The 115,343-nt window shown below is 54.0% G+C and carries 89 protein-coding genes and 1 pseudogene (1 of these 90 running past the window's edge); 56 read left to right on the top strand and 34 right to left on the bottom strand.

What is annotated here, in order from left to right:
• The 5 genes from mmsB to ACSHSR_RS13605 form a co-directional block, all read left to right on the top strand.
• Window positions 1–423: the 3' portion of a 3-hydroxyisobutyrate dehydrogenase gene (gene mmsB, locus ACSHSR_RS13625; RefSeq protein WP_479630839.1), read on the top strand. It extends 477 nt beyond the left edge of the window; only the last 423 of its 900 coding nucleotides appear in the window; its start codon lies off the left edge, out of view; it ends in the stop codon at window positions 421–423.
• Window positions 424–433: 10 nt separating this feature from the next.
• The gene (locus tag ACSHSR_RS13620; RefSeq protein WP_025009790.1) at window positions 434–1,189 is read left to right on the top strand and encodes an SDR family oxidoreductase; all 756 of its coding nucleotides are present in this window, start codon (window positions 434–436) and stop codon (window positions 1,187–1,189) included.
• 72 nt (window positions 1,190–1,261) lie between these two features.
• A complete protein-coding gene (locus ACSHSR_RS13615) occupies window positions 1,262–2,245 on the top strand; it encodes a hypothetical protein (protein WP_479630838.1) in 984 nt (327 codons plus the stop codon).
• A gap of 151 nt (window positions 2,246–2,396) precedes the next feature.
• A complete protein-coding gene (locus ACSHSR_RS13610) occupies window positions 2,397–2,621 on the top strand; it encodes a hypothetical protein (RefSeq protein WP_025009792.1) in 225 nt (74 codons plus the stop codon).
• 78 nt (window positions 2,622–2,699) lie between these two features.
• Window positions 2,700–4,766 (top strand): S9 family peptidase, encoded by a 2,067-nt coding sequence (locus ACSHSR_RS13605; RefSeq protein ID WP_479630837.1) that lies wholly within the window; start codon window positions 2,700–2,702, stop codon window positions 4,764–4,766.
• Between the two features lie 5 nt (window positions 4,767–4,771).
• Here ACSHSR_RS13605 and ACSHSR_RS13600 read toward each other — a convergent pair whose 3' ends face one another.
• On the bottom strand, window positions 4,772–5,170 hold the full coding sequence (locus ACSHSR_RS13600; RefSeq protein WP_025009794.1) for a MerR family transcriptional regulator: 399 nt from the start codon (window positions 5,168–5,170) through the stop codon (window positions 4,772–4,774).
• A 197-nt stretch (window positions 5,171–5,367) separates the two neighbouring features.
• On the opposite strand from ACSHSR_RS13600, the pseudogene ACSHSR_RS13595 reads away from it, so the two are divergent.
• The 4 genes and pseudogenes from ACSHSR_RS13595 to ACSHSR_RS13580 form a co-directional block, all read left to right on the top strand.
• Window positions 5,368–6,021: pseudogene (locus tag ACSHSR_RS13595) on the top strand (heavy-metal-associated domain-containing protein); the annotation flags it as partial.
• A gap of 213 nt (window positions 6,022–6,234) precedes the next feature.
• Window positions 6,235–8,424 (top strand): heavy metal translocating P-type ATPase, encoded by a 2,190-nt coding sequence (locus ACSHSR_RS13590; protein ID WP_479631523.1) that lies wholly within the window; start codon window positions 6,235–6,237, stop codon window positions 8,422–8,424.
• Window positions 8,425–8,705: 281 nt separating this feature from the next.
• Window positions 8,706–9,092, top strand: a complete 387-nt coding sequence (locus ACSHSR_RS13585; RefSeq protein WP_144223913.1) for a hypothetical protein — start codon at window positions 8,706–8,708, stop codon at window positions 9,090–9,092.
• Between the two features lie 204 nt (window positions 9,093–9,296).
• Window positions 9,297–10,889: an ABC-F family ATPase gene (locus ACSHSR_RS13580; protein ID WP_025009796.1), complete on the top strand. Its 1,593-nt coding sequence runs from the start codon at window positions 9,297–9,299 to the stop codon at window positions 10,887–10,889.
• Window positions 10,890–10,987: 98 nt separating this feature from the next.
• Here the strand turns inward: ACSHSR_RS13580 and ACSHSR_RS13575 are convergent, their stop codons facing one another.
• The 4 genes from ACSHSR_RS13575 to ACSHSR_RS13560 all read right to left on the bottom strand — a co-directional run bounded on the left by ACSHSR_RS13575 (window position 10,988) and on the right by ACSHSR_RS13560 (window position 17,360).
• Window positions 10,988–13,966, bottom strand: coding sequence for a ricin-type beta-trefoil lectin domain protein (locus tag ACSHSR_RS13575; RefSeq protein WP_479630836.1), 2,979 nt, complete (start codon window positions 13,964–13,966; stop codon window positions 10,988–10,990).
• A gap of 408 nt (window positions 13,967–14,374) precedes the next feature.
• A complete protein-coding gene (locus ACSHSR_RS13570) occupies window positions 14,375–15,382 on the bottom strand; it encodes an ArsA family ATPase (protein ID WP_144158566.1) in 1,008 nt (335 codons plus the stop codon).
• Between the two features lie 26 nt (window positions 15,383–15,408).
• Window positions 15,409–15,681, bottom strand: coding sequence for a cory-CC-star protein (locus ACSHSR_RS13565; protein ID WP_025886589.1), 273 nt, complete (start codon window positions 15,679–15,681; stop codon window positions 15,409–15,411).
• Window positions 15,681–17,360, bottom strand: coding sequence for a carbon starvation CstA family protein (locus ACSHSR_RS13560; protein ID WP_028780340.1), 1,680 nt, complete (start codon window positions 17,358–17,360; stop codon window positions 15,681–15,683). Before ACSHSR_RS13560 ends, ACSHSR_RS13565 begins: the two co-directional genes overlap by 1 nt.
• Before the next feature lie 397 nt (window positions 17,361–17,757).
• Here ACSHSR_RS13560 and ACSHSR_RS13555 point away from each other — a divergent pair, with 397 nt between their 5' ends.
• From ACSHSR_RS13555 to ACSHSR_RS13520, 8 genes are all read left to right on the top strand, one after another.
• The gene (locus tag ACSHSR_RS13555) at window positions 17,758–18,732 is read left to right on the top strand and encodes a nucleoside hydrolase (RefSeq protein ID WP_107353339.1); all 975 of its coding nucleotides are present in this window, start codon (window positions 17,758–17,760) and stop codon (window positions 18,730–18,732) included.
• A gap of 941 nt (window positions 18,733–19,673) precedes the next feature.
• The gene (betI, locus tag ACSHSR_RS13550; RefSeq protein WP_479630835.1) at window positions 19,674–20,270 is read left to right on the top strand and encodes a transcriptional regulator BetI; all 597 of its coding nucleotides are present in this window, start codon (window positions 19,674–19,676) and stop codon (window positions 20,268–20,270) included.
• Entirely contained in the window at window positions 20,270–21,730 is a 1,461-nt protein-coding gene (betB, locus tag ACSHSR_RS13545; protein ID WP_215793619.1) for a betaine-aldehyde dehydrogenase, read from the top strand. Before betI ends, betB begins: the two co-directional genes overlap by 1 nt.
• 9 nt (window positions 21,731–21,739) lie before the next feature.
• Window positions 21,740–23,425: a choline dehydrogenase gene (gene betA, locus ACSHSR_RS13540; protein ID WP_208134313.1), complete on the top strand. Its 1,686-nt coding sequence runs from the start codon at window positions 21,740–21,742 to the stop codon at window positions 23,423–23,425.
• Between the two features lie 161 nt (window positions 23,426–23,586).
• Window positions 23,587–24,804, top strand: a complete 1,218-nt coding sequence (locus ACSHSR_RS13535) for a BCCT family transporter (RefSeq protein ID WP_144166237.1) — start codon at window positions 23,587–23,589, stop codon at window positions 24,802–24,804.
• Window positions 24,805–24,842: 38 nt separating this feature from the next.
• Entirely contained in the window at window positions 24,843–25,562 is a 720-nt protein-coding gene (locus tag ACSHSR_RS13530) for a TorF family putative porin (protein ID WP_371873724.1), read from the top strand.
• A 151-nt stretch (window positions 25,563–25,713) separates the two neighbouring features.
• Window positions 25,714–26,328, top strand: a complete 615-nt coding sequence (locus ACSHSR_RS13525) for a PDC sensor domain-containing protein (RefSeq protein WP_208140158.1) — start codon at window positions 25,714–25,716, stop codon at window positions 26,326–26,328.
• A 42-nt stretch (window positions 26,329–26,370) separates the two neighbouring features.
• Window positions 26,371–27,948, top strand: coding sequence for a methyl-accepting chemotaxis protein (locus tag ACSHSR_RS13520; RefSeq protein ID WP_107004566.1), 1,578 nt, complete (start codon window positions 26,371–26,373; stop codon window positions 27,946–27,948).
• Window positions 27,949–28,021: 73 nt separating this feature from the next.
• Here ACSHSR_RS13520 and ACSHSR_RS13515 read toward each other — a convergent pair whose 3' ends face one another.
• From ACSHSR_RS13515 to ACSHSR_RS13505, 3 genes are all read right to left on the bottom strand, one after another.
• A complete protein-coding gene (locus tag ACSHSR_RS13515) occupies window positions 28,022–28,591 on the bottom strand; it encodes a DUF1415 domain-containing protein (protein ID WP_093982697.1) in 570 nt (189 codons plus the stop codon).
• Between the two features lie 140 nt (window positions 28,592–28,731).
• Window positions 28,732–29,550, bottom strand: a complete 819-nt coding sequence (locus ACSHSR_RS13510; protein ID WP_479630834.1) for a DUF2797 domain-containing protein — start codon at window positions 29,548–29,550, stop codon at window positions 28,732–28,734.
• Window positions 29,551–29,680: 130 nt separating this feature from the next.
• Window positions 29,681–30,184: a glycine cleavage system transcriptional repressor gene (locus tag ACSHSR_RS13505; protein WP_025009810.1), complete on the bottom strand. Its 504-nt coding sequence runs from the start codon at window positions 30,182–30,184 to the stop codon at window positions 29,681–29,683.
• A 175-nt stretch (window positions 30,185–30,359) separates the two neighbouring features.
• Here ACSHSR_RS13505 and ACSHSR_RS13500 point away from each other — a divergent pair, with 175 nt between their 5' ends.
• From ACSHSR_RS13500 to phoU, 4 genes are all read left to right on the top strand, one after another.
• Window positions 30,360–32,618 carry an ABC transporter permease subunit gene (locus ACSHSR_RS13500; RefSeq protein ID WP_208184595.1) on the top strand — a complete coding sequence of 753 codons (2,259 nt, stop codon included), beginning with the start codon at window positions 30,360–30,362 and terminating at the stop codon, window positions 32,616–32,618.
• Between the two features lie 62 nt (window positions 32,619–32,680).
• Entirely contained in the window at window positions 32,681–34,336 is a 1,656-nt protein-coding gene (gene pstA, locus ACSHSR_RS13495) for a phosphate ABC transporter permease PstA (RefSeq protein ID WP_101059108.1), read from the top strand.
• 32 nt (window positions 34,337–34,368) lie between these two features.
• Entirely contained in the window at window positions 34,369–35,187 is an 819-nt protein-coding gene (gene pstB, locus ACSHSR_RS13490; protein WP_025009812.1) for a phosphate ABC transporter ATP-binding protein PstB, read from the top strand.
• Between the two features lie 30 nt (window positions 35,188–35,217).
• Window positions 35,218–35,922 (top strand): phosphate signaling complex protein PhoU, encoded by a 705-nt coding sequence (phoU, locus tag ACSHSR_RS13485; RefSeq protein ID WP_025886617.1) that lies wholly within the window; start codon window positions 35,218–35,220, stop codon window positions 35,920–35,922.
• Between the two features lie 201 nt (window positions 35,923–36,123).
• On the opposite strand, the gene ACSHSR_RS13480 is transcribed toward phoU, so the two are convergent.
• Complete coding sequence (locus ACSHSR_RS13480) at window positions 36,124–36,507, bottom strand: VOC family protein (RefSeq protein ID WP_071238860.1); 384 nt, start codon at window positions 36,505–36,507, stop codon at window positions 36,124–36,126.
• A gap of 191 nt (window positions 36,508–36,698) precedes the next feature.
• Between ACSHSR_RS13480 and ACSHSR_RS13475 the strand changes: the two genes are divergently transcribed.
• The 4 genes from ACSHSR_RS13475 to ACSHSR_RS13460 all read left to right on the top strand — a co-directional run bounded on the left by ACSHSR_RS13475 (window position 36,699) and on the right by ACSHSR_RS13460 (window position 41,919).
• Window positions 36,699–37,289 carry a DUF502 domain-containing protein gene (locus ACSHSR_RS13475; RefSeq protein ID WP_028780326.1) on the top strand — a complete coding sequence of 197 codons (591 nt, stop codon included), beginning with the start codon at window positions 36,699–36,701 and terminating at the stop codon, window positions 37,287–37,289.
• A 355-nt stretch (window positions 37,290–37,644) separates the two neighbouring features.
• Window positions 37,645–39,630 (top strand): BCCT family transporter, encoded by a 1,986-nt coding sequence (locus tag ACSHSR_RS13470; RefSeq protein WP_071238859.1) that lies wholly within the window; start codon window positions 37,645–37,647, stop codon window positions 39,628–39,630.
• 24 nt (window positions 39,631–39,654) lie between these two features.
• A complete protein-coding gene (locus tag ACSHSR_RS13465; protein ID WP_025009816.1) occupies window positions 39,655–40,014 on the top strand; it encodes a YajD family HNH nuclease in 360 nt (119 codons plus the stop codon).
• Between the two features lie 357 nt (window positions 40,015–40,371).
• A complete protein-coding gene (locus ACSHSR_RS13460; RefSeq protein ID WP_028780324.1) occupies window positions 40,372–41,919 on the top strand; it encodes a peptide MFS transporter in 1,548 nt (515 codons plus the stop codon).
• 89 nt (window positions 41,920–42,008) lie between these two features.
• Here ACSHSR_RS13460 and ACSHSR_RS13455 read toward each other — a convergent pair whose 3' ends face one another.
• Window positions 42,009–42,266, bottom strand: a complete 258-nt coding sequence (locus tag ACSHSR_RS13455; protein WP_071238891.1) for a DUF1289 domain-containing protein — start codon at window positions 42,264–42,266, stop codon at window positions 42,009–42,011.
• A 493-nt stretch (window positions 42,267–42,759) separates the two neighbouring features.
• On the opposite strand from ACSHSR_RS13455, the gene ACSHSR_RS13450 reads away from it, so the two are divergent.
• The 12 genes from ACSHSR_RS13450 (at window position 42,760) to ACSHSR_RS13395 (ending at window position 59,003) form a co-directional block, all read left to right on the top strand.
• A complete protein-coding gene (locus ACSHSR_RS13450) occupies window positions 42,760–44,106 on the top strand; it encodes a class I SAM-dependent methyltransferase (RefSeq protein WP_479630833.1) in 1,347 nt (448 codons plus the stop codon).
• Window positions 44,107–44,307: 201 nt separating this feature from the next.
• Window positions 44,308–45,357, top strand: coding sequence for a 3-oxoacyl-ACP synthase III (locus ACSHSR_RS13445; RefSeq protein WP_208162145.1), 1,050 nt, complete (start codon window positions 44,308–44,310; stop codon window positions 45,355–45,357).
• An 88-nt stretch (window positions 45,358–45,445) separates the two neighbouring features.
• Window positions 45,446–46,432, top strand: coding sequence for an alpha/beta fold hydrolase (locus ACSHSR_RS13440; protein ID WP_167714869.1), 987 nt, complete (start codon window positions 45,446–45,448; stop codon window positions 46,430–46,432).
• Between the two features lies 1 nt (window position 46,433).
• Entirely contained in the window at window positions 46,434–48,260 is a 1,827-nt protein-coding gene (gene oleC, locus ACSHSR_RS13435; protein ID WP_479630832.1) for an olefin beta-lactone synthetase, read from the top strand.
• A 22-nt stretch (window positions 48,261–48,282) separates the two neighbouring features.
• Complete coding sequence (oleD, locus tag ACSHSR_RS13430) at window positions 48,283–49,464, top strand: 2-alkyl-3-oxoalkanoate reductase (RefSeq protein ID WP_479630831.1); 1,182 nt, start codon at window positions 48,283–48,285, stop codon at window positions 49,462–49,464.
• Between the two features lie 25 nt (window positions 49,465–49,489).
• Window positions 49,490–50,005, top strand: coding sequence for a rod shape-determining protein (locus ACSHSR_RS13425; protein ID WP_071238855.1), 516 nt, complete (start codon window positions 49,490–49,492; stop codon window positions 50,003–50,005).
• A 198-nt stretch (window positions 50,006–50,203) separates the two neighbouring features.
• Window positions 50,204–51,094 (top strand): ABC transporter ATP-binding protein, encoded by an 891-nt coding sequence (locus ACSHSR_RS13420; RefSeq protein WP_123116090.1) that lies wholly within the window; start codon window positions 50,204–50,206, stop codon window positions 51,092–51,094.
• 10 nt (window positions 51,095–51,104) lie between these two features.
• Window positions 51,105–54,662 (top strand): ABC transporter permease/M1 family aminopeptidase, encoded by a 3,558-nt coding sequence (locus ACSHSR_RS13415; protein ID WP_479630830.1) that lies wholly within the window; start codon window positions 51,105–51,107, stop codon window positions 54,660–54,662.
• 268 nt (window positions 54,663–54,930) lie between these two features.
• Window positions 54,931–55,236 (top strand): hypothetical protein, encoded by a 306-nt coding sequence (locus ACSHSR_RS13410; RefSeq protein ID WP_025009827.1) that lies wholly within the window; start codon window positions 54,931–54,933, stop codon window positions 55,234–55,236.
• A 232-nt stretch (window positions 55,237–55,468) separates the two neighbouring features.
• On the top strand, window positions 55,469–57,190 hold the full coding sequence (locus ACSHSR_RS13405) for a phospho-sugar mutase (protein WP_062793644.1): 1,722 nt from the start codon (window positions 55,469–55,471) through the stop codon (window positions 57,188–57,190).
• Between the two features lie 493 nt (window positions 57,191–57,683).
• Window positions 57,684–58,067 carry a VOC family protein gene (locus ACSHSR_RS13400; RefSeq protein ID WP_345857860.1) on the top strand — a complete coding sequence of 128 codons (384 nt, stop codon included), beginning with the start codon at window positions 57,684–57,686 and terminating at the stop codon, window positions 58,065–58,067.
• A 228-nt stretch (window positions 58,068–58,295) separates the two neighbouring features.
• Window positions 58,296–59,003, top strand: coding sequence for a helix-turn-helix transcriptional regulator (locus tag ACSHSR_RS13395; RefSeq protein ID WP_028780314.1), 708 nt, complete (start codon window positions 58,296–58,298; stop codon window positions 59,001–59,003).
• 71 nt (window positions 59,004–59,074) lie between these two features.
• Here the strand turns inward: ACSHSR_RS13395 and ACSHSR_RS13390 are convergent, their stop codons facing one another.
• The 4 genes from ACSHSR_RS13390 to ACSHSR_RS13375 all read right to left on the bottom strand — a co-directional run bounded on the left by ACSHSR_RS13390 (window position 59,075) and on the right by ACSHSR_RS13375 (window position 63,610).
• Entirely contained in the window at window positions 59,075–59,629 is a 555-nt protein-coding gene (locus ACSHSR_RS13390; protein ID WP_479630829.1) for a hypothetical protein, read from the bottom strand.
• A complete protein-coding gene (locus ACSHSR_RS13385) occupies window positions 59,580–60,125 on the bottom strand; it encodes a GNAT family N-acetyltransferase (RefSeq protein WP_044734205.1) in 546 nt (181 codons plus the stop codon). The genes ACSHSR_RS13390 and ACSHSR_RS13385 overlap by 50 nt, the downstream gene beginning before the upstream one ends.
• A gap of 11 nt (window positions 60,126–60,136) precedes the next feature.
• Complete coding sequence (locus tag ACSHSR_RS13380) at window positions 60,137–60,442, bottom strand: NIPSNAP family protein (RefSeq protein WP_025009831.1); 306 nt, start codon at window positions 60,440–60,442, stop codon at window positions 60,137–60,139.
• Window positions 60,443–60,766: 324 nt separating this feature from the next.
• Window positions 60,767–63,610 carry a TonB-dependent receptor gene (locus tag ACSHSR_RS13375; protein WP_479630828.1) on the bottom strand — a complete coding sequence of 948 codons (2,844 nt, stop codon included), beginning with the start codon at window positions 63,608–63,610 and terminating at the stop codon, window positions 60,767–60,769.
• Window positions 63,611–63,947: 337 nt separating this feature from the next.
• Here ACSHSR_RS13375 and agaR point away from each other — a divergent pair, with 337 nt between their 5' ends.
• The 7 genes from agaR to ACSHSR_RS13340 all read left to right on the top strand — a co-directional run bounded on the left by agaR (window position 63,948) and on the right by ACSHSR_RS13340 (window position 72,246).
• On the top strand, window positions 63,948–64,730 hold the full coding sequence (gene agaR, locus ACSHSR_RS13370; protein ID WP_342206123.1) for a transcriptional repressor AgaR: 783 nt from the start codon (window positions 63,948–63,950) through the stop codon (window positions 64,728–64,730).
• Window positions 64,731–64,744: 14 nt separating this feature from the next.
• Window positions 64,745–66,115, top strand: a complete 1,371-nt coding sequence (locus ACSHSR_RS13365) for a Gfo/Idh/MocA family protein (RefSeq protein ID WP_208155972.1) — start codon at window positions 64,745–64,747, stop codon at window positions 66,113–66,115.
• Between the two features lie 7 nt (window positions 66,116–66,122).
• Window positions 66,123–67,397, top strand: a complete 1,275-nt coding sequence (locus ACSHSR_RS13360) for a class II D-tagatose-bisphosphate aldolase non-catalytic subunit (RefSeq protein ID WP_479630827.1) — start codon at window positions 66,123–66,125, stop codon at window positions 67,395–67,397.
• Window positions 67,398–67,401: 4 nt separating this feature from the next.
• The gene (locus ACSHSR_RS13355) at window positions 67,402–68,607 is read left to right on the top strand and encodes an SIS domain-containing protein (protein ID WP_107111030.1); all 1,206 of its coding nucleotides are present in this window, start codon (window positions 67,402–67,404) and stop codon (window positions 68,605–68,607) included.
• A 3-nt stretch (window positions 68,608–68,610) separates the two neighbouring features.
• The gene (locus ACSHSR_RS13350; RefSeq protein WP_025886687.1) at window positions 68,611–69,618 is read left to right on the top strand and encodes an ROK family protein; all 1,008 of its coding nucleotides are present in this window, start codon (window positions 68,611–68,613) and stop codon (window positions 69,616–69,618) included.
• Window positions 69,619–69,667: 49 nt separating this feature from the next.
• Window positions 69,668–70,789: an N-acetylglucosamine-6-phosphate deacetylase gene (gene nagA, locus ACSHSR_RS13345; protein WP_425332442.1), complete on the top strand. Its 1,122-nt coding sequence runs from the start codon at window positions 69,668–69,670 to the stop codon at window positions 70,787–70,789.
• Window positions 70,790–70,878: 89 nt separating this feature from the next.
• On the top strand, window positions 70,879–72,246 hold the full coding sequence (locus ACSHSR_RS13340) for an MFS transporter (RefSeq protein WP_037466408.1): 1,368 nt from the start codon (window positions 70,879–70,881) through the stop codon (window positions 72,244–72,246).
• Between the two features lie 4 nt (window positions 72,247–72,250).
• On the opposite strand, the gene ACSHSR_RS13335 is transcribed toward ACSHSR_RS13340, so the two are convergent.
• From ACSHSR_RS13335 to ACSHSR_RS13320, 4 genes are all read right to left on the bottom strand, one after another.
• Complete coding sequence (locus ACSHSR_RS13335) at window positions 72,251–72,553, bottom strand: AzlD domain-containing protein (RefSeq protein ID WP_025886690.1); 303 nt, start codon at window positions 72,551–72,553, stop codon at window positions 72,251–72,253.
• Window positions 72,550–73,320 carry an AzlC family ABC transporter permease gene (locus ACSHSR_RS13330; RefSeq protein ID WP_243880085.1) on the bottom strand — a complete coding sequence of 257 codons (771 nt, stop codon included), beginning with the start codon at window positions 73,318–73,320 and terminating at the stop codon, window positions 72,550–72,552. The genes ACSHSR_RS13335 and ACSHSR_RS13330 overlap by 4 nt, the downstream gene beginning before the upstream one ends.
• Window positions 73,317–74,201 carry an AraC family transcriptional regulator gene (locus tag ACSHSR_RS13325; protein ID WP_479630826.1) on the bottom strand — a complete coding sequence of 295 codons (885 nt, stop codon included), beginning with the start codon at window positions 74,199–74,201 and terminating at the stop codon, window positions 73,317–73,319. The genes ACSHSR_RS13330 and ACSHSR_RS13325 overlap by 4 nt, the downstream gene beginning before the upstream one ends.
• 397 nt (window positions 74,202–74,598) lie before the next feature.
• Window positions 74,599–75,063, bottom strand: coding sequence for a hypothetical protein (locus ACSHSR_RS13320; RefSeq protein WP_071238843.1), 465 nt, complete (start codon window positions 75,061–75,063; stop codon window positions 74,599–74,601).
• 667 nt (window positions 75,064–75,730) lie between these two features.
• Here ACSHSR_RS13320 and ACSHSR_RS13315 point away from each other — a divergent pair.
• From ACSHSR_RS13315 to ACSHSR_RS13280, 8 genes are all read left to right on the top strand, one after another.
• Window positions 75,731–76,249, top strand: coding sequence for an Hcp family type VI secretion system effector (locus tag ACSHSR_RS13315; protein WP_025009852.1), 519 nt, complete (start codon window positions 75,731–75,733; stop codon window positions 76,247–76,249).
• 156 nt (window positions 76,250–76,405) lie between these two features.
• Window positions 76,406–78,478: a type VI secretion system Vgr family protein gene (locus ACSHSR_RS13310; RefSeq protein ID WP_479630825.1), complete on the top strand. Its 2,073-nt coding sequence runs from the start codon at window positions 76,406–76,408 to the stop codon at window positions 78,476–78,478.
• Window positions 78,479–78,482: 4 nt separating this feature from the next.
• Window positions 78,483–79,010 (top strand): DUF4123 domain-containing protein, encoded by a 528-nt coding sequence (locus tag ACSHSR_RS13305; RefSeq protein ID WP_028780301.1) that lies wholly within the window; start codon window positions 78,483–78,485, stop codon window positions 79,008–79,010.
• Window position 79,011: 1 nt separating this feature from the next.
• Window positions 79,012–79,302 carry a PAAR domain-containing protein gene (locus tag ACSHSR_RS13300; protein WP_025012114.1) on the top strand — a complete coding sequence of 97 codons (291 nt, stop codon included), beginning with the start codon at window positions 79,012–79,014 and terminating at the stop codon, window positions 79,300–79,302.
• A gap of 10 nt (window positions 79,303–79,312) precedes the next feature.
• Window positions 79,313–79,669: a hypothetical protein gene (locus ACSHSR_RS13295; RefSeq protein ID WP_208172197.1), complete on the top strand. Its 357-nt coding sequence runs from the start codon at window positions 79,313–79,315 to the stop codon at window positions 79,667–79,669.
• Window positions 79,659–81,458 (top strand): lipase family protein, encoded by a 1,800-nt coding sequence (locus ACSHSR_RS13290; protein WP_145838829.1) that lies wholly within the window; start codon window positions 79,659–79,661, stop codon window positions 81,456–81,458. Before ACSHSR_RS13295 ends, ACSHSR_RS13290 begins: the two co-directional genes overlap by 11 nt.
• Before the next feature lie 2 nt (window positions 81,459–81,460).
• The gene (locus tag ACSHSR_RS13285) at window positions 81,461–82,552 is read left to right on the top strand and encodes a hypothetical protein (protein WP_208124492.1); all 1,092 of its coding nucleotides are present in this window, start codon (window positions 81,461–81,463) and stop codon (window positions 82,550–82,552) included.
• A gap of 135 nt (window positions 82,553–82,687) precedes the next feature.
• A complete protein-coding gene (locus ACSHSR_RS13280) occupies window positions 82,688–83,740 on the top strand; it encodes a hypothetical protein (RefSeq protein WP_208223588.1) in 1,053 nt (350 codons plus the stop codon).
• A gap of 4 nt (window positions 83,741–83,744) precedes the next feature.
• On the opposite strand, the gene panP is transcribed toward ACSHSR_RS13280, so the two are convergent.
• The 7 genes from panP to ACSHSR_RS13245 form a co-directional block, all read right to left on the bottom strand.
• Entirely contained in the window at window positions 83,745–85,391 is a 1,647-nt protein-coding gene (gene panP / locus ACSHSR_RS13275; RefSeq protein ID WP_208223589.1) for a pyridoxal-dependent aspartate 1-decarboxylase PanP, read from the bottom strand.
• A gap of 140 nt (window positions 85,392–85,531) precedes the next feature.
• Window positions 85,532–86,695, bottom strand: a complete 1,164-nt coding sequence (locus ACSHSR_RS13270; protein ID WP_479630824.1) for a glycerate kinase — start codon at window positions 86,693–86,695, stop codon at window positions 85,532–85,534.
• Window positions 86,696–86,749: 54 nt separating this feature from the next.
• Window positions 86,750–88,108: a GntP family permease gene (locus ACSHSR_RS13265; protein ID WP_107111840.1), complete on the bottom strand. Its 1,359-nt coding sequence runs from the start codon at window positions 88,106–88,108 to the stop codon at window positions 86,750–86,752.
• 155 nt (window positions 88,109–88,263) lie between these two features.
• Window positions 88,264–89,412 (bottom strand): sugar diacid recognition domain-containing protein, encoded by a 1,149-nt coding sequence (locus tag ACSHSR_RS13260; RefSeq protein ID WP_208124688.1) that lies wholly within the window; start codon window positions 89,410–89,412, stop codon window positions 88,264–88,266.
• A 214-nt stretch (window positions 89,413–89,626) separates the two neighbouring features.
• Complete coding sequence (locus ACSHSR_RS13255; RefSeq protein ID WP_208223590.1) at window positions 89,627–90,250, bottom strand: uracil-DNA glycosylase family protein; 624 nt, start codon at window positions 90,248–90,250, stop codon at window positions 89,627–89,629.
• Window positions 90,251–90,325: 75 nt separating this feature from the next.
• Complete coding sequence (locus ACSHSR_RS13250) at window positions 90,326–90,904, bottom strand: hypothetical protein (protein WP_107111841.1); 579 nt, start codon at window positions 90,902–90,904, stop codon at window positions 90,326–90,328.
• Between the two features lie 200 nt (window positions 90,905–91,104).
• Entirely contained in the window at window positions 91,105–92,193 is a 1,089-nt protein-coding gene (locus tag ACSHSR_RS13245; protein WP_025886743.1) for a M35 family metalloendopeptidase, read from the bottom strand.
• Between the two features lie 246 nt (window positions 92,194–92,439).
• Here ACSHSR_RS13245 and ACSHSR_RS13240 point away from each other — a divergent pair, with 246 nt between their 5' ends.
• Complete coding sequence (locus ACSHSR_RS13240) at window positions 92,440–93,765, top strand: IS4 family transposase (protein WP_208191067.1); 1,326 nt, start codon at window positions 92,440–92,442, stop codon at window positions 93,763–93,765.
• A 44-nt stretch (window positions 93,766–93,809) separates the two neighbouring features.
• Here ACSHSR_RS13240 and ACSHSR_RS13235 read toward each other — a convergent pair whose 3' ends face one another.
• The 8 genes from ACSHSR_RS13235 to ACSHSR_RS13200 all read right to left on the bottom strand — a co-directional run bounded on the left by ACSHSR_RS13235 (window position 93,810) and on the right by ACSHSR_RS13200 (window position 109,041).
• A complete protein-coding gene (locus ACSHSR_RS13235) occupies window positions 93,810–95,897 on the bottom strand; it encodes an MtrB/PioB family decaheme-associated outer membrane protein (RefSeq protein ID WP_479630823.1) in 2,088 nt (695 codons plus the stop codon).
• 12 nt (window positions 95,898–95,909) lie between these two features.
• On the bottom strand, window positions 95,910–96,899 hold the full coding sequence (locus tag ACSHSR_RS13230) for a DmsE family decaheme c-type cytochrome (protein ID WP_093983290.1): 990 nt from the start codon (window positions 96,897–96,899) through the stop codon (window positions 95,910–95,912).
• 67 nt (window positions 96,900–96,966) lie between these two features.
• Entirely contained in the window at window positions 96,967–98,949 is a 1,983-nt protein-coding gene (locus ACSHSR_RS13225) for an OmcA/MtrC family decaheme c-type cytochrome (protein WP_479630822.1), read from the bottom strand.
• 309 nt (window positions 98,950–99,258) lie between these two features.
• Window positions 99,259–101,400, bottom strand: a complete 2,142-nt coding sequence (locus tag ACSHSR_RS13220; protein WP_208157642.1) for an OmcA/MtrC family decaheme c-type cytochrome — start codon at window positions 101,398–101,400, stop codon at window positions 99,259–99,261.
• A gap of 302 nt (window positions 101,401–101,702) precedes the next feature.
• A complete protein-coding gene (locus ACSHSR_RS13215; RefSeq protein WP_218996945.1) occupies window positions 101,703–103,889 on the bottom strand; it encodes an OmcA/MtrC family decaheme c-type cytochrome in 2,187 nt (728 codons plus the stop codon).
• Between the two features lie 95 nt (window positions 103,890–103,984).
• Window positions 103,985–105,916 carry an OmcA/MtrC family decaheme c-type cytochrome gene (locus ACSHSR_RS13210; protein WP_394135059.1) on the bottom strand — a complete coding sequence of 644 codons (1,932 nt, stop codon included), beginning with the start codon at window positions 105,914–105,916 and terminating at the stop codon, window positions 103,985–103,987.
• Window positions 105,917–105,935: 19 nt separating this feature from the next.
• Window positions 105,936–108,047: an MtrB/PioB family decaheme-associated outer membrane protein gene (locus ACSHSR_RS13205; RefSeq protein WP_479630821.1), complete on the bottom strand. Its 2,112-nt coding sequence runs from the start codon at window positions 108,045–108,047 to the stop codon at window positions 105,936–105,938.
• A gap of 10 nt (window positions 108,048–108,057) precedes the next feature.
• Complete coding sequence (locus ACSHSR_RS13200; protein ID WP_045282415.1) at window positions 108,058–109,041, bottom strand: DmsE family decaheme c-type cytochrome; 984 nt, start codon at window positions 109,039–109,041, stop codon at window positions 108,058–108,060.
• A gap of 429 nt (window positions 109,042–109,470) precedes the next feature.
• Between ACSHSR_RS13200 and ACSHSR_RS13195 the strand changes: the two genes are divergently transcribed.
• Together ACSHSR_RS13195 and feoB are read left to right on the top strand one after the other, a co-directional pair.
• A complete protein-coding gene (locus ACSHSR_RS13195; protein WP_025010714.1) occupies window positions 109,471–109,710 on the top strand; it encodes a FeoA family protein in 240 nt (79 codons plus the stop codon).
• The gene (gene feoB, locus ACSHSR_RS13190) at window positions 109,703–111,997 is read left to right on the top strand and encodes a Fe(2+) transporter permease subunit FeoB (RefSeq protein ID WP_045282414.1); all 2,295 of its coding nucleotides are present in this window, start codon (window positions 109,703–109,705) and stop codon (window positions 111,995–111,997) included. The genes ACSHSR_RS13195 and feoB overlap by 8 nt, the downstream gene beginning before the upstream one ends.
• Before the next feature lie 38 nt (window positions 111,998–112,035).
• On the opposite strand, the gene ACSHSR_RS13185 is transcribed toward feoB, so the two are convergent.
• The gene (locus ACSHSR_RS13185) at window positions 112,036–113,361 is read right to left on the bottom strand and encodes an IS4 family transposase (RefSeq protein WP_208191067.1); all 1,326 of its coding nucleotides are present in this window, start codon (window positions 113,359–113,361) and stop codon (window positions 112,036–112,038) included.
• A gap of 228 nt (window positions 113,362–113,589) precedes the next feature.
• Between ACSHSR_RS13185 and glnS the strand changes: the two genes are divergently transcribed.
• The gene (glnS, locus tag ACSHSR_RS13180; protein WP_044734232.1) at window positions 113,590–115,260 is read left to right on the top strand and encodes a glutamine--tRNA ligase; all 1,671 of its coding nucleotides are present in this window, start codon (window positions 113,590–113,592) and stop codon (window positions 115,258–115,260) included.
• Window positions 115,261–115,343: the final 83 nt, after the last annotated feature.

Genomic DNA, 115,343 nt, shown 5'->3' with positions numbered 1-115,343 from the left:
AATATTTTCCATGCAGGCAGTGCCGGCGCCGGTCAGGTTGCCAAAATCTGCAACAACATGCTGTTGTCTGTATTGATGGTAGGTACCAGCGAGGCACTGAGTCTGGGGATAGATAATGGTTTGGATCCCAAGGTGCTGTCAGATATCATGAAAGTTTCGAGCGGCGGCAACTGGACCTTGGAGAAATACAACCCCTGCCCCGGGGTGATGCCAAGCGTGCCATCGTCCAATGACTATCAGGGCGGGTTTATGGTGGATCTTATGGTCAAGGATCTCGGTCTGTCCCAGGAAGCAGCGCTGTCCAGCCAGTCGAGCACCCCCATGGGCGCACTGGCGCGCAGCCTCTATGTCAACCATGCCCGCAAGGGTAATGGTCGTCGCGATTTTTCCAGTATTTTTGAACAATTCAAGCAAGAGAAATAAGGATAACCCAATGGATGTAAAAGGTAAGGTAGTCGCCATCACAGGTGGAGCCGGTGGACTGGGTCTGGCCATGGCGCAGGAGCTGGCCGCTGCCGGTGCCCGTCTGGCGCTGATCGATGTGGATCAGGACCGTCTGGAGCAAGCCTGTGCCCTGATGGGCGAGACCGAAGTTCAGGGTTATGCGGTGGACATCACAGATGAAGAAGATGTGATGGCAACCTTTCAGTACATTCTGGAAGATTTTGGTCAGCTCAATGTGCTGGTAAACAACGCGGGTATTTTGCGTGACGGCATGCTGATCAAAGCCAAAGAGGGCCAGGTGACAGACCGTATGTCTCTGGAGCAGTTCCAGTCGGTTATCAATGTAAACCTGAGCGGCAGCTTCCTCTGTGGCCGTGAAGCCGCAGCCGCCATGATAAGCTCTGGCCAGGAAGGGGTGATCATCAATATCTCCAGCCTGGCTCGGGCCGGCAATGTAGGGCAGAGCAACTATGCCGCCTCCAAGGCCGGTGTTGCTGCCATGGCGGTGGGCTGGGCCAAAGAGTTGGCGCGATACAAGATCAGGGCCGCCGCTGTTGCCCCCGGGGTTATTGCCACCGAAATGACCGCCGCCATGAAACCGGAAGCGCTGGAGCGCCTGGAGAAAATGGTACCGGTCGGCCGTTTGGGTGATGCCGCAGAAATCGCCTCGACAGTTAAATTCATCATTGAAAACGACTATGTCAATGGCCGGGTATTTGAAATTGACGGCGGTATCCGCCTGTAATTCAATGCTTTGATATCAAGGCGAAAATAGATATCATCCCTGTTCTTTACTGCGTTTCAAACAAGGACAGGGATGATGTTTTCTTCCACCAGGCAGGTTTCCTTTAACCCTCTATTGTTGTCAACCACGCTAGTGCTGACTGCTTCGCTCTCCTGTGCTCTTGTCGGCTCACAAGCCAATGCTAGCCAAACCAACGCCAGCCAAACCTTACACACTACTCAGACAGTTCAACCCAGTGAAGCCAAAGCTGCCATACGTCACGAGGAAGGGCGGCAGATTTATGCCGAGCAGATGGAAGGAAAACTGCTCGCCAAAGACGGCCAGAGCTTGCCAGATGGTGTTGCGCCCAAGATGTTGCTCGATTGGTTGGCGCCGGGACGTTCTCTGGACTTGCTGGCAAGCATAGGCGCCAAACCTTGGGGCAACCAGGGCTTGTATCTGGGCTATGCCTGTGTGGTTGCCGAAGGATCGGATCTTAAATATACAGATGGCAGCGATCTTTGCAGTGAGAACTTTGCCGAGCGTCAGACCCATGATTTTTACTTTGGCGTATTTAAGCTGGACCAGGGGAACTTCCAAGCGCTTGCTGCCCACGATGGCCCACTCAATACCCCGGTCAACTGGAACTACTCCAATCTGGAGAGCACAGTGGATGGCGGTTCTGATACAGTACCTCAATCGGTCAAAAAGCTGGATCTGGCACCCTACAAGGTCAGTGACCAGTTAACCGCCATAGGGATCCGAGTTGGTTTCAGTGAAGGTTTTTCCGGTGGCGGTGCCTTCTATGAAGCGCTGCAGCTCTATGTAATCGATGGCGATAAGCTGGTGAATATCTTCTCTGAACCCATGTATTTCTATAAAGATCTGGCCGGTGAGCGGGATGAAACCGGCGTACGCGCCCGGGTTATTGATGAAGGCAAAAATCTGCTGCAGCTTCTTGGGCGTCAACATCATGGATACTATGATCTGCGCCTGAAAAATGTCGACAATGGCAGCAAAGTGGACTTTCGTTGGTCCAGGGATGCCGGGCGTTATTTGCCCAAAAATGGCGGTTGAGCCGCGCCCAAATCTCTCAAAAGTTATCATTCTGCAATCCGGGGTGTCAGATACTTGTCCGCTTTGTATCACAGACGTTGACAATTCTTGTCCCGGATTGAACAATTCCCCTACTAAAAGGTAAAAGCACCAGAGGTATAAACACTCACCCATGCATTGGCTGGAGAAACAAATCAAGCGCCTGCTTTTACTGGTGGGAGTCGTGGGGGTCATGGTAATCTACTTCGGATTCTTCTACCTGCTTCTCAGCGGTCGCTCCACAGAACCCATCACCTGGTACTATTTGCTTTCACCTTGGATCTGCATCTTTTTTGGATTATCCAGTTTGCAGCAGTACAGGGTTTTGCAGTGGTTCTGTGCCAGATATAAAAAATAAGAAAAACCAAGAAAACACAAGACTTAAGTTGTAGTAGTTTCAGCCTGCCCCTGGGCAGGTGTTGGGGGAAACGAAACCATGATTTTCAATCCCGGAAAGCGAATTCTGGCCGCAGCGCTGATGGCTTCAGTGTTGCAGGGTTGCGGTCAACCTGCGCAGGAGCAACAAGCCCCTGCCAACAATGAACAGAGGATTAGTGCCGCTTATGGCAGCTGGGTCTCACCTTTGGGAGCCGCCGAAGTCTACGGCAGTGCCTCGGCAATAGGTGAGCTGCAGAGTGTCGGTGATGCGATTTATTTCTCGGAATCCAGCCCGGCCGAAGGTGGCAAGGTGGGGATCAAGCGTCTCGAAAAAGACGGCAGCATTACCAGTGTGGTGGCGCCGACCTTTGGTATTGGCAGCCGCGTTCATGAATATGGCGGAGGCGACTTTCTCGGCATAGGCCAGAGCCTGTTTGTCACCAAGGGGCAGGATCAGCTGTTTTACCGGATAGCGCCCAATCAGGAGGCGCTGGCACTGACACCCAATGGCACCCGTCACGGTGACTGTATCTCTTATCCCAAGGGCTCACGGATTATCTGTGTCCGGGAAGATCATCGCCAACCGGGAGAGCCCAAGGCCAGTTTGGTGACCATTAACCTGAATTTCTCCGGTGAAGGGGATATCTTCGTCGATGGTCACGACTTTATCAGTTCACCGGCAATTAATGCCGACAATACACAGCTTGCCTGGATTACCTGGGAACACCCCAATATGCCTTGGGATAATACCCAGTTGTGGCTTGGGGATCTCAACCGCAAGGGGCAGTTGACCAATATTCGGCAAATCACCCCTGAGCGAAAGGGCGCACTGATGCAACCCCTGTTCAGCCCTGGCGGTGTGCTCTACTTTATTGCCGACTATGACAACTGGTGGAACCTGTATCGGCTGGATGCCAACGGCAGAATCGAGCAGGTTACCCAACTCAAGGCTGAAATCGGCGGCCCTGCCTGGAAGCTGGGCCAGCATGCTTACGCCTTTGAGAATGAAAACACCCTGATAGCCAGCTTCAACAAGGAAGGCGATGCCGGATTGCTGCGACTGGATCTGCAGACTGGGGTCATTGAACCTTTGGCCGCCGACTTTGCCGATATCAGGCAGGTGGTGCAAGGGGCCGACGGGGTTTATTTTGTTGGCAATAGGCCAACACCCGAGCGCGGCATCTACAAGGTTTCCGGCCGCGGTACAGAGCTTGTGTACGCCCCGGAGATCAGCGGATTGGATCCCAAATATATCTCCCGCGCCATCAATGTGGAGTTCACCACCAAGGGGGGAGACAAGGCTCATGGCTATTTTTATCCGCCGGTAAATGGTGACTACCAACCCTTGCCTGACACCCGGCCGCCGCTGCTGATGATGCTGCATGGTGGCCCGACCGCCAAGGCCAACCGGGCTTACAGCAGCGCCATTCAGTATTGGACCAGTCGCGGCTTTGCCGTGTTTGAGCTCAATTACCGTGGCAGTACCGGGTTTGGTCGCCAATATCGCCAAAGCCTCTATGGCAACTGGGGCAAGGCAGATGTTGAGGATGCCGTCTGGGCCGCAGGGTTTTTAGTTGACCAAGGCTGGGTCAGTGCTGACAAACTGGCGATTCGCGGCGGCAGTGCCGGTGGCTTGAGCGTGCTTTCGGCCTTGGCCTTCTATGACAAGTTCAAGGCCGGGGTGAGCTATTTCGGGATCAGTGATATCGAGGTGCTGGGCAAGGAAACCCATAAGTTTGAGTCAAGATACCTGGATCAACTGATAGGCCCTTACCCCAAAATGAAGGCTGTGTATCGTGAACGCTCGCCCCTGTATCATCTGCAGGGATTCAATGAGCCTTTGCTGCTGTTGCAAGGGCTCGAAGATAAGGTGGTGCCACCGAATCAGTCACAGCATATCTTCAAGGCGCTGAAAGACAAGGGCGTTCCCACGGCGTTTATCGGCTTTGAGGGGGAGGGGCACGGCTTTCGCCAGCCCCACAACAAGATACTGGCATTGGAGTCAGAGCTGGTGTTCTACGGCATGGTGTTTGATTTCACCCCGGCGGGCACGCTGCCGGCACTGAAGCTGGACAATGCCGCAGCCTTGGCGCGGCCCGGGCAGCAAGCCAAATTGCCTGAGTGACAACTTCAGGCCTGTTTGGCTTCGCTGGACAGGCCATCTATGATGGCGCATTCAGACTGGCTGCCACCGCGGCATTGAGATACCAGCTCGCTCAGTTGGGCATGCAGTGAGGCCAGTCTGGTCATCTTTTCTTCCAACGCCTGCAGGTGCCCCTTGGCCAGGCGTTTGACATCCTCGGCGCAGCGTTTGGGATTGTGTTTCAGTTGCAACAGATCCCGGCATTCATCCAAGGTAAAGCCCAGCTCGCGGCAGTGCTGCAAAAACTTGAGCGCCTCGATGTCGGCTGCACGATACTCACGATACCCGTTGTCGCCTCTATGGGCCTCAACCAAGCCTATGTCATGGTAATAGCGGATACTCTTGATACTCAGGCCTGTTGCCTTGGCCACTTCGCCTATTTTCATCGTCAAACTCCCGCTTTCTGCCGTATTTGGACTATTGTGGGCAATTTTGTCGCGCCGCAAGCGCATTGTTGAGAGTCAGTGCACCTTTTATCTCACGGATGATTTTTCGAGCTTGACTCTCCCGTTACTGGAGACTTTAACCTTTATCCCAGTGTTGAGCCAGCCTCGCTTGCGAGGGGCACAGAAGGGAGTTTCCAATGGACCAGATACAATTCACCATAACGAATATGAAGTGCGGCGGCTGCGCCAGCAAGATAAGGGCCCTGTTTGCCGACGATACCGGCGTAGAAGCCGCTACCGAGGTGGCCGATAAGTCGTTGACGCTGACATTCGTCCCGGGCGCTGAGCTTACCCCCGCCACGGCGCTGGCGAGACTGAAAGACGCAGGTTATGACGCTGAGCAGGCCGAGATTGCGGCTCCCGGCGCCGGTGACAGCGCGCAAGAGCCCAGCCCTGAACCCAGCCCTGAAGCCCCTGCCAGCTTTAACTTTCATGTTGCCGATATGAACTGCGGCCACTGTGAGAGTAAGCTTCGCAGGGCGCTGGCTGATGAGCTTGAGGTAGAAGTCGACCTTAAAGGCAAACAGCTGCGGCTGAAAAGTCACAAGAGCGCGGCGGAACTGGCCGAATTGATAACCGGCGCAGGCTTTACCCCGCCAACGCTTGCGCCAGGTAATACAAGTGAGCCGGAAAACTTCCACTTTTATGTTGGCGATATGACCTGTGGCCATTGTGAGGCCAGTATTCGTAAGGCGCTCAGCGATGAAGCCGAGGTGACAGTCAATCTGAAACAGAAACGGCTTGCACTGAAAAGCCATAAAACCGCCGCCGAGTTGACCGAGCTGTTAAAGGCCGCCGGGTTTACCGCCGAGCCTTGGCGCGATGAGCATGCCGAGGCTGATACCGAGACTGAGACAGAAGCTCAGGCTGACACTTTGAAACCGGCAGTGGCCGCAACTACAACTGAAACCGAAACTAAAGCCGGCAACCATGCCGATAAAGCAGTCAAGCAGAAAGCCGCCACGCTTCATCCTGCCAACCCCACACTGCTGTTTGTGCCGGATATGAGCTGCGCCAGCTGCGTGGCCAAGATAGAAAAAGCCTTTGCCGCCAAAGAGGTCGAGGCCAGAGTCAACTTGGCCGACAAGCAGGTGAGCGTGGCCGCTGGGTTGCCAGTTGCTGAAGCCGTTGCGCTGCTGCTCTCAGCCGGGTATCGCGCCGAGCCGATAACCGACGCCGCCAGTGCCATGGCCGACAAGGCCGAGCATGATGCCAGGGAATATCGCACCCGGATCAGACAGGCCATCGCCGGTCTCGGGCTGGGGATCCCCTTGATGATCTGGGGTCTGGCCGGTGGTGACATGATGATCCACGATAGCCAAAGCCAACTTATCTGGGGCGCCATGGGGCTGTTGACCTTGTTGCTGCTGGTCACCACCGGGGGGCACTTCTTCAGTGGTATGTGGCGCTCACTCAAGGCCAAGAGTGCCAACATGGATACGCTGATTGCCCTGGGTACGGGCACAGCGTGGCTTTACTCCATGCTGGTGGTGCTTATTCCCGGCTTTTTCCCCGACGGCACCCGTCATGTGTACTTTGAGGCCAGTGTGATGATCCTCGGCTTGATTAACCTTGGGCATGCATTGGAGCTGAGAGCCCGCGGCAAGACCAGTGAAGCGGTGCAGAAGCTTATTGGCCTGCAGAGCAATACGGCCATCAAGATCACCGAAGACGGCGATGAAACCGTGGCCATAGCAACGCTGGTGGTGGGCGACAAGCTGAGACTGCGCCCGGGTGACAGAGTGGCGCTCGACGGTGAAGTGCTTTCAGGCAGTTCGCTGCTCGATGAGTCCATGCTCACAGGCGAACCCATTCCCGTGGCTAAATCCGTGGGCGACAGTCTGAGCGCCGGCACAGTCAATGGAAACGGCAGCCTTATTTACCAAGTTACTGCCGGGCCTGCCGATACCCGCCTGGCGAAGATTATCGCCCTGGTTCAGGAGGCCCAGACCTCCAAGATGCCCATAGGGCGATTGACAGACAAGATAGCCGCCGTGTTTGTGCCTGTGGTGGTGGTGATTGCGCTGCTGGCGGCCATCATCTGGTATTTTGTCGGCCCTGAGCCCGCGTTGTCCCATGCGCTGGTGGTGCTGACCAGTGTACTGATTATCGCCTGTCCCTGCGCCTTGGGGCTGGCGACGCCTATGTCCATCATGGTATCTGTCGGCCGCGCCGCTTCCATGGGGGTGTTGGTGAAAAACGGTGAGGCGCTGCAAACCGCCAGCAAGGTCAGCTGTGTGGTGCTGGATAAGACCGGCACCATCACAGAAGGTAAGCCCGCCGTCACCCAGGTGGATATTTTTGATGATGCCTTTGATGAGCGCGAGCTACTGCGCGCCGTGGCCAGCCTTGAACAACACTCGGGCCACCCATTGGCGGCGGCGCTGCTGGATGCCGCCAAAGCCAAAGAGGTTGTACTGAGTGAGCCGCAGGGGTTTGACTATCGCCAGGGGCAAGGTCTGCTGGGGCAGTTTGAAGGCCGACAGTGGGCGGTCGGTAACAGCAAGCTAATGGACGCACTGGGCATTAGGCTGACCGAGACGCACCAGGCAAGACTGGAGCAGGGGGCGGCGCTTGGACACACCCAGGTGCTGGTGGCCCGAGATCATCAGCTGCTGGCGTTGGTGGGGATCAGTGACCCAATCAAATCCGATGCCAAAGAAGCCATGACCGCGCTCAAGGCCCAGGGCAAGCGCTTGGTATTGCTCAGTGGTGATAACCAGGCCACAGCCGAAGCCGTGGCGCGTCAGGTGGGGATTGAGGAAGTCATCGCCGGGGTGTTGCCGGATGAAAAGCAATCCTGGGTCAGTAAGTTTCAAGCGCAGGGTGAAGTGGTGGCCATGGTCGGTGATGGGATCAATGACGCCCCGGCGCTGATGGCCGCCGATGTCGGCATTGCCATGGGCTCAGGCACAGAGATTGCCATAGAGAGCGCCGACCTGACCTTGCTTAACCCAAGGCTGGGTAGTTTGGCCGGGGCATTTGCCCTGTCGCGGGCGACACTTGGCAACATCAAGCAGAACCTGTTCGGCGCCTTTATCTACAACACTCTGGGGATCCCGATTGCGGCCGGGGTGCTGTACCCGCTGACAGGGATCTTGCTGAGCCCTGTGGTGGCCGGCGCGGCAATGGCGCTGTCTTCACTGACTGTGGTGACTAACGCCAACCGCTTGCGGCGTCAGTCTTTGGATTAAGCTCTTTCAGCGTTCGAGCCGGGGGAATTGCCCCGGCTTTTTATTGTTTTCTTGTTTTATCGCCTTGTTTTTCCTGTTTAAATAAGGGGTTTGCCTTTGCTCAGCACCAATGCCTGCCGAAAAAGGCAGCCTGTGGTCACGGCCTGAGCCCTTAGCCTGTCAAAGCCTTTAGTCTATAAGAGCCTTTGGTCAATATAAGCTTGGGGCTGGATATCGCTGGCCAAGCGAGTCACAGCAAGGGCAACGGGGAATAAGAAACGAAATGGGAAAGGAGTAGGAAAATGCAATCCAGAAAATTAACCGCGGCAGCTAAGCCGAGTCTGCTAGGCGGTGTCTTGCTGCTCAGCGCCATCTCTGTGCCTGCTCAGGCGGGCTGCGGCGAGAAAACCACTGAGTGCATAGTGATCAAGGGTGACAGCCAAAAGACCCTGGAGTGTGAAATCACGGTTTGTGCCAATGTGCACTCATTTCTCAGTCGCTGGCAGTTGGCCGATGGCACCACGCTGAGCACGGATTACACCGATGACAGCGAGAGCATCACTATCAATGGTGAGCCGGGATATGCCTTGCCGACAGAGATTTTGCGCCCCGAACTTGGCTGTTACAGCACTTTTGCAACAAACAAGGCGGAAACTACCTTGGTGTGTGGCCGCGATCTGGATTTTTAATCTGCTTGCAGAAGATTTTTAAAGTCTTTGGTAAACAGCTGGTTGCACTGCTTTATCTCGCTGGCTGTCCGCGAGTTTGGTTGATAATTCACGCAGGAATGTTATAGTGCCCGGCTTTATTTACCCGGCCAATCATAGGCCTTGGGCTCTTGGACGCGGCTTTACATAGCCAGGTCCCGCATCTGGATATTTTGGAATCATACAGTGATAACGACAGCTAACATCACCATGCAGTTTGGCGCCAAGCCGCTGTTTGAAAACATCTCGGTTAAATTCGGCGAAGGCAACAGATACGGCCTTATCGGCGCCAATGGCTGCGGTAAGTCTACTTTTATGAAGATCCTTTCCGGTGAGTTGGAGCCAACCTCGGGTAATGTGTCGCTGGATCCCAACGAGCGTCTGGGTAAGTTGAACCAGGATCAGTTCGCCTATGAAGAGCACAGCGTTATCGACACAGTGATCATGGGCCACAAAGAGCTGTGGGCGGTGAAGCAGGAGCGCGATCGCATCTACTCCTTACCGGAAATGAGCGAAGAAGACGGCATTAAAGTGGCCGATCTTGAGATGCAGTTTGCCGAAATGGACGGTTATACCGCAGAAAGCCGCGCCGGTGAGCTGCTGCTCGGGGTGGGTATTCCGCTGGAACAACATTTTGGCCCCATGAGTGAAGTGGCACCGGGTTGGAAACTCAGGGTGCTGCTGGCACAGGCCTTGTTCTCTGATCCCGATGTGTTGCTGCTCGACGAACCGACCAACAACCTGGATATCGATACCATTCGCTGGCTGCAGGAGATGCTTAACCAGCGTAACAGCACCATGATCATCATTTCCCACGACAGATACTTCCTCAACTCTGTCTGTACCCATATGGCGGATCTGGACTATGGTGAGCTGCGGGTCTATCCGGGCAACTATGATGAATATATGACAGCCGCCTCTCAGGCCCGCGAGCGCCTGGTGGCTGAAAACGCCAAGAAGAAGGCACAGATTGCCGAGCTGCAAACCTTCGTGGCGCGTTTCTCTGCCAACGCTTCCAAGGCCAAACAGGCCACATCCCGTGCCCGTCAAATCGACAAGATCAAGCTGGATGAGATCAAGGCTTCCAGCCGGGTTAACCCCTACATTCGTTTCGAGCAGGAGAAGAAACTGTTCCGTAACGCTTTGATTGTTGAGAACATGAGCAATGGTTACGATGAGTTGCTGTTCAAGGATGTGAACTTTATCGCTGAAGTGGGCGAGCGTATCGCGATTCTGGGTGAAAACGGCGTGGGTAAGACCACCTTGTTGCGTACTCTGATCCACGAGTTGCCACAAAAGAGCGGTACCATTCAGTGGTCTGAAAACCATCGTATCGGCTACTACGCCCAGGATCATGCCAGCGACTTTGAAAATGATATGAACCTGTTCGACTGGATGGGTCAGTGGCGTCTGGAAGGTGATGACGATCAGGCGGTGCGTTCAGTGCTGGGCCGTATGCTGTTCAGCGCCGACGACATCAAGAAATCTGTCAAGGTACTGTCCGGTGGTGAGCAGGGTCGTATGCTGTTTGGCAAGCTGATGCTGCAAAAGCCCAATATTCTGGTGATGGACGAACCGACCAACCACCTGGATATGGAATCGATTGAGTCGTTGAACAACGCCCTCGAACTCTATGAAGGCACCTTGCTGTTTGTCAGCCATGACCGCGCCTTCGTTTCATCACTGGCCAACCGTATCATAGAGATAAGCGCTGATGGCGTGAGCGACTTCAAGGGCACTTATGATGAGTTCCTGGCCAGCAAAGGCATTGAAGCCTAAGTCTTTTATGGCGAGCTTGGTTTAACACCAAGTAAAAAAAATCACAATAAACAAGGCCGGTTCATTGAACCGGCCTTGCTGTTTTTTAAGGGCTTGGATCAGAGGCTGGACTTCCACTTCTGATTACTGTCGCCATGGTGATGGTAGAGGATAAGAGCCGCGCCGGCTTGTTCTCCCGAGGCATCAAGCACCTGATTGGGTGCCATTCGGCTTGAGAACACGCTGCCGTCTTTATCGAATGCCTGAGCCGGATTGGAAGCATCGCAGGGCGCCAGTGCCAACTGGCTATGATCCTGGGTATTGCCACCTGGAATGTGCAGGCACAGTCCCGCGTCACCAGCCAGTTTGATACTGCCTTTTATCGGATCGAAGTACCATTTTTGCCCCTGACGGTTGCTGCAGTTGTCCAGGTTCACCAGGCTGCCGCTTTGGGCCTGTTCGGGAGCGCTGATACATAGCCCGGCACGTTTATCCCGCAAACTGACCCAGCGGTGAATAGTCATCTCAGGCCTGAGCAACCATTGCTGGTTGGCGCCGCCATGAAACTGCCATTGACCCACTTGGGCATCGTTGCCACGGCCGTAGGCGTCGGCCACTATATTGGCGTCATGGGCACTGCGAATAAAGCGGCCGTCATAATCCCAACGCAGATTGTCGCTGTCGACACACTCCCATACCAGGATTTCGCCTTCATTGTAGGCCTGGCCGCGATTGTCCAAACACAAGGATGGATTGGCCTTGTTGCTGAACATGCGTTTGTCGGCATCAAAACTCCAGCGTTGATCCCAGGCGTCGCGTTCACAGTCATAGAGGATCACATCTGTGCCATTGACCATATCGCTGCCATTACCCGGAATATCCATACACTTGTCCGAAGCGCGGTTGACTATCCGCACATAGTTTGGCAGTGGATTGATATAGGCTTCATCCCTGTGGGCTTCAGCGCGCTCCCACATCTGCAGATAAGCTTCGGCCGAGTTCATCAAGGCTTCATAGGTACTGCCGCCAAGCTGCTCGCGCACATCCTGCAGATGATCAGCCAGCATACCGTAATGGGCCATGCCATCCTGATTGAAGTCAAATACACGATTCCCCGATACCTGACGCTCAAACTGGATACCGAACTCACTGACGAAGGGGTAGTGCAGTGGATTAGTGGCCGCATCGTCTCTGGGGCCGGCCTGAGCGCCGAGGCCACTCATATCGGTTCCCAGGCCGACACCCGGCAGAAAAGGAGTATCGGCTATCAACTGCAGGTATCTATCAATACTGCCTCCAAGATGGTTGGCGTTACTGTTGTAGGGCGCCATAAAGCCGCCGACCTTGGCCAGGCGCAGGGTGTTGGGGTGCAGTCTGCCTTGGGTGCCGTCAGTCATCCAGCTGTGGCTGGTGATCACCCCGCCATATTGGCGCTGCTCGACAATATCCATCACACTGGTGGCGGTTTGTGCCGACATATGATCCAATTCTATCAACATTCCCATATCTATCATGCGGTTAACCAGGTAGACGCCTTTTTCGGACAAGCCATGCTTGTTGCAGTGCAGCATGTTCTCGTCGTACTGGGGATTGAGACCCACGGCATTGAGAATATCCTTGAGTACTGGGATTTCGCCCAAAATGGGGAAACCTGAGTTGAATGGTCTGCCCTGGGTGTCGGCGTCGCAGGCCTGGGTTTCAAAGAAATGGCCCGTCGCCAAGACTTCACCGATATTGATAAAGCCGTCTTCCACCACTGAGCCGCCCAGTTGGTTATCGAACTTGTGGGTCGGGAACAGGATTCTCACCCCCTTGGCATAAACTTGCTGCAGTTGCTCTTCAATCTGGCGGCGGTTGCAATCATCCTTGATACCGCAGTTGAACAGCTCTGAGGCCTCTATGCCCATCAGCACCGCCAGCTTGCCGTCGGCAATGACCTCGCGAGCCTCTTGAGGCGAGGACACCAGGCGGAAGAAGCCTTTGCCGGGGCCGCCGGACTGCACATCAATATACTCCTGCATTTGCTTGAGACGGTTAATCTGCAACTGAATGCTGTTCATGGTGTTACAGTCGTTGGGGTTGACCCAACTGGCGGGATTGATGGTTTTCTGGGCGTTGCACAACACTTCGTTTTCCACCAGATGGGTGACCATCAGGCGCAAACCGCCTAGCCAGGCGCGCTCAATCCACTTGTAGTAGTAACCTGAGTGAGTCATCTGCTCGTGATTGGGCCACCAGGGGAAGTCCGGCCAGCCTCGGGTGTCATAGCGGAAGTTGGCGTCGTTGAAGGAGTAGAGATTGCCGATGAGATCCAGTGAGCCATTCGGCCCATGGATCACCGCACTGTCGTTCAACGCCTGGGTCACCCCCCAGCGGTGGAACGGCTTGCCATGCATCATCTTGCCGCCCATAAACTCATACGAGGTGATATGGGTGTGGGCATCGACCAGACCACGCACCGGCAGTGAAGCATCGCCTTTCAGGGCGGATAAATCACCACTGGCATTGACTTCAACCTCGGGAAACGCGCTGCAGGCATCACTGGCAACCAGCTTGAAGCTTGCCTCTGAAGTGTTGTTTCCAGGGTTGAGCAGATCGAAGAAATACAAGCCACCACCGCTGTAGTTGTGCCTGAGTCCCAGATTGAGGCCCACGGCGTGAAAGCGATAACTGAATTCACCGGATGGCGTTGTTTCGGCGTCAACCCGCCACTCGGCAAATTCCCCCGGGTAACGACCGGCGCTGACTTCGGCCGGCAGATGGCTGGCAAAGAAGCGGCCATCTGCGTCTGTCATCATAAAATGACCGCGGCGACTGGGTTTGAAGTAAAACGCACTGGCCTCGGCCTGGCTGATATTATCGAAACGATAACTCAGACCATCATCCACAGTGCCTCCCTGATGGAAGCGATGCAGATACTGGCCATTGGTTGGTGATTGAATAATAAAACATTGCTGCGCCAGGCTGTCGACCGCCTGGGTGGTTTGCGTTTCAGCTGCAGCTAGGGGTAGGGTTCCCAGCGCAAACAGGCCGGGGATCAGGGCAGAGAACAGACTTTTGGCACTGGGCCAATCTCCATGTCCGATTAGCTTTTTCATAGGTTAGTCCACGAAGTTGCTGGTTAATGTTGGTTTATTTCGCAACTGCTAAACTTCTGCACCCTCATGTATATGGCTAACACTGGTTTTAATCAAGCGATTGTTTGAATTTTGTTAACTTTGAGGTTGATGATCTTGGTAACAGGCAAAGTTGAGATGTAGAGACTGCTGCGCCACTGCGCCTTCTTGATTTGAGTTGATTGGTTTTTATCTGTTTAAATTCAAAGTGTTGTGAAGTTTTCTGGCGATTGGTTTTATAGGCTACGGCGTCTCTTATGCTGCGGATTTAGCTGTGTCAAAGGTATACCTTCTGATATAAGTAGCTCCTTGCCGGAGCTCGCGATTGGGTGCAGGTGTTGTCTGCGTTTGGTGAAATAGGCCAAACGATTGAAGGGAAATTGGCTGAATTTACAGCCCGGCTTTGGCCAGTTCTGTCGCCATCTGTTCAAGACCGCTCAGGCCCTGGATATCGGTTTCCTTGAGGGGCAGTCGAAAGCGGGGCAGCTTGCTAAAGTTTACGTCTATCTCTTCGAGGTGCACGGCTTCCTGCTGGCGGCGTTTGGCAAGAAAACTGCCGTCGGCCTCGGGTGGCAGCAGTCGATTGACCACCAAACCTGCCAACGGTAACTGCTCGGCCTGCAGGCTGGCCACGGCGCGGCGGGTTTCCAGAATAGGCAGCTTCTCTGCGGTTAGAACAAACAGCAGCCCTGTTTGCTGCGGATCTTTAATCAGCTCACGGGTGCGCTGCAGCAGCCGTTGGCGAGCCAGCAGGGTTTCGGCTATGGCCTTGTTGCGCGGCGCCATTCCGGCGGTGGCGTGCTCGGCCGGATCGTCGAAGGGGTTATCGACATCACGGCCCCGGCCGGGTGTCAGGTGCGACAGCATGGCGCCGAGCTTCTCTGATTTCTGATTGGCGCTCAGCATACCTTGGGTCCAGGCGGCCATCGCCTCAGGCAGGCTCAGCAGCCTAAGGGTATGGCCGGTGGGCGCGGTATCGAAAATAATCAGATCGTATTCACCGAGGCCGCTTTCCAGGGTCTTGGCAATCCGCTCCAGCAAGGCGGCTTCCTGGGCACCGGGAGACTGTCGGGTGAGGCGCATCTGCCGCTCGATTTCAGCGAACATCTCCGGGCGGGTAAAACTCTTCAACTGTTGGCTGACACGGTCGAGATGTTGGCGCACTTCCTCATCCGGGTCGATTTCCAGTGCATCCAGATTCGGTGCCAGCCGGGTGCAGTGATCGCCTATCTGCTTGGCAAAGGCATCGCTCAGGCTGTGGGCCGGATCTGTGGATACCAGCAGGACTTTCTTGCCGCGCCCGGCCGCCAACAGGGCCAGTGAGGAGGAGACAGTGGTCTTGCCGACACCGCCTTTGCCACCCACCCACAGAATACGTTTGTCGGTCAGCTGCGCCATAGCCCGTCCTTAATTAACATCTTGTTTCAACAGCATCTGAACTGATCCAGCGGTGAGTGGGGCATACCCATACGCAGGTGCCAGTCATGGAACTTTTCCAGCATCAAGGGCTGCAGCTCCAGAGTGTAGTAACTGGCCGGGTTGGGTACCCCCATCATTTCGGAGAAGATCAGCAGCATAAAAAGATCGTCCTGCTCCCTGCGGGCGCGGGCGACTGCCGAGCGAAAAGGGGCGTTATACGCCTCTTCCGCCAGGTAGCTCAGGTCTTTGACCAATGCCTTGATCTTCGCCAGCTTCATCAGTCGTTCTCCGCCGCGGTTTTACGCGCCTTGAGCGAGCGGCTCAACGTGGCACTGCACTCCAGTGAAATTACTATGGCGGCGATCAGTACCACCAAGTCCAGAGTGAACAGGAACCAATCCTGCTTGTCGTAGAAGCCCTTGAGCTGAATAAGCAGGCCCATGGTGGTCATCACCAGCAGGAAGATAAGCGGAGCCAGGGTATACCACATGGGGCGACCCAGTTTCACCAGCATCACTGTGATTACCAGCAGTGTCAGGCCAGCCAGCAACTGGTTGGTGGTGCCAAACAGCGGCCAGATCAGCATGCCACCCGAGCCGTCACCGCCGGCGCCGAAGGCCAGCAGCAAGCAGGTGCCCACGGCCAGCAGAGTGGCGATGGCGCCATTTTGCATCCAGTTGAGGTTATAGATGCTGCCCCATTCCTGGAATATGTAACGCTGTAGCCGCAAGCCTGTGTCCATGGTGGTACCGGCAAACAGCACTACCATTACCGTCAGCAGGGTTTGTGCCATGGTTTCATCCATGCCTATCCCGGATTCGAGGATATTGGCGCCGCCCTTGATAAAGGCGCTGACGCCCCCCTGACCAAAGGCGTGGTAGACAGCCTGCCAGTCGGCCAGGGTCGCAAAACCCGCTGTGGCGGCTATGATGGCCGCCAGTGCCAGAGAGCCTTCGCCTATGGCGCCAAAGTAGCCGACAAAACGTACATCCGGTTCTTTATCCAGTTGTTTCGAGGTGGTTCCGCTGGAAACCAGGCCGTGGAAGCCGGAAATCGCGCCGCAGGCAATGGTGACAAACAGCAGTGGCACTATGGATGGAGTGCCTTCGGGCACATCGGTATTAAAGGCCGGTGCCACTATATCAGGCGCGCCCAGAAGCACGGCGCCGTAAAGCAAGCCTAAGCCGATAAACAGCTGAATACCATTGATATAGTCCCGTGGTTGCAGCAGCATCCATACCGGCAGCAGCGAGGCGATGGCGGCATAAACAAACAGCAGGATGATCCAGCTTTGGTTATCCGACAGCGGCCCCAGGGTTTCCGGCAATGCCAGCGGCAAAGACGGGCCGATATAGATGAGCGCGTACAATGCTGCCACGCCGACAATGGACACCACCAAGAGGTTGATAAGACGGCGGTAGATGAGCTGGCCTATGATGAGTGCCACCACTATGGCGCCCCAAACCGGCAGGGTAGCGCTGGGAAAGTTGATCAACTGCTTGGCAATGACGACGGCAAACACGGCGTTAACCATGAGCAACACCAAGAATATCACCACCATAAAGATGCTGCGGGCCCGCTCGCCGATAACATCACCCGTGACCGCACCTATGGATTTGGCCTTGTTGCGGTTACTGGCCCAGATGGCGCCGGCATCGTGCACCCCGGCAAAGAAGATGGTGCCGAACACCACCCAGAGGAAGGCCGGCACCCAGCCCCAGATAACCGCAATAGCCGGGCCGATAATCGGTGCAGCTCCGGCCACAGAGGTAAAGTGGTGGCCCCAAAGCACATATTTATTGGTGGGCACATAGTCGATACCATCCTGCATCTCGTGTGCAGGAGTCACGAAGTTGGGATCGACTTTGAAGATTTTTTCGCAGATGAATTTTGAATAGACAAAATAGCCGGCCGCCATCGCGCCCAGGCCCATTAACATCAACAGCACAGCATTCATGGGACACCTCTTGTTGTTGTTTTGATGTATCGATGTTAATGGAAGGTGGTTGTGGCTGATATCAGACTAAAGTCCTATTCGCTCGCAGCTATCAAGAACAGCATCTTTGCTGTAGGCATTTGTCAGAAAAGCAATAATTGCCTGCAATACCGCGGTGATTCATATCGCTTGATTGCGCATTTCGCCGCTTTTATGGACTATCAAACTTATCCGGATGAGAGCCGAATATTGCAGTGATAGCCCTCAGGTGAACAGATACTGACCCCTGTGTCTCATTTCCTCGATAGGGCGCGGTATTATGGGGCGCACAGCGTGAGATTTAGCGCTAGAATGGGCCAGTGCCGCCGGCTTGCAGCGGCACAGATAATATCAATAACATCACAAAGGAAGCTGGATTGTGACGAAGAAAATTATCCTGGATACAGATCCCGGTATTGATGATGCAATGGCAATTCTGTTTGCCGAAGGGCATACATCTGTGGATCTTATCGGTATCACCACAGTATTTGGCAACGCCACCATTGAAAACAGCACTCGCAATGCCCTTTACTTGAAACAGAAATACGGCATGAAGGCAGACGTATCCATGGGGGCGGATAAGCCGTTGTCGCGCCCTCCTGTCGGCCCTACCACCATAGTTCATGGTGATACCGGTTTTGGCGATCTGCAAGTCACCGCCGCCGATGTCAGCCTAAGCGCCGATCCCCGTCCGGCATGGCAGTATATCGTCGAGCAGCTCAAGGCGCAGCCGGGGGAGATCACTCTGGTGGCTGTTGGGCCTCTGACCAATCTGGCACTGGCGCTGCAGCATGACCCCGGGATCACCAAACTGGTTAAAGAAGTGGTGATCATGGGCGGGGCCTTTGGGGTTAACGGCCATCAGGGCAATGTCAGCCCGTTTGCCGAAGCCAATATCCATGACGATCCCGAGGCGGCCGATATCGTATTTACTGCCGACTGGCCCGTGGTGATTATCGGTCTGGATGTGACCCATGAGAGTTTCTTTACGCCCGAGTATCTGGATAAGCTGCGCGATGAAGCCGGTGAGCCGGGACGCTTTATTCACCAGATAAGCCGTTTCTATCTCGACTTTTACCAGCGTAGCCTGGGGATTTCCGGCTGCCATGTGCACGACCCATCGGCGATTGCCTATGTGATAGATCCCAGCCTGTTTACCCTGAGAAAAGGGCCTGTGCGGGTGGTTTGCTCCGGGCCGGCCATTGGCCACACAATGCAGAAAACCTACGAGCGGCGCCATCCCCATGATGACTGGAGCGATATGCCGGCGCAAAGTGTTGGGGTAGGGGTGCGCAACGAGGCGCTGCTCGAACTGTATCGCAACACCCTGATAGATTTCGGTCGTCAGTCATAGGTCTTGCTGCGGCAGTTACTTTTCTGATCTCAGCCGACTTCATCTGATGCAAGAGTCCTGCACTTGGCCGGGCTCTTTTACTAAGGAAGGTGCGAATAAGTCCTCGTGGCACTCTGGCTTGCACAGCAATTGGCGTTCAAGGCATCTGACTGAAGGCATGCCGGGGCCTGTCGAAGTCGGATAACGCAGAGAGCCGGTTGCTGTGAAAGCCCCAAAGGGCGTGGCTTACAGACCTGTCTGCTATGTTGTGCTTCTTGTAAAGGACTAGCCATTTGCTGCGAACCACGCCTTGCATACAGGCCTGTAAGCCAACGCAGAGCACGCATGGGACTTGTTCGCACCTTCCCTAACCCTTTGCAGGGGCTCTTGTCTTGCGCTTTATCCGCCTTTTCACTTTATTCATCTGTTACTTGTCTCAACATAGTTCAGCGTTAGTCGGCTTCCAGGTTCAGTATTCCTCTTGTTAATCATGACTCCTCTTTTTTGGTCATAACTCCTCATTCTAATCACTCTTTCTCATTGTCACTTTATTCTCTGCTTTCCCTACTCATCGCCTTATCCTCAGCCCCAGTCTCAATCTCAGTGTCCGGCTTCCAAGCAGCAGGTTAGGTCCGGAGCGACAGGCGTATTTATCTGCGCTATCGGGTTACAGAGTGAGTCGCAAGGTTTTAGTTCAAATGATATCTGCTGTAATTATTTAGACGGTGAACGCTTGGGTCGTTCTGCGGTAATTTTTCGGTTAACACCTCAGAAATAGCGAAGTTTTGTCGGTAAATAGAAACTTTTTCAGATAAATTTCAAGCAACGTAAGCATTTGTTGCTGTGAGGTAAATCACTGTTTTGTGACTTGTGTGATCTTAAAACTCGGCTCCGGTCAGGTTGATAATTACAGTTCAAATCATTAGGCTTGTTTTTAATTGAACGGTCAATTAATAAAAAATATGCCCAAGATTGGAATGAAACCCGTGCGCCGCCAGCAACTGATCGATGCCACTATGGCCTCGGTGGCCGCCAATGGTTTGCACAATACCACCATCAACAGCATCAGCCACTTGGCCGGGTTGTCGTCGGGGATCATCAGCCATTATTTCGGTGGCAAGCAGGAGCTGATTGAAGCGACATTGCGGCATTTGCTGGAACAACTGAAGCTGGCTTTGCTGGCGCAAACGGCAGAGCGGCAGCTTTCCCCCAAGGCACGGCTGCACGCCATAGTGGCGGCCAACTTCACCGAGTTTCAACGCTCGGGGGCGGCTACCCGCACCTGGCTTGATTTCTGGGCTCAGTCCATGCATGAGCCCGGGCTTGCCAGGTTGCAGCAGGTCAACAGTGCCAGACTGCAGAGTAACCTGGCCTTCTCTTTCAAACAGTTATTGCCCAGGGAGCAGGCGCTCAAGAGTGCCGAGCAGGTGGCTGCCATGATTGACGGTTTTTGGCTGCGCAGTGCTCTCAGTCCTGAGCCTGAGCAGGCGTTTGCTGCCGCAGAATCCTGGTGTATCGATTTCATTGACCAAAGTCTGGCTTATCACGGAGTACATTGATGACACAGCCTGTTTATCAGAATTTTATTGACGGTCGTTATATGGCCAACGCCTCGGGTGAATCCTTTGAGGTGATTAACCCTGGCACGGGCCAGGTGCAATACCGCGTTGAAGTGGCCGATGAGGCCATCAAGCAGGCGTCCATTGCCAGTGCCAAACGCGGATTTGCCGCTTGGTCAGCCATGAGCGCCATGGCGCGCAGCCGGGTGCTGTTGAGGGCGGTGGCCCTGCTGCGGCAGCGCAACGATGAGCTGGCCAAAATCGAAGTGCTGGATACGGGTAAACCCTGGCAGGAGGCGTCTGTGGTGGACGTGGTCACAGGGGCCGATGCCATAGAATATTTCGCCGGCATAGTGGTGGGCCTGGAAGGCTGTCAGCAAAGTGTTGGCGATGATTTCTTCTATACCCGCCGTGAACCTCTGGGGATCTGCGCCGGTATCGGCGCCTGGAATTATCCTTTGCAGATAGCCTGTTGGAAGTCGGCGCCGGCGTTGGCCGCCGGTAACGCGATGATCTTCAAGCCGTCTGAGGAGACCCCGCTCGGGGCGCTGAAGCTGGCGGAAATCTTTATCGAAGCCGGTGTGCCCGCCGGTGTGTTCAATGTGGTGCAGGGCGCGGCCGAAGTAGGTCAATGGCTGACTCACAGTGAGGATATCGCCAAGGTGTCCTTTACCGGCGAAGTGGGCACAGGCAAGAAGGTGATGGCGGCAGCGGCCTCCAGTCTCAAGGATGTCACAATGGAACTGGGGGGCAAGTCTCCGCTGATCATCTTTGAAGACGCCGAGCTGGGAGATGCCGTCAGCGCCGCCATGCTGGGCAACTTTTATACCCAAGGTGAAATTTGTACCAATGGTACCCGGGTCTATGTCGCCCGCAACCTTTACCCGGCCTTTATCGAACGTTTGCAGCAAAGGATGGCCAATATCAAGGCCGGCGACCCCATGGCGCCGGACACCAATTTCGGCGCTCTGATATCCAGCGCGCATAGAGACAAGGTGCTCGAGTATATCGCCCTTGGGCAGGCTGAGGGGGCGAGGCTCCTTTGCGGTGGCAAGCCTTTGACGCCGGACTCGGCCCCAGAGGGTTTCTTTGTTGAGCCGACCGTATTTGTCGACTGTGATGACAAGATGCGTATTTGCCGTGAAGAGATCTTCGGCCCCGTGATGTCTGTGTTGATTTTCGACGATGAAGAGGAAGTGATCCGCCGTGCCAACGATACGGCCCTTGGTTTGGCTGCTGCGGTATTTAGCCGCGATATTCGCCGCGCCCACAGGGTGATTCATCGGCTTCAGGCCGGGATTTGCTGGATCAATGCCTATGGCGCTTCACCCTCGGAGATGCCCGTCGGTGGCTACAAGCTTTCGGGAGTCGGCCGGGAGAACGGCAGTGAAACCCTCAAGGCCTATACCCAGACCAAATCGGTTTATGTCGGCATGCAGCCCCTGGAAAGTCCATTTTAAGGAGCCGTTATGAACCAGAATTTCGATTACATCATTGTCGGTGCCGGTAGCGCAGGGTGCGTGCTGGCCAACCGCCTGAGCGAAGATAAAAACAAACGGGTCTTGTTGCTGGAAACCGGCGGCAGCGATCGCAGCATCTTTATTCAGATGCCAACGGCGTTGTCCATTCCCATGAATACCCAAAAGTACGCCTGGCAGTTTGAAACCGAGCCTGAACCGGGGCTGGACAACCGGCGCATGCATTGTCCCAGGGGCAAGGTGCTCGGCGGTTCTTCATCCATCAACGGCATGGTCTACGTCCGCGGTCACGCCCATGACTTTGATGAGTGGCAGGCCAGTGGCGCCGAGGGCTGGAGCTACGCCGATTGCTTGCCCTATTTCAAAAAGGCCGAGACTTGGGCCTTTGGCGGTGACAAGTATCGAGGCGGTAGTGGGCCCTTGGGGGTCAACAACGGCAACCGCATGGCTAACCCCCTGTATAAGGCCTTTGTTGATGCCGGTGTGCAAGCCGGGTACCTGGCCACAGATGATTACAACGGTGCTCAACAGGAAGGCTTTGGCGCCATGCATATGACGGTGAAAAATGGTGTGCGCTGGTCTACGGCCAATGCCTATCTGCGTCCGGCCATGACACGGGATAATTTAAAAGTGGTGACCGGCGCATTGGTGCACAAGGTATTGCTGCAGGACAAGGTGGCAACCGGGGTGCGCTATGAATGCGACGGCAAGTTGCAGCAGGCCATGGTTGGCATGGGCGGCGAAGTGATCCTTTCAGCAGGTCCCGTGGGTTCGCCCCATCTGTTGCAGCTTTCCGGTATAGGTGCGCCCGAAGTCCTTAAAGAAGCCGGTATTGAGCTGGAGCATGCCTTGCCCGGGGTGGGGGAGAATCTTCAGGATCATCTGGAGTTCTATTTTCAGTTCCGTTGCACCCAGCCAGTTTCCCTCAACCGCAAACTGGATTGGTGGAACAAGTTCCTGATCGGCAGCCGCTGGTTCTTTACCAAGACAGGACTTGGTGCGACCAACCATTTTGAATCCTGCGGTTTTATCCGCTCCAAGGCGGGCCTGGCCGCACCGGATCTCCAGTATCACTTCCTGCCCGCCGCCATGCGTTATGACGGCCGGGAAGCCTTTGATGGCGATGGTTTTCAGGTGCATATCGGCCACAATAAGCCCAAGAGCCGGGGATGGGTCAGGGTACAGAGCAGCGATCCGCACCGGCATCCGCAGATACGTTTCAACTATTTGCAACACCAGGATGATATCGAAGGCTTTCGCGCCTGTGTGCGCCTGACCCGGGAGATTATTCATCAGCCGGCATTCGATGGTTATCGCGGAGAAGAGATCCAGCCTGGTGCCGAAGTGGAAACCGATGAGCAGATAGATGCCTTTGTTCGTCGCTCGGTAGAGAGTGCTTATCATCCATCCTGTTCCTGCAAGATGGGCACAGATCCCATGGCCGTGGTGGACCCGCAAAACCGGGTGCATGGCATTGAAGGACTGAGAGTCGTGGACTCTTCCGTATTCCCCACCATTCCCAATGGCAACCTTAATGCACCGACCATAATGTTGGCAGAGAAGGCCGCCGATATTATCCGCGGCCGTGAAGCCTTACCGGCCTCTGATGCCACAGTTGTTCTGGCTGATAAGTGGCGAGCGCAGCAGCGCTGCCACGCACCCGAGCGGCCTAGCTGATCTTAAAATCCAAGGGGCCAGTCTGCAGTCGGCCCCTTAACCCCTGTCAATGCTGAAATCGGCGCAGCCAAGCCGAGGGCTTTTTGCTGGCCAAAATTCGCCATTAGTCTGGGGCTGGAATTAGAAAAATATAATTTAAATCAACAATAAAGGGAAAAATTATGGAGCTTTGGCTTTCAGCAGGGATCTTATTTACCTTTGCCATGATAGGGGTGATCCTGTATCGGTGGGGCAACATCCCCTGCGTAGGTGTCACCCCGGTGCGGATCAACACCTTTATCGCTATTTTGTTCACCTCAGGCCTGGATGTAGGCTTGATCATGTTCCCGCTCACCGAGTTCGGCACTTACACAGATACCAACAGCAGCCCCGAATACGCCTTTTCCAATCCCTTGGCGATAGAGTTTGGATTTTGGGCCTTTCTCATCTGGGGTTTTTACTTTGTCACCTGTTTCTATTTTTGCGTCATTGAGCCCAGAGTGAAGTTCTTTGAACTTAAGGCGGTAAAGTTCATCAACAACATGGTGATTATCGGCACCTGTGCCTTCACTGCTTATCTGCTGCTCAGCAACTTGCCCTGGTATCTGCCGGAGATGGGCGATGGAGAGTCCGTCATAGGCGCCTTCTATCTGATAGTGTTTGCCGTCATCGCCATCGCGGTTTATTCCAGTACCAGCATTAAATACGTCAAGGTGCTCAGCCTGGCCAGTACCTGGCTGTTTGTGGCGCTGATAGCCCTGATGTGGAGCGGCGCATTTTTAGGGGAGAGCGGCACTGTCGGCGACTTCATTACCACCTTTTCGTTATTGGGTGAGTACTTTGTCGATATCAAGCATTTTGTGTTGCCGCTCAATGATTATCACGCCTTTTACCTGTTCTGGTGGTTTGCCTGGAGCATTATGATAGGCCAGTTTACCTCGCGGTTTGTCGGCGGGATCAAGACCTGGCAACTCTTGCTTGCCATGATGGTGTTTCCCTCCATTCCCATCGCGATTTGGTTCAGTGTCCTCTATTTCTACGATACCCAGGCCATCTCCACATCCGGCTTTTATAACCTGGCCATGGTCATGGTGGGCATTACCTTTGTGGTTAATTCGCTGGACTCATTGATCCGTCTCTACACGGATAACCTGGGACTGACGGTTGTCAGGCTCGGCAAACGCAACTATCTGCTTGGCAATATCGCCGTGATGGTGCTGCTGACCTTGCTGTTCCAACTGGATTTCTTGGAGATTCAATGGGTTGGGGCCCTGGCCATTGGGCTTATCTTCGCCTGTGCCGGTTACATGCTGCTGACCAAACTGAAAACCTTGGGCCGGATCCAAGGTTCTCCCAAAGAAAACACCATAGATTTTAATAAAATAGAGTTGGCTGACTGATGCCGGCTTCAATCCATAAAACCAAAAGAGGAACACAGATGCGCTTGAACGCCATGGCAAATTATCTCAAGAGCGGCGGTGTGGCGGCACTGCTGACACTGACTTTCACGGCCGAGGCCGAGTGGTCATCGACCGTGACCCTGGCATCGGATTACAGTTTCAACGGGGTCAGTCAGACAGATGAAGGCCCGGCGTTACAGGCCAGCTTGGATTACAGTAGTGAAAGTGGCTGGTATCTTGGCAGCTTCGCTTCCAATGTCGACTTCGGTGGCGGCGATGATACCTGGTTGGAACTTGACGGTTACGCAGGTTATTTTTACCAGTTCAATGAATACCTGAGCCTGGATGCCGGGCTTGCCTATTACAGCTATCACGGCGAATCCTTTTCCGATGACTACAACTATCCGGAAGCTTATGCCAAGTGGGGTTATCAGTCGCCATTCGGTCAGTCGGAGCTGAATCTCTGGTACAGCTGGGATTACTTTGGTACCGGTGCCGGCCACAGCATAGTGATGCTGGCCCACAGTTTTGAATTGGCGCCCGGTCACCGGCTGAGGTTGAGTTTTGACCGTTCCACATCGGATGATACAGACAAGTGGCAGTGGCAGGGGAGCAGAGGCTATCAACACTACCGCATCGCCTACCAGACCCAATATCACGGCATAGATATTGAGCTGGCAGGTGAAGATACCAGCCTGGACTCGGACAATGCCGATGCCAGATTGGTGCTAAGCCTGTCGCACAGATTCACCTTCTGAAGAGCTGCCCTATTGGCCCAGGCTGGAGTGGGCGGCTTCAGCCGGGCCTTGCGGCTTACTTAAGAATATTCTTTTATCTTTCAAGCGCTCTTGTGATTTGTTGACTAGTCTTATCTCAGGATGATTTCTATCACAGCAGGGAGCAACCCAGATGACTTCTATCAGCAAATTTTGTCGCAGCAAATCTTGCGCCGCATTGTTTAGTGTGACGCTGCTAGGCGTGACTTCTATGTTTGTTGCCGCAGCAGCCAATGCCAACGACTATGAAGCCGCCATCAGCGAACTTGCCAATACCCAGGTCAAGAGTTGGCTTGGCGACCCTTTGATCGTCGATAGCATCAAGCAACAAAACAGTGCCAATGCCGAACTTTCCAAGGAGCAAATTCTCGACTTGGACAAGCAATGGCGTGCTCAGGTTGCTGCTGCCGACAAGCCATTGGTGGATAAGCTTCTCAACAATCCGCTTTCCGATTTTTTGCGGCAGAAACTGCAGCAAAGCAATGGCCTTTATACCGAAATATTCGTTATGGATGACAAGGGATTGAATGTGGGACAGAGTGCCATGACTTCAGATTATTGGCAGGGGGACGAAGCCAAATGGCAGCAAACCTTCGCCAAGGGGCCAGACAGTATCCATATCAGCGAGGTGGAAGAGGATGAGTCTACCCAGAGTTATCAGAGTCAGCTGAGTCTGCCTGTTGTCGACCCCTCGTCCGGTGCAGTGATAGGCGCCATTACACTGGGGATCAATGTAGAGCTACTTTAAGCGTCTTTTGCTTGTTATTTCCCCTCAGTCAGGGAGGTCTGCATGGGAATCTTCAACAGGATCAGCAGCAAGATGGCCTTGATCGCCTCTGTGGTGGTTTTGGCCGGTTTTACGCTGACCAACTTTATAAGCCAGCATAGGCTCACCAGCACTCTGGTCGATATGGAGCGGATCAGCAGTCAGGTGATCACCGGATTTGTGTCGCAACAACTGCTCAATGCGGTGAAATTCGGCAAGGCGGACAAGGTCGAGGAGGAGTTTGTCAATCTGGCCAAACAGACCCGGGGGAACCTCGGGTATGCCGTGGTGTTTGATGCTTCGCAGGCCGTTTTTGCTCAGTTTGGTGAGCCAGGCAAGACCGGCGCCCAGATGCAGGCCTCGCTGGGGCAGCATCTGCCGCAACTGAAAGCCGGCGAGCCTCAGACCTTGGTCACCGACAAGGATATTCAAATACTTCATCCCATTATCAACAGCCGTGATCAGGCGCTGATTGGGGTACTGGGCATGAGCTGGAGTCTTCAGGAGATCCAGCGGCAGACAAATGCTATGTTGCTGGGAGGCATAGCCGTTGCTATTCCTGTCGCCGTGGCGATCATCATCTGCCTGCTGCTGGTGATGAAGCGCTTGGTGATGCGCCCGGTGGACAGGATCACCCAACTGGCGCAGGAGTTGGCTCGCGGAGAAGGGGATCTGCGTCGGCGTATCGAATATTCGAGCGACGATGAGTTGCGCGGCCTGTGTGACAACATCAATCACTTCATTATCAAGGTGCAGGAAGCCCTGGCCGATGTTACCGCTCAGTCGAGTTCCTTGACCGAGATAGCCACCCAAAGCCGCCAGACATCCCAGAGTGCCAATGCCGCCACACAAGAGCAGCGCGGCAGCCTGGAACAGATGTCCCACTCGATACGTGACATGTCCAGCGTGATCCACGAGGTGGCACAAAACGCGGCCGAGGCAGAGGATTCCACCAAGGATGCCAGGGCGGTATCCCAGGAAGTGCAGGCCATCATAGAGCGCAATCGTGAGTCGATAGACTCACTTGCCGCCGAGGTGGAGCGGGCCTCGGGAGTGATTCAGCGGCTTTATGATGACAGTCAGCAGATAGGGCGGATCCTCGAAGTGATCCAGGCGATTGCCGAGCAGACCAATCTGCTGGCACTGAATGCGGCCATAGAGGCAGCCCGCGCCGGTGAGCAGGGGCGGGGCTTTGCCGTTGTGGCCGACGAAGTACGCTCTCTGGCCAGCAAGACTCAGCAGTCGACCGAAGAGATCAAGGCGATGATAGAACGTTTGCAAGCCGGCAGTAAAGATGCCGCAGATGTGATGAATGCCAGTTGTAACAAGGCTCGGGAGGGGGTTGAGCAGGCACAGCAGAGCCGTGAAGCACTGCAGCTGATTGCCGCCAAGGTAGACGCCATTTCCAGCGTCAACAGCCTGATAGCCTCGGCGACCCAATCTCAGGCACGCTCGGCCGAGAGTCTGTCCCATGATCTGGAACAGTTGCATCATCTGAGTGAAATCTCCGCCAGCAGCGCCGAGGAAGCGGCGCACCATGGCAGTGAGCTCTTCGACCTAATCAATAAGACCCAGGTAACCCTCGGGCGTTTCAAAGTCTAGGGTTTCAAGGTCTGGGGTAAGGCCCGGGAAGGGGCAGATAAGCCTGAATCACATCAAGGCTTATCTGCTTTTTTTATGGTTTTCGGCTCAGGCAGTTTTGCAGCAGTTTGGCGAAGAACTCGCTGCCCTTGCGGCGGGCAAAGGCGATGTTGCGCTCGGGAATCGACTCAGGATCATCATATTCGGCCAGGGCCTGTTCCATACTGGCTTCACGTATGATATGCAGGGTCGGATAGGGCGCTCTGTTGGTATAGTTGGCGGCATCATCCTGGGCCTCCCCTTCGAAACAATAGTCGGGGTGAAAGCTGGCCAACTGGTAAACCCCTTCATACCCCTCTTCGAACAACAGCTGCTCGGCAAAGGCCAACAGATCCAGATAAAGATGAAAACCTTCAAAACCCCTCGGCAGAATGAACAGGCTGGTTTCCGCTTGTGGGTGCTCATCCAGATATTGGCACTCGTCCAGCAACGCCTGCAAGGCCGTATCCATGCGGCTTTCTTCGCAAACTGTGTAACGAATCGAGTCGCGCTCGACTTCCCGTCTGGCGAAGGGGCAGATGTTGTACTTCATGATCACCTCCTTGACCCAAGCCTGGGTCTGGGCGGCGATAGTCTGGGATCCCATCATGGAGTCTGTGGCCATATTCTGCTCTGTATCTGTGTAAGGGCGTTATTGGCGGCTATCATAGGCAGCCTCTGGGGTACTGGCAAGCACCAAAGGTACTGGGGGATGAAATACGGCGCCCATCCAAGAGGCGCCGTTTGTTTGCTCAAATTAAAAAATCAGTAGCTGACTTCCACTTCATAAGAGGTGAACTTGCGGATATTGATTACTCCGGTATCGAAAAGCAGGTACTGACCCTTGATGCCCATCAGAGTGCCGCTGACAACGGCTTCTTTGTCAAAGTTATGGGACTTGATCTTCTTTGGAAACTCACTGACCGGGTAGTGAATTTGCGTCTCTGCCTCGGTCAATCTCTCTATCTTGTAATCACCGCGGCTCATTGCCAGCTCGTGCAAGCGGGTTTCGATACTCGGCAATAGCGTCTCGGCCTTGGCCTTGAGATCTATCTCGTCGTTGTTGCCCTTGAGCATCGCCTGCCAGTTGGTCTTGTCGGCAATCAGTTTGGCCAGTTCGACTTCGATAAGGCCGGAAAGCTGCCTGCTGCTGACCTTGAATATCGGCAGCCCCTGAGTGGCTCCCTGATCCAGCCAGCGGGTGGGCAACTGGGTGTGGCGGGTAATGCCGACCTTTATTCCCGAGGTATTGGACAGGTAAACATAGTGGGGCACCATGCAATGGGTGTCGCCCCATTCGGGTTCGCGGCAGGTTCCCTGATCATAGTGGCAGGTTTCCGGTTTCATCACGCAGAGATCGCAGCTGGCGAGTTTCTGCATACAGACATAACAGTGGCCCTGGGAGTAACTCTTCTTGGTCTTCTTACCGCAGTTGCAGCAGAAGATGTTACCCGTGTGACTCAGGGTTAAACTCTTGCCTATCAAAGGGTTCAACGCCAGGCGCTGTTCAGCCACTCTGAGGGTGTATTGTGCCAGATGGTTCTCGTCCAGGGCGACGGCCATCTTATCCAGTGTTCCAAGCATAACGACAAAACTCTGTTCTTGTGATTTTCGCCAGTGTATCAGTTTTCCTAACAGGAATTATCGATTGCACATCGGTTGCTGCTTTTGCAGGCACTCAAGAGTCAGAGGTCGGGCAGCTGCAGTATCGGGCTCAGGTCAGATTCAGCTTATCCAGTACCAGATCATCACCTATGCTGTAGAGAGATTCGGTCAGGCGCTCCTCCTGCATAGGGTCGGTCAATCCCAGGCTGATGGTGGCCCGAAACAGGGCGATGCCGGTATGGCCCGCGGTTTCAAACTTGCTGCTGAATTGCTCGATATTGATGCCCAGGGCATTGATCCTGTTGGAAATGTCCAGCACCAGCCCGGGCCTGTCGTAGGCCACCAGGTTGAAACTCAGGCGTTTGATATATTTCTGCTGCTGGCCGGCCCTGGCACTGGTGAGCGCCATACCATCGATGCACTCCAGGGCATCGAGCAGGTCATCCCAGTGTTCGCTGGGAACCTCAAGTAGCAAAATAGCGGCAAAAATCCCGTCTATATGACGTAATTCCGAGTCGAGCCAGTTGCCACCGTGGCGGCTGACCGCATGGGCAATCTGCTCAACCAATCCTTTTCTGTCAGGGACTTGCAGTGTGATAAGGTAACGAAGCATGGTAGACAGACTCCTGAATAATGTTAAAAAAAGCTATGTAACACTATTGTCATTTTTGCGTCATATAATCCCAGCCACTCGATAAGGGATGGTCTTACCTGGGTTGGCCGAAACGCAATAACGTACGGTTAATTCGGTAAAAAAGCCTAACAGCTATTAATAATAGAGGTTCTTAATGGAAAGTCAGGTCATTCAGCCTGCTTCTGCGTCGAAAGATCTGTTGGTGAGCAAAGGCTCCGGCCGCAGAGCCTTCAAGGATAAGGCCGCGCAGATAGGGGTAACAGTGGGCGGAACCATGGTGTTCGTCGCCCTTTTGTTGATCTTTTTCTATCTGCTTTACGTGATTAAGCCGGTGTTTGACGGCGCCAGTGTTGAACCCGTCACCGAAGTGAGCCTGCCGGCCAGTTCAGACAAGACGCTGATGGTGGGCAGTGACGAGCAAAATGAACTGCTCTATCGGGTCGGTGACCAAGGCGTGGTGGACTTTTTCAGGGTCAAAGGCGAACAGCAGCACCAACAGGTGAAACTGCCTGTGCCGGATTCGAGCAAAGTGGTCAGCAGCGCAGTCAGCGCCCCAAGCCAGCAGTTGTTTGCCCTCGGACTGGATAACGGTCAACTCTTATTGGCCGGGGTCGAGTTTGGTGTCAGCTATCCCAATAACCAGCGCCTGATCACTCCCAAGGTTAAGTATCCACTGGGGGAGTCGGCACTGACGGTTGCCGAGGATGGCTCGCCACTCAAAAATCTCGCCTTCGGCTATAGCTCGGAGAGCATGAGCTTTGCCTACCAGGACAGCCAGAATCGCTGGCAACTGACCAAGATGGTCGGCGAAGAGAACATGATGACCGAGGAAGTGGAGTGGAACACACAAACCATGCCACTGCCGGATGCGCCTTCCCGTACTGAACATCAACTCATGACCCCGGATCAGCGCCAACTGCTGCTGCAGTCCGGCAACAAGATTTTTGTCTACAACATTCAATATGTGGATGAAATCTCGTTGCAACAGGTGATAGATGTCGAGAAAGCCAAGGCCAAGGTCACCAGTTTGAGCCTGCTGGCGGGCGCCAGTTCACTGCTGGTCGGCTACGATAACGGTGTGGTGGCCCAGTATTTTCAGGTGGCCAGCGACCGCGGCCGTGTCTATCAGGAGATCCGCGAGTTTAGCGGTTTGGGTAAGGTGGACACCATAGCCTCTGAGTTCTACCGCAAGAGCTTTGCCACAGTAAGCCCCGAGGGTGAACTGTCTTTGCTTTACACCACGAGTGAGCGCGAGCTGTTCGACAAGAAGTTCGATCTCAAAGCGCCGGGTGTTATGGGCTTCAGCCCCCGCTCCAATGCCTTGATCATTGAAGATGGCAGCAAGCTGCACCTGTACGCGGTTGATAACGACCATCCGGAAGTTTCCTGGAGCGCCCTGTGGAACAAGGTTTGGTATGAAGGTTACCCTGAGCCGCAGTTTGTCTGGCAGTCGACTTCCGGCTCGGATGATTTTGAAGCCAAGCTCAGCCTGATGCCGCTGGCATTCGGTACGCTCAAGGCGGCGTTCTATGCCATGCTGTTTGCCGTTCCTCTGGCGATTGCCGGCGCCATCTATACCGCCTATTTCATGTCGCCCAAGGTGCGCAGCATAGTCAAACCCACCATTGAAATCATGGAAGCCCTGCCGACAGTGATCCTCGGTTTCCTGGCCGGTCTCTGGCTGGCGCCGCTGATTGAAGAGCATCTGCCCGGCATTCTGGCCTTGCTGCTGTTGTTGCCGATAAGCATAGTGACCAGTGCCTATGCCTGGTCCAAGCTGCCGGGTCGCATTAAGGCGATACTGCCGGAAACCTATCAGGAACTGATGCTGATCCCGGTTATCTGTTTTGTCGGTTGGTTCTCTTTTGCCATCAGCCCGGCAATCGAAGTGGCCTTCTTCCACGGCGACACCCGCCAGTTCATCACCAATGAATTGGGGATCACCTTCGATCAGCGTAATGCGCTGGTGGTGGGGATTGCCATGGGCTTTGCCGTCATTCCAACCATCTTCTCCATTGCTGAAGACGCCATCTTCTCTGTGCCGCGTCATCTGTCGAACGGCAGCCTGGCCTTGGGAGCGACCCCCTGGCAGACCCTGACCCGGGTAGTGCTGCTGACCGCAAGCCCGGGGATATTCTCGGCAGTCATGATGGGCCTTGGCCGCGCCGTGGGTGAAACCATGATTGTACTCATGGCCACGGGGAACACCGCCATCATGGAGTGGAGCGTGTTTGAAGGGATGCGGACCCTGGCGGCCAATATCGCGGTGGAAATGCCGGAGTCGGCCATCGGCAGCTCCCATTACCGGGTATTGTTCCTCGCAGCCTTTGTGCTCTTTATCTTTACCTTCCTGTTCAACACTGTGGCCGAAGTGGTGCGTCAGCGTCTGCGTGACCGCTACAGCTCACTGTAACGGGAGAGAAATTATGAATAGAACACTAGATGTTTCGCCAATCACCTTAAGGGGTTTGTGCAATGGGTAAGTGGTTTAAATCAGGCTCTCCCTGGATCTGGATGACAGGGGGCGCCGTTAGCCTGAGTTTGATTGCGGTGTTGGGGCTATTGTTACTCATCGCCTGGCGTGGCCTGAGCTATTTCTGGCCCGCGGATATCTATCAGTGGGAGATGCAGGATGACAAAGGCCAGCGCTACACCCTGATAGGAGAGCTGTACGACAGAGAAGAAGTGCCGACCGAGCGGTTGAAATCCGCCGGTTACCACTTCAACTCAGAGCCGGGTGAGTTTGTGACCCGCTATCTGGTCAAGACGGGTAACCGTGAGTTTGTCGGCCTGGATTTCCGCTGGATTCTGGAGACAGATATTTTGTCGCGCTCCACCCCGGAAGGCTTGGCCATGATAGAGCGTACCAAGAACGGTAACTTCTACGGCTATCCTGTGGCCGTGATTGAGAAGGGCCAGCGGCTGGAGCTAGGCGGCGATGTGCAGCACTCACTCGAGGAGCATATCGAGCGCGCAGTGGACCTGGCCGATCAGGCGATGACACTGCAGAAGCAGGACATAGGCGCGGTTAACTATGAGCTGGAACGTCTGCGCCTCAAAGAACGTGGCTATGAGCTTGACGATGCCCTGACGCCTGAGCGCAAGGCCGAGCTTGAGTCCAAGCGTCAACAACTGGATCAGCATTATCAAGGGTTGGAAAAGCAGCTGTTCTCTCTGCGTGAGCAAGCCGGACGCGACTCTGTGATAGTACGCGACATGCGTGGTGAAGAAGTGACTCTCAGCCTGGATTCGGTGCTCGATGTCAGCTATGTCAACCGCATGGGCTTTATCGACAAGGTTGGCCACTGGTTTGTTGGTCTGGGACGCTTTATCAGTGACGACCCCCGCGAAGCCAACACAGAGGGCGGGGTGTTTCCGGCGATTTTCGGCACAGTATTCATGGTGTTGTTGATGGCCGTGATAGTGACACCATTCGGTGTGGTGGCCGCCATCTATCTGCACGAATACGCCAAGAAAGGGCCGATCACCAAGATGATACGTATCGCGGTGATCAACCTCGCCGGTGTGCCTTCGATTGTGTACGGGGTGTTTGGTCTGGGCTTCTTTGTCTATATGTTGGGGGGCTCGCTGGATCAGCTGTTCTATCCAGAGGCGTTGCCGTCGCCCACCTTTGGCTCTCCCGGGGTTATCTGGTCGGCACTGACTTTGGCGATTCTGACCCTGCCTGTGGTGATAGTTTCCACCGAAGAAGGCTTGTCACGTATTCCAAGCTCAGTGCGTCAGGGCAGCCTGGCACTGGGGGCCACCAAGGCCGAAACCCTGTGGCGGATTATTATCCCCATGGCCAGCCCGGCGATTATGACAGGGCTTATTCTGGCTGTTGCCCGCGCCGCCGGCGAAGTGGCACCCTTGATGCTGGTGGGGGTGGTCAAGTTGGCGCCTACCTTGCCTGTGGATATGAATTTCCCCTTCGTGCATCTTGAGCGTAAGTTCATGCACCTCGGGTTCCATATTTATGATGTCGGTTTCCAGAGCCCCAACGTAGAAGCTGCCAGGCCTTTGGTCTATGCCACCTCGTTCCTGCTGGTATCTGTGATCGTGGCACTCAACCTGACGGCTATCAGCGTGCGCAACCATCTGCGTGAAAAGTACCGCTCGCTTGAACACTAATTGACGATTATCCTGAAGTGATAGGACAGAATATGATTTCGATAGACTCATCGGTAATGAATACTGAGACGCTGGATCTGGCGAACCTGCCTGCCGAAGAGACGGCGCTGGAGATCCGTAACTTGGATCTGCGCTATGGTGACAAGCAGGCGCTGTTTGATGTTTCCATGAAGATCCCCAAGAAGAAGGTCACCGCCTTCATCGGCCCCAGTGGTTGCGGTAAGTCCACCTTGCTGCGCTGTATCAACCGGATGAACGATCTGGTGGATAACTGCCATATCGACGGGGAGATTTTGCTCCATGGCCAAAATATCTACGACAAGAAAGTCGATGTCGCGGCGCTGAGACGCAATGTGGGCATGGTGTTCCAGCGTCCCAATCCTTTCCCCAAGTCCATTTATGAAAATGTCGTCTATGGCCTGCGCCTGCAGGGCGTGAGTAACCGCCGTGAGCTGGATGAGGCCTGTGAGCGTTCACTGCGCGGCGCCGCCATCTGGGACGAGGTGAAAGACAGATTGCATGACAACGCCTTCGGGTTGTCCGGTGGTCAGCAGCAGCGTCTGGTGATTGCCCGGGCGATAGCCATTGAGCCTGAAGTCTTGCTGCTCGATGAGCCAACTTCGGCACTGGATCCTATCTCGACCCTGACTATCGAAGAGCTGATCACCGAGCTCAAGTCCAAGTACACAGTGGTGATAGTGACGCACAACATGCAGCAGGCGGCCAGGGTATCGGATCAGACTGCCTTTATGTATATGGGCGAGCTGATCGAGTACTCGGATACCAACACTATCTTTACCACGCCAAAACAGAGTAAGACCGAAGATTATATTACCGGCCGCTACGGTTGATAAACGCTGCGTCCGAGCAAGGGGAAGCAAATGGAAAACAAGAACCTGAATAAACATATCTCAGGCCAGTTCAATGCCGAGCTGGAAGATATCCGCAACCGGGTGCTGGCCATGGGCGGTATGGTGGAGCGGCAGTTGGAACAGGCGCTGGATGCCCTGGGCAGCCTGGATACCGAGTTGGCGCAGAAGGTGATCGAGGGCGATCACAAGGTCAACGGCATGGAGGTGATGATAGATGAAGAGTGTACTCGCATCATTGCCAAGCGTCAGCCGGCGGCCAGCGACTTGCGTCTGGTGATAGCCATCTCCAAGACGATTGCCGATCTTGAGCGCATCGGCGATGCCTGTGTGCGTATCGCCAAGGCGGCACAGGAGAAGCGCAGCAATAATCAGCAGCCGCTGCTGGTCAGCATTGAGTCCATGGGGCGCCATGCCACCCGTATGTTGCACTCGACCCTGGATGCATTGGCACGGATGGATGCCGACTCGGCGCTGGAGCTGCACAAGGAAGATGCCAAGCTGGACAAGGAATATGAAGGCATCATTCGCCAGTTGATGACTTACATGATGGAAGATCCCCGCTCTATCCCAGGTGTGCTGGATGTGCTCTGGGCTGCCCGCGCGGTTGAGCGGGTAGGGGACCGCTGCAAAAACATCTGTGAGTACGTGATTTACTACGTCAAGGGCAAAGACGTACGCCACGTCTCCTACGAGGAGATGGAAAAAGAGCTTTAAGCTCTTATCCGCGAGCCTTAGAGAAAGCCGCTTGTAGTCAAGCGGCTTTTTTGTGCCTGTGCAGGCTGGTGCAGCTCGGTTAGCTGCACCGCCCGGTCAACGGAGCTCTTGGTCAACGGAATACTTGGTCAACAGAGAACTTGGTCAACATAGGACTTAGTCAACGGGGACTTAGTCAAAGCAGTCTCGTCAAAGCCCAGCCTAGTCAACGCGGTATTCTGCCAGCTCGATCAGGTTGCCGTCAGGATCGCGAATATAGACTGAGTCTATCGGGCCGGTGGCGCCGGTACGGGCGACGGGGCCCTCTTCGATGTCGATACCCACGGCACTGAGATGCGCCATAACATCCTCGAGTGAACCACAGGTGATAAAGCACAAGTCCGCCGAACCACTTTGGGCTTTGGCGGCATTGGGGTAATATTCGCGGCCAATCTGGTGCAGGTTGATTTTCTGATCGCCAAATTGCAGCGCCGTTCTGTTATCGGCAAAGGTTTGGCGTTTCATGCCCAGTTTTTGGTAGAAGGCGACACTCTGCTCTATGTCGCGGACGGTCAACACCAGGTGGTCCAGTCGGGTTACGCGCATGCTGTTATTCTCCTTGTCGCACCCGGGAGACCCTGCGGCCTCCCGGGGTAATATGCACAACATTTTGCTATCGATTTGCGTCTCTGTCAGGATACAGAGTTGAGCGCCTGTTGGGGAAGGGGCAGCCGAGAAACCTTCCTTTGAGCCTCTGTCCTGCGCCCTATACAGTCTTAAATATCAAGAGGAATTCAATGAAACAAACCCTGATCCGCGGCTTGCTTAATCTGCTGCCCATGGCACTTAGTCTCTGGCTGTTCTGGTCCTTGTTTGAATCTCTCGACAGCCTGGGCAAGTTACTCTTCTCTCTGGTGGGCATGGACACTGTATTTACCGGAGCCGGTTTTATATTGGTCACAGCCTTGGTATTTGTTGCCGGTTTACTGTTTTCCGTCAGCCCCATCGTTTGGCTCTGGAGCTGGATTGAACGGCAGTTGATGCGTTTTCCCCTGTTCAAGTCTGTCTATGGCAGTATCCGCGATATTGCTTCTTTGATGAACCGAGATGGCAGTAAGCCCAAGTCGCAGCAGACAGTATTGGTGCGCCAGGCAAACGGCGGTTTTGTGGTCGGCTTTATTATGACGGACAAGCCGCCTCAGCCGCTGCTCGATGCCTTGCCCGAAGGGGACTGGGTGCCTGTGCTGTTTCAACTCTCCTACCAGATGGCCGGGGTCACCAGCCTGGTCAAACGAGAGGACTTGATCATGGTGGATTGGTCATTCGAGGAGGCGATGCGCTTTAATCTGACCGCGGGTATTTCACAAACCCCCAAGAGCGGCGAGTAGGAAAAGGCTGATTCTGTGAGCGGGAGTCGCCAGAGACTCCCCATTTTGTCCGTTTTTGTGTATAATCAGCGCCGATTGTTGCCAAAAGTAGCAGTTTGTGTCCGAGTCGATTGCCATTCAATATGCCACGGTAATCTTGTCTGTCCCGCCAACACTTTGATCCCGGTGGGCCTTATCTCTTCCATTTTTATCAAGCCGAGAGCTTGTCCGCGGAAGGGTGTCACATACTGCACATAAACACCCGATAAGCTTTTGGTGTGGCTTTGGATAAGCGTTGTCCCCGGCCGAGTTCAGCGGTAACTTAGGAACTTGATCGCAGGCAGCGCAGTTTTATCCGTAAAAAGGAGCGCAAAATTTGATTAAGTCGAGTATTAATCCTCCGGTGTTTTTTTCGTCAGTGTTCTGTATCGCCTTCATGGTGTTGGTGTGTGCCGTCTGGCCGAATGAAGCGCAGGAGCTATTTAAGTCAGCTCAATCCTGGCTGGAGTTGAAGGCTGGCTGGCTCTACATCATGGGCGTGGCCATTTTTCTGGTATTCATCATCTTTGTGATGGTGAGTCGCTTCGGTGATATCAAGCTTGGGCCGGATCATGCCGAGCCGGATTACAGCTACAAGAGCTGGATCGCCATGCTGTTCTCTGCCGGTATGGGCATAGGCTTGATGTTCTTTGGGGTTGGTGAGCCTGTGATGCACTACCTGGCGCCGCCGGACGCGGATCCCCAGACAGTTGAAGCCGCCAAAGAGGCGATGAAGATCACCTTCTTCCACTGGGGTATTCACGCCTGGGCCATCTATGCGGTAGTGGCCTTGAGTCTGGCCTATTTCAGCTATCGGCATAAGCTGCCGCTGCTGCCAAGAAGTGCCCTTTATCCTCTGATTGGTGAACGTATTTATGGCCCCATAGGCCACTGCGTCGACACCTTTGCCGTGCTTGGCACCATGTTTGGTGTGGCTACCTCATTGGGCTTCGGGGTATTGCAGGTTAACTCGGGACTCAACTATCTGTTGGGGGATTCTTTCCCTATCAGCAGTACTGTGCAGGTAGCACTGATCATAGGTATCACTCTTATCGCCACCGGCTCTGTGTTTTCCGGCCTGGATAAAGGGGTCAAGCGTTTAAGTGAGCTTAACCTCGGGCTGGCTTTTGTGCTGATGATGATAGTACTGCTGTTTGGTCCAACGGTTGCTCTGCTGCAGTCTTTCGTGCAAAACACCGGCAGCTATTTGAGTGAGCTGGTGAGCAAGACCTTTAACCTCTATGCCTACGAGCAGAAGAATGACTGGCTCGGTGGCTGGACTCTGCTCTACTGGGGCTGGTGGATCTCCTGGTCACCTTTTGTCGGTACCTTTATCGCCCGGGTCTCCCGCGGCCGCACCATTCGTGAGTTCCTGGTGGGGATTTTGTTTGTTCCCAGTGGTTTCACCTTCCTGTGGATGACGGTTTTCGGTAACTCGGCGATAGATGCCATCATGAACCATGGCGCCGAATATCTGGCTACCGCGGTTTCTACCGATGTGTCAGTCGCCCTGTTTACCTTCTTCGAGCACTTGCCGCTTTCCAATCTGCTGTCAGTCATCGCTGTGTGTCTGGTGGTGACCTTCTTTGTGACCTCGTCGGACTCAGGCTCTTTGGTGATCGATAACCTGACCTCAGGCGGCGATGCCGATGCGCCTGTATGGCAGCGGATCTTCTGGGCCCTGATGCAAGGTGTGGTTGCCTCTGTGCTGCTGCTCGCAGGTGGCTTGCAGGCGCTGCAAACGGCAGCGATTGCCAGTGCCATGCCGTTCTTGTTGGTGATGCTGCTTATTTGCTTTGGCCTGTTCAAGGCGTTGCAGGATGACTGGCTCAAGATCAACAGCGTGCAGCTGCATACCACCAGTGTGCAGTACGCCAGAACCAGCGTGTCCTGGGAAGACAGGATAGATGTGTTGGTATCGCATCCCTCCTACGAGCAGGCGCGGCGCTTTGTCGACAACGTGGCGACACCGGCGCTGTCCAAGGTCTCTCAGGGCTTCTTGTCCCGCGGTATCAATGCCGATCTCCAGTACGATGAAGACAGGGTGAGGTTGGTCATCGAAAATGAAGAGGTGCAGACCTTTGTCTATGGCTTGCGGATCCGCGCCTTTACGCTGCCTGTGACTCATCAGACTCAGGCAGAAGCTGAGGATGAGTCACAAAATAACTACTTCCGGGTTGAAGTCTTCCTCGAACACGGCGGACAGTATTATGATGTTATGGGTTATACGGAAGAGCAGATCCAGGCAGATGTGGTGACTCAGTATGAGAAGCACCTGCATTATCTGCATCTGTCCAGCGCAGAATATGTAGAGGGCCCTTAAGGGCCCGTTCACCGGAAAAGAAAGATGGCAGAACAGAGTAAATTGGATCGGGTGCTGGCGCAGGCCCGTGAGTATCAGGCGAGTCGTGAAAAAGGCTATCGGGAGCAGGCACTCAAGCTTTATCCCTGGGTCTGTGGTCGCTGTGCCAGGGAGTTTACCCACAAGAACTTGCGTGAGTTGACTGTGCATCACAGAGATCACAATCACGACAACAACCCTTCAGATGGTTCCAACTGGGAGCTGTTGTGCCTCTACTGCCATGACAACGAGCACTCCAGGTTTGAAGAACTGGTGCAGTATGGCGACACCAGTGAAGCCAAACAGGCGCCGGCCACCTTTAATCCTTTTGCCGATCTCAAGGCGAGAATGGCGGCCAAAGATTGACCGCTTCTTTTGGGAAGGCCTGATAAGGCTTAAGCCATTCAATGCAAAAACCGTCCATTCAAGGACGGTTTTTTTATGTCATAGGCGCTGATAAATGCTGTTTTCAAGTCGCCTTGGTGGTGATTTTTGAACTGATAAAAATTCTCATTAATTAGTTGAAACCCCTGTGGCAGCAGGGTTTGCTCCGTTTTCCCCACTGAAGGTAAGTGTTTTGTTGAAAAATTCGCCAATGGAATTTGAGCTGAGTAGGAGAATTGCGACAAAGTGTGTTTTGCCCCAGAGTTTGCGTTGGATTGTGCGGCCAGCAGTCTTATACTCGTCTGACAATTATTTCAAATCAAGATGGAAGCAAGCAAAATGACATTAGGGTCTCCTAAGGTAAGCAAGACGCATTCTTTTATGACTGTGTCACTTATCGAGCTATGGGAACGTTTCGGTTATTACGGTATGCAGGCGCTTATCGTGTACTTCATGGTACAGCGTCTAGGGTTTGAGGACAGTCGCGCCAACCTGGTATGGAGTGCCTGTGCCGCATTGATTTATGTGTCGCCGGCGATTGGTGGCTGGGTCGGGGATAAAATTCTCGGTACCAAGCGCACCATGTTGCTAGGTGCCGGCATTCTGTCATTGGGTTATGCCTTGATGACAGTGCCGACCGAAAACACCTGGTTCCTGTTTTCGGCCCTTGGGGTAATCGTTGTCGGTAACGGTTTGTTCAAACCCAATGCCGGTAACCTGGTGCGCAAAATCTATGAAGGGGACGACTCCAAGATAGACAGCGCCTTTACCATTTACTACATGGCGGTGAACGTGGGTTCCACCTTCTCCATGTTGTTGACTCCCTGGATTAAAGATTACGTCAACGCCAACTATGGCAACGAGTTTGGCTGGCATGCGGCTTTTGCCGTCTGCTGCGTGGGCCTACTGGTAGGCCTGGGTAACTACGCCATGATGCGTAAGACTCTGGCCAACTATGGCTCGGAGCCGGATACCCGTCCAGTGGAAATGAATAAGCTGTTTGCGGTACTCGGCCTGGCGGCCCTGTCTGTAGTGGCTTCAGCCTTTATCCTCGAATATGAAGATGTGGCCCGCGCCTTTGTTTACACAGCTGGTGCCGCCGTACTCGGTATCTTTATCTACTTGATTAAAAACAGTGAAACCAGTGAACGGGCCGGTTTGATAGCCGCCTTGGTTCTGACGGTACAAACTGTATTCTTCTTTGTGTTTTACCAACAGATGTCTACCTCGCTGGCGCTGTTTGCCCTGCGTAACGTCGACTGGAACTTCCAGGCCTTTGGTATCGATCTGTGGACCTGGTCACCGGCGCAGTTCCAGGCCTTGAACCCTATCTGGATCATGTTGCTCAGTCCTGTGCTGGCCTGGGTTTATGCCTCTGCCGGACGTAACAACAAGGATATTTCCATTGCCGCCAAGTTCGCACTGGGCTTTGCCGTAGTGGCGCTGGGTTTCTTCATCTACAGCTTTGCCGGTATGTTCGCCGTTGATGGCAAGACCTCTTCCTGGGTGATGATCTGGGGTTATGGCGCATACTCACTCGGTGAGCTGCTGGTCAGTGGTTTGGGCTTGGCTATGATTGCCCGTTACGTACCTGAGCGCATGGGGGGCTTTATGATGGGGGCTTACTTTGTCGCCTCGGGCATCTCTCAGTATCTGGGTGGTGTGGTGGCCAACTTCGCCAGTGTGCCGAAGAACATCACAGATCCGCTTGAGACTCTACCCATCTACACCAGCTTGTTCAACAAGTTGGGGATAGCGGCACTGGTTTGTACCTTTATCGCGCTGGCAGTATTGCCGCTGATGCGTCGCCTCACAGAAACTCACCATTCCCACAACGGTAATGGCGGTGCCGCCAGTTCCCTTGGGAATGTCAGCTCAGAGCAGTAATGACTGAGTGATCCATAAATCCCAAAAAGACCGCGATTGCGGTCTTTTTCTTTATGAAGGCTTGGTTGCCTTGAACGCTTAAAGCTGTATCACTCTTTTTTACTTGCTTTGCTCTTGTCGCTGCGCCCAAGCCTGGCCTCTGCCTCGAGGTATTTGGCTCTGCTGATAATGCCGCTGTTTTCCATGCCCGAAAAGGCGTGTTTTCGCTCCGGGAGTTTGGCAATAATGGCGCGTTTCTCTTCATCCGGGCAACGGCTCCAATTGACGATTTCATCTATATGGCGCAGGCAGCCCATACAAAAGTCGTCTTCATTGAGGCCGCAGCGCGCCACGCAGGGAGATTGGATCATTCAACATCCTTCTTATCAATATTCTGTTCAGCGGCGGAGTGTAGCGCCGTGAATTGGCGCGATTGATTTCGCTCTACCGATTTCACTCGACCATTTCGTTGGATTGAATTCGTTAGATTGAGTTGGTTCGATTGTTTTGTCAGCTTGAATGCACCAGTCTATTGCGGCAGGTGCAAAGGTAACAGCTTTGAGCGGATTTATACCTGAAAATAGCGGCGGCAGCTTTCGTTGCCAAGCCGCCAGGAAAGATGATGACTCGGGCTTTAGGCATAGTTTATTGAAACAATAATCCACTCCTAATCAATTTGTTATGTGAATTAGTCCTTACTGCTGACTTTTCCCCTTGGCTGTAAAGCTATCAGCAAGCGGGAGACTCAACCCCAGCTTTTTCGCAGGCTTTGCCCCCTGTTTCCTGCTTGGGTGGCGCTATTTTCCTCAAAGGCAACCAGGGGCTATAATGCGACCCCTTTAAGTTAATCGGGCCAGTAAAATGTGTGACTGCCAACAGAATTCCCCCCGGCAAGCCGAGCCAGTGGCCGGCAGGGTTGAAACCCGGCTGACGGCAGTTGATTGCAGCTTGCCCGAGGTGAAAGCAGAGCTTCGACAGCTCAGTCAATTGTTGCTCTCAAGCCGCGCGCTTTGGAGTGTCAGGAGTTTCGAGCACCACAAGCTTCCCTGGCAGCAGCGCTTTGCCAAGCTGGCCGCAGCGCTCTGGGCTATTGATGACGATGCGCTCGAGACTGTGGATGCCAGTCAGTCATTGTTGTTGGCAACCCTCTGGCCGGCCTTGGTTGCAGACTTGAGCGAGCAGGAATTGGCCGCCCTGTGGGACAAGAGACACTTTGCCTGGCACCTCTTTGATTATCCCGCACCTGAGCAGGATAATGGCCAACCTAAGCTTTGTGCATCAACCGAGGCCCGGCTCAGTGCCGGTATAAAGGGCCGAAAATGGCAGCAGATAAGCCGCTTTGCCAATACCATCGCCACCCATAACAACCCCTTTCCTTTATTGGAGTGGTGCGCCGGAAAAGGGCATCTCGGGCGCCTGCTCAGTGCCTTGAGCGGCAAGGCGGTATTGAGCCTGGAGTGGCAAGCATCTTTGTGCGAAGCCGGCGAGCTAGCGGCAAAAAAACGTAACTTGCCGCAGCAATTTGTCTGTGCCGATGCCTTTGCCGCCGAGCCTTGTTATCTCAAGCCCAAGCAGCATGCCATTGCGCTGCATGCCTGCGGCGAGCTGCACCTGACGCTGCTGCGCCGCGCGGTTGCAAGTGGCACCGCTGTGGTCTCGGTTTCCCCTTGTTGTTATCACCTCTTGCCCTCCGGCGATATCACTCCCTTGAGTCAAAGTGCCCAAGAGCAGGCGCTGCGATTGGATAAGGCGGCGCTGCAACTGCCGCTTAATCACAGTGTTATTGCCAATCAAAAGGCGCGCGCCGACAGGATCAAAGAGGTCAGTTGGCGGCTCGGATTCGATAGTCTGCAGCGTGAAGTGCGTGCTCAGGACACTTATCTGCCACTGCCTGCGGTACGGCAGAGTCAGCTGTCCGGCAGCTTCAAGGACTTCTGTCTTTGGGCCGCGGCGCAAAAGGGAGTGCTATTGCCTGAGGCGGTGGATTTTGCCGCCTATCAGCGCTTGGGGGAGCAAAGGCGCAGATTAACCGCCCGTATTGACTTGGCGGCACATCTGTTTCGGCCGGTTATTGAACGGTATCTGCTGCTCGATAGGGTCTGTTTCCTGTTGGAGGCCGGTTACCGGGTGCAGCTAGGCGCCTTTTGTGAGCAGGCCACCACGCCGCGCAATGCCTTAATCCATGCCTGGTTGCCTGGTCGCCGATAAATGAAACAACAAGGCCCGCTTGGACAGAGATGTCTCTCAAGCGGGGAATTAGTCGGCGCCAAGTACCGGCTTAATGCGTTTTTTATTGAATACCCCGGCGTTTCTTGGTCAAATGACGCCAGCCTGGGGCATAAGACTTAATTATCACGACCCCAAAAGATAACAAGGGCACAGAGCGCCCGAGAGAGCGATTGGCTTTTCATGAATTATTCCCGTGTGTATATCAATAGTCTGGCTTATGAGTTGGCGCCGGAAATGGTGTCCAGCCGCGAGTTGGAATCCCGGCTTGCGCCGCTTTATCAAAAGTTTCGTATCCCCATTGGGCAACTCGCTGCCCTGACGGGCATTGAGGAGCGTCGTTGGTGGCCCAAGGGCTTCAAGGTTTCCCAAGGTGCAGTGTGCGCCGCCCAAAAGGCGCTGGCCGAGACAGGGCTGGATCCCAAAGCACTGGGCGCCTTGGTTTACACCGGCGTGTGCCGTGATCAGCATGAGCCGGCCACGGCCTGTGCTGTGGCTTCTGCCATAGGTATCGGGCGCGACTGCGCCGTTTTTGATATCAGCAACGCCTGCCTGGGAGTCCTGTCCGGTATTCTGGATGTGGCCAACCGTATAGAACTGGGGCAGATCCGCGCCGGTATGGTGGTGTCCTGTGAATCATCCCGGGAGATAGTCGAGGCGTCCATAGAGCAGATGCTGGCCGATCCCAGCATGGCAAACTTTGCGGCTTCTCTGGCCACCCTGACCGGCGGCTCAGGTGCCGTGGCCGTTATCCTCACGGATGGCAGCTTGCCGCTTTCCACCTCCCGCAAGCATCAGTTGCTCGGTGCCAGTCAGTTGGCGGCGCCGGAGCATCATCAGATGTGTCAGTGGGGTTTTGTCGAGGTCGGTAACCGCCTCTACCGCGAGGTGATGCGCACCGATGCCGTTGCCCTTTTGAAGGAGGGGGTGGAGCTGGCGCGCCAGACCTGGGAGCAGTTTTTGCAGCAGCGCCAGTGGCTTGCCGGACAGGTGGATAAGGTTATCTGTCATCAGGTGGGGGCTGCCAACCGTAAGCAAGTACTGGGCGCCCTGGGCATTGCCGAGCACAAAGAGTTTCCCACCTTTGCCCGCCTTGGCAATATGGGCACTGTCTCTTTGCCTGTGTCGGCGGCGCTGGCCCACGGTGAAGGCTTTTTGCAGGCAGGCGACCGGGTGAGCTTTCTTGGCATAGGCTCGGGACTCAACTGCATGATGCTGGGGCTGCGCTGGTAAGCCCTTGATACAGGTTTTAGACAATGCCCATTCGACAGGGCCCATTAGAATAGTGCCTAAATAACCAAAATTAACAACAGGATAGCCAATGGCCACCCTAGATACACTCTTCCCGTTCAAGCGTCATTTCATCACGCTCGGCGGCCACAAACTGCATTATGTGCATGAAAAACCCGCCGGGATTAACGGCCAACGCCCCGATGCCGTGGTGATGGTGCACGGTAACCCCAGCTGGTCTTTTTACTACCGTAACCTGGTGCAGGCGTTAAGCGACCAATATGAATGTGTGGTGCCGGATCATATCGGCTGCGGCTTGTCCGACAAACCGGGCGATGATGCCTATGACTACACGCTGGCGCAGCGTATCGACGATCTGGAAGCACTGCTGGACAGTCTGGATATTCGCAGCAATATCACACTGGTGCTGCATGACTGGGGCGGCATGATAGGCATGGGCTATGCCGCCCGCTATCCTGAGAGGATTAAACGCCTGGTGCTGCTCAATACCGCCGCCTTCGGTTTGCCAAAGAGCAAGCCCTTGCCGCTGGCGCTGAAAATCTGCCGCGATACCGCGCTTGGCACCCTGCTGGTGCGGGGCTTCAATGCCTTCTCGTCCGCGGCTTCCTATGTGGGAGTCAAACGTGCGCCCATGGCTGCGGATGTGCGCCGCGCCTATGTGGCACCATTCAACTCCTGGCAAAATCGAATCTCGACTTTGAGGTTTGTACAGGATATTCCGCTCAAGCCCGGCGACAGAAACTGGGACTTGGTGCAGTCGATTGATGCCAGTTTACAGCAGTTTACCCGGGTGCCGACCATTATTCTTTGGGGTCTCAAGGACTTTGTCTTTGACCGGCACTTCCTTGAAGGTTGGCAGCAGCGCCTGCCCAAAGCCGAGCTGCACGCCTTTGCCGACTGCGGCCATTATATTCTTGAAGACGCCAGTGATGAGGTGATAGCCCATATTCGCCGCTTTATTGATGAAACGGCAGTGGCTAAAAGCGCCGACGAACAAACATCTAACCCTAAAGAAAAGGCATCGGCGGAAACAACCTCAGCCGGGAGCGCTGACTGAGATGTTCCCACCCGCCGAAGACTCGCAAGTGGCCGCAAATGAACCGGCCCCAGAGGCAAACTCCGCCAAGGGGCACAACTTGTGTCGCCACCTGAAGCAGGCGGCCATTAACCAGAGCGAGGACCTGGCGGTTGCCGTGCAGCGCCGCCGCGCTGGCAAGTTCAGTTACCAGGAGCTTGATTTCAAGACCCTGGACAGCGACAGCGATCGGCTTGCCGGGGTCTTGCTCGACTATGGCTTCAAGCCCGGGATGAAAGCCGTGCTTATGGTGACTCCGGGGATAGAGTTTTTTGTGCTTACCTTTGCCCTGTTCAAGGCGGGTATTATCCCTGTGATGGTGGACCCAGGTATGGGGATCGCCAAGCTCAAGCAATGTCTGGCGGAAGCCGAGCCCGACGCCTTTATCGGGATCCCCAAGGCCCATGTGGCCAGATTGCTGTTCGGTTGGGGCAAACCCAGTATCCGCTTGTTGCTGACGGCAGGTGAAGGCTTTCTTGGCCGTAACCCTCCTTGGGGAGGCAGCAGTGTCAGCCGTTTGTTGGCCAGGGCACCAGAGTCAGTCACATTTCCCATGGCGCAGCTCGGCGCGCAGCAGATGGCGGCCATCTTGTTTACCAGTGGCAGCACCGGCACCCCAAAAGGCGTGGTCTACAGCCACGGCATGTTTGAGGCGCAGATAACCGCGCTGCGAAATGACTATGGCATTCGTCCCGGCGAGCGGGATCTGTCTACCTTCCCGCTATTTGCTCTCTTTGGACCGGCGCTGGGGATGGCATCAATAGTGCCTGAAATGGATGCCAGCAAACCGATAACTGCCAGACCGGAAAACCTGTTTGCCGCCATAGAGCACTATGCCTGCAGCAATATGTTCGTGAATCCCGCCTTGCTCGACCGTTTGGGACGCGGCGGAAACGGGCGCCGGCTGCACAGCTTGAAGCGGGTGATATCCGCCGGCGCACCTGCCGACCCCAAGGCGATAGCGCGTTTCTCCGCCATGTTGGCCGAGGATGTCGAAGTGCTCAACTCCTATGGCGCCACCGAATCCCTGCCAGTCTCCATGATTGGCAGCAAGGCGCTTGGTGCTACCGCCGCCATGACCGACAAGGGCGGCGGCATCTGTGTCGGTAAGCCGGTATCCGGAATAAGGGTCAGTATCATAGGGATCAGTGAAGAGGCCATCGACAGCTGGTCGCCGACTCTCGAGTTGGCGACGGGGGAGATAGGCGAAATCGTCGTTGACGGCGCTGTGGTCAACCAGAGCTACTATCGCCGTGAAGGCGCCAACAAACAGGCCAAGATTGCCTATCAAGGCAGGCAACTGCACCGGATGGGCGATCTCGGTTATCTTGATGCAGAGGGCCGTTTATGGATGTGTGGCCGCAAGGCCCACAGAGTGGATGTCATTAAGGACGGTGAGCTGCAAAAGCGCTATCTGTCCATTCCCTGTGAGCGGATTTTCAATACCCATCCTCAGGTTAAACGTTCGGCCCTGGTTGGCGTTGAACTGATGCAGAATAAGCGTGGCGGCGGGGGGACAGTCCAAGAGAGCGCTTTCCTTGATAGCACTTCCCCTGATAGCACTGTGCCCGAAAAAGTACCGCTTATCTGCATTGAGCTTGAGCAATCCCTGTCGCCAGCCGAGCAGCAACAGCTGTTTACCGAGTTGCAGGTGCTTGCCGACAAGCAGCCACTGACCCGGGGCATCAGGCATTTTATGTTGCATCCGGGGTTTCCCATGGATGTGCGCCACAATGCCAAAATATTTCGCGAGCAACTTGCCGTTTGGGCGCAAAAACAGTTGGATGGAAACGGCTGGAAGCCAAAATAGATAACAGAGACAGAAACCCACTATGGCCACATCTGCACCACAATCTCAATCACCTGAGTCAATAGCCTCGTCATCACAGGACTGTTCACCGGCCTCGTCGCAGGATTTGCCCGCGGCTTTGTCACAAGAGACTACGGCTCTGTCACAAGAAACCGGGCATGATGAACTTCATCCCGAGCTGTTGGCGCTGGCCCGGGAACTCGCGACCCGAGTCAAGCGGGTATTGGTGACAGGCGCCGGAGGCTTTTTGGGAGAAGCCATATGTCGGCCGCTGCTGGCTGCCGGTATTCAGGTCGTGGGGGTGGCCAGGGGCCATTATCCGGCGCTCGAGGCCATGGGCGCTACCATGGTGCGCGCCGATATTTGCGACAAGCAGGCACTGAAACAAGCCCTCGATGGCTGTGAGCTTATCTTTCACGTTGCCTCCAAGGCCGGAGTCTGGGGCAGCAGAGCAAGCTATTTTCGCCCCAATGTGTTGGGGACCGAAAACATCATCGCCTGCGCCCGTGAATTGGGGATTGGTTATCTGGTCTATACCAGCACGCCGAGTGTCACTTTCGATGGCAAGGATGAGGCCGGTATCGATGAATCCGTTCCCTACGCCAGGCGTTATCTCAACCATTACGGCGCCTCCAAGTCGGAAGCGGAAGAGTTGGTGCTGGCCAGTGCCAAAGAGGGCTTGAAGACAGTGGCCATTCGGCCGCACCTGATTTGGGGGCCTGGCGATCCTCATCTGGTGCCCCGCGTGCTGGAGCGAGGCCGCAAGGGCCGGCTCAAGTTGGTGGGTCATGACGATAAGTTGGTGGACACCATTTATATCGACAATGCCGCCTTTGCCCACCTGAGCGCGGCCAGGAGCCTGCTGGCTGAACCTTGTCGCTGCAATGGCAAGGCCTATTTTGTCAGTAACGATCAGCCCCTTACTATGGCGGCCATGCTCGACAGCATTCTTGCCTGTGACAACTTACCCGCGGTGGAAAAGCGGGTACCGGCCACTCTGGCCTACGTCATTGGCGCCATGCTCGAAGGAATATACCGACTGCTGGCTATCAAGCAGGAGCCGCTGATGACCCGCTTTGTCGCCAAACAGCTTTCCTGCAGCCATTACTACGACATCTCAGCCGCCAAGCGCGACTTGGATTACAGGGTCATCGTCAGTATGGAGCAGGGGATGAATAAGCTAAGGCGCTCTCTTGGCCACTAGCTCAGGAAAATCATAAGGAAATAACATGTTGTCGCTGTTGCCCGGCACAAAGCCGGCGCTTATTTATATCGAGTTCAACGCCAAACGTATCAGGCTCACCCTTGCCGACAGTCGCCATAGTCTGGGGCAAGTCAGCCTTGAGACCATTCCTGAGGTGGCAGTGCAGCAGGATAACAAGGGCAGTTTCAAGCTGTTGGCAGTGGGCGATGAAGCGCGGCGACTGGCCGCGACCAAGGGAGTGAAATGCCTCAATCCCTTCGACCATGTCCGTACCCCGTTGGCGGACTTTTACCTGGCCGAAATTCTGCTCAAACAGCTGGTTAAGCGGGTACTACCGCGAAAACTTTTTGCCAAGGCGCCTTTGCTTATCATCCAGCCAAGCGACGAATATGCCGGCGGCCTGACCATGATAGAAGAGCGCGCCTTGCAGGAACTCGCCTTTGCTGCCGGCGCAAAAGACAGCCTGGTTTACCAGGGGCCGAGACTCACAGGGCTGCAGGATTTCAATGGGTTGAAACTGCAGCAAGTGAAGGCTTTTTAGGCGAGCCAAAGTACCGCACATATTGCAATCCATCACTGGTGGCATCTCTGCGCCGCCAAGAAACTGTTCAGCAAAAGGTTATCGGCGTTAGCGAACAAAGTATGTTAAATGTTTGAATCTTTGTTGCAAATTTTGCAAGTTGTAATGTTTAAATCATGCTAGCTTGGTATTCATTTATCTCTCCGGCATGAGGAAACTATGCTCAGTATCGAAGCCCTAAGCAAGACCTATGACAACGGTGTTAAGGCACTGGATAATGTAAATCTACAGGTAGACAAAGGGATGTTTGGTCTGCTCGGCCCCAACGGTGCAGGCAAATCCTCTTTGATGCGCACCATAGCCGCATTGCAAAGTGCCGATAGCGGCAGCATTAGTTTCGACGGCATAGACATTCTCAAACAGCCGCAAAAATTGCGTCAGACCTTGGGGTATCTGCCGCAGGATTTTAATGTTTACCCCAGGATTAGCGCCTGGGACTTGCTCGATCACCTGGCTATTCTCAAAGGGATCAACAACAAGGGTGAGCGGCGTGAGATGGTGGATGGCTTACTGGCACACACCAACCTTTATCAACATAAGAACAAGGCGGTCAGCGGTTTTTCCGGCGGTATGCGTCAACGTTTCGGGATTGCGCAGGCGCTGCTTGGCGACCCCAAGCTGTTGATTGTCGACGAACCCACCGCCGGCCTGGATCCTGAGGAGCGCAACCGTTTCCACAACTTGTTGGTGAGCCTGGGGGAAGAGAAGGTGATTATCCTCTCGACCCATATAGTGGAAGATGTCTCGGAGCTTTGCGCCAATATGGCGGTGCTCGCCGGTGGTCAGATCCTGCTGCAGGGCAATCCCATGGAGTTGGTGGCCTCTTTGGAGCAAAAAATTTGGACTCGCACCGTCAGCCAGGCCGAGGCCAGCGAGCTTGAACAACAGTTCAATGTGATTGCCAAACGCCTGTTTGCCGGCCGCACTGTGCTGCATGTCTGGGCCGATTCGGCGCCGGAAGGTTTTACTCAGGCAACGCCGGGGTTGGAAGATCTTTATTTCAGCACCCTGTATCGCCACCGCAACAGCAAGCCGGTTCAGGCTGCCTGAGGAACTGCCCATGTTTGTTTCCATGTTACGCTTTGAATGGCGCTACTATCTGCGGCAGCCATCTTTTTATGTTGTTTCTTTGCTGTTGTTTTTAATCAGCTTTCTATCCGTTGTATCCAACAATGTGCAGATAGGTGGTGGCGGTGAGGTGCTGAAGAACAGCCCCTTCAGCATTGCCCAGACCCTGCTGATCATGAGCTTTATCTCCATGTTTGCCGTGGTCAACTTTGTCGGTAGTACAGCGGTGCGCAACCAGCAGCACGGGATGGAGGAACTGATCTATTCCAAACCGCTGACACCGCTGGCCTATCAGTTGGGGCGTTTTTTCGGCAGTTATCTGGTGGTCATGGCGGTGTTTTCCATGGTGCCGCTGGCGATGTGGCTCGGCTCATTTATGCCTTGGGTCGATGCCAGCCGTTTCGGTGAAAATCGGCTCAGCTATTATCTGCTGCCCTTGCTGCTGTTGGCCGCGCCGAGCCTGCTGCTGATATCGGCGCTGTTTTATGCCATGGCCAGCCGTTTTCGCTCCATGATGGGTTTGTATCTGACAGCCGTAGCACTGCTTATCATCTACAACCTCACCGGCGAACTGGCCAGTCAGCCGCAGTTTCGCACGCTGGCGGCCATGTTGGATCCCTTTGCACTGCGCACCTTTGCCGACGTTACCCGTTACTGGACCATAGCCGAGAAAAACACCCAGTTGGTGGAGCTGACCGGTGTTATGCTCAGCAACCGCGCCATGTGGCTTTCTCTGGCGGTCATCTTGCTGCTTGTAGCCAAGGTCTGGCGCCAACCAACACTTACTCGCAAGAAGGACAAACGCGCCGGCAAGCAGTCTGCAACCCCGGCATTGCAGCCCTTGCAGCAACTGAGCCGCGCAAGCTCGCCATCGACTTCGGCACAGTTCAAGGCCCGAGTCGGCTTTGAAATCCGCCAGGTGCTCTACACAGCACCGTTTGTGATTTTGGGACTGCTCACCGTCTTTAACCTGGTCGGGCCCATGTTCGGTGATTTTGGTTGGTATGGTACCTCCAACTGGCCGCTGACCCAGGACATGGTCGATAATATTGCCGGGGCCACCGGCTTGCTGATGGTGATAGTACTCATCTACTACAGCGCCGAGATTGTCTGGCGTGAGCGCAACTCCGGAATGGGGGACATAGTCGACAGTCTGCCGGTGCCGAATCTGGTGTTCTGGACCTCCAAACTGGTGGCTGTGGTGTTGGTGATGGCGCTGCTGTACCTGTTGGCGCCCCTGACCACAATTACTTTCCAACTGATCAAGGGGCAGTACAATCTCGAACTGGCTCAATACGCCATCAGGTTGGGCTTCTACTATCTGTTGCCACTGCTGATGTCGGCGGTTCTGGCGTTCTTCTTTCAGGTGCTCAGCCCGAACAAGTATGCCGGTATGGGGCTGTTTGTTGCCTACTACCTGACAACCTTTGTGATGGCCAGTTGGGGATTCGGCCATTCGCTGTACAACTTCGGCGCTTCTCCTTATCTGGCCTATTCGGATATGAACGGTTACGGCTGGGGACTCTTGAGCCACAGCCTGTATATGCTCTATTGGGGCGGTTTCTCACTGCTGCTGTTTGTGCTGGGTTATGGCCTCTATCACAGGGGGCCGAAACAGTCTCTGAAACACAGGTTTGCCCTGCTTGGCGGTCAGCTGGGGGCCAAGGGACGCTTGCTGGCGGCCTTTGGGGTACTGCTGTTTGTTGCCAGCGGCAGCTATCTCTTCTACCAGACCAAGGTGGTCAATCATTACTATACCAATGATGAGGAAACCGACCTGCGCGCCGACTATGAGAAGAAATTCAAGCAGTACGCGTCTTTGCCCGTGCTGACCACCACTGCGGTCAAGGCCGACATTGATATCTATCCCGAGTCACGGCGAATCGAGGCAGATATCAAGCTTGATTGGGTCAACAAACAGGACAAGCCGATAAGCAAATTGCTGGTCAGTCTACCGTCCCACACCCGCGCGGAAGATCTCAGCATCACCTTGCCGGGGGCGACTCTGGGCGAGTTTGACGATAAATTCAATGTCAGTTGGCTGGTGTTTGACAAGCCGTTGCCGCCGGGGGAGAAAATCAGTGGCCGCATTCATTTGATTCGGGAAACCCAAGGGGTTGAAGAGTCCAACTTCGATCTGTCTGTGGTCGAAAACGGCACCTTTATCAATAATATCGAGCTGCTGCCTCAGTTTGGGTATCAGGAAGGCTATGAACTCAGCGATCGCCACGAGCGTGAGAAACGTGGTCTTGAAGACAAACCAAGAGCCAATAAGCTGGAAGACACGCGCTTTTATCGGCAGAACTTCTTTGGCGTAGACGGCGACTTTATCGACTTTGAAGCCACGGTTTCCACCTCAGGCCAGCAGATGGCACTGGTGCCCGGATACCTGCAGCGGCAATGGCGTGAAAATGGTCGCAACTTCTTCCATTACAAGATGGATAGCCCCATGGTTAACTTCTATTCGATCCTCTCCGGACGTTTCGAAGTGGACCGGCAGCAGTACAAGGGCATAGTGATCGAGGTGTACTACCATTCGGCCCACTATTGGAACGTGGAGCGAATGATAGAGTCGGTGAAAGACTCTATCGACTATTACACCCAGGCTTTTGGTCCCTATCAACACAAGCAACTGCGTATAGTAGAGTTTCCCGGTTATCGCTCCTTTGCCCAGAGTTTTGCCAACACTGTGCCTTACTCTGAGCGTATCGGCTTTATCACCGACCTGCGCAACTCGGACAATATTGACCCCGTCTATTATGTGACGGCCCACGAAGTGGCACACCAGTGGTGGGGGCATCAGGTTGGCGCTGCCGATGTACAGGGCAGTGCGGTTATCTCCGAGAGCCTGTCGCAATACTCGGCGCTGATGGTGATGGAGCACAAGTATGGCCCGCAGATGCTGCGCCGCTTCCTCAAGTATGAGCTTGACCGCTACCTGCGAGGTCGCTCATCGGAAAGCAAGGGCGAGCAACCGCTACTGCGCAGTGAAGGGCAGGGCTATATCCATTATCAGAAGGGCTCGGTGATCATGATGGGGATCCGTGACCGCCTGGGTGAAGAACGGCTCAATGCCAATTTGAAGGCATTCCTTGAGCGCTACAAGTTCCGCGGCGATCCTTTCCCGACCACCCTGGACCTGCTCAGCTATCTGAAACGGGATACGGACGGCGCCGAGGCGCGTTTCATTGAGGACTCCTTTTCTGAAATCAGCCTCTATGACCTGCGTCTGACCGAGGCCAAGGTAACCGAAACGCCGGAAGGCCAGTTTAAAGTCAGTCTGGATATCTATGCCCAACGCCGGGTCGCTTCAGAGAAGGGCGCTGAGCAGGAGGTACCGCTGGACGAGTGGATTGATATAGGCGCCTTCAAGGTCAACCCGGACAAGCTCAAACAGGATGATCAGGTGTTGTCGCTGCACAAATATCGGCTCAAGAGCGGAGAGAATCATCTCGAACTGGTGCTGAGCGAAAAACCTGCCTATGTCGGGGTCGATCCCTTCATCAAGTTGGTGGACCGGGACTCGGAAGACAATATTTTCAAGCTCTGATCCTTTAACGGCCTACTTGGCTATTTGACAAAACGCCCCGCAATCAGGTTTGTGGGGCGTTTTTACATTTATGAACTCAGCGACTGTCTCAGGCGGGTTGCCATTCATCTCCCCGGCACTCCGGGCTCGACTATAGTTTATGGATATGGCCAGTCGATGACCGCCTAACCTGACTCGCCATAGAATCACTATGCTATCGCCAATCCGGCTGGTACTCGAACGGCTGACAGCGCTTTGAGTGACTCAAACTTCTATAAGGAATGGGATTATGTCTATGGTCAGTGCCAAAGAGTTTGCCGACTGGCTTTATAAGCGTTTCGAGCAGGTAGAGCATGGGGTCAGCATGAGCCGTGAGGATATCAACCAGCTTACCGGCAGGCAGAATTTCTCCATGGTGTTTGTCCATGATATCCACTATGAATTGATGCAGCACGGCATGGCATTTGTAACAGATACCTCCCGGGAACAGTTCTTCCTGGTGCGTGTCTGTCCCATGCCCTGGCGGCAACAACTGGAGCAGCAATTTGACAAGGAGATCTTCAATAACGTTATCTCCATCAATATGTCCCGCTGAAATAGTTGCACCTATCTGTTTGTAAGTCACAGGTGTTATAAAAGCCGGGAGCCCGCTCTACAAGAGTTCTCGTTGCCGCTGCAAACTAGCCATACTGATGGCAAAGGGCTGACTTAAGTAGGAGGGGCTGCTTTAAAGTCCGAACAAAATCATAAAATTAATGCAAATTCACTTGTCGCGGACCTGAGTTTTTCTTACTTTGGAATGAAACTGATTGTCAAAGAGGCCACCTATGAATACTCATCTGGAGCTGCAACTGAAACATTGGCTGGACATAGATCCCGACCCTAAAACCCGGGATGAGCTGTTGAGTCTTAAAGCCGAAGGCAATGAAACTGAATTGGCCGCCCGCTTTGCCGGCCGTTTGGCCTTCGGCACCGCCGGTCTCAGGGGCGTGGTCGGCGCCGGTCCAATGCGGATGAACCGTTTGGTTATCCGCCAAACCACAGCGGGCCTGGGGCAGTATCTGCTCGCCCAGGTTAAAGATGCCGCCAGCCGCGGTGTGGTGATAGGTTTCGATGGCCGCCATGATTCACGTACCTTCGCCCATGATGCCGCCAGCGTGTTGACCGCCATGGGGATTAAGGTGCGACTCACCGCCAAAGTGGCCGCCACGCCGCTGGTAGCCTTTGGGGTGAAACACTTTGAAGCTGCCGCCGGCATCGTAGTGACCGCCAGCCATAACCCGCCGCAATACAATGGCTACAAGGTCTATTGGGGTAACGGCGCGCAGATCATTCCGCCACACGACTCAGGTATTGCTGCCTGCATAGATAAGGCTGCCAACGAAGAGCTGCCTTGGCTGGAGCAGAGTGAAGCCACCAAGCAGGGCAAACTTATCTGGCTGCAGGATGATTTCTATCAGGACTATCGCCGCGGTGTGTTCCATGCCGATGTGTTGCAGCACAAAACGGCGCCCGAAAGGGTGAGCCTGGCCTATACCGCCATGCATGGTGTTGGCGCAGAAATGGCCAAGACAGTGCTCAAGGATGCCGGTTTTACTCAGGTTTATTCTGTCGCTGCCCAGGAAAAACCGGACGGTGACTTCCCAACGGTTAAGTTCCCCAACCCGGAAGAGAAGGGCGCCATGGATCTGGTGATCGCCGAGGCCAAGCAGCATCAGGCGCTGCTGGCCTGTGCCAACGATCCGGATGCCGACAGGCTGGCAGTAGCAGTGCGCCGTGATGATGGCGAGTACCAAATGCTCACCGGCGATCAGGTGGGGGCCTTGCTGGGCCACTATCTGTTGTCCAAGGCGCCGGCCAATCAGCGTCTACTGGGAACCACCATAGTCTCTTCAACCTTGCTCTCCAAAATCGCCAAGGCCAAGGGCGGTGAGTTTTATACCACGCTCACGGGTTTCAAGTGGCTCACCAATGTTGGTATGCAGCGCCAGAGCGACAGCAATAAATTCCTGTTCGCCTATGAAGAGGCGCTGGGCTATACAGTGGGCAGCATGGTATGGGATAAGGACGGCCTGTCGGCGCTGGTGGCTTTTGCCCAGCTGACTGCCGAGCTGGCTGCGCAGGACAAAACCATCTGGGACAGACTGGAAGAACTCTATCGCGACTATGGTTTACACCTCAATACTCAGGTGAGCATAGCGCTCAAGCCGGGGACGCCGGATATCGGGGCCCATCTGCGGGCCAATCCTCCCGAGTCCATTGCGGGCATGGCGGTATTGGTGACCGAGGATCTCAAATCGGCCGAGCGGCGTTACGCCGATGGGCGGCGGGAGATCATCGAATTACCGGCCAGTGATGTGCTGACCTTCCACCTTGAAGGCGGTGCCCGGGTGATAGTGCGGCCTTCGGGAACCGAGCCCAAGATCAAGTGTTATTACGAGGTGGTTGAGCCTATGCAGGCAAGCGACAGCCTGGCAGATGCCGAAAGCCGGGCCAGAGCCGCGCTGGATGCCTTCGTCAGCGGCCATCAGGCGTCACTGCCCAAGTAACCTACTGCCCGGAAAACCGCTGAGAAGATAGATAAAGGCCCGCACTGCGGGCCTTTTAGGGAAGGTGCGAACAAGTCCCATGTGTGCTCTGCGTCTGCTTACGGACCTGGATGAAAGGCGTGGTTCGCCGCAAATGGCCCTAGTCCTTTGCAAGAAGCAGAACACAGCAGGCAGGTCTGTAAGCCACGCCCTTTGGGGCTTTCACAGCAACCGGCTCTCTGCGTTATCCGACTTAGACAGGCCCCGGCATGCCTTCAGTCAGATGCCTTGAGCGCCAATTGCTGTGCAAACCAGAGTGCCACGAAGACTTATTCGCACCTTCCTTAGGTCATGCTTATTCCCATGCGAATTTTATTGGTGTTTTCGCTCAGACTACTGACAACAGGTTGTCAGCAGTACCTGTGCATACTTGTTTTCGTCCTGAGAGCCAAGCTTGTCAGGACGGCGGAGGATGGTCCTCCTGCCACAACTGAATCAACATGGAGATGTGAAAATGTCAGCAGAAATCCCTTTGGTCTGGAGTGAGATCCCGGTTGCCGATATGGCTCGCGCCAAGCGTTTTTATCAAGAGGTGCTGGGACTGCACTGCAGCGAAGACCCTATGCCTGAGTGTGAGTATGTCAGCGTCAGCCGCACCAGTGGTGATACCGCTTGCTTTGGGCTGATTAAACACCCGCAGATGGCCCCTTCAATGACGGCATCCGTGGTTTACCTCCACCTGGGTGACAAGCTGGGTACCACCATAGGTCAGCTGGAAGCACAGGGTGTGCAAATCCTCTTGCCACCCATGCCCATCAAGGAAGGTGAATGTGGCTATTGTGCCCAAATAGTCGATTCCGAAGGCAACCGACTTGGCTTGTGGGCCATGCAGTTGTAAGCTCAGCGCTGTTATCTTTATCGGGACCGACGCAATGTCGGTCTTTGCTTGAATGAATACCATAGCGCATAGGCGTTTACTCAGCCGGCAAGAATGAAAGGGTGGCAGGCAAGTAGGGCAATGCATGGTGTATAGGGATAAATCGACATTGGTCTGCGCTGTAAGCCAGGCGTTTCAAGCCAAACTTTGGAATTCAAATCAAACAGCTATAAGGAATGGTATTAAGTCATGCGCCGCGCCGACCGTTTGTTTCAGATAGTGCAGATCCTGCGCCACCGCCGTTTGACCACTGCGGCCGTATTGGCCGAGCGCCTGGAGGTCTCTGTCAGAACCATCTACCGGGATATTCAGGATCTCTGTCTCAGTGGTATCCCCATCGAAGGGGAGGCCGGGCTTGGCTATCTGCTGCGTCAGGAGGTGAGTGTCCCGCCGCTGATGTTCAATGAGGCCGAACTGGAAGCGATTCAACTGGGGATCCGCATGGTGCAGACCTGGGGCGGCAATGAGCTGGGCAAGGCGGCCAAACAGGCGCTTATCAAGGTCGAAGCCGTGGTGCCTGAGCGTTTGCGGGCGCTGCAGAGTTTGATGTTCTCACCGGACTTTTATCTGGATCAGCAAGAGTTTGTTTATCTTGACCCACTGCGTATTGCCGCCAGGCTGCGCCACTTTGTGTTGCTCGACTATCAGGATGTAAAAGGCAGCGCCAGTCAGCGCAAAATAAGGCCGCTGGCTATCTACTTTTGGCGCGGCACCTGGACCTTGTTGGCCTGGTGTGAACTGAGAGACGACTTTCGCTCCTTTCGGGTCGACCGTATCGTTAATCTGTCACAGTTGCCGGAGCGTTTCCCCATTACCCCGGGCCAGGAGATGGAGGACTTTGTCCGCCGTATGGAGGATGACTATCAAAGACAGGAGCAAAGCCAGGGCGAAAGCTGATCTTACTGACGCTTGACCGACAGAGCGCTGGCGTGAAAAGCCAACTTTGAACATTCAAAATGTCAGTTCCCCTAAGACATTATTCCTTGCTCCCGCAACAGGTAAGCTATCAAATCTTTCAGGTACTCAAAGCGTTCAAAGGTTTCCCGTAAGTCGAAAAAATTCACTACCCGGTATTCGGCACTGGGGAGGTGAAACACTATGCTGTCCAGGTTGCCTTCATGGCCCAGCTGTAAAAAGTCATCCTGCTCCAGGCTGCAGTGCAATAGTTCGTCGATTGAGTTAAGGATGACATTGTTAATTTGGATGCCATTGGCATACCTGAGTAAATCCAGATAGTCGCTGGGCAGTAAATCTGGTGGAATAGACTCCCAGACATTAAGCAACTGATCGATTTGCGCCTCTGTTGCCGGTGGATTGCAGTATAAATCGTCTTGGAACTTCTTCAGCATCCTCAGCGTATCAAGCAAACTATCCAAACTATCGAGTCCTTTTATTGTTTCACTCATTTGCGCCATAGCTTCACCGGCGCCAAACAGCCGATACCATTCTGCGCCGCCTGATGCAGAGCCATGGTCAGTCGCTGACCAGTCGCCCATAGAGCGCCGAATCTGAAATAACACCATTGATTTGCCAGCGCTGGCGCAGCAAACCTTCCCGGATGAAGCCGAGTTTATCCAGAGCCTTGGCCGATGCATTGTTGCCGGGATCTATCTCGGCCTCTATGCGTCTGAGTTTAAGCGTGTTGAAGCCATAGTCGATAAGGGCTTCGCCGGCCTCTTGAATATAGCCTTTGCCCCAGGCGGCTTTGCCCAGGCCAAAACCTATCTCAGCCCGTTTGGAGCCGCTGTCATAGCTGAACAACATGCATTTCCCCAGCAGCTCACAGGTATCCCGCTGGAATATGCCAAGGGTGATGCCCTCTTGCCTGGTCATGCCCTGCGTGGCGGCAGAGATAAAATCCAGTGCGTCGCTGCTATGGGTCCAGGGCGCGGTATTCCAGTATTTCATCACTTCGGGATCGGAAAATATCGCCAGCAGGGCATCGGCATCCTGCACTTGCAGCGGCCGCAGCCTGAGTCTCGAAGTCTCGAGTGTCGGGGCAAACAAGCTTGAAGGCATCTTCGTTCTCCTTAACCGAGCACTGGCCGAAAGAAGCTGCGCTCATAACTTTCAATGCAGTCGGTTTGTTCGGCAAATACCAGCGCCGCCTGACACTCAGGGTCGTCTTTGGCTCGATTGCGATAGCTTTCGTATTCTGCCAGGCTCGGGAAGGTGAACAGAGCCAGGGCGATATTACTGGCACCCTCGCTCGGCAGAAAATAACCATTATGGGTGCCGCCGAACTTTTCCACCAAGGGGATCCACATTTTGGCATAGCGTTCAAATTCGGCCAGTTGCTTGGGTTTGATGACGTATTTGATATAGCAGGTGATCACAGTTTTCGAGTCCTTTGATTTTGGGGGAAGTGCTTGGGATTAACCGCCCGGCCAATTCCTTGAAGCCGGCCTTCTATGCCGGATGCTGAGTCGGCTGAATCGCGTCTACTTTTGTCAGCCGGGTGTTAAAAGGAGTGCTAGAGACTAACCCAGGTTTTGCTTGTTAAGCAAGTGGGTGACTTGGGATCAACAGAGTAGCTTTTAATTAAGAATCATCGGCTTGAAGGATTAACTTGAAAGATGTCAGCCCAGGCTATATGGCGGTTTCCCGGGCCGACATGGAGTTTGGGCGGAAGGCGTTATCCTTTCACCCAAACTCTGTTTTTAGAAGCTGCCGCGAATACCCACGGCTATCTGGGTACCGAAGCGTTCCAGATAATTCACCTGATCTTCGCGCTTGATGTAACCGGAGTAGCGGTTGTTGGTCAGGTTGGAGGCTTCACTGAACAGGGTCAAGTTGTCTGTGATGTCGTAGCTGATGCTGGCATCCAACTGGCCGTAGTCGTCTATCCAGGCCGGGCCGCCCCAGGCATCCGGATCCACCAGGAATTTGCTGCGCCAGTTATAGGCAAGGCGCGCCTGCAAACCATACTGCTCATAGTAGAGCACGGCATTGTAGGAGTTCTCGGACATCCCCTTGAAGGGCAGATCCTTGGCTTTCAGCTCAGGATCGTCATAACTGCTGTCCACATAGGTGTAGTTAAGCTGCCAACCAAAGCCGTTGAATGGCTCAGGCAACCACTGTTCGAGGGACTGTTGCCAGGCAATTTCAAAGCCCTGCACTTTGGCACCGTACTGTCCGGAAACCGGCTGGCTTACCAGGTAACGGTTGCCATCGACCTCCATGGGGGTCTTTTCATCAGAGATAAAGGAGTCGATATCCTTGATAAACAGGGCGCCGCTCAGTGAACTGCTGTCGCCGTAATACCACTCCAGCGCCAGATCCGCCTGTTTGGCCTGCTCGGGTTCAACCCCGGGATTACCGCGCACCAGAGTTGGTAAGCCCTGCTCCTGACTGGTGAAGTTGGGCGCGGCCCAGACTCTGAGCGAGTAGAGTGACGGGCGGCTCAATACTTCGGCGGCCGAGATACGCAGCAGCAGATCGTCCTGCAGGTTCAGCTTGAAGTTGAGGCTTGGCAATATGTTGGTATAGCTGTCGCTGTAGTTTACCGGGCTGACGGTGCGCCAGTCATCGTTGAGCGGCTGACCGGCATCATCCAGCACTACCTTGCTCAAGTCATAGCCAAAGCCTTCGGAATCGACTTGGGTGCGACTGGCCCTGACCCCCAGATTGAGCATATAGGGCAGATCGAACAGCAGCTCTTCAATCGTTATCTGCACATAGGCCGAGGTCACGGCCTCGCTTACCTCATAAGTACCGGCCTGATTGGCACTGGCTACTATGGCCTCATTGGCGGCATCGCTGTTGATGGAGCGGTAGTATTCCAGCAACTTGTCATAGTCAAAGCTGGGCCAGGGATCCGGTGAGATGCTGTTTTCGCCGTCGAGGAAGTTATCGAAGTTGGCGGGCACAAACACATTGCCCGGAATTTGGAACAGCTCAAACTCGCCTTGAGTGAAGACTCCCGAGCCGTCAAAAGCATAACCGTCGCGGGTTAGATAGTAGCCGCCGCGACTGAATTGGCTGGGGTTTTTCGATCTGAACTCATTCTGGCTCTTGACCTGTTTGACATAGTTTATCCCGGCATCCAGCTTGCTGATAAAGCCGCTTTCCGGCAAATACTGGGTCATCAGCTTAAGATCCGTTACCTTGTCATCCACGCCTGTGCCACTGTTTAGGCTGTAGTGGGCACCATAGGTCTGCTCGCTGGTGAGTCCCGGGCCTATCACCACATCCGGCAGCATCTGACCATTGGTGTAGTCGATATCTATGCTGTCGACAAAGCCGCGGGCGACGATGAAGCGATTGTCGCCCTTGTTCTTGTTCTTGGCGGCCGAGTAGGCAAGATCGGCGGTGACCGACCAATTGGGGGTGATAAACAGCGCCGTACTCAGTGCCAGTTGGTAGGTGTCTGTCTTGCGCGGTGTACTCAGGTTAAGCAGCTCCACCATAGTGTTGTCGCCCTGCTGACGCATGGAAACCACTCGCCCCAGCTCATCGAACTGCGCATCGCTGAACAGCGGGGTACCCGGTGTCCACTCCTCGTCATAGTTGACAAACCCTATCTGGTATTTGTGTCCATCGGTATTGTAGCGAGAGTAGAGGGCGTCGAAATTGACATCCAGATTATCCAGAGGCCGCCATTGCAGCGCCAGGGTGCCACCGATGCGTTCGCGTACGTCCTGGGCGTTGGCATAGTACATGTAGCTTGGTATTTTGGAGGCGTAGATTTCGCCTTCATCAATCACACCATTGCCGTTGGTGTCTACCGGCACCCCGGCGCTGTCGACACCCCAGCCTTCCTCTTCATCGAAAAAACCATCGGCGGAATAGGTGTCGGCCCTGAGGGTTTTCTTGGAGTAAACGGCGGAAAACAGAGCGCCGAAACTGTCGTCATCGGACTTGTCGCCTATGATGAGAGATGCGTGCGGGTGCAGGTCTTCGGTGCGCGACTCATAGATACCCTTGGCCGAGGCCTGCAGGGTAAAACCGTCCAAATCCAAAGGCTTGCGGGTCTGAATATCCACAATTGCCCCTATGCCTCCCTCGGTGAGCCGCGCCTCGGGAGACTTGTAAACCGCCAGCACATTGACCAGCTCCGAGGCTATGGTGTCAAAGTTGAAGTCCCGCCCGGCGTTGTCCGACGCCAGTTTGCGGCCATTGAGGGTAGTGATGTTGTAGCCGTCCCCCAGGCCGCGGATCAGTATGTTCTGTCCCTCGCCGCCGTTGCGGGTAATGGTTACCCCGGGAATACGTTGCAGTGCTTCGGCCAGGTTTTCATCCGGAAACTTGCCTATGTCATCGGCCACCACAAGATCCACCACTGCGGTGGCATTCTGTTTCAGAAACAGCGACTCCTTAATGGCTGAGCGGATACCCGTTACCTGGATCCTTTCCAGCTCGGCATCCTGCTGTTGAGCTGAGTTTTGTTGTGTTTGAGCCTTGTTTTCCTTGTCGGACTCGTCATTGGCCGTAACCGGCTGTGTTGCCAGCGCACTGGCAACTGCCAGGGCAATTAGGGCAGGTTGGGTGGCTAAGAGCTTCATGGGTTCCCCGCTGTTTGTTTTTATCAGGCTTAATGCCTTTCGCTTTTGTTGTTCTTCGAAAGCATTGGAAACAGCGAAATACTTTCGATTGCTTATTTATAGCGTTAAAAACTCTGGGTGATCAATAAAAAAATGTAAAATGTCTTTTAATTGTTTTCGGTTTGGTGCATAGTTTAGCTGGTTGAAAGTGAAAATTTGTTGTTGGTTTTGGCTTAAGTCGTTGTGGAATAAGAATTGTTGTTATTATTTGACGACGTTGCTAGTAGATTGAAAGCTTTCGAAAGCCAGTGCAGGTTCACCTGCTCCAGAGCGCAACAAACAAAACAGGAAGAGTGCAGTGAATAATCTCAACACTATTGAGAGGCAGCAGGAGATAGTCCGGCTGACCCAACAACAGGGAAAGGTGTCGGTCACCGAGCTGGCAAATCGCTTCGGGGTCTCGGAAGTCACCATACGCTCGGATCTGGCGGTATTGGATCAAAAGCAATTGTTGGTGCGCTCCCGCGGTGGCGCCATGGTCAACTCCGACCTTATTCGTGAACTGTCACTGAAAGAGAAGGGCCACTGCTATTCGGCACTGAAGCAGGAGCTGGGCAAGGTGGCGGCCTCTTTGGTTAATGATGGCGACCGCCTGTTGCTGGACTCAGGCACCACTACCCAGCAAGTTGCGGCCAACCTCCTTGAACATCAAGATCTTATCGTGATGACCAACGGCCTTAACATAGCCACTGAGCTGGCGCGCTCCTACGACGTTGAGGTGATGCTCACCGGCGGCTTGCTGCGTAAGAAGTCAATGTCTTTCTATGGTTCCATCGCCGAGAAGAGCCTCAGGGATTACAACTTCAACAAGCTGATCCTCGGGGTGGATGGTTTTGATCTCAAGACAGGTCTCACCACCCATTTTGAGAAGGAAGCCAGTCTCAACCGCATGATGTGTGAGATTGCCAGCGAGATCATAGTGGTTACCGATTCATCCAAATTCGACCAACAGGCGTTTCATGTAATTTGTACCAGTCGGCAGATCCAGCAACTGGTGACCGACAGCGGCATTCCCGAGCGCTATGTGGAAGAACTCACCAAGCAAGGGGTGCAGCTGCACCTGATAGATAAAAACAAATAACAAGGGGAGAAGTTATGTCTGGTTTTGATCGTCGTTCCTTTCTGAAAGCTTCGGTGGCCACAGCTGCTGCCTCGGCGCTGGCTGGCTGCGCCGCCAATGCCGGTTCATCTGCGCTGGCACCCAAGTCCAGTGGCCGCTCTGTCATGGGGCTGGTGGTTCCGAAAATGGCCGAAGTGCGGGTGGGGCTAATCGGCGTCGGTGAGCGAGGTGTTGGGTTTATTCACCATTTCAACAACATAGAAGGTGCCAGGGTAACAGCTATCTGCGATACCGATCCCCTGGTCATAGAACGTGCCAAGAAGGTAATGAGTGACGCAGGCTTGGCACAGCCCGGTTATTATTCCCAGGGCAAACACGCCTATCGTGAATTGTTGGCACGCCAGGATGTGGACATAGTGGTCATTGCCACACCTTGGGAATGGCACCACCCCATGGCCAAAGAGGCTATGCTGGCCGGCAAACACGCCTTTGTTGAAGTGCCTATGGGGATCACCATGGAGCAGCTCTGGGATCTGGTGGACACAGCCGAGCAAACCCAGCGCAACTGCATGATGATGGAAAACGTCTGCTACGGTCGCGACGAGCTGATGGTGCTCAACATGGTACGCCAGGGGCTGTTCGGCGAACTGCTGCACGGTGAAGCCGCTTATATTCACGAGTTGCGCTGGCAGATGAAGGAGATAGATCGCAAGACGGGCTCTTGGCGCACCAAGTATCACGCCTTGATTGACGGTAATCTGTATCCTACCCATGGTTTGGGGCCTGTGTCCCAGTACATGAATATCAACCGCGGGGACAGGTTCGACTATCTCACTTCCATGAGCTCTCCGTCGCTTGGGCGCGCAGCCTATGCCAAGCGTGAATTCCCCGCCGACCATGCCCGCAACAAGCTCAACTATATCTGCGGCGATATCAATACCAGTCTTATCAAGACGGTTAAAGGCCGAACCATCATGGTGCAACACGACACCACAACGCCGCGTCCTTACAGCCGCCATAACCTGATTCAGGGCACCAATGGGGTGTTTGCCGGTTTCCCCAACCGCATAGCGCTGGAGCAGGGCGGCAGTGGCAGCTTCCACCATTGGGACCAGGATATGACCCAGTGGTATGCCAAGTATGACCATCCGCTGTGGTTGCAGATGGGCGAGGCGGCCGAAAAGAACGGCGGTCATGGCGGCATGGACTTTTTAATGTGCTGGCGGATGATCTACTGCCTGCGTAACGGCGAGCCGCTGGATCAGGATGTGTATGATGGTGCGGCCTGGTCGGCGGTGCAGCCTCTGTCGGCGGCTTCAGTGGCCGATCGCGGTAACTCCAAGGACTTCCCCGACTTTACCCGTGGCGTGTGGCAGAGCGCCAAACCGCTTGGCATTGTAGGTTGAGGTAAGCATGTCTGCACTCAAATCCATTATTGAGGCCAACAAGGCCGGGCAGCAGGCGGGGATTTATTCCGTCTGTTCGGCCCAGCCGCTGGTACTGCGCGCCGCTCTGCGTCATGCGGCGCGGCAACGGGCGCCCTTGCTGATTGAGGCTACGGCCAACCAGGTCAATCAGCACGGCGGTTATACAGGCATGACCCCCGCCGATTTTATCGCCTTTGTGAAGAGCCTGGCCCAAAGTGAAGGTGTTGCCGAAGCGCAGTTGCTGTTCGGCGGCGATCACTTGGGGCCGGTGGCCTGGAAGTACCTGACTGCAGAGCAGGCGATGGCTGAGGCCGAAGCCATGGTGCGGGCCTATGTCGAGGCGGGATTTTGTAAAATTCATCTGGATGCCAGCATGGCTTGTCATCAGGAACAAACGCCCCTTGCCGATGAGGTGATTGCCGCGCGCGCCGCCAGACTGTGCCGCGCCGCAGAAGCGGCCAAGGCGCCGGGGCAACAGCTCTGTTATGTGATAGGCACTGAAGTACCCGCTCCCGGTGGTGTCAGTTCGCTGGAGGAGGGGCTGCAGGTCACCCCGGTCGCGGCGATGAAACACACCATTAGCGCCCACAAACAGGCCTTTGCCGCCGAAGGGCTTGGGGCAGAGGTTTGGCAGCGGGTGATTGCGCTGGTGGTGCAGCCGGGGGTGGAGTTCGGCAATGCCGGGGTACATCAGTATGATGATACGCTCACCAAAGAGCAGAGCCGCTTTATTCGTGAGCAGCCCAACCTGGTGTTTGAAGCCCACTCCACAGATTATCAATTGCCGGAGCATTACGCCCAGTTGGTGGCCGGCCATTTTGCCATTCTCAAGGTGGGGCCGCAGTTGACTTTTGCCCTGCGCGAGGGGCTGTTTGCCCTGGATCATATCGAGGTCTTGCTGGTGCCGGCGGCGAAACGCTCGGGGCTTAGAGCACTGTGTGAGCAGAAGATGCTATCTGAGCCCAAATACTGGCAGTCGTTCTATACAGATCCTGCGCTGCGGGATTGGCAACTGGGATTCAGTTACAGTGACAGGATCCGCTACTATTGGCCCGAATTGTCACTGACCATAGACAAGCTGCTGGCCAATCTGGCAAACCCCATTCCCGAGCCCCTTATCAGCCAATATCTGCCGCTGGCCTATCCGGCCGTGGTCAGAGGCGAGCTGCCTGCCACGGCGATTGAGCTGGTACTCCATCATATCAGCCTGGTGCTTAACCGTTATGCCAGCGCCTGTCAGCCTGCTGCCATCGAAGGATAAATCAATGCAAGTCAGTGACCTATCAAAGACCCACTTGTATCCAAAATCTGCCGCCACCCCGCTTTGGCAAGCGCCGGAGAGCGGCAAATGGACGGCGACCGAGATAGCCCAGCAGCCAACTCTTTGGCGCGAATTACAGGCCGATTTCAAACACAGGGAAGCGCAGCTCAGCGCTTTTCTCAATCCCTTGCTGGCCAAGGACAATCTGCGGATTATTCTCACCGGCGCGGGTACTTCGGCTTATATCGGCGAGGCGTTGGCAGCCTTTTTACAGCGGCAACTCAGATTGCCGGGCCAGAGGGTGGAAGCCTTGTCCAGCACGGATATTGTTTCTCACCCCAGGCTGCATCTCAACCCATTGCAGCCGACTCTGATCGTCTCCTATGGCCGCTCGGGAAACAGCCCTGAATCCCTGGCTGTGCTGGCGTTGGCCGATGAGTTGCTGACAGATGTCAGTCATCTGCTGCTGACCTGTAACCCTGAGGGAGCTTTGGCCAGCTATGCGGCCGAACACAGTCACAAGGCTTGTTTGTGGTTGATGCCCCAAGACAGCCACGACCGCAGCTTTGCCATGACCAGCAGCTTCAGTTGTATGTATCTGGCGACCCTGCTGCTGTTTGCCGAGGAAGACAAATCGCTATCCAGGGTGCTGACACTGACGGAGCAACTGCTCGAAACCCGGCTCGACGGGGTGCAGCAAACCGCCGTCCATTGCTGCAAGCGGATAGTGTTTCTCGGCGCCGGGCCGCTCAAGGCGGCGGCTCAGGAGGCGGCGCTCAAGTACCTTGAACTGACGGCCGGTATAGTGATCAGCAGTTTTGAGAGTCCGCTGGGGTTTCGTCACGGCCCCAAGTCACTGGTGAATGAAGATACCCAGATAGTGCTGCTCGGCAGCTCTGAGCCCTATGCCAGAGCCTACGATCTGGATCTTCTGGCAGAGCTGCGCGCCGATAAGCGGGCGCTGGATATCTGTTATCTGAGTGAAGAGGCTCTGGCCCAAGATGGTCAGGCCAGTCTGGAAGAGGCTTGGTTGACACTGCCCTTTATTGTTTACTGTCAACTACTTGCATTTTACAAGGCGTTGGAGCTTGGGGTGTCACCGGATAATCCCTGTCCCAGCGGCCAGGTCAATAGAGTGGTGCAGGGGGTGAAGCTACATTCGCTTGCGGTTTATACTCGGCCCGGCAGCCTGGATAACACAGAGGATTGAGCCATGTACTACGGTGTGGATATCGGTGGTACCAAGATAGAACTGGCGGTGTTCAGTCCACAATTGCGTCTGTTGGATAAATGGCGCATCGCGACTCAGGGTGACGATTATCAGAGCTTTCTGGCCTCACTCGCCTTGCAGATAAGCGAGGCCGACAGGCGTTGGCCGGCCGAGTCCGGCATCCCGGGCACTGTGGGGATAGCCCTGCCCGGGGTGATCCGCGCCGATGGCACCGTGGTCTCCAGCAATGTGCCTTGCCTCAATCAGCGTAAAGTGGCCGAAGATTTAGGCGCCTTGTTGTCGCGTCCTGTGGCTCTTGGCAATGATTGCCGTTGTTTCGCCCTGTCCGAAGCCTTGCTGGGAGCCGGGAAAGATCATGCCAGAGTTCTTGGGCTCATACTCGGTACCGGGCTTGGCGGCGGGATCTGTATCGAAGGGCGGCTTATCACCGGCGCCCACTGTCTGGCCGGTGAGTTCGGCCATCAGGGCATGGCGGCCAGCGTGCTGCTGCGCCATGGCTTGCCGCTTTACGATTGCGGCTGTGGCCTCAAAGGCTGCGCCGAAACCTATGTCTCGGGCACAGGCCTTGGTCGTATCTACCGGGCGTTTGGCGGCGAGGGTGATACATACGCTTGGCTGGCGGCGCTGCGTGCCGGTGATGCCATAGCCAAACGCAGTTTCGATGCTTATCTGGATGCCCTGGGCAGTGTGTTGGCTGGGCAGATCCTCAGTCTGGATCCGGATATCTTTGTCTTCGGTGGCGGCTTGAGCGAAGTGCCGGAAATTTTGGCGGCGCTGCCGCAGGCTACCGCCAGGCATATGTTCAATGGGGTGCAGTTACCCGAGTTTTGCGCCGCTCAATTCGGCGCCGCCAGTGGTGTTCGCGGCGCCGCCATGCTGGGAAAGGCGCTGGCGACTAGAGTGGAACAGAGCAATAGCGTGAGCGCCAACGAGCAGGTAGCGGATATGGATACCCTGTTGACCGGAGGCTGGCATGAACAGCAACACTGACAAGGCCCCGTTCTGGATTGGTGCCGATGGTGCCCTGCTCGGACCGCAAATGAGCCGCAGTAGTGAGGTTTGGCTGCGGATAGTCGATGGCCGTATTCATACCATTGCCAAGGCGCCCAAGGAAGGTGAGGCGGCAACTCACTATGCAGGCCTTCTGGTTCCCGGTTTTGTCGACACTCAGGTCAACGGTGGTGGTGGCCGCATGTTCAACCGGCAGCCAAGCGTTGAGACGCTTAAGCTGATGTTGGACGCCCATGGCCGTTTCGGCACCACCAGCATGTTGCCGACGCTTATCAGCGACGATATCAGGGTAATGCAAACGGCACTTGCGGCGGCCATCAGCGCCAGGGAAGCCGGTCTTGACGGCATAGCCGGGATCCATTTTGAGGGGCCGCATCTGTCACTGGAGCGTAAGGGGTGCCACAGTGAAGCACGCTTAAGAGAGCTTGGCGATATTGAGTTGGCGCTCTACGCCGAGGCTGTGTCCCAACTGGGTGTTTGTGTGGTGACTCTGGCTCCCGAGAGGGTAGGGCCTGAAGATGTTCGCCGCCTGGTGGCGCTCGGTGTCAGAGTGTCGTTGGGGCATTCCAATGCCAATGCCGAAACCGTGATGACGGCGCTGGATGCCGGAGCCAGCGGCTTTACCCATCTTTATAACGGTATGTCACAGCTGGAGTCGCGTGCCCCCGGCATGGTGGGAACGGCGCTCAGTGACCCAAGGGCATTTTGCGGCATTATTCTCGACGGTCATCATCTGCACCCGGTCAGCGCCACTCTCGCCTGGCGTGCCAAGGGGAGTCGACGTTTGATGCTGGTGACAGATGCCATGTCGCCAGTGGGCTCTGAAGAGCAGGAGTTTACATTTTTCGGCGGTAAAGTTGTGCGCCGCGGTACTGAGCTCAGGGATCTCAACGGCTCTTTGGCCGGCTCAGTATTGGAGATGACAACGGCAGTTCGCTATGCCGTCAAGGTGCTGGGGATCCCGCTGGAGCAAGCTGTTGCCATGGCCAGCAGTACTCCAGCGGCTTTTGCCGGGCTGAATGACAGAGGCATGTTGGCCGAAGGCATGCGGGCTGACTTGCTGCTGCTTGACGATGCCCTGTATCAGTCAAAGCGCTGGCAAGGCGGCAGGCTCGCAGCGGGCGCCGAAGTTCGCAGCAAAAGCGTTTGAAAAATAAGTAGCTTCAAGGGACATCTGTCCTTGGCAGCAGCTGGATAATCATTGACAGAGAATAACAATAACAAGAGGAGATGCCGACAATGGACAATAACACCCTGAATAGAGGAGGCGGCACTTTACTGCCCATGGTGCTGATTGGAATACTCTTTTTTGTATTCGGCTTCGTAACCTGGCTCAATGGTGCACTGATCCCTTTTCTGAAAATCGCCTGTGAACTCAATGAGCTGCAAGCTTATCTTGTGGCCTTTGTATTCTATATCGCTTACTTCGTGATGGCCTTGCCCATGTCCGGGCTGTTGACCCGTTTCGGTTACCGTGCCGGGCTACAGATTGGCCTTGGGGTAATGGCGAGTGGCGCACTGCTGTTTATCCCTGCGGCGCTGAGCCACACCTTTGGCCTGTTTTTGCTGGCGTTGTTTGTTTTGGGGACCGGCCTTACCATACTGCAAACCGCGGCCAATCCATACATTGTTTGCATTGGTCCGCGAGAAAGCGCCGCCATGCGGATCAGCTGTATGGGCGTGGTCAACAAGGGCGCCGGTTTTATTGTTCCTTTGGTGTTCAGTGCCTGGGTGCTGACAGGTATGGATGCTTTTACGCCGGAAGCGTTGGCACAGCTCAGTGAGCTTGAGCGCACTGCGGCATTGGAGCAACTGTCTGCCCGCTTGGTGCAGCCTTACCTGGCGATGGCGGTTGTCTTGGCTCTGTTGCTGCTGTATGTGCGATTTTCGCCTCTGCCCGAACTCCAACTTGAACAGGACAGCCAGGCCAAAAGCTGTGACAGCTTGGTACCGAGAACAGATTGGCGCGCCATTCTGGCCTATCCCCAGGCTATTCTCGGGGCACTGACTCTCTTTATGTATATAGGTGCCGAAGTGATTGCCGGTGACAGCATAGGCCTCTATGGCCAGCATCTTAAAGTGGCCGAATTTGGCATTCTAACCTCCTACACCATGGGATTTATGGTGCTGGGCTATTTGCTCGGCATACTCTTGATCCCAAGAGTAATGAGTCAGCGCAGCGCCTTGGTGGGCTCGGCGCTGGCTGGGTTGGTGTTTACTTTGGGGATCATGCTTGGAGATGAAACCAGCATGCGGCTGTCGAGTCTCTTGCTCGAACCTTTGGGGATAATGCCGCTGCCGGATCCCTTGCTTTACCTTGCGCTACTCGGCTTTGCCAACGCCTTGGTCTGGCCCGCTGTCTGGCCGCTGGCGCTGGAGGGGCTCGGCCGCCTGACTGCTGTGGCCTCGGCACTGCTCATCATGGGCATAGCCGGTGGCGCCTTGCTGCCATTGCTCTATGGCGCCTTGGTGCATCAGGGTGTGCCTCATCAAAGCGCCTACGGGATCCTCCTTCCCTGCTATGGGATGATCCTTTATTACGCCGTTGCCGGCCACAAGCTGCGGGCCTGGTCGGGAGCGGCCGCCACCAAAGCCGTGATTGACTGAGACCTCAGTAGATCCAGAAAAATACCGCCATGCTGACGATAGTGGTCAGCAGGGTGTTGCGGGTCAGCAGTGCAAGTAAGGCAGCCAGCAGGGCACAGCTGAGGTAGGGATTGCTCAGGCTCAGTTGCAACTCGCCGTCTCGCAGAAACACTATGGGGGCGAAGATGGCGCTTAATACCGCCGGCGCCGAAAAGCCAAGGAAAGCCTGGGTTTTCTTGCCAAGCCGTATCGGCAGCCCGGGCTCAAGCAGTACATAACGGCTGAGTATCACCAACAGCGCCATGGTCAGTATGGTTAACCAAATCATGCCTGCTCCTCGCCTTTATCTTGTGTTGTCTCAACCGGTTTAACTGGACTGCTGCCCAAGAGGCTTTGATAGATATACCCCACAGCCATGGCGGTTACGGCGGCGATCAGCAGACCTCCCGGGATAGCCAGTGCTTCACACAGGACGCTCAGCAACATGGCCGTGAGCACACATAAGGCGGTGGCAACATTGACTATCCTCGGCACCACCAAAGCGATAAAGGTGGCTGCGATGGCAAAATCCAGTCCCAGAGAGCCGAGATTATCCATAGAACTGCCGGCAAGAATTCCGGCCAGGGTTGCCAGATTCCAGCCAAGATAAAAACTCAAACCAGCTCCCAGGGCGTACCAGGGCCTAAGGGTACTTTCCTTGCTTTGATTGGCCACCGCAAAGAGTTCATCCGTGAGCAGAAAACCCAGTGTCAGGCGCCAGCGCAGTGGCAAGGGGCTGATGGCTGGACGCATCGCCATGGCATACAGCAGATGACGCGAGGTGATCAATGCCGTGGTAACCAAAATGGCCAGTAGGCCTGAACCTGCCTTTATCATTCCGAGGGCGACCAATTGCGCCGAGCCTGCGAAAACAAACAGGCTCATGGCTTGACTCTCTAAGGCGCTGAGGCCGGTTTCCAGTGCCAGCGAGCCGGCCAATATTCCCCAGGGGATAACAGCTAAAGTCAGCGGCATTACCGCCAGGGTACCCCGTAAAAATTCGCGGCCCCGGTTAAGTTCCTGAACGCATGATGATTGCTGATTGTGAATGGTCAATCTTGACTCCATCTTGATGATTTTTCTGTTTGAACAAATTGGCCCGGAGTGGTGCCGAATGCCCGTTTGAATTGACGGTTCAAATGGCTTTGATCGCAAAATCCTGAGTCCTGTGCCACCTGGATGGGAGAAGCGCCCAGCCGCAACAACTTTCGCGCCAGAATTAATCTTGCCTGAGTCTGGTATTGGTGCGGGGTTAAACCAAATTGTGCCTTGAACTGCCTGAGTAACACAAAAGGCGGCAGCTGTACCAGATTGGCCAGTTCCTGGAGCGAGATGTTACTGCTGCAACTGTCTTCCAGAAACTGCCTGGCCCTATTCAGCAGGGGGCCTGCCTGGACAGTTGCAGCGGGCTTCAGCCGACCGTGACGCAGCATCAACAGGCTGAGGGTTTCGTACAAGAGGCTTTCCCTTTGCAGGTGATTACTCGAATAGTTGAGCGCTTCATGGGTGATGGCTATCAGGTGCGCCAATAGAGGGTCCTGTACCACGGGCTCGGCAAACCAGGGCACCTGTTGCTTGCTGCACAGTGCCAGTTCGGCAAACTGCTCAGGGGTAGGGTAAAGTGCCCGATACGACCAGCCATTTTCTGTTGCCGAACGGCCGTTATGCACCTCATCTGCATTCACCAGAATGATGCTGTGTTTGGGGGCAACATGATCTCCGCCACTTCGGAAAAACCGCTGGGCACCACTGTCTATGATTCCCAAGGTGAAGCCTTCATGACTGTGGCGGCCAAAGTTCTGCTGATGATAGCTGGCACTGAGAGTTTCCAGGCCGCCAAGTTCTTCGGCCAGACGATAAGTCGCCCGTTCCCGCCCTTGCCTGCGGGACTTGTGGCGCAGCGATTTGCTTTGCTGTGCATTGGCGCTTTCGGCCATCTTTATTCCCCTGTCAGTCTCTCTATCCTGCATATTAACCAGTTTACCTGGCGTTGTTTTGGATATTTTTGCACGCAGGCGAGTGGTTGATTAGCTAAGACTCCCCGGGGATTGTACGGCCAATCCTGGCCGCCATGAAGCAACAAGAATAGGTGTTAAGGTATGATTGAGTGAAAAGGGGGCCACACAGTTAGACCAAGTTTTAAACTGTAACCAAATCAATTGATTAAATTTTGCGTAAAGCTTGCTTCAGATAGAAAGGTTAATCCAAACCCCAGTAAATTTTAAGAAGAAATTTATCAAACCAACTCTAACTTGTACCTATAATCGATGCTCAAACTCAAGGCGACCTCATTGCAGATGTCTTTACCCGGTAATAAGCGCATCAACCCATTCATTACATTATCAATTCTTTAACTACTTCTTCTATTGTGAGTTTCTTTTCTGATTTAATCTCTATCGAATCGGTCAATGGTGGAAAGTCTGTTCTACAGAAAGAAGGTGATACTTTATATGAGTAATCTCTTTCTCCTTCTTTGTAGGTTATTTCGTCGCCATGTAGTGATATAGGACAATCAACATCGAATTGTAGGACAAAAATGGATTTTATAATTACATTGCCATTCTCTTCTATTATTTCATTATTTATAGAGTCGAATAGATCCGAAAAGAACCCTCCTAACATATCATCAGCATCAAACTCGTTTATATTAGGGTTGGTACATGTGAGTCTTATGCTTGGAGATAGCTCTAAACCGTCAATTTCTATGATTGGGTAATGTTTATCCTCCACTATTTTTGTTATATCCGATGCGCGTAACTTCTGTGTGGCAAAAAACGTAAAACATTTTACTTCTATCATTTTTCTTTAAAAACAATTGGATGGACTGTTGGTATGAAATTATATTTCTCGCTAAATGTCAATGCGAATCGGCAGTTTAGCACGGCAGTTGCAGGGGTTATGATGATGAATTAGATAGCCAAAGCCCGCTGATTATCAAATCTTGGTTCATGAAAATGTCCAATCTCCTACTTCCATCTAACTTATCAACTGGCCGAGACAGAGAAGTAACACAACAAATATGATTGACTTGATACACATACTATTGAGTTGCCATGAGGCAGGTGAGGCTCCAGTGTTCAAGGCTCACCAAGGTCAGGCCTATGTCTATGGCGTTCATCATGATTCCTCTGCCGGGCTCTCTATTTCGGATATTATCCGGCATATTAACCTGTGACCTTGCGCTGGATATTCTGTACACATACCCGTGCCGGTAAGTGAGGGATTGCGACGGTCAATCTTAGCCGCCATAAAGCAGCAAAAAATAAGTTTTTAAGGTATGCCTGACTGATTGGGCAATTTCTTGCCCGCCGGGCAATTTTTTGCTCAAGTTCGGGCAATTTTTTGCCCAGTCAATTAGGCTATTTTTTAAACAGTAACGAAATCAATTGATTAAATTTTGGCACGAAGGTTGCCTTAGCTAGGAAGGTTAATCCAAACCTCAGTGAATTTTAAAAAGGAATTTATCATGCCAACACCATGTTATATCTCTATTGAAGGCCAAACTCAGGGCAACCTCACTGCCGGCGCCTTTACTGCGGAATCCGTCGGTGACATCTTTGTGGAAGGCCATGAAGACGAGATGCTGGTTCAAGAGTTCAACCACATTGTGACTGTGCCAACCGACCCTCAGTCCGGCATGCCTTCCGGTCAGCGTGTGCACAAGCCGTTCAAGTTCACCGTCGCGCTGAACAAAGCCGTTCCCTTGATGTACAACTCACTATCTTCCGGTGAGAAACTGACCAAGGTTGAGCTCAAGTGGTACCGCACTTCTATCGAAGGTAAGCAAGAGCACTTCTTCACGACCAAGCTGGAAGGTGCCACTATCATAGATATCAACTGCAATATGCCTCACTGCCAGGATCCCAATAAGGCTGACTTTACTCAGCTGGTTGAAGTGTCCATGGCTTATCGCAAGATAGACTGGGATCACGTCAGCGCCGGAACCTCTGGTGCCGACGATTGGCGCAAGCCCATCGAAGCATAATTCATTCAGCAACTGTTTTTCTAAGAGGTGTTCCGGCTGATAGCCGGGCGCCTCTTGTTATCTGATGTAAAGGTTTTGCAAATAGGTTTTCGATGACATTAAAAGAGTGATTCTAGCGGATTAGAGTCAGGACGAACTCGAACAAGGATACCGGCTATGTTTTATCTTGGCAGTGGTTTGCGGCTTCATTTCAAGGCAGAAGCGGAGGCGGACGATAGTTTCAACCTGCTGTCGTTTGATTTTGATGAGCAGTTGTCCTCGCCCTTCAAGGGAGAGTTGATATTACTGACCCGCAGGGATGATATTACTGCCGAGCAGATAGTCGATAAGAATGGCGTCTTGAGTATTTGGCAGGACGGTGTTCGAGTCAGGAGTTTTCACGGCATAGTCAGTCGCTTTGCCAAGGAAGACTCAGGCCATAAACAGACCCAATACAAGCTGACCATGGAACCTGCCATGGCGCGGCTGCGGCTGAGACAAAACAGCCGTATCTTTCAGGAAAAGTCCCTCAAACAGATTTTCAGCACCCTGCTTGATGAAATGGGTATCAGTGATTATGCCTTCAGCTGGGATGCACGCTACGAGTCGGAAAAGCGCGAATACTGTGTTCAGTATCGGGAGTCGGACTTTGACTTTATCACCCGTCTTGCGGCTGAGGCCGGGGTGTTCTGGTATTTCGAATTCAGTGATGACAAACATACGCTGATTTTCTGTGATGCCACCAGCAAGCTGCCAGCGGCCAAACAACTATTCCCCTATAACGCCTTGAGCGGCGGCGACAGCGAAGTGCCTTTTGTCTGCAGCTTCAGTTACGCCAAGCAACTGGCGAGTGCCAAGGCCGAACTCAAGGATTACAGCTTCAAAAAGCCCGCTTATAGCTTTTTACAGGATGATATTGCCAATCAGCTCGACTTCCAGCAAGCGGGATCTGAAGTGCTTTATGAGCACTATGATTATCCTGGGCGTTACAAGGATGACGCCCAGGGAGAGCTTTTCACCCGCGCCAGATTGCAGGCGTTACGGAATGAAACCCAAATGGCATCGGCAATGTCCGATATTGCTGATGCCGGCGCCGGTATCAAGTTCAACTTGGGCGAACATCCAGATGCGGCGTTTAACCGTGATTGGTTGCTTGTGGGGGTAAAACACTGCGGAATACAGGGCGCAGCGGCAGAGGAGGGGAACAGTAGCACCCCGACTCAGTATCAAAACCAGTTATTGGCAATTGAAGGGCACCTTCCCTGGTTACCGCTTCCGGCCACCAAACCCTTGGTGACAGGGCCACACATGGCTATTGTCGTGGGGCCGGATAATGAAGAGATCTTTTGTGATGAATTTGGCCGGGTCAAGGTGCAGTTTCCCTGGGACAGATATGGCCGGGCCGATGAGCACAGCAGCTGTTGGGTTCGTGTCAGCCAGGGGTGGGCCGGTGGTCAGTACGGTTTTATGGCGGTTCCACGCATTGGTCATGAGGTCATAGTCTCTTTTCTTGAAGGCGATCCGGACCAACCTATCATTACCGGTCGCACATACCATGCTGCCAATCCTGTGCCCTATGTATTGCCGACTAACAAAACCAAAACCGTGCTCAAGACCCAAACCCACAAGGGGCCGGGATTCAATGAGTTGAGTTTTGAAGATGCCGCCGAAAATCAGCTCATCTATTTGCATGCCCAGAAAGATCATAAGCTGGAAATCAACCACGACCAGCACTATCAGGTGGGTAACGATAGAGAGAAGCACATAGGACGGGATCAGCGCCTGAACGTGGGGCAGGATGAGTTTCTGGAAATAGGTCGAGATCAGCAGGCATTGATTGGTCAGGATCAAAAGCTGGAAGTGACCAGAGACAGGCAAACCCTGATCAAGCGTCATTATCGCCTCGAAGTCATGGATCGTCGTCACGAGTACTCCAGAGCCAATCACGATTTGGAAGTGGGCGGCCATTACACCCAGAAGGTTGAGGGAAAGGTGTTATTGGAAGCTGGTGAAAGTGTACTGGTGCACACCAAGTCGCTCACCCTCAATGGCTCGGAGAAAGTCACTATTCAGGGGCCAGGAGGCAAGATACTCATAGATTCCGGCGGGATCACTCTCGAAGCTCCCAATATCAAGCTCAAGGGGCCAGTGGCTGTGACAACCGGAGCCAAGCCCCAATTGGCGACCCTGAAGAGTGCTGCAGAAGAGGGCAACCCGATAGTCGATCTTTGTCCCGATTGCGGAGAATAACAGTATGACTATGGTGAAAGAAAATAGCCTCAAGGCGTTTGGGCCCAACTACTTGGTCTTGGATGCAGCGCTATGCCCCGAGCCCTTGTGGTTTGCCAAAGGGGCCGGAGCCGAGTGTCATAGCCTGTTTGATTACAGGGATCAGGCATTGGTGGATAACGGCCCCTGGTTACTCCATCTTGCGGGACAGGATGAGCTGATAAAACTGGTGCTGGAGAAAGACACCCATGGTCACAGCGCGCTGTGGTGCAAGAGTGACCTAGCCCTGCAGCCACTGAAAGAAGCACTGGGGCAAAGGTTGTATGCCGTCAAGCCTGATGGTGAAACTACTCGTTTTCGTTTCTACGACCCCAGGGTCTTACATCACTATTTAACCGAAGAAACGCAGGCCAGAAGGGATGCATTTCTTGAGCCTTTGGGGTCAGTGCTCTATGCATCGCTTAACCCCTTTCGTTTCAATAGCCATTGGCTGAATTGGCAAAGGGAGCCGGACGGATACGGCTGTCAGGCGATATCGATTAAGGAGGATTAATATGGGTACTCCGGTTGCATTGAAAGGACATCAACATATTTGCCCTATGTTCAGCGGCAATACCCCTCATGTTGGTGGACCGATAAATCAGGGAGAAAGTGCTCTGACGGTCAACGGTATTCCTGTGGCCTTAACCGGGCACAAGTGTGACTGCCAGGTTGGCGGGCCAGATACCCTGGTTCAGGGACATCCGAGTTTGACCGTCAATGGCATCGCCGTGGTATTGCAGGGTGCGTCCACGGCCCATGGCGGCAAAGTCATTCAGGGAGATGCTGCCTTGACAGTGTCTTAAGGAGAAGCGAATGAGCTGGGAACTGAGTCAGGAAATCATGGATGCGATGCCAAACTGGCAAAGGCGAAACCAGATCCATGCCCTCGCACGTCACCTGTTATCACTGGAAAGTCCACCAACAGATGGGCAGGCATGCTATGACTGGCTCGAGCAGCAAGTCAGTCAGGCTTATCAATATGGATTCACCGAGCTGAGTCATCTGCGCTTGGTTGCCGAGGCCTTGTTTTTGGCACAAGTGTCAATCAATGACCCGGAAGTGAGTGCCATAGTGACCAAGACCGGCTTGCCTTCAGGACGAGCGGCTATCTTGTTGCAGTGGGCCAAGGAACAGCAATCTTCTACCATGGAGTCTGGTTATGAGCTGTAACGCTGATTGTAAATGCCGCAAGGGTATTGTGGCGCTGGTGTTCGTCCCCGGCATTATGGGCACCCGCTTGATGAACAAAAAGAGTGGCGACTCAGTATGGGATCCCGCTGCCGGAGCAATGTTTGATGGTCCCAGCAGTACAGCCATGGAGCTGAAGGTCGAACGTGAAGCCGAGCTTGCTGCGGCACAGGCGGACGATGATGATGGTTTCTTCGAGGGGATAGGCAAATGGTTTACTCGCCGCTGGATATCGGTCAAGGAGGTTGGCCGGGGAATAGCTGAAACCGGTCGTAAGGTTAGAACTAAAGCAGCGGCCGTGCCTCGAATCAAAGATCTTTTCTTTGCCGGCCCAATGCAGCGTAAAGCCCTATTGGTGGATGACAACACTAAATATCAAGGAGAGCCGATCGTCAATCGGAAGGATGACTTATTGGAGGTGGACCCAGGTACCGATAAGTATTTCAGGGTCTATACCTCAGTACCCAAGTCGCAGATGGAGCAGAAAACGGCTCGAGGTTGGGGCGAAGTGCTGTGGGACAGCTATGGCCCGCTGCTTCGACACCTCGAATCGAAGGAGCCGTTATTCAAACGCCTGTATCCCGGGCTGCAATTCCCGGTATTTGCCGTGGGCTATAACTGGATGCTCAGCAATGAAACGGCCGGAGAGCGACTCAAGGATAAACTTGAGGAATTCAGGACACAGTTACTCAAGGAAGATAAAGAAGGCGATAACCTGGGGTTGACCAAGGACGATATTAAGTTTGTGGTCATCAGTCACTCCATGGGCGGATACGCCTCTCGCGCCGGCTTTATCTTAAGCGGCCTGGAAACTCAAGTCGAAGCCGTTATCCATGGCGCTATGCCAACCCATGGCAGCCCATCCACTTATTACCAATTTCGCTCCGGCGCAGTTGGTGGTGGTTTGGCCGGTCAGGTAGCCAAACAAGTATTGGGTAAGAATGCCGCCGATACCACGGCAATACTGGGATTTTGTCAGGGCGGGCTGGAGCTGATGCCCAATAAGCTCTACGTGGATGCGGCCAATAAGGGGGAGTGGCTGTTTATCAATAAAGATCCAACGAAACAAGCCGCCAAACGGGAACTGTTGCAGATAGGTTATGGCAGTGGCATTTATGATTTCTACCGCCGTTTCGATACCTGGTACAGCCTGGTACAGCCTTCCTTGTTGGCACCTGAGCTGGGAACATCAACGGATGAGCAGTTAATAGAACATAAGAAAGCATTTACAAAACGTATCACTGATTGTGAGAAATTTCATGACCAACTGGCGGCTAACTTTCACGCAACAACCACACTGCTCTACAGCAATAACCCGGACACCAAGGCGTTTGACACCTGTGAATGGCAATTGCAGAACAGCTTGACCCCGGGGCTGGAGACGGCGGCTGTGGAGCGCTGGCAAGTCATAGGCGATGAAAACCATGACTGGCTCTTCGTGAAGGGGGAAGTCAAGCTGCTGAGTCGCAGTGAGCTGGCAGAGCATGAACGTAAGTTAAAGGCTTGGGTTGAACAGAACCGCCATGGCCATCAATATGCCCATACGCCGCCTATGGCTCAAAGTTCCAGCTTCAGGCTTGCCAAAGAGACGGCCAAGGGCGATGGTACTGTGCATGAAGGCGCGGGCAAGTATCCCAAAGGGGTGCAGACTATCGGCTTGGTGGCGACCCAGGATCATCAAGGGTTCTTTAACTGTCCCGATGTCAGGGAGCTTATGGTCGGTGTGCTTCAGTCTTGGCTACCGGATATTCACCAGAAATTCAAGGGATAGAGATGCCTGATGGTTATCGCAAGAGGATTAAACGTGGGCTGCTCGGCAGTCTGGTAATGGTTTGTTTTTGGCAGGGAGAGGCTGTGATGGCGCAAGCGGAAAAAATGCAGGAAGGACCGGCGAGCATGGTGTTTACCAAACACTGCGCGGGGCGTTTTGAGTTTGAGTTACCCCAAGAGATGCAACTACTCACCTCGGGTTATGGTCAACCGCAGTTTTTTATCAATATCTATCATCAGGATGATAAGGCGGAAAAGAAAGGGGTGATCACCGGTGAACACAGGCTTGAGCAATGGCTGGCTTATGTGGAGGAGTTGCATAGTAAGGCTGCGAAATATGGGCCTACCAAGTATGTGATTAGAGACCTGGAACCTGAACTTAAGACATTAGTTTATAACGAAGATTCCAGAGTTTTAATGAATGATCCTAATGCTAAGCATGATTTCTCTAGCTTTTTCTTCAAGGATTTTCCGGAGCAGCAGGTGGGGATCAGCATTGATGGGCGAGCGGATAAGTTTATAGCCCGTAACGCCCCCAATGTGGATGAGATATTGCAGCAGCGGCTGCAATGGATGCGTCAGGCGATAGATAAGATTGAATATCAGCCCTGGCCGCATAAACAGGCGGGCGTCTGTTTGCCGAGAAATATCTTAATCGCCAATTCCCAGCCGTTGAAAAATGCCGAGGGTTCTTACCATGAGAACTATGGGATGGAGTTTTATAACGGTAAAGACTCACTGTTTGAGATCCTGGTGAACGTGTATGGCAAAGATCAGGGCAAGGCGCTGAAAGAAGAACTGAGCCGCCACAGCGGTATGATGGCCTTTTTCGCCAGCAGCAAGACCAAGGTGGCCGGGCGGGAAGGGCGGCTGTTTATCAGTGATGGCAAATACTCGGATACCCAGCGGGAGTTTCGTTGGATCAGTACCGACAGCAAGGTCAACAGTGTTCGTTACGCCCATATGGAGATCAGCGGCAAGATAGAGATCAAGGACTTTCCGCAGATGGCTCCCTTGAATGCCACCGATATGATAGTGGGGCTGCTCAAAGGCGTGCGGGTTAGAGAAAACGGCATGGTCGGAGTGAAGGACTAGCTATAAGAATGAAAGGTTGGAACTATTGATAGGAGCGAAAGGGAGAAACCTTTGATAAGAGCATGCCTGAAGTCCTTAAGTTCACTGCGGCAAAAGCTGTGGTTCTGCTGCCTGGTTTGTGCAGGTTTTCCCCTTTTGACGTACGCCAAGGAGATACCGCCAAGACCGGCCGGTATGGTGTTTACCAAGCACTGTGTAGGTCGGTTTGAGTTTGAGTTACCCCAAGAGATGCAACTGCTCACCTCGGGTTATGGTCAGCCGCAGTTTTTTATCAATATCTATCATCAGGATGATAAGGCGGAAAAGAAAGGGGTGATAACCGGTGAACATAGGCTTGAGCAATGGCTGGCTTACGTGGAGGAGTTGCGTAGTAAGGAAACGACAAAATACTATCCAACCAAATACGTTATAAAAGAACTGGAACCTGAGCTGAAGACGGTTGTTTACTACAAAGACAGAAGAAGGCTAATGCAAGAACCGGACGCAGAACATTACTTTGCAGCTTTTTTCTTTAAGGATTTTCCGGAGCAACAGATAGGCATCAGCATTGATGGCCGCGCTAATGAGTTTATAGCCCGTAACGCCCCCAATGTGGATGAGATATTGCAGCAGCGGCTGCAATGGATGCGTCAGGCGATAGAGAAGATTGAATATCAGCCCTGGCCGCATAAACAGGCGGGCGTCTGTTTGCAAAGAAATATCCTGATTGCCAATTCCCAGCCACCGATTACCCCTTCAGGGCCTTATCCAACGAGCGCGTATAAGGAAGGCTCTTATCACGAAAACTATGGGGCGGAGTTTTTTAACGGAAAGGATTCACTGTTTGAGATCATCGTGAACGTGTATGGCAAAGATCAGGGCAAGGCGCTGAAAGAGGAGCTCAGCCGCTACAGCGGGATGATGGCCTTTTTCGCCAGCAGCAAGACCAAGGTGGCCGGGCGGGAAGGGCGGCTGTTTATCAGTGATGGTAAATACTCGGATACCCAGCGGGAGTTTACCTGGGTCAGCACCGACAGCAAAATCAACAGTGTCCGTTACGCCCATATGGAGATCAGCGGCAAGATAGAGATCAAGGACTTTCCTGCAATGGCGCCCTTGAATGCCACCGATATGATAGTAGGGCTGCTCAAAGGTGTGCGGGTGCGGGAAAACGGCATGCAGGGCGTAACTCAGCAACGCCCTCAATAAATGTTTAGTTGCAGGCTTGCTTTAGCACCTGTAGTAGCCCGGTTTCAGAAGCTGCCAGCTCAGTTTGTTCGTTTAATACATCTGCCAGTATGGTGTCTGTGGTCAGCGGGTTGGCCAGCACCACCCGGAATACAGTCACGGTTTCTCTGTGATATCGGGCGGGTTGGATCCGGGTGCGGGACACAAAAGACTTGCCTTGTTCACGTTGTTTTTTCTGAATGGCACGAGTGAGGTCATCAAGAATGCCATTGATCTCTTTGACCTTTTCAAGATTGCCCTGTGCCAATTGCCGGTTCAGAGCGGTTTGTGCCCAAGAGGGGCACCAACGGTAGGTGAGCAGACACAACTCGGGCGCACTCACCAGTTCAAATTCGCTGTGTTGCTCAATCAAGCCGGCAAAGAAGCGGGCCTTTTCAAGCGAATTATTGATCAGTATTTCATAGCCTTCCTTGCCGATTATCTGCATGCAGGCATGCACCAGCATGGCCATTCCTGGACGGGAACCTTCCAGAGTCTGGCTGCCCAAATCCTTGGAACCTTTACGCAAAATATATTCGGCATGATGCACAATTGCCCGGGCCAGTTCAGGCTGTTTGAACAGCACCATACCGGCACCCATAGGAACATACATCTGTTTATGGGCATCTATGGTCACTGAGTCTGCCAGTTCTATCCCTTTTAGCAGATGGCGATATTTGCTGGATAACAAGCTGGCTCCGCCCCAGGCGGCATCAACATGAAAGTGGCAATTGAGCTCGGTTGCCAACTCGGCCAGCTCAGGCAGAGGGTCTATGTTACCGGTTTCTGTGGTGCCGGCGACGCCGACTATCGCCATGACTCGGATGCCCTGTTGGGCCAGCTTGGTGGCCGCCTCGCGCATGGCGTTGACATCGACCTTATTGTTGGCATCGGTCGCGATTGAAACTATGTTATCCCGGCCAATGCCCAACAGATCGGCAGCTTTGCCCAGGGAGTAATGGCCGCGCTCGGACACCAGTATCGCCAGGCTCTTCCAACCGTAGTGGCAGAGCGCCGCGCCTAAGCCTTCGCGATTGATACCGCGAAATTCACCGTCAGCCTTGAGCAGTTGGTTACGGGCAATCCACAGGGCGGTGATATTGGCCACAGTGCCGCCGGAGCAGAAGGCTCCCAGAGCATGATTGGCGCTGTGCATCCACTGGTGGTAGAAGTCGGTGGTTTCGCCATAAATGAGGTGATGCATCATCCCCAGCACCTGCCGCTCCAAGGGAGTGAAGGCCTTGGAGGTTTCGATTTTGACCAGATTCTGATTCAGGCCCACCATCATTTTCGACAAGGGCAACACGAAGTAGGGCAGCGCCGATGTCATATGGCCGATAAAGCTGGGGGCGGCGGTGTGTACTGAATGCGCCACCAAATTCTGCATCATCTCTTCTGTGTAGTCAGAAACAAATCTGGGTTGACGCGGGATTTCAAAGGCCTGGAAATCCTTTTCGATTTCACTCAGGGGCTTTTCCAGTGCGGCAATATTCTGGGTCAGGAAACCGGCGAGATCTTGAGACAATGCCTGCTCTATGCGGCTCAGGGTCGATTCCGGTGCTTCGGGCACGGTAAAGATACGCATCAGAGAGTTTTCTGAGGCGGTGGCCTGGCGTTGCTTGCTGGCGGTCATTGGGCTTTGGTCTCACACTGTATCTGCCTGTGTCTGCACAGGTCTTGAAATGGCAGCTCACTTTACTGCAAGGATTGCGGTCAGACAAGTTGAAACTGAAGCGAAAAAGCGGCGGGCCAAAGAGGTTGGCCCGCGAAAAATCAATTGGCGTTATTCAGTTGCAGAGCCAGCAGAGCGGCGATATTGCTTGAGGTGCGCTGCAGATTGGCTCTGGCTTCGGCCAGTGCCTTGGGCAAGTCGTAGGCCGAGGGAATGATATCAAAAATGGCGCTCATTCCCTGCTCCAACACCAGCTCTGAGCCCGCTCCCAGACAGCCGGCAATACCAATCACGGGAATGTTGCGCGCCTTTGCCAGGCGCAAAACTCCCATGGGCGTCTTGCCATAGATGGTTTGTCCATCTATGCGTCCCTCGCCGGTGATAACCAGTGCTGCGCCTTCGAGTTTGGCATCCAGCCCCACAGCCTGCATGACTATGTCGATACCGGGGCGCAGCTCGGCGTCCAGAAATGCCATCACCCCAAGTCCCATACCACCGGCGGCGCCGGCACCACTTTGCAGGCGCTTATCTTCAAAGCCGCTCTGAGCCAGGATATCGGCAAAGTGGCCGAGGGCGGCGTCAAGCTCGGCGACCATTTCCTCTGTGGCTCCCTTTTGCGGCCCGAATACCGCCGAAGCGCCGCGCTCGCCACATAAAGGGTTGTCCACATCACAGGCCACTTCAAAATGGCACTCAGCGAGCGCCGGATGCAGTTGGCTGCAATCCAGTGTTGCCAGGGCCGCGAGCGCCGCCCCGCCCGGGCTTATCTCCAGCCCGGTACTATCCAATAGTTTGGCGCCCAGCGCCTTGGCCATACCGGCGCCGCCATCATTGGTGGCACTGCCGCCAAGGCCTATGATGAAGTGGCGAATGCCACGTTCCATGGCATCGACAATCAGCTCGCCGGTGCCGTAACTGGTGGTGAGCCTTGGATTGCGAAGCGCCGGGCTGACATGATGCAGCCCGGAGGCGGCCGCCATTTCGATAACTGCAGTTCGGGCGCCATGGTTGCCACCCTCTGTACCCAGAATGCCGTAATGGGCCTTCACAGCTTGTCCGAGTGGGCCACAGACTTCAAGCTCGACCAGGTGACCGTTGGTCGCATCGACCATAGATTGCACTGTGCCTTCGCCGCCGTCGGCCACCGGCACTTTGAGGTACTCGGCATCCGGCAGCCTGTGTTTAAAGCCTGCTTCAATTTCATTGGCCACTTCGAGGGCGCTCAGGCTTTCCTTGAAGGAATCCGGTGCTATCACTATTTTCATCTGATTTCCTGTACAACGGGCTGCCGGTGAAACCGGCAGCAGCAAGGGAAGAGTTTAGAGCAGAACCAGGCTAAGCAGCCAGACGAAGATGATGGCGGTGATCCCCTGAATTAGGGTCGCCATAGTCTGAGCCCGATAGGCCTGGGCTACGCTCATACGGCTAAACTGAGTGACTACCCAGAAGAAGCTGTCGTTGGCGTGGGACACTGTCATGGCTCCGGCGCCTATGGCCATGACGGTCAGCACCCGGCCCATTTCGCTGCCAAGGCCGATATCACCCAACATGGGGGCCACCAGAGCCGAAGTGGCTACCAGCGCCACTGTGGAGGAGCCTTGAGCCGACTTCAGTGCCGCCGCCACCAGGAAGGGCATAAAGATACCTATACCCAGAGCCGACAGTGAAGTACCGATAAAGTCACCGATAGGCGTGGCTTTGATCACAGCGCCAAAAGCACCGCCGGCCCCGGTGATCAGCAGTATGGGGGCGGCAACAGCCAGGCCCTGTGAGATACGATCGGAAAACTCTTTGACCTTGTTGTCGCCCTTGAGCAGCAAGAGTGACAGCCCCAGGCCTATCATCAAGGCGTTGAGCGGTTGGCCGAGGAAATGGAACAGGCTGAACAGCATGCCTTCACCCATGGGCTTGGAGGGGAAGGCGGCGATAGAGCCAAGGCAGATCAGCAAAATAGGAACAAAAATAGGTGAGAACGCCGCCAAGGGGCTTGGCAGCTTGCCATAAGCAGCCTTGAGTGTTTCAAATTCTTCGGCAGAAGCCTTGAGCTCTTCAGCGCCTTCGCCATCCGGCTCAGAGTTCATAAAGCGGTTGGCCCAGAGCAAACCGGCGAAGGCGGCAACGGCAGAAACCAGGATGCCGACGGCAATCACCAGACCCAGGCTGGCTTCCAGTTGCAGGTTACCGGCGGCGGCAATCGGGCCGGGAGTGGGCGGCACAAAGGTATGGGTAGCGTAGAGGCCGGTGGCCAGGGCTACACTCATGGCAACGCTGGAAACCTGCATTCTGTTGGCCAGCGACTGTTTCAGGCTGTTGAGGATCACAAAGCCCGAGTCACAAAACACCGGGATGGAAACGATATAACCTATGATGGACATGGTCAGGGTCGGGAAACGCTGTCCGAGCACCTTGATGACCACATCGGCCATGGTGATGGCCGCGCCGCTCTTTTCCAGCACCGTGCCTATGATAGTTCCCAGGACTATCACCAGCCCTATGTAACCAAGAATACCTCCAAAACCACCACTGATGGTTTTGGCGATTTCCCCGGCGGGCAGGCCGAATCCGAAGGCGGCGATAAATGACGCCAGCAGCAGCGTCAAGAAAGGGTGTAGTTTAAATGTTGAGGTGGCGATGACAATAAAGATGATCACCGCCAATAGTACTAGTACCAGGCTCATAAGTGTCCCTTATTGGGTCGTTATTTGTGTAGGGTTGGGGCGCCGGCGCGAAGGCGGGCTGGCGATTATTATCCCAGTTGCCGCGCCGTGATGGCTTTAGGGGAAAATACGGAATTCCCCCCTGAAAGAGGGTAGTTTTTTGTGCGTGTGCACAATTATTTGTGTTCCAGGCGGCTGAGGACTTCTCCCAGGTAGAGTTGCAGCAATCCATCCAGGCTTTGCAGCTCTATGCCGGTGATTTCACTGATACGCTCCAGGCGGTATCTCAGGGTATTACGATGAATAAACAGGGCCTTGGCACACTGTTGTTGGTCGCCGAAGTGTTGCAGATAGGCGCTGAGAGTGCGGGTCAGCAGGCCCTTTTTGTCATGCTGCTGCAGTTTGCGAAAAGGCGCTGCCAGCTCCTGACCGCGCCAGCTATCGACCAGTCCGGCCAGCAATACCGCCAGCGCGTGATCCTGATAGAGGTATTTGGTCTTTTCCGGCGCCCGTTTCTTTCCCAATCTCAGGGTTTCCAGCGCGGTATGAAATGAGCGCCTAATACCGCCTTCACCGGGGAAGAAATGCCCCAGTGCGATTTTGAGCCGGCCCTGGGTGTCGGCCGGCAAGCGGGCAAGCAGTTTCTCGATTCGCAGATCCTCAAGCGCCGGATCCCAGCTGCGACCATCGAGAAAGGCGGGTTTGAGGATCACCAACTGATCCATGGCGGTCATGGCCACCAGGTTGTCCCTTTGGGGATACTCGAGTAAGCGCTGGATTTCCTTGAGATCTGTGGCCTTGCTTTCGCCTTTGGCGAGCTCTATCACGGCGGCAACTCTGGGTTTTTGCAGATCTATCTGCAGCTGGGCGGCCCAGGCACAAAAATCGCTTTCGCTATAATTGTCCCGTTTCAGCAGTTGCAGAATAAATTCTTCCCGCTGGCGTTTATGCCAGAGATCCAACTCGAGAGAGTTGGCTTGCTCGACCATCATTTCGGCGGTCATTTTCAACAGTTCACCATAGCGCAACAGCTCCGCCGGATTACCGGTAATGCCGACAACGCCGATTATCTTGCCGTGGTAGTGCAGCGGCAGGTTGATCCCGGGTTTGACGCCGTGCAGGCTGTGGCGACTGCCTTCATCTATCACTACGGTACGGTTTTGGGCTATGGCCAAAAGGGCGCCCTCATGGACACTGTTGAGCCGCTGCTTGTCGCCGGAGCCGAGGATCACCCCTTGACTGTTCATCACATTGATATTGTGGTCGATGATATTCATGGTGCGATCCACTATCTGCTGCGCGGTCGCGGCGTCGAGAAAATACATGCGAGCCTCTAGGGTCTGTTGACCTTTCATGGTTGAATTTTGCCCGTACTAGACGCATTTTAATCGCGACGCAAGGTATGCAACCTAGGGGCCTAGATAAATACCTTGCAACAAAGAGTAAAGCGCGTCTAGCCGAGCCTTTGGGTAGCATTTGTCGTTGTTTGGTATAAAAAACGACAAACGCTGCAAAAACATCTTCAAGGGTCAACAGACCCTAATGTGCCAATAACTCGGCGACTCTCTGCCTGAGCCTGGGTAACAGGTTTTGCTCAAATTCGGGGTGCTGTTTAAACCAGAGGCGATTACGCGGACTCGGGTGAGGCAGCACCAGTTTTGTCGGCCACAGCGAGTCAGCTTCTGCCACGGCGGTACCGACGGACGCTTTGGCCAGCGGGCTGCCCTTGAGGTGCCAGGCCATGGCGTATTTGCCGAGGATCAGTGTCAGCTCAATATTGGGCAAGGCGGCAAAAAGCCTTGGGTGCCAGGTAGCTGAGCATTCTGGCCGCGGCGGCATATCACCCTGTTTGCGACCCTGTTTTTCAACCGTTCCCGGATAGCAAAATCCCATGGGAATGACGGCAAACCGCCTGGGGTCATAAAACTGTTCGCGGCTCACCCTCAGCCACTGCCTTAGCCGGTCGCCGCTGGCATCGTCAAAGGGCAGGCCACGCTCATGGGTTATCCTGCCGGGCGCTTGCCCCGCGATTAAAATCCTGGCGTCAGGGTGGGCCTGCAGTATCGGCTTGGGCGGTAGCGGTAGTTTATCCCGGCACAGGGTGCAGGCTCGCACCTCATCGAGTAGGGAAAAATCACTGGGCAGAGTGGCAGTTTTCATCATATTTCCTGGTTTTTGATGGATATCAGACCCTATTTAAGTTCCGAAAATCAGGCTTCGAAAACTAGGCTCCGAAAATCAGACACCGAAAAAATGTTGCCAGGCCTGAAAGCCTTCATACAAAGTCAGCCCCAGCGCCGCGAGCAGCAACACTATCCGGCTGAGCTTAAAGCCGTTTTCTTTACACTGCTGCCAATCAGGAGCACTCCAGGCGATAAGCATTGCCGGTATAGTCAGCGGCCAGATGATATTGGCCAGCAGCAACAATAAGGCAGAGGTTGCCAGCAAGCGCCAACCGGCTTGAGGCCCGGCGACCTTGGCCGAGTTTTTCAGTTGCAGTGGCAACAACGCCAGCGCCACGGCTATCAACACCAGGCCGAAGTTCATACTGAGATCGGCAATAGAAGCATGATCCCAGAATACAAGTAACAGGGTAATGAGCGGAATGGGCAAGGCCCAATAGATATGGCTGCGGACAAACCCAGGGCGGCTATATTGGCCGTTGAAGTAAAAAACCAGCTGCAGTAGCAGGTTAACCAAAGTAAAACCACCCAGCACCAGTATGGTAAACACCCCGGCCATTAAACCGTCGGGTTGTGCGGCCATGGCCGATAGCGGAAAAAGGGCGACCAAGGCACAAGGATATTTCAACTTCATCAATAGACTCTCATCATAAAGGCTGCGCCTTACATTGGCTTAAAGGGGAAAGGCTTGCAAGTGCTTGATGGCCGTTATGGGATGGCTCTGAGACTATGAGGAAAAAAGGGGCAGTTCCGTCCGCCCAAGCTCACAAGGTAACAGGGAGGTGGGCCGGGGGAGCCGGCCCACGAAAGGTAAACTAATCTGCTGTAGCTTCCTTAGTTTTGAAAGGGGGTGTTTTCAGCAAAGTATTCGTGGCTGTCGGCATTTTGAATCGCCTGGGCAGGATTACTCAGGGCCAGCGATTTGGCGCCACTTTGGCCGTAGACAATGTCATCGGTTCCCGCCACCACATTGAAGTGACTCATTTCATGGACTATGGTGCCGCCCTTGGAGTCGGTGCCCGATACCGGTGCGCTCCAGAAGGCGTTACACATGTAGATCTTGTAGGGTTGAGTCGGGTAAACGTAGGCGTAATAGCTCTTCTTACAGCTGCAATCGAAGGTGAGTGGCTGATTGTTCAAGGCCGAGTCTATGGCACTGAAGTTACTGCTGACGCTATTCCAGCGGCTGCTGTTGTAACTGCCAAACCAGGTGGCATAACGCACCGAGCTTGAGGGGTTGTTGTTGCTCGCGAGGTATTGCTTGCTGTCGGCCGCCATGGCGCGGGCGGCGTCCAGTCCCGCCAGAATATCGCTCTGTTGGGAATTGCTGCAACGGCCGGTAAAGCTGATACCGTCGGGTGCCGTACCGCCATCGCCACTGCCGGGTTTACCCTTGTTGGCGCCGGACTTGAATTCACGGCCTTCCACATAGAAGCTGACCGGATCTGAATGTATCCCTTCTATCCCTAAGCGGGCCAGCTTCTTTTGTTGGCCCGGGTTGGGGGAGAAGAGTTGCAACGAACTGACATCATAGCTTATCTCGTAGTTGCCGCTGCTGCTCATGTCGTAAAGTGAGGACAACTCTACCTGATAGGACACACTCTCACCGGATTTGAGCTTGATATAGTCCTGTTTGCCGGGCGCCGGGCGTTTGAAATGGGCACCCAGATAGTGACGGTCAAGGCCATCGGCATTGACTTTGAACAGGGATTCTTCCACTCCATCAGCGGCTGTGTACCACTTGAGCAGTTTTACCGGCTGGTTGGCGTCATTGGTCAGGGTCACAGTGACCAACACGTTATCACTGGCCTTATAGCTCTGTTGGCTCATCTCCAGGCTGGCACGAATGCCATCGGCCAGCACGCTGGTACTGGAAAGGGCCGCGAGCAAGGCTATTCCTTGTAGTGTATGAGTGATTCTCATGCCTTTGTCCTCAGGTCATATAGTCTTAATTGTTATGTTTGTTACAAAAATGTAACGTTTTGCAGTGTAAGCTGCAAAAAGGGCCGCTGGCAAGAGGAATTTTACCGAATGATTGTTGGTTTGAGGTGAAGGCGGGAAGAGATAAAAAAGCCCGCGAAAGCGTAATGCCGATCAGTTAAGACAGATCGCTTGACGATCTCACTGAAAGGATCAAAATCCGATGACCCCATGTCATCGGATTTTTTTATGCAACTTTCAGAAGCTTTGGCGCGTACTCATATCAACCGTCTTACCGAATTCACCTGTCTGGCCGATGTACTTGAGCCCGATTTAATTCAGTCGTGCCTTGATTCACATGGTGTTGCCAGTTTAAGGCGACGTAAGTTACCTATGGATGCCATGATTTGGGCGGTGATTGGTATGGCTCTGTTCAGAGGCGAGTCCGTCCGCTCACTCATCAATAAGCTTGATATCGTCTTACCGCAAGAGGTGGATTACGTTGCGCGCAGTGCTGTCACGCAAGCGCGCAAGCGGCTGGGCTCTGACGTTGTTCAGGATGTGTTTAAGCGAAGTGCCAAGACCTGGCATGAAAGAGCAGAACATCCGCATTGGTGTGGGCTCAACCTCTACGGTGTCGATGGTATCGTATGGCGAACACCTGATAGTGAGCAAAACAATCAGGTGTTCGCCAAAACCGCCAACGCTTCTGGTGATGCTGCCTATCCTCAAATTCGCATGGTTTGCATGATGGAGTTAAGTAGCCACTTGGTATTGAACAGTGCCTTTGATTCTGTTGCTGTCAGTGAAATGAGTTTAGCCGCTGAACTGATATCAAGCATACCTAATAACAGCCTGACGCTGTTTGACAGAGGCTTTTATTCGTTGGGACTTTTGCACGCCTGGCAACAGGCTCAACCGAACAGCCACTGGCTGCTGCCGTTGAAGAAAGGGACGCAATATGAAGTGGTACGCTCTTTAGGAAAACACGACCAACTGGTGCAGTTAGCCACCACGCCTCAAGCCAGAAAGAAGTGGCCTATGCTACCTGACAATATTGAAGCTCGCTTACTGACAAAGACGATAAAAGGTAAGTCGGTTTCCATTTTGACCTCATTAACGGACCCATTGCGTTATCCGGGGGCAGAGATAGCGGATTTATATGCCCATCGATGGGAGATAGAAGTGGGCTATCGGGAGATGAAGCAGCATCTTCTGGAGAGTCGCTTTACGTTACGCAGTCAATTGCCAGAGCTGGTTATCCAAGAATTGTGGGGAGTACTGTTGGCCTATAACCTCATCAGATACAAGATGGTGTTGATGGCTAAGAGCTTACCGTCGTTACATCCGAACCAATTAAGCTTTAGAGATGCATCGAGTTATATCATTTTTAAACTGACTCAGCTGTCATCTCAAATGCCTGGGAATGTTCCGAGAGAGGTCTTGGACATAGTGCGTAATGCGAGGCAGTTCAAGCTTGATGGGAAACGGGATAGAGCCTATCCACGTGCGTTAAAAATGAGTAAAAACAAGTATCCCATTAAGCCTAAGAAAAATGCCGTTCACACTAAGTGAACGGCATTACGCGAAAGCGGGCTTTTAGGAGCTAAGAGCGAGAATTACAGACGGTAGTTGACGCTCAACATGAGCAGGTGAGCCGTGTAGTCATGGCTGTTGTCACCAAAGCTGACTAGGTTCCAGATACCATCCGGGGCGATATCGTTACCTGCGTCGTTGTCCTCGTATTTCTCCATCTTGTAGTCAAGACGCAGCGCCATTTTCTCAGTAGCCTGATACTGGGCATAGAGGTTGACGTTGTGCACTTTGGCATAGTAATCGCCATAGTCGCCTGTGATGCCTTGGCGTACCTGAGTGCTGGAGTCCGAGTCAGAGTAGGTGTAATCCAGCCCCAGACGCAGTTTCTTCTCCAGCAGGTTGTCGTAGGCCAAACCGGCACCTATGACATCCACCTTGTCTTCCACGGTTCCTGTCCAGGTGACAGTGCTGAAGTTGCTGCTGCCGGCCTGATCTGAGTCTATGGTCTGATGGTTGTAGAAGGCGCTCAGGCTGAGATCGTCTGTCAGCAAATAGCTGATGCTGGCGTCATAGCTGAGGTCTTTTGATTCTGTCAAACCGATAACCGTGTTGTTGTAGTCATCCAGCGCATAGCGGGCACCGAAATCCAGGGTCAGGGTGTCGATAGGGCTGTGAGTCACCCTGGCTTCAACCTGAGTGCGCTTGCGGTCGGCCAGATTGTATTTGCGCAGCAACTTGTTGGACTCGGAAGAGGTCCATTCAGATGCTTCGTACTCTGAGCCATCGCGCTTGCCATAGCTGCCCTTGATCCACATATTCCAGTGTTCAAAGCTGTTGAGACTGAAACGGGCCCAAACGCTGTTCTCGTCGGTGATTTCCCTGTCCTGATAGCTGCGTTCATCACGACGGTAGTCATAACCTGCGTCCAACTTCATGCCGTTGGCAATTCGGTAATCCATGGCCAACTTGGCCTTGTGACTGGTGTTGTCATAAGGGGTGTTGTAGGCCACACGACCACTGACGTTATTGATACTGATCTGGGTCCATTCCTGGATCTGGGTTTGGTTGTCCCTGTCGTAGTAATCATAACTGCCGCTGATCCGCAGATTGCGGGTGGCGCGTTTGACCGCCTTGAGGTTCATCCCCAGGATATCGACTTTGCCATCCAGGGATTCCTGCGGCAATTGATAGCCGTAACCCGAGGTGATAAAGGCCTCATCCTGGGTCATCTGTCCGGCGAACAAACGGCCGCTGACCACGGCGCCTTTCTGGGCAAATTGGCCGCTCAAGGTCACAGTGTGAGATTCGTTATCCGGATCCAGGCTCATATAGCCCACTCTTTGGGCACCAAAGGTTGGGTTGAAGGCGTTGTCGAATCTCAAGGTCTGGATATCATTCTTGAAGAATGAACCATTGTAGTTGAGTGCGGTAAACCAGTTGTCACCCTTGAGTTTGATCCCGGCCTCGACAGTATCTGTGGTGTAGTCCACAGGCTCGGCCAGCATCATTGACTGGTTGAAGAAGCTGCCGGACGCAGTTTTCAGGCCGGTTTTTTCTTCGCGCATATAGGTGACATAGGTGCTCCACAGCTCCTCACCCTGATATTCAAGACCCAGGCCTGCGCGCTTGCGCTTGAGCGACAGCTCCAGTGGGCTCAGGCTGTCATACAGCATGGGCATCTCGTTGCTGCCACCGGCTGTCTGCCAGTTGGTCGGCAGAGTCAGGTTGCCGCTGCCAATTCCCAGATAAGGACTCATGGCAGAGTCAGTTTTATAGGTGTGGATCTGACGGTAGTTCAGGTTGATATTGTACTGTCCGAGTTTACCGGCATTGATATCGACCCGGCCGTTTTCCATACCCAGGTTATCGGCTTCGATACTGGCTCGATAGCCGTTTTCACCGCGATAGTTCAGGTCGGCGTCCACCTTGCCGGCAAAGTCATCTTCGGCGGCAAAGGCGTTGGCAGAACGGATATCGTCAGAGTCGTTATAGCCAACTCCGGCGCCAATAGTACCGGATACACCGGTTTCACTGACGCAACCCTTACAGCTCCAGGCCGACAACTTGACCTTTTCGGTATTGGCATTGGCCAGGTCATAACCGTCGGCGGCCATCGCCAGACTGGCAGGAGCCAGCAGAGCCAGGGTGATCAAATTAAGTTTGAATTTCATCTTCCCGCCTCCTTAGCGTTGGAACAACTTGCCGGATGGATGGTTTGAACCATGGATCTGGCTGTGACAGTTCAGACAGCTGCGACCACCGGTAAAGGCGTTGTCGTTGACCTGAGAACCCATGCCTGTGTTACCCAGATAAGCACGGCTGGCGTGGCCGTCGCTGGCGTGACACTGTTGGCACAGTTGCGGAGCGCGGGTCTTAAGCATGCCATCGTTGACACTGCCGTGGGGATTGTGGCAAGTGACACAATTCTCAGTGACGGGTGCATGCTCCCAGAGTTTTGGGCCGCGCTTCTCCGCATGGCAGCTGTAACAAGTGTCATTGACTGACGCCTTGTTCAGATCGGCATCGGTCGTGCTGCCGTGAGGGTTGTGACAGTCGCTGCACACCATCTGTGCCCACTTCAGCGGGTGGCTGGAACGCTTGTTCATGTCAGCCTTTTGCTTGGTGTGGCAGCTGGTGCAGACTTCCATCTCAGTGTTCTTGGAGAGCACAGGGTCCTTGGCGGTATGTACGCTGTGGCAAGAAGCACAGGCAACATCGGCGTTGTCGTGGTGACCGCCGTTCCAGGACATACGCTTGTCATCCTTGTGACAGGAGAGACAGACGCTGTTCTGCTTGTCGGCCGCCAGGGTAGAACCCTTACCGAAGGTAATCATGGGTTCGTTACCGCCACGGTTGTGTTTGCCCATGGGGCCGTGACAGGCTTCGCACTGAAGTCCGGCCATAGGACTCTTGCTGGAGTCGATGGCGCCGTGAACCCCTTTGAACAGGTCCATGACTTTTTCTGACTTCTTGTGGCACATCAGACAGGAGTCGGCACCCTTGGGAGAGTAGCTGCCTTCGGCAAACTTCTGATCCAAGGTGGCTTCCACTTCTTCCGGGCTCATTTTAGCGTCCCACTTGGCGGCGTGCGCCGCATGGGTGACACCAAAAGATAACACTGCCGTCGCCAGAAGGGCGCTTAGCAGTGTTGGTATATTTTTGCTGATTCTCATATTAGGCATCCTTAATTTGTCCAAACCCTTGAAAGACGGGGGAGGGGACTCCCCCGGCCTGGGCAAATTACATCTTCACCTGAGTGTGATCTGCGGCGGTTGGCTTGTGGCAGTAGAAACAGGTTTCCAGCTGCGCAGCCTGGTTGGCAGCGGTGTACTCACCATCTACCACAGCGCCGTAGGCTTCCAGTTGCTCCTTGGTGTGTACCATGTAGTCACCACCGACAGTGTGACAAGAAGTACAGGTAGCAGTGATAGGCGTGGTGTACATGCCTGCTGAGGTTGCCAGAGCCCCCTTGTTCTTGAAGGCATCAAGATTCAGGTCGTTGTGACAGGCTGAACAGTTGCCACCGATCAGGCCATGAGCCTTTTCAATGTGGGTCTTGTGCAGTTTCATCTCCAATGCGCCTTTGTTGGCACCGCTGGCGTAAGTACCATCTGGAGTATGACAGGCCACACAACCATCAACACCGACGGTGAGCTTGCCGTTTACTTCGCGGCCCAGCTGCTCTGTCATCACAAAGCCGGCATGGTGGCCTTTGTGCAGTTCGAAGGTGTCGCTGTGACAGCCCTGACAGGTAGCGAAGTTCACTGAGTCGATATGACGGTGACTAGGTGCATCACCTGACTTGGTACCGAAGGCCAGTTGAGCTTTCATGCTGGTAGTGGCAACGCCATCGGCGCAGGCGATGAGCTCGCTGCCTTGGTTGCACATTTCCAGACCGATAAAGCTGAAGGCGGTATCGGCATCACCGGCACCGAAAGGCAGGTCCTGAACGGTGAATTGCAGCTTGCCGTCAACCAGAGTCACGGCGTCCTGCAGCTGGCCGTCTTTAACCAGATCTTTGGCGACCTTGGCTTTACCGCTTCCAGGGCTGACGTTGTAGCCCATGACAGGGAAGTTAGGGCCTACGTTGGTGATGGTTTCCAGACGCTTGATCTTGGCCAGTTCGTTGTTGGCATCCAGCGCATTGCCGGCCTTGTCCAACAGGGTCACAGTCAGAGTCGCACTGTTGTCGGCGCTGCCGGTCAGTTCTGCGGTCAGACCGCGCTGAGCGATAACGGCACGTTTGTCACCGGTTACACCTGTGTGCAGCTCTTCTGTCCACTTGCTGTTGTGACAGGCGATACAGTTGGAGTTGTCGGTTTGTTGGCTGTGGCCCTGACCGGCAGCAAAATCTATGTTGCTGTGGCAGCTACCACAACTTGCAGCTGTAGGTACTTTGGACCAGTTGCCCCAATCGGGCGTCAACTCGACATTGGTGTCGTTGTGACAGGATTGGCAGCTGTTAAGCGCATCCAGGCCCAGATCCTTGTGCTTGGCGTGAATAAGGACATTGAACTCTTTTCCTTCACCAACCCGACCAGGAGTGTGGCAAGTGGCACAATAGTTGACGTCAGGATAGGCACCTTTATGTTTGACGTCGGCCAAGTCACCGTGACAGGTATTACAGCTATCTGTACTCACCAGCTTACGGCTGTATGCCGCGGAGGCACCTGAGTCGGCACTGAAGTCGACGAAAGCGTTGCTGTTGGGGATCAGAGTGCCGTCAGGCAGAGGCGTATTGTAAGCGCGCAGCAGTACCCGCTGGGCCAGCTCAGGGTTGAAGCTGATGCTATCTTTACTCAGTTCATTGAGTGTCTTGCTGAAGGTGTAGCTGTAGCTACCGTTTTTGTGGTCAACGAAAGTACCTGCGCAGCTGCTGCTAACAGTGCAGTCTTCGTTGCCGAAATACTGCCACTGAGAGGCATTCCCGGCACCGGTTGCGCCTTCCGGCAGCAACTGAGCGGCGGCGAAGCGGAACTGCTGCAGACCAACTACCGGCATATCGTCTTCGTTGGTCACGGTAAATTCAACCGTTGGGATACCGCCTTTGACAATGGCCTGCTCAAAGCTGAAATGCAGCTCTTTGATTTCACCTGCAGGCTCGCCGCCTGGGTTACCTGGATTACCATCGTTGCCATCATCGCCACCACAGCCACCTAAGGCCAGAGTAGCTGCACTGGCTGCCAGCAGCAGTGCGATTCTGGTTTTTTGTGCGTTCATCATCTTGTTCCCTGCAATAGTGGAAGTATCTGGTTTAGGGAGTGGCTGAGTCATCTCAACCAAATTGATTATGTAATTGGCCCTTAACCCGATACCGGAAATAGGATTTCCCTCGAAAAGGCTAACTCAAGCAGGGCCGAAAAGCTGCATGACTGGTGTTAATGTGTGACTTGGATCTTTCTATTTATAAAGAGGTATTTGAGCTGGTAGGGAAAACTTAATCTCGATCAAAAAAACGCTGTTTTTTAATTCGATTTTGGCAATTTGGCAGATAAAAAAAGAGAGGCCGAAGCCTCTCTTTAGGGTTAAGTATTAGTGATCGAAACTCCAGTTGGAGTGAGCTTCCAACAGCTGGGAGTCTGTATGACAGGTAGCGCAGGCTTCTTGGCCTTTCTGGGCGTCATAATCACTTGCAGCTACACCGTGGCCTGTACCTATCACACCACCATTGGTCACTATGTGGTTGATAGTGGTTTCACTCAGGCCGTATGGCGGCTGGTGACAGCTGGCGCAGGCGGCAGTCTGTGGTGATACCAGAGTCTGCTCTGTGCCATCTTCAGTCTTGCCGAAGGCAACCGGCGCGGCATCGGCGGCAATTTTCTTCAGTGAGAAGCCGTCTTTACCGTGACAGGTCTGACAGTCTGTCTTCTTGAAGAAGCCGTTGCCAGAGCTGTCATACAGGTAGTGCTTGGAGTGCACTATGTACGCCAGGTTGGATGAGCCGTCACCCTTCTTGTCGCGGGTACCGTTGTGGCAGGAGGCACAGCCGTCGATGTCGTTGGAGAAACGGTGCTTGATGGCAGTGGTGTGACACTGCTGACAAGCGGTCATTTCGGCATGTTGAACCCTTGGCGTCTTGTCGACTTTGCTGCCATCCACATTGAAGTAGGCTGTGTCAGATGGCACGTAAGGACCGGAGTTAGGGATAACACCGTCTTCGACTGGCTTACAGTCGGCTACAGCGCCTTTGCCATCGAAGCAGACATGCAACTGGCTGCTCAGGGCCACTTTAACCTCTGGCGTACCCATGACTTCGGCTACTTTGAAGTCGCCATCGCTGAAGGTGACATCTATGCTGCCGTCGGCGCCCTCACTGAAGTGGTCGTAACCGACTTTCTGGTAGTTAACCAGGAAGTCGTCTTTAACCACACCGTTGAAGACGATGGCGCTGGTGAAACCGCCGTGTGAGTATGGGCTGGAGTCAATCTGCGCCAGTGTCACATTGGTGTCGCCGTGCTTGACAGTCATGTTGGCCTTAATGGTCTTGCTGGCCTCATCATAAGTCATGCTGTTGAAAGTAACGCTGGTCTTGGCAGATTGGGCACTGTCGTTGTTGCTGTAGTGGGCGCGTTCGGCACCACGGCCATGGCCATCAGGATCGCTGTGACAGGAGACACAGTTCAGTTTGTCTTCTTTAATCTGGTTGTTTTCTGCATCCCAGTGCCAGGAAGGTACGGCATACTGGCTGTTGTGGCAGCTCAGACAGGTTGCAGCATCCAGATCGGCTTTCCAGGCATCGGCCATGGTCAGGGTTTCATCTGGTTGGTGACAGGTCTGACAGTTGCTGGCTGATTGCGGGAAAATGCCGTTGTAGAAGGCATGGCTGTGCACTTCGTGCGCCATGGCCTTGATGGAGCCGTCGACTTTGTGGCTGCCGATCACTTGGCCATTTTCGTCCTTGTCATCCTTCATGTAGCTGTTGTAGTCGGTGTGACAAAAGGTACAGCTTTCCAGAGTGACGTGTTTGCCGCCGTGCATGGCAAGTGCGCCATCATGACCGGGTCTGTGACAGCTTTGGCAGGTTTCATCGGCGATAACCGGCTTGGGCTTGGCCTGAGTGGTATCGGAAGAGGGCTGCCAGTAGAAGAAGCTGTTGTTAACCAAGTTAACGTTGGCCGCATTGGCTGTTTTGATGCCCAGGTAAATACCATTGACCATATCGGCCTTGTAGTCGTATTTACCCAGAGTATCTATGGCTTTGTTCAGTTTCAGTGTATAGGTGCCGTCCTGATTGTCGGTCAGACAGTCTTCGCAGTTTTTACCCTGGAAGTAGGAAGAACCTGTGTAGAAGCCGTCACCTTTGTCTTTGTTGAAGTAGCTCAGCCAGATCTCTCTCGCTTGGCCTTCTACATTGGTCAGGCCTTCAATCTCATCTTCGCTGCCGACACGGCCGAAGGAGACTGCACCTATGTCAGTGTTTTTCAAACCAAAGACGGCGGCGCCGTTGGCATCGGACAAGCTGAAGTTGATTGTCAGGAAGCCGTTGGTGTCTACAGATGCTGAATTAATCTTGGATTTCAGCGTGTTGACTTTGCTTATGGGTGTGCCGACAGGACCTGGCTTACCAGTCTCACCATCCTTACCGTCGCTGCCACAACCGGCCAGCATCAGAGACAGCAAACCGGCACCCAACATCGCTTTAGTCGCGGCATTGAAATTAAACCGTTTCATCATGATATTTCCCTGCAAGTGATTTTAATCATCACTAACCAGAGGTTAAATAAGAATAAATCTCATTAACCATGGAAAGTGTGTGGAATTATTTTTCCAAGGCTAAGGCTACCCAAGTGGTGGGGATTAAGCAGTCACTTTAGATGGGTTATGTGATTAAGATCCGACTATTTCTTTAGGGGTATACGGCTAGATCAAAAAACGTTAATCCTGATCAAAAAAACGTGTTTTTTGAAAGAGTTTTTAACGAATTTTGCTGCATAAAAAAGGGAGGCACATGCCTCCCTTTGGTAGCAAAACGCAAGTTAATTGCCGTGTGCAGTCATCAGCTGAGCCGGGGTATGACAGGTGGCACAGGCCTCTTTGGCACGATTACGGACATCGGTCTCATCCATGCCATCCAGAATACCGCCGTTGGCTTGAATATGCGATTTGGCTGCATCGCTGAGGTACTGTTGATGGCAGCTCAAGCAGGAGCCTGCATCTGAGGATACCCAGATATCCGCGCCGCTATTGCTGATGTCACCATAGCGCCAGACACGATCCGGTGAACGACCCAGAGTGATACCTGTGACGCTGCCGGAAGACTCGGCATGACAGGTGGCACAATCGGTTTTCAGCACAGTGCCGGATTGGAGCCCTGCATACTTGAGGAAGTGGCCTTCACGCTCGTGTGCCTTCCAGGCAAAGCTTGAGGGGATCTTGCCACCGGGATAATCGGCGTCATTACGCAGTGTCTTATCCGGTGTATGGCAGGTCTGGCAGTTGACGCCATTGTCATAGTGATGGATCTCCTTGCCATGACAACTTTGGCACTTGGTCGGATCTATGATGGCGCGGCGGGCCACGGCATCCATACCGCTGTCGACACCATTGTTACCCCAGACAAAGCGGTAGGGCTCCTGCTGGATAGCCACAGAGCGAACACCGTCGGTTGCGCAGTCTGTCAATTGAATATCGGCAACACCATAACCGCCGTTATTGAAGCAGGCTTCCAGTGCTGACCAGATTTCAAAGCTCTTGCCATCCGGACTTGCCGGCATATCAAACGCCGGAGTCAGCGTATAGCTCTTGCTGGTGGTGTCAAAACTGCCTTCACTGAGACGAATACGGCGCTGGCTGTAGGAGGCTTCGTTGTAGGCAGGGTAGTCCTTGTCTACATCCCAGCCCACTATCATACGGCTACCCTGATCGATAAAGCTTTGATCCATGGCGTTACCGTCTTTATCCAGCACCTGCACTTTAAAGGTCATCTTGCCGGCGTTGCTGCTGACCTCCAACACCTTGACGCTCAGTTCGGCTGCCAGAGTGTAGGCTTGCATTACATCACCGTGGCGCTTGGCTGCGCTGCCGGTACCGTGATAGGTATTGTCCGTGTTGTGGCAAGCCATACAGTCGGTGCTGGAGTGGTGGGATGAAGGCTTTTCCGTGTGACAGGCGACACAGGCGGTATTGCTCTTCTCTGCCTTGAACAGATTCGCATTGGCGGGAGCGCCACTGCCTTCCTGGTGACAGACGCTACAGTCTGAAGCTGGCTTACGAGGGAAGCCGACCACACCATAGTCGTGGACGCTGCCGCCATAACCGACAATCTTGTACGGCGCCGGCACTTCATTGCCGTCGGCATCATAGGTATGCCGTTCGGCGCCGCGGTGAATGGCGTGGATCAGATAGGTGAACTCCACACTGTTACCGGACTCAGGATCTCCAGAAGTCGCAGTATGGCAGGAAGCGCAGTTTTCCAGTGCTATTCGACGTCCGCCGTGCAGCTCCAGGCTGTCCGGTTGGTGACAGGTGTAACAGGCATCAATGGTGACCACATTGCGGGTCTGGATACCTTCTGTATTGCCGCTGGAGGGTTGCCAATCATAATGGGCATTGGCGGTAACCTGGGGGAGTTTCAGCTCCAGTGTGGCCCTTTGAGTGGCATCGGCATCATAAGCTATGGCCAGCGGCTCTGTGACTTCGGCAATATTGACCTGATAACTATAGCTATAGCTGCCGTCACCATTGTCCACCAGACAGGTTTCGCAGGCGCTGGCGGCTTCGACTCCGGCCTGATACTGAGGCGATGGACTGAGGTTATCCACCCCGTCGGGAACCGTTGTCGGTTGTTTGAGGCTATTGATATAGGCTTGCCATTGGAATCCCCAATCGGCTTCTCTGGCTTCCTCACCTTCACCTATGGTTTCGGTCACATGGGTCAGCTGAGCGATACCAAATCTGAGGTCATAATCTTTGTTCAGACCCAACACAGCCACACCATTGGCATTGGTCAACATAAAGTCGACCGTGACCTTGCCTGCTTCCACTTTGGCGTCGGTAAACTTGACCTTGAGTGTGGGAGTGGCATCGATATTCACTCCGATCACGCCGTCCTTGCCGTCTTCGCCATCCTTGCCGTCACTGCCACATGCCATGAGCGTCAGCGACATCAGAGTGGCCAATGCCAGGCGGGTATGCCCTTTAACCAGTCTTGAGCTTTTCATCATTATTTCCCTGCATTGCTTTGATTGCACGACTGAGCCAGTGTTTAAATACCGGCCCTTTCCTGTTATTGCCGCCCTTAAAGGGCGGCTTATTGTTGTTACTGGGCGATAGGATGCACCTTGGTGACATCGGCCATGCCGCCCTGACCATGACAGGTGGCGCAGCTTTCCGTTCCTGCCTTGGCATCGGCTTCAGTGCCTTGGAACACGGCTCCCTGTTGCGTCATATGGTTGCGGGCACTATCGCTCTGGTGGCAGTTACTGCAGACTGCCGCCGTGGGGCTGGTGAAGCTGCCATCATCCAGACTCAAGGGTTGCACCGCCGGGCTGAGTGGCAGTGCCATACTCAGCACGTCATTTTCATCTTTGCTGTGGCAGTGAGCACAGTTGCCTATGTTCCCCGGGAATTGCAGCGTCTCGAACCCTTCAAAATTGGCCGAGTGCAGCGCATGGATCAACTGCTTGAAGTCGGCGCTGCTCGCTGATGGATTGGCAGCAGTGGCGTCGGCCTGCATATTGGGGTTGTGGCACAGTTGGCACTGGCCGGCCAAATCGTTGCGAGAGCCGTGGAAGTTCAACTGTTGATCGCCATGGCAACTGCCGCAGGTTTCGTTGCTGACCACCTGGCGCCGTCCGGCCGTGGAGAGGCCGGCCATGTTGAATGACTGATGGCTCGACTTGATAACCAACACACTGGCGGCGCTGTCACTGCAGTCGACCAGCATGCCTTGGCTGGCACAGACTCGGCCCTGAATCGCCAGGGTACCGGCATCGGCTTCACTGCCGGTGGGAATGGTCAGTCCATCCAACTGATACTGATAGATACCATCACTGCCGGACAGCGGTACCACTTCATGCACCCTAATTGAGCGGGCAGAGCGGGTGGCGTAATCAAAGCTGGTGCCCCAGTTGGCGTAGACCCTGAGATCGTTGACAAACACCTGCTTGTCGGCGCTGTCGTTATAGGCTGCACCTGTCTGCGGGTTACTCAGCTTGAGCGAGAAGCTCAAACTGCTGCCGCTGACACTGGCGTTGGTGACCTCGGCCTTGAATTGCTCTAGGGCCGCCATGTTCTCCTGATTGGCATGTACTTCGCGGGTCCAATCCGGATTGTGGCAAGCGACACAATTGCTGTTATCCGCTTGCGCCGGATGACCTTCGCCTTTGATGAAGTCGATATTGTTATGACAACTGCCACAGGACTCCATGGTTGGCACCCGGAACCAGTTGTGCTGTTCGCTGAGGGTTTCATCCTCTTTATGACAAGTCTGACAGTCGGACAAGGGTTTGGGAAATCCGGCCAGATGTTTGGCATGGATCATTTGCGGGAAGATGTTTTCCGGATTGCTGACCCGAGTGGCATTGTGGCAGGTAACACAGGTTTCCACCTGGTTATAGTTACCGCCGTGAAACGCCAGGTCATTGTGACAGCTGTTACAGGTGTCGATGGAGACAATGTTGCGGCTGTAGGCCGGAGCACCACCAGGGGGCTGCCAGTCGTAATGGTCATTGGTTACCGGCAATGCTGTGCCATCGGCCAAGGTATCACCACCGAGTTTGATCACTACTCTGTGAGTGGCTCCGGCGATTTCAGCTATTTCATTCATCCCGTCGAAAGGGGCACTGAAACTGTAGGAGTAGTTGCCATTTTTATGGTCAACATAGGTGCCAGGGCAGCTGCTGGAGCAGGTCTCGGCGGTGAAATACTGCCACTCACTGCTGTTCCCGGCCCCACTGGTGCCTTCCGGTAACAACTGCGCGGCAATGAAGCGCCCGGAGGGGATACCGACTACCGGCTCGTCATCCTGATTGGTGACCCGGTAATCTACCCGGGTAATGCCCTCTTCGAGAGCCGTTTCCTTGACCTCAATATTGAGCTTACTGATATTCATCGCCGGCTCGCCGCCCGGTTCGCCTGGGGTTCCCGGGTTGCCATCGTCACCTCCGCAACCAGAGAGAGCCAACATGGCGGTCAGCAGTGGCGCGCCTAGGTAAAACAGGTGAGTTTTTGGGGTGTATTCCTTTGACATCGCTCTTCGCCTCTTGCTCTTATAGGGAGTAACTCAGTGTCAGCCCCAGATAGTGGGCGTTATAGTCCTGGCCAAGATCTCCAAAGCTGAGTACGTTGGGGATGCTATCCGGGGTTAATCCCTGATTGAGCCAGTCACTGTCCTGATAGTGTTCAAACAACCAATCCAGCCTCAATGCCATCTTGTCGCTGAAGTGATACTTGGCAAAGGCGTTGAAGGTATGACGGCGTGAATAATAGTCGCCGTAATCCAGAGTGAGCCCCTGGCTGACATCTGTGTCGCTTTCGCCTTTTGAGTATTGCCAGTCGAAGCCCAGATCCAGTTGTTTATCCAGCAACTCGTTATAGTAGATGCCGAAGCCAGCGACAGTGCTGCTGTCGCTGGCACGGCTGTACCAACCGCTGGGGCCGAAAGAAGCTGAGCCGGTTTGATCTGTATCCTGCCAGTCCTGATTGAGCCAGGCATTGAGGCCAAACTGGGCTGAGAATTGATAGTTGCCACTGAGGCCATAGCCCCAACTGCTGACTTCATCCAGGCCGATAAGCGTCTCATCATAGTCTTGCTGCTTGTGATTCAGCGCCAGGCTGAACGACAGGGCATCGCTGAAGCGGTAATCGTTTTGCAGTCGCAACAGGGTTTGCTTGCGATCTGCCAACCAATACTGACGCATCCAGGGATTATTGGGGCTTTGGCTCAGCTCGGATGCCTGATAACTGCCGCCACTGCGCTCACTGAGTTCACCTTTGAACCACAACTGCCAGTCGCGGCTGGCACGCAGGTTCAGCTTGGCAAACACGCTGGATTGGAACAGGGATTCGCGCGCCAGATCGCTATAGCTGTGGTGTTCATACTCGTAACCTACGTCAAGAGACAGGGCGCGGGTAAAACGGTAGTTGAAGGCGATATCGGCTCTTTGGCGGGTGTGGTCATAGGCCGCGGGCGTGGCGCTGCCCTGGTGCCAGCTGTCACTGCTCACCTGTGGCCATTCTTTAAATTGTGTCTTGTTTTCCCGGTCGCGATAGTCATAGCCGGCGCGAACCGACAAGCCTCTGCTGAGGCGGGTGGCATACTTGAGTTTGAGTTCCAGCACGTCAACCTGCATGTCGCCATCGATTGCGGGCAACTGGGGTGAAGGACCATTGATGGTGGCCGGTAACAGCGCCTGATCCTGAGACATGCGGGTGAATGCCGTGTGCATCAATATTTGATGTCCGGCCTCGGATAACTGCAGATCGGCACCGACCCTCAGCGCCTTGTTGTCCGGATTGTCGGCGAGTTGGCCATTATAGGCGGCGCCGAATGTGGGAAAGAAGGCGTTTTCCCAATAGAGTGCCTGATAGTCGTTGCTGTATTGGCTCAGGGTCGAATTGAAGCCGGCCAGCCAGCCCTTTCCTTTGAAATAGAGTTTGGCTTCCAGCTCGTCAGTACTGTCATCCACCCGGGTGGCCAATGCCATGGAGTTGGTAAGAAAGTTGCCGTTGGTTTGGCGGGTGCCATCACGTTGCTCGTGACGGTAATTGAGCCCCGCTTTATAAAAGCTGCCCAGGTAATGGGCATCCAACGTGAAGCGATCCCGCTTCATTTCCAGTTGCTGGCTTGTCAGGCTGTCATCAAGCCCCGGCATTTGCGAGGTGAGGGCGGCCGCTTGCCAGTTGTCCGGCAACATCAGTCTGTTGTCCTGATTGATATAGGGGCTCATGCCATTGTCCGGGCCGAAGTTGGCCAAGGCGCGATAACCCAGACGGATATCAAATTGGCCGGGTCTTCCGGTACTCAGGCTGGCACTGCCGGTGTCATAGCCCAGTTTGTCGGCTTCAATGTGGGTACGGTAACCCTGTTCACCATAAAAGACGACATCGCCGCCAAGGTGCCCAGTGGCGCCATCGGCATCTGTGCCACTACTGTTGGCAAACACCGCATTGTCGCCATCATTGTAGGCCACACCGGCTTCGAGCGTGCCGCGGCTTTCCTGTGGCAACTTGCACTGGCCGCAACTCCACTTGTCTTGCTTGAGCTCGGCGCGATTGGCCTGTTGCAGCGAATAGCCACCGGCCCAGGCCGGCTGCAGTGCACAGGCTATGGTGAGCGCCAGCAGTGATAGTTTCATCTGTGTCTGTTTCTCGATAACCATACTCAGCTCCTTATCGCTGCAAGAGTTTGCCGGATGGATGGTTGGAACCATGCACCTGGGTGTGGCAGTTCAGGCAGGAGTTGCCGGCGTTATAGGCGTTGGGCATCAAGCCGGTTTGCTCATTGGCCGGGAAGTAGGCTCTGGCTGCATGACCGTCGGAGGCATGGCATTGCTGACACAATTGAGGCGGTTTGGCCAACAGCATGGCTTCGTTGACGCTGCCATGAGGGTTGTGACAGCTGGCGCAGTTGTCTGTAACCGGGGCGTGTTCCCACAGCTTGGGCCCGCGCTTTTCGGCGTGGCAGCTGTAACAGTTTTCATTGACCGTCATCTGCTTCAGGCTGGCGTCCCCCAGACTGCCGTGAGGATTGTGGCAGTCGCTGCAAACCATCTGCTCTGTGCGTATCGGGTGCGCGGAACGTTTGTGAATGTCGGCACGTTGCTCTGAGTGACAGCTGCTGCAAACGGCGACTTCGGTTTCACGGCTCTGGATGGGATCCTGGCCTGTATGCACCTGGTGACAACTGGCACAGGCAACTCCGGCCGTGTCGTGGTGGCTGGCACTCCAGCCCAGACGCTGCTCATCCTGGTGGCAACTGAGGCAGACGCTGTTTTGCTTGTCGGCCGGGACCGGCGAGTCGGCACCGAAGGTGATCATCGGCTCCTTGCCGCCGCGGTTGTGTTTCCCCATCGGGCCGTGGCAGGCTTCGCATTGCAGATCGGCCATAGGAGATTGAGAGAGGTTGGGATTGCCGTGGACACCATCAAAAAGCGCCATTACCTTCTGGTTCTTTTTGTGACACATCAGGCAGCTGTCAGCACCCTTGGGGGAGTATTTGCCTTCGGCAAATTTCTTGTCCAGTGTGGCTTCAACCTCGGCCGGGTCCTGGTTGTCCCACGGGGTAGCTTTGGCCGGGAAGGCCAACAATAACAATAAGGGGAGAGCGCAACCCAACCCCCAAAGGCTTGGTTTACTCGAGTTATCCATTTTCATCATTCCATCCTGAGCGCGTTCATTGCCGATTTATAGTTATTAGGCATGCATCAGTAATTTACCGAATTGCTAATGTTAAAGAATAGAGCAAAAAAGTGACAAAGCGATAACTTTTTGATGATGCTTATGGGTAAAGAAGGCTGATTTAAAAAAGAAAACAACAAAGTGTGATCCATGCCTCGTTTTGGGTATGGTGTGTCTTTGTTCGAATTTGGGATCCGCCGCAGAAAAAGCCACGGTTCAGTTACTTTTATTTGCAGTTAAACGGTTTATTCCAGCTAGCTTTTGTCCCATAATAGCCAACACAATTGAAAACTATTATCGTTACCAGTTGAAAAGCTTGATCCAGATAAAGTTCTTATTTGACTGTTTCAGGTAGAATCGAATCATTACCCGCATGCTTGCATGCTGTTTTCAGTGGTAGAGGCAATGAAGTTAAGTGAATTGAAACCCGGTGATCGCGCCATGATTTCCGAAGTTGGCCATCTGGATCTGCCTGCAGTGGTCAAACGCAAGCTCCTGTCCATGGGGATCACCCCCAATACCTGTTTTTCTTTGATCCGCCGTGCTCCCATGGGATCCGGGTTGGAATTGGACATTCGCGGCAGCAAGTTGTGCATGCGTCAGGATCTGGCACAGATTATAGAGGTGGAAAAGGCCAATGACTAAGCAGTTCCATTGTGTCACTGTCGGTAATCCCAATGCCGGTAAGTCGACATTGTTCAACGCCCTGACAGGTGCCAATCAACAGGTAGGTAACTGGTCCGGGGTGACAGTCGAGAAGAAGACCGGCCACTTTTCGCTTAATGGCGATGATGTCTTTCTAACCGATTTACCCGGCATTTACGATCTTCTTCCCGCCGGTAGCAACTGTGATTGCTCGTTGGATGAGCAGATTGCCCAGCAGTATCTGGCCAACCAGAAAGTAGATGGCATTATCAACCTGGTGGATGCCACCAATATCGAACGTCACCTGTATCTGACAGTGCAACTGCGTGAGCTGGGTATTCCCATGGTTGTGGTGCTCAACAAAATGGATGCGGCGGTCAAGCGCGGCATTCGGGTCGATACCCAAGCCATGAGTCGAGAGCTGGGTTGCCCCGTAATAGGCGTGACTTCAAGAGAAGCCAAAGACGTCGAGCGGGTCAAGGAACAGGTGATAGAGCTGCTGGAAGGGCGGGTTTCAGAGTCGCCTTTGATGCTGCAATATGACGCCACCATTGAAACCGGTGTCACAGCCATTATGGGCAGCGACAGTCAATTAAGCCGGGGCCGGGCGCTGGCCATGTTGGCCAATGGCTTGGGCTGTGGTTCTTGCCAGAACAATTTGCTCGATGAACAGGTCTCCAGAGTGACGGATAAACTGGCACTGGAAGGCAAAGACATAGAGATCATGGTGGCCACCACACGTTTTGACTTTGTTGAGCGTGTATACAAGGGTTCGGTCAATGCCGACGGCCAGCTGACCTTGAGTGACAGGCTCGATAAGTTGGTATTGCATCCTGTGTTGGGTATTCCGGTATTTTTGCTGGTGATGTACCTGATGTTCATGTTTGCCATCAACGTGGGCAGTGCCTTTATCGACTTCTTCGATATCAGTGCCGGCGCGCTGTTTGTCGATCATTTCGGGGCTTTGCTGACCAATATAGGAGCTCCTGCCTGGTTGGTGACTCTGCTGGCCGGTGGTATAGGTCAGGGTATTCAGACGGTATCGACCTTTATTCCGGTTATCGCGGCGCTGTTTTTGGCTTTATCTGTGCTGGAAGGCTCTGGCTATATGGCCCGTGCCGCCTTTGTGGTTGACGGCCTGATGCGCCGTATCGGCCTGCCCGGCAAGGCCTTCGTACCCATGATTGTCGGTTTTGGCTGCTCTGTGCCTGCCATCATGGCGACCCGCACACTGGGCAGTGAGCGTGAACGTATTGTCACGGGTATGATGGCGCCCTTTATGTCCTGCGGTGCCAGATTGCCGGTATACGCCTTGTTTGCGGCGGCCTTTTTCCCTGATTCAGGTCAGAACCTGGTGTTCGGTCTCTACCTTATCGGTATTTTGGCTGCGATAGGCACAGGCCTGCTGCTGCGCAAGACCTTGCTGCCCGGTAACAGCAGCGCCGTAGTGATGGAGCTGCCAAGCTATGAACTGCCCAAGCTCAAAGCGGTGGCTTCCCGCACAGGTAAACGTACCAAGAGCTTTATTCTCGGTGCCGGCAAGACAATTGTGGTTGTAGTGACTCTGCTCAACTTTATCAATGCCATAGGCGTTGACGGCAGCTTCGGCCATGAAGACAGTCAGGAGTCTTTGCTCAGTGTCGCCAGTCAGAAGATCACTCCGGTGTTCTCGCCCATGGGGATAGAGGAAGACAACTGGCCGGCTACTGTTGGGATAGTTACGGGTATCTTCGCCAAAGAAGCGGTAGTGGGTACGCTCAATAGCCTGTATAGCACAGCTGATGGCGGTGATGGCGAGCTTACTCCATTGATGGACAGCTTCTCCGAGGCGCTGGCGACGATTCCGGCCAACCTGTTCGGCATAGTGATGGAAGATCCGCTCAAGCTGTCTGTGGGCCATGTTGAGGATAAGACGCTGGCTGCCGAAGAGCAGGGGGTTGATCAGTCCACATTCGGTGCACTGCAGGCAGGATTCAGCGGACAATTGGCTGCCTTCTCCTATCTGCTGTTTATTCTGCTCTACACCCCTTGTGTGGCCGCCATGGGTGCACTGGTGAATGAGTTTGGCAGTCGCTGGGCAACCTTTGCCGCGACCTGGACCTTTGCACTGGCTTACGGCAGTGCCACTGTGGTCTACCAAGGTGCGACTTTTGCCGAGCATCCATTGCAGTCCACCGCCTGGATAAGCTTCTTTGTCCTCGCCCTGATTGGTTTCTATATGTGGCTGAAGCGTAAAGGCCGCAAGACCCAGGAGATCATTCCGGGTATAAAGATAGTGACTGAGTAAGGTCGCAGATAAAAAGCAGCCATCTTGGCTAATGCCGTTCACTTAGTGTGAACGGCATTTTTCTTAGGCTTAATGGGATACTTGTTTTTACTCATTTTTAACGCACGTGGATAGGCTCTATCCCGTTTCCCATCAAGCTTGAACTGCCTCGCATTACGCACTATGTCCAAGACCTCTCTCGGAACATTCCCAGGCATTTGAGATGACAGCTGAGTCAGTTTAAAAATGATATAACTCGATGCATCTCTAAAGCTTAATTGGTTCGGATGTAACGACGGTAAGCTCTTAGCCATCAACACCATCTTGTATCTGATGAGGTTATAGGCCAACAGTACTCCCCACAATTCTTGGATAACCAGCTCTGGCAATTGACTGCGTAACGTAAAGCGACTCTCCAGAAGATGCTGCTTCATCTCCCGATAGCCCACTTCTATCTCCCATCGATGGGCATATAAATCCGCTATCTCTGCCCCCGGATAACGCAATGGGTCCGTTAATGAGGTCAAAATGGAAACCGACTTACCTTTTATCGTCTTTGTCAGTAAGCGAGCTTCAATATTGTCAGGTAGCATAGGCCACTTCTTTCTGGCTTGAGGCGTGGTGGCTAACTGCACCAGTTGGTCGTGTTTTCCTAAAGAGCGTACCACTTCATATTGCGTCCCTTTCTTCAACGGCAGCAGCCAGTGGCTGTTCGGTTGAGCCTGTTGCCAGGCGTGCAAAAGTCCCAACGAATAAAAGCCTCTGTCAAACAGCGTCAGGCTGTTATTAGGTATGCTTGATATCAGTTCAGCGGCTAAACTCATTTCACTGACAGCAACAGAATCAAAGGCACTGTTCAATACCAAGTGGCTACTTAACTCCATCATGCAAACCATGCGAATTTGAGGATAGGCAGCATCACCAGAAGCGTTGGCGGTTTTGGCGAACACCTGATTGTTTTGCTCACTATCAGGTGTTCGCCATACGATACCATCGACACCGTAGAGGTTGAGCCCACACCAATGCGGATGTTCTGCTCTTTCATGCCAGGTCTTGGCACTTCGCTTAAACACATCCTGAACAACGTCAGAGCCCAGCCGCTTGCGCGCTTGCGTGACAGCACTGCGCGCAACGTAATCCACCTCTTGCGGTAAGACGATATCAAGCTTATTGATGAGTGAGCGGACGGACTCGCCTCTGAACAGAGCCATACCAATCACCGCCCAAATCATGGCATCCATAGGTAACTTACGTCGCCTTAAACTGGCAACACCATGTGAATCAAGGCACGACTGAATTAAATCGGGCTCAAGTACATCGGCCAGACAGGTGAATTCGGTAAGACGGTTGATATGAGTACGCGCCAAAGCTTCTGAAAGTTGCATAAAAAAATCCGATGACATGGGGTCATCGGATTTTGATCCTTTCAGTGAGATCGTCAAGCGATCTGTCTTAACTGATCGGCATTAGCCATCTTGGCTGCTTTTTTGATCACGGCGCCGGGTTTGACGAAGTGCGCCGCAGTTTTTATTCTAGAAGGATTGTAACCGGGCATGATCTGTAGGATCATGCCTCTTTTCGTTAGACAGCCATTGTTCGCAAAGAGGAATTTCATGAGTCATGTGGACACCGAAGTACGTCCAAGTAACTTCATTCGCAATATCATAGATGAAGATTTGGCGAGCGGTAAGCACACCAATGTGCACACCCGTTTCCCACCAGAGCCTAATGGCTTCCTGCACATAGGTCACGCCAAGTCTATATGCTTGAATTTCGGTATTGCCAGGGACTATCAGGGCCAGTGCAACCTGCGCTTTGATGACACCAACCCGGAAAAAGAAAACATTGACTATGTAAATTCCATTAAAGCGGACGTGCAATGGCTGGGCTTCCAGTGGGCCGGTGATATCCATTACTCGTCAGACTACTTTGATAGCCTCTACGGTTATGCCGTTGAGCTGATCAAAAAAGGTCTGGCTTATGTGTGTTTTCTCAATGGCGAGCAGATGCGCGAGTACCGCGGCACTTTGAAAGAGCCGGGCAAGAACAGCCCTTATCGTGACACCGGCGTTGAAGAAAACCTAGCACTGTTTGAAAAGATGCGCGCCGGTGAATTTAAAGAAGGCGAGTGTTCACTGCGGGCCAAGATAGATATGGCATCACCTTTCATGTGTATGCGCGACCCGGTAATCTACCGGATCAAATTCGCTCATCACCATCAGACGGGTGATAAGTGGTGCATCTATCCCATGTACGACTTTACCCACTGTATCTCTGATGCGCTGGAAAATATCACTCACAGCCTTTGTACGCTGGAGTTTCAGGATAACCGTCGCCTCTATGACTGGGTGTTGGATAATCTGGATGATTTCAAGATCCCCAACCGTACCCGTCAGTATGAGTTTTCACGCCTGAATCTGGAATATACCCTGATGTCCAAGCGTAAGCTCAACGAGCTGGTGGTACGTCAGTTGGTCAATGGCTGGGATGATCCCCGCATGCCGACTATCGCCGGTTTGCGCCGCCGCGGTTACACCCCGGCCTCCATCCGTGAGTTCTGTGATCGCATCGGCGTGACCAAGCAGGATAACCTGGTGGAAGTGGGTATGCTCGAAGCCTGTATCCGTGAAGAGCTCAACGACAATGCCCCGAGAGCCATGGCGGTTATCGAGCCGGTTAAGGTGATCATTGAGAACTATCCTGAAGGGCAGTTGGAGCATGTCAGTGCGCCAGTGCATCCCAACAAGGAAGAGCTGGGTAATCGTGAGCTGGCCTTTGGCCGTGAGCTTTATATCGATGCGGCCGACTTCCGTGAAGAAGCCAACAAGCACTACAAGCGTCTGGTGATGGGCAAAGAGGTGCGTCTACGCAACGCCTATGTGATCAAAGCCGAGCGTTGTGACAAGGATGCCGACGGTAAGGTCACCACCATTTACTGCAGTTATGACCCTGAGACTCTGGGTAAAAACCCTGCCGATGGCCGCAAGGTCAAGGGCGTGATCCACTGGGTCGAAGCCAGCAGCGCTGTGCCTGCCGAGTTCCGCCTCTATGATCGCCTGTTTGTCGATGCCAATCCGGCAGCGGCAGAAACTGTGGACGAAGTGCTGAACCCGGAATCTTTGGTGGTTAAGCATGGTTTGGTTGAGGCTGGTCTGGTGCAAGCGGAGGCCGAGAAGGCCTATCAGTTTGAGCGTGAAGGTTACTTCTGTGCCGACAGCAAGGACTCAAGCCCAGATAAGCTGGTATTTAACCGCACCGTGGCATTAAGAGATTCATTCGCTTAAGTCAGTACCATTCTGTAAAGCTGTGGCTGACTAGACTTGTTTTTCGCAAGCTTAGTCAGCCGTCGGCTTCACAAGCCCGCTTA

It is taken from the genome of Shewanella sp. VK101 (genome assembly GCF_056497865.1).
This window is presented reverse-complemented; position numbering and strand designations above follow the sequence as displayed.

Bases quoted from the DNA above. Each gene is read 5' to 3' on its own strand.
- ACSHSR_RS13525 (WP_208140158.1), top strand. From the start codon at position 25,714: ATGACTTCTATCAGCAAATTTTGTCGCAGCAAATCTTGCGCCGCATTG.
- ACSHSR_RS13405 (WP_062793644.1), top strand. From the start codon at position 55,469: ATGAATACTCATCTGGAGCTGCAACTGAAACATTGGCTGGACATAGAT.
- ACSHSR_RS13235 (WP_479630823.1), bottom strand. From the start codon at position 95,897: ATGAAATTCAAACTTAATTTGATCACCCTGGCTCTGCTGGCTCCTGCC.
- ACSHSR_RS13500 (WP_208184595.1), top strand. From the start codon at position 30,360: ATGGAAAGTCAGGTCATTCAGCCTGCTTCTGCGTCGAAAGATCTGTTG.
- ACSHSR_RS13560 (WP_028780340.1), bottom strand. From the start codon at position 17,360: ATGAATGCTGTGCTGTTGATGTTAATGGGCCTGGGCGCGATGGCGGCC.
- panP (WP_208223589.1), bottom strand. From the start codon at position 85,391: ATGACCGCCAGCAAGCAACGCCAGGCCACCGCCTCAGAAAACTCTCTG.
- ACSHSR_RS13225 (WP_479630822.1), bottom strand. From the start codon at position 98,949: ATGATGAACGCACAAAAAACCAGAATCGCACTGCTGCTGGCAGCCAGT.
- ACSHSR_RS13255 (WP_208223590.1), bottom strand. From the start codon at position 90,250: ATGATGAAAACTGCCACTCTGCCCAGTGATTTTTCCCTACTCGATGAG.
- betA (WP_208134313.1), top strand. From the start codon at position 21,740: ATGAACCAGAATTTCGATTACATCATTGTCGGTGCCGGTAGCGCAGGG.
- ACSHSR_RS13395 (WP_028780314.1), top strand. From the start codon at position 58,296: ATGCGCCGCGCCGACCGTTTGTTTCAGATAGTGCAGATCCTGCGCCAC.
- ACSHSR_RS13520 (WP_107004566.1), top strand. From the start codon at position 26,371: ATGGGAATCTTCAACAGGATCAGCAGCAAGATGGCCTTGATCGCCTCT.
- ACSHSR_RS13590 (WP_479631523.1), top strand. From the start codon at position 6,235: ATGAGCTGCGCCAGCTGCGTGGCCAAGATAGAAAAAGCCTTTGCCGCC.
- ACSHSR_RS13305 (WP_028780301.1), top strand. From the start codon at position 78,483: ATGACTATGGTGAAAGAAAATAGCCTCAAGGCGTTTGGGCCCAACTAC.
- ACSHSR_RS13425 (WP_071238855.1), top strand. From the start codon at position 49,490: ATGTTGTCGCTGTTGCCCGGCACAAAGCCGGCGCTTATTTATATCGAG.
- ACSHSR_RS13295 (WP_208172197.1), top strand. From the start codon at position 79,313: ATGAGCTGGGAACTGAGTCAGGAAATCATGGATGCGATGCCAAACTGG.
- ACSHSR_RS13260 (WP_208124688.1), bottom strand. From the start codon at position 89,412: ATGTATTTTCTCGACGCCGCGACCGCGCAGCAGATAGTGGATCGCACC.
- oleC (WP_479630832.1), top strand. From the start codon at position 46,434: ATGTTCCCACCCGCCGAAGACTCGCAAGTGGCCGCAAATGAACCGGCC.
- oleD (WP_479630831.1), top strand. From the start codon at position 48,283: ATGGCCACATCTGCACCACAATCTCAATCACCTGAGTCAATAGCCTCG.
- ACSHSR_RS13615 (WP_479630838.1), top strand. From the start codon at position 1,262: ATGATGTTTTCTTCCACCAGGCAGGTTTCCTTTAACCCTCTATTGTTG.
- ACSHSR_RS13215 (WP_218996945.1), bottom strand. From the start codon at position 103,889: ATGATGAAAAGCTCAAGACTGGTTAAAGGGCATACCCGCCTGGCATTG.
- ACSHSR_RS13515 (WP_093982697.1), bottom strand. From the start codon at position 28,591: ATGGCCACAGACTCCATGATGGGATCCCAGACTATCGCCGCCCAGACC.
- ACSHSR_RS13460 (WP_028780324.1), top strand. From the start codon at position 40,372: ATGACATTAGGGTCTCCTAAGGTAAGCAAGACGCATTCTTTTATGACT.
- ACSHSR_RS13360 (WP_479630827.1), top strand. From the start codon at position 66,123: ATGTCTGCACTCAAATCCATTATTGAGGCCAACAAGGCCGGGCAGCAG.
- betB (WP_215793619.1), top strand. From the start codon at position 20,270: ATGACACAGCCTGTTTATCAGAATTTTATTGACGGTCGTTATATGGCC.
- phoU (WP_025886617.1), top strand. From the start codon at position 35,218: ATGGAAAACAAGAACCTGAATAAACATATCTCAGGCCAGTTCAATGCC.
- ACSHSR_RS13355 (WP_107111030.1), top strand. From the start codon at position 67,402: ATGCAAGTCAGTGACCTATCAAAGACCCACTTGTATCCAAAATCTGCC.
- ACSHSR_RS13565 (WP_025886589.1), bottom strand. From the start codon at position 15,681: ATGAAGCTGGCGAAGATCAAGGCATTGGTCAAAGACCTGAGCTACCTG.
- ACSHSR_RS13480 (WP_071238860.1), bottom strand. From the start codon at position 36,507: ATGCGCGTAACCCGACTGGACCACCTGGTGTTGACCGTCCGCGACATA.
- ACSHSR_RS13285 (WP_208124492.1), top strand. From the start codon at position 81,461: ATGCCTGATGGTTATCGCAAGAGGATTAAACGTGGGCTGCTCGGCAGT.
- ACSHSR_RS13375 (WP_479630828.1), bottom strand. From the start codon at position 63,610: ATGAAGCTCTTAGCCACCCAACCTGCCCTAATTGCCCTGGCAGTTGCC.
- ACSHSR_RS13220 (WP_208157642.1), bottom strand. From the start codon at position 101,400: ATGATGAAACGGTTTAATTTCAATGCCGCGACTAAAGCGATGTTGGGT.
- ACSHSR_RS13195 (WP_025010714.1), top strand. From the start codon at position 109,471: ATGAAGTTAAGTGAATTGAAACCCGGTGATCGCGCCATGATTTCCGAA.
- ACSHSR_RS13410 (WP_025009827.1), top strand. From the start codon at position 54,931: ATGTCTATGGTCAGTGCCAAAGAGTTTGCCGACTGGCTTTATAAGCGT.
- ACSHSR_RS13315 (WP_025009852.1), top strand. From the start codon at position 75,731: ATGCCAACACCATGTTATATCTCTATTGAAGGCCAAACTCAGGGCAAC.
- ACSHSR_RS13610 (WP_025009792.1), top strand. From the start codon at position 2,397: ATGCATTGGCTGGAGAAACAAATCAAGCGCCTGCTTTTACTGGTGGGA.
- ACSHSR_RS13365 (WP_208155972.1), top strand. From the start codon at position 64,745: ATGTCTGGTTTTGATCGTCGTTCCTTTCTGAAAGCTTCGGTGGCCACA.
- ACSHSR_RS13320 (WP_071238843.1), bottom strand. From the start codon at position 75,063: ATGATAGAAGTAAAATGTTTTACGTTTTTTGCCACACAGAAGTTACGC.
- ACSHSR_RS13250 (WP_107111841.1), bottom strand. From the start codon at position 90,904: ATGAAGTTGAAATATCCTTGTGCCTTGGTCGCCCTTTTTCCGCTATCG.
- ACSHSR_RS13385 (WP_044734205.1), bottom strand. From the start codon at position 60,125: ATGCCTTCAAGCTTGTTTGCCCCGACACTCGAGACTTCGAGACTCAGG.
- ACSHSR_RS13475 (WP_028780326.1), top strand. From the start codon at position 36,699: ATGAAACAAACCCTGATCCGCGGCTTGCTTAATCTGCTGCCCATGGCA.
- ACSHSR_RS13465 (WP_025009816.1), top strand. From the start codon at position 39,655: ATGGCAGAACAGAGTAAATTGGATCGGGTGCTGGCGCAGGCCCGTGAG.
- ACSHSR_RS13300 (WP_025012114.1), top strand. From the start codon at position 79,012: ATGGGTACTCCGGTTGCATTGAAAGGACATCAACATATTTGCCCTATG.
- ACSHSR_RS13240 (WP_208191067.1), top strand. From the start codon at position 92,440: ATGCAACTTTCAGAAGCTTTGGCGCGTACTCATATCAACCGTCTTACC.
- ACSHSR_RS13600 (WP_025009794.1), bottom strand. From the start codon at position 5,170: ATGAAAATAGGCGAAGTGGCCAAGGCAACAGGCCTGAGTATCAAGAGT.
- ACSHSR_RS13325 (WP_479630826.1), bottom strand. From the start codon at position 74,201: ATGGCCGAAAGCGCCAATGCACAGCAAAGCAAATCGCTGCGCCACAAG.
- ACSHSR_RS13245 (WP_025886743.1), bottom strand. From the start codon at position 92,193: ATGAGAATCACTCATACACTACAAGGAATAGCCTTGCTCGCGGCCCTT.
- ACSHSR_RS13210 (WP_394135059.1), bottom strand. From the start codon at position 105,916: ATGTCAAAGGAATACACCCCAAAAACTCACCTGTTTTACCTAGGCGCG.
- ACSHSR_RS13270 (WP_479630824.1), bottom strand. From the start codon at position 86,695: ATGAAAATAGTGATAGCACCGGATTCCTTCAAGGAAAGCCTGAGCGCC.
- ACSHSR_RS13575 (WP_479630836.1), bottom strand. From the start codon at position 13,966: ATGAAAAAGCTAATCGGACATGGAGATTGGCCCAGTGCCAAAAGTCTG.
- ACSHSR_RS13420 (WP_123116090.1), top strand. From the start codon at position 50,204: ATGCTCAGTATCGAAGCCCTAAGCAAGACCTATGACAACGGTGTTAAG.
- ACSHSR_RS13185 (WP_208191067.1), bottom strand. From the start codon at position 113,361: ATGCAACTTTCAGAAGCTTTGGCGCGTACTCATATCAACCGTCTTACC.
- ACSHSR_RS13620 (WP_025009790.1), top strand. From the start codon at position 434: ATGGATGTAAAAGGTAAGGTAGTCGCCATCACAGGTGGAGCCGGTGGA.
- ACSHSR_RS13535 (WP_144166237.1), top strand. From the start codon at position 23,587: ATGGAGCTTTGGCTTTCAGCAGGGATCTTATTTACCTTTGCCATGATA.
- ACSHSR_RS13390 (WP_479630829.1), bottom strand. From the start codon at position 59,629: ATGGTGTTATTTCAGATTCGGCGCTCTATGGGCGACTGGTCAGCGACT.
- ACSHSR_RS13570 (WP_144158566.1), bottom strand. From the start codon at position 15,382: ATGGCGCAGCTGACCGACAAACGTATTCTGTGGGTGGGTGGCAAAGGC.
- ACSHSR_RS13605 (WP_479630837.1), top strand. From the start codon at position 2,700: ATGATTTTCAATCCCGGAAAGCGAATTCTGGCCGCAGCGCTGATGGCT.
- ACSHSR_RS13350 (WP_025886687.1), top strand. From the start codon at position 68,611: ATGTACTACGGTGTGGATATCGGTGGTACCAAGATAGAACTGGCGGTG.
- ACSHSR_RS13400 (WP_345857860.1), top strand. From the start codon at position 57,684: ATGTCAGCAGAAATCCCTTTGGTCTGGAGTGAGATCCCGGTTGCCGAT.
- ACSHSR_RS13445 (WP_208162145.1), top strand. From the start codon at position 44,308: ATGAATTATTCCCGTGTGTATATCAATAGTCTGGCTTATGAGTTGGCG.
- betI (WP_479630835.1), top strand. From the start codon at position 19,674: ATGCCCAAGATTGGAATGAAACCCGTGCGCCGCCAGCAACTGATCGAT.
- ACSHSR_RS13415 (WP_479630830.1), top strand. From the start codon at position 51,105: ATGTTTGTTTCCATGTTACGCTTTGAATGGCGCTACTATCTGCGGCAG.
- ACSHSR_RS13505 (WP_025009810.1), bottom strand. From the start codon at position 30,184: ATGCTTCGTTACCTTATCACACTGCAAGTCCCTGACAGAAAAGGATTG.
- ACSHSR_RS13200 (WP_045282415.1), bottom strand. From the start codon at position 109,041: ATGAAAATGGATAACTCGAGTAAACCAAGCCTTTGGGGGTTGGGTTGC.
- ACSHSR_RS13335 (WP_025886690.1), bottom strand. From the start codon at position 72,553: ATGATTTGGTTAACCATACTGACCATGGCGCTGTTGGTGATACTCAGC.
- glnS (WP_044734232.1), top strand. From the start codon at position 113,590: ATGAGTCATGTGGACACCGAAGTACGTCCAAGTAACTTCATTCGCAAT.
- feoB (WP_045282414.1), top strand. From the start codon at position 109,703: ATGACTAAGCAGTTCCATTGTGTCACTGTCGGTAATCCCAATGCCGGT.
- ACSHSR_RS13585 (WP_144223913.1), top strand. From the start codon at position 8,706: ATGCAATCCAGAAAATTAACCGCGGCAGCTAAGCCGAGTCTGCTAGGC.
- ACSHSR_RS13230 (WP_093983290.1), bottom strand. From the start codon at position 96,899: ATGAGAATCAGCAAAAATATACCAACACTGCTAAGCGCCCTTCTGGCG.
- ACSHSR_RS13290 (WP_145838829.1), top strand. From the start codon at position 79,659: ATGAGCTGTAACGCTGATTGTAAATGCCGCAAGGGTATTGTGGCGCTG.
- pstA (WP_101059108.1), top strand. From the start codon at position 32,681: ATGGGTAAGTGGTTTAAATCAGGCTCTCCCTGGATCTGGATGACAGGG.
- ACSHSR_RS13510 (WP_479630834.1), bottom strand. From the start codon at position 29,550: ATGCTTGGAACACTGGATAAGATGGCCGTCGCCCTGGACGAGAACCAT.
- ACSHSR_RS13440 (WP_167714869.1), top strand. From the start codon at position 45,446: ATGGCCACCCTAGATACACTCTTCCCGTTCAAGCGTCATTTCATCACG.
- ACSHSR_RS13205 (WP_479630821.1), bottom strand. From the start codon at position 108,047: ATGGTTATCGAGAAACAGACACAGATGAAACTATCACTGCTGGCGCTC.
- ACSHSR_RS13265 (WP_107111840.1), bottom strand. From the start codon at position 88,108: ATGAGCCTGGTACTAGTACTATTGGCGGTGATCATCTTTATTGTCATC.
- pstB (WP_025009812.1), top strand. From the start codon at position 34,369: ATGATTTCGATAGACTCATCGGTAATGAATACTGAGACGCTGGATCTG.
- ACSHSR_RS13530 (WP_371873724.1), top strand. From the start codon at position 24,843: ATGCGCTTGAACGCCATGGCAAATTATCTCAAGAGCGGCGGTGTGGCG.
- ACSHSR_RS13310 (WP_479630825.1), top strand. From the start codon at position 76,406: ATGTTTTATCTTGGCAGTGGTTTGCGGCTTCATTTCAAGGCAGAAGCG.
- ACSHSR_RS13450 (WP_479630833.1), top strand. From the start codon at position 42,760: ATGTGTGACTGCCAACAGAATTCCCCCCGGCAAGCCGAGCCAGTGGCC.
- nagA (WP_425332442.1), top strand. From the start codon at position 69,668: ATGAGCCGCAGTAGTGAGGTTTGGCTGCGGATAGTCGATGGCCGTATT.
- ACSHSR_RS13340 (WP_037466408.1), top strand. From the start codon at position 70,879: ATGGACAATAACACCCTGAATAGAGGAGGCGGCACTTTACTGCCCATG.